Here is a 115343-nt window from a genome sequence, read left to right as displayed (position 1 = left end):
GCTGATGAATGATGGCCGCTTAGCAGAAAGCAAGGCCGAAGCAGAAGCCACGCTTGATTTGCCTTTAAGCTTTTTTACCCACCGCATGCAAGATAAAACCGCCGCCGCCCGCCATGTGCGCCTGAGCGGTGATAGCGAATTAGGCAGCCGCATCGGCCATGTGCTGAGTGGCCTGCGCTGGGATGCGGCAGAAGAGTTATCCAAGCTGATTGGCGATGTGGCGACGCAAAGACTGGTGAGTATCGCTGGAACAATCGGCGGCATTCCAGGCGCAATGGGCTCGAGATTAGTGGTGAATTTAGCCGAATACTGGCGCGACGAAGCCCCGCTATTGGCGCATAAGCGCGATGTGAATCAGTTTTGCAATGAAGTAGATGAATTACGTGATGCGCTGGCAAGGCTGGAAAAGCGGGCTGCGAAATTAATATAAGGCGGGTGCAAGCCGCCAAATTTGCACATGTAATGAATATTAAGCAGTAAACCCAAATCTTGAACCACGGAGAGCACCGAGGACACGGAGTTTCACGGAGAAAAATAGGTTTTTCATTAAGTCTTATATTTTTTAAACTCAGCTTCTCAGTTCTCAGTGTTTGTGTCTCGGTTCGTTGCATAGGGCTTTAGAGTCCCCTTGAAGCACGCCGAAGCGAGGAACAAGCGGGCGGGGTTTCTTTGATGCCTGTTTGAGCGAAGCGAGTTCCGCAGCCGCCGCTCGATTGTCCGCAGATGAGGGGCCTTCGTGCTGGTCGGGGCGGCTTTCTTTGCTTACTTTCTTGGCCGTTCAAGAAAGTGAGTCCCCGCGGGGATGCCGCACCTAAATAAATGTGCCGAAGGCACTAAAAAGGTCTTTTTGAGTTTGCTTAGCGCACATGGGGTTTCGCCCTACGATGCTAACCCTTTACCTGCATCACCTCTCTCTTAAGTTGAACTAATGCGTCTTTCTCGTTTAATTAAAATTGTCCGTGTGATTTTTGGCTATGGTCTGGATGAGTTTTTACTCGGCCATGAGCGTGTGCGTGGCTTGGGTAAGCTGATTCAATTCTTACTCTCTCGCCGTGATTTGAGTGCGCCTAGGGCCGAGCGTCTGCGCTTGGCGCTGCAAGAATTAGGGCCGATCTTTGTTAAGTTTGGTCAGGTTCTATCTACGCGCCGCGATTTGATGCCGCTGGATATTGCCGATGAGCTGGCGAAATTACAAGACGATGTGCCGCCCTTTGCCGCAGCGACAGCGGTAGCTGTGATTGAGGCGAGTTTGGGCCGCAAATTGGATGAGCTGTTTGCCGAGTTTGAGCATCAGCCCGTCGCCAGTGCATCGGTGGCGCAGGTGCATAAGGCGCGCTTACATAATGGGCGAGTGGTGGCGGTGAAAGTCTTACGGCCCGATATCTTGCCGGTGATTGAATCTGATCTGGCGCTGATGCGCATCATGGCGGTACTGCTAGAAAAACTCTCCGCCGACGGTAAGCGTTTGCGCCCTCGAGAAGTGGTGGCCGAGTTTGATCGCTATCTGCACGACGAGCTTGATCTGATGCGCGAGGCGGCAAACGCCAGCCAGTTGCGCCGTAATTTTTTAAACTCCAGCCAGCTCTTGGTGCCCGAAGTTTTTTACGATTTTTGTGCGCGTGAAGTGTTTGTGATGGAGTGGATGGATGGTATTCCGGTCGGGCGCATTGATGAGCTGCTGGCGGCGGGGATGGATTTAAAAAAGCTTTCCCGCTTTGGGGTGGAAATATTTTTTACCCAAGTATTCAGAGATGGGTTTTTCCATGCGGATATGCACCCCGGCAATATCTTGGTGGCGGCAGATAATCGTTATATTGCTTTAGATTTTGGGATTGTTGGCACGCTGTCTGATAGCGATAAACAATACTTGGCGATTAACTTTTTAGCGTTTTTTAATCGCGATTATCACCGTGTAGCCACCGCTCATATTGAATCGGGCTGGGTGCCTAAAGACACGCGGGTAGAGGAATTAGAAGCGGCGGTACGCACCGTTTGCGAGCCGATTTTTAATAAGCCGCTTTCGCAAATTTCCTTTGGCCAAGTTTTGCTGCGTCTATTTGAAACCTCGCGCCGCTTTAATGTGGAAATTCAGCCGCAGCTGGTTTTACTGCAAAAAACGCTCTTGAATATCGAAGGTTTAGGCCGTCAGCTCGATCCGGATTTAGACCTCTGGCAAACTGCCATGCCGTTTTTAGAGCGCTGGATGCACGAGCAAATCGGCTGGCGTGGCATGCTGCGCAATCTAAAAAAAGAAGCACCGCAATGGGCCGCTTTATTGCCGATGCTGCCGCGTAAATTAGGCGTCTTGCTCGATCAAAACCACACCGAGCTATTGATGGCAGGCTATAGCGGTCTGATGTGGGAGCAGAAAAAACGCAACTGGCTACTAGGCATCATCGCCACGCTCTTGGCGGGTGGATTGCTAACATGGTGGTTTAAGTAAGATCAGTTAAAACCGAATCTGCCCGATTTGCGCAGAACACGGGGTTTCACAAAGGGCCTTAGGCCTTGAGTGAGTACGGTAGGAGTGGTTTTAGCCACGGTCTTTAACAAGGCTTTTGCGGCTATGCCATTTTTCTACAGGCTGTCTGGCTTCCTAATAAGACAAACAGCGGATATATTCAGCTGTTTGTCCTGCGTTTTAAGTGTTTTCTCAGCCCACAGGCAAAAACTTAAAACTCCAGCGTTCCCCCGCCTACCCGATGCGTATTGCCACCCACGCGGATATTGCGCTGCGCATCAACGTCAACGTGAATCACGCTCAGCCGGCTGATTAAGCGATGTATGGTCAGGCCTTGTTCGATACGTAATGTAAACGGGGCGCTTTGCCCTGAAGCCATCAGCCAGCCTGCAATATTGGCAGCCCCGGTGCCTGCACCAAAGTCCTCGTACACATTAAAGGCATCACAGGAAAAAAACCTGAGGGTAATATGATCGCCATCATTACTCCATACCGCTACCTGCGGTAAGTTTTTACTTGATTCAGCCAGCTTGGCCAAGGACGCAGCTTGGGGCGAAGTTTGTAGTACTGCTTGCTGAGATCGCACCTGCACAATCAGTTGCTCTAGCCCGCAATCCACAAATAAAGGTGCGCCAACAATATCGCCAGCTGCAATCCCTAGGGTTATCGCAATTTCTGTATTGTTGTGCTGTGCCGGGCGGGTATGCGCGGTGGCGAGCTGGCTCCACCAACGATCATTCTGGCGTAATAGCCATGTTTCACCGTTATTTGTTTTAAATGCCTGGGCAGCCAGCCCCGATTCATTGGGGTGTGTGGCTTCGGCAGTGGCCAGCATGGCTTGTACGGAAAAAGGCAGCGCGTGCTGGGTGGAGTGCACATGAACTTGCGTGCCGGTTTGGGCAATAAAAGCAGTTTCTGCTACACCCATTTGGAATGCCAGTGTCTGACGTGTTTGCTCATCGGGCATCTCATCAGGGGTAAACACCACAATCGGGTTTCCACTTAAACGGCGTTCAGCAAAAGTATTAATCAGGTGAAAAGGATAAAGCGTCATAACAGTAGCCCAATAAGTGGATGCAGTAGCGGGTGTGAATGGAATATGTGATCAATTAGATTATTGATTACATGATTATGCCATTAATACTTTCTATTTTATTTCACTTGCTTACTAATTACTTTTTATATGTGTTTTTATTTTTGCTTTTTTTTGTAAATATTTATAGTTTAAATAGCGAGCTAGCGCCGCGGTTAGCGATTGCTTGCTTGAGTGTTTAGCTTTTTTGTAGCAATAAAAGCGCTAAAAACCACACTTTTCTTTTATACCCTGCTAGGGTGTTTTTGATATTCCCTTATAGATCAAACATCTACTTGAAATGTAGTCAGAGCATTTCAAGTACAGATATTTATATAAATATCTATCAGTGAAAACCGCAGCTTCTTGTTAAAATGAAAATGTTTGCCCGATTCAATCATGAACTGGATTGCTAATGCCCGTACTCGAAACGATTGTTGATAAAGATCTGCCCCTTAAACGGGATCTTGAATTACTCGCTGAACTACTCGCTGCGACCATTCGCGAGCAAGCAGGTATTGCCACTGCCGAGCAGATAGAGTCCATTCGTGAGCTCGCTCTGTCTTATGTGCAAGGAAGCAATCCGGATGCGGGTAAAACATTGGCCACGTCATTATCAGACCTAGATCCTGCCACGACTGTTGCCTTGGTCCGCGGTTTTGGTTACTTCTCGCATCTTTCTAATATTGCTGAAGATTTACATCATAATCGCCGCCGCCGTGCACACAAAATTGCAGGCTCTGCACCGCAGCGCGGTAGCATCGCAGCCGCAATTAACAGCCTGACAGCAAGAGGCGTTAAGGCCAATGAAATTATTAGCATGTTGGGTGAAAGCTTAATTGCACCTGTGCTGACCGCTCACCCAACAGAAGTAAAGCGTAAAACCATTCTGGATTCGCACCGCGCAGTGGCCGAGCTATTGGCCGAGCGTGATCGCTACGCCATGACCCCTGAAGAGCTGCTTGATAATAAAGCGGCTTTAGAGCGTGTGTTGCTGGCGCTATGGCAAACGCGTGAGATTCGCACTTTTAAACTCACTGTACAAGATGAGATTGAAAATGGCGCTGCGTATTTTCGCAATACCTTCTTGCACGAATTGCCGCGCCTTTATTTAGATTTAGAAGACAAACTGGCTGCGCTTTGTGAGCAAAATGTCAGTCTGCCTAATTTTATCCAAGTTGGCAGCTGGATTGGCGGTGATAGAGATGGTAATCCTTTTGTAACCGGTGATGTGTTGCGCTATGCGGTATCGCGTCAGTCTGGTATTGCGCTGGATTACTACTATCAGCAGTGCATGAAGCTGGAAAACGAGTTATCGATGTCCACAAGGATTGTGGAGGTTGATTCAGCACTGCAAGCGCTGGCCGATTCAGCCACAGACGAGAAAGACCGCAAATCGGAAGAGCCTTATCGTCTAGCGGTATCGGCAGTGCGGGCGCGTATTTTTGCGACAGCGGTTAAAATTGGTACTTTCCATCATCAGTTGCACGATGTGGCTAATGCGCCGGAATACCTTAATGCACAAGAGTTACTCAATGATTTAGAAGTGATTGCTAGCTCATTAAAAACACATCATGCAGCCATCGTGGCAGGCGGGCGTTTGCGCCGCTTACAGCGTGCTGTATCGGTATTTGCTTTTCACTTAGCGCCTGTCGATATGCGCCAGCATTCAGGCACGCATGAAAAGGTGATTTCAGAGCTATTTGCTCATGCCGGGCTTGAAGAATATGTGCGCTTGGATGAAGCATCGCGCCGCAAAGTATTGCTGCGTGAGCTATCCAGTGCTCGCCCTTTGATGTCGCAATATGTTGAATACAGTAGCGATGTGCAAAAAGAGCTGGATATTTACCGTGCCGCCAGCGAAATTCAGGCGCGCTACGGCGAGGCCGTGCTGCCTAACTACATTATTTCTAACTGTGATTCGGTTTCGGATATGTTGGAAGTTGCGGTATTGATGAAAGAAGTAGGCTTGGTGCAATTAGTGCCTAAGCTTTCTTCTAAAATTAATATCATTCCCTTATTCGAAACCATTCCTGATTTGCGCAGTGCTGGCCAGATTATGACCGAGCTGTTTGCAATTCCTCAGTGGCGCAGCCTTTTGGGCTGTCGTGGCGAAGTGCAGGAAGTGATGCTGGGTTATTCGGATTCGAATAAAGACGGCGGTTATCTCACTTCAAATTGGGAGTTATATAAAGCCGAGCTGACACTGGTTGACGTATTTAAGGCGGCTAATTTTAAAATGCGCCTATTCCATGGCCGTGGCGGTACGGTAGGCCGTGGTGGCGGGCCCGCGCATGATGCGATTCTGGCCCAGCCAGCGGGATCAGTGAATGGTCAGATTCGGATTACCGAGCAAGGCGAGGTGATTACCGCTAAGTACGCTGATCGTGAAGTAGGCCGTCGTAATCTGGAAATCCTGATTGCAGCAACGCTGGAGGCGAGTTTTCCAGAAAAAGCCCCGCCATCGAATGATGTGCAGGAACGCCGTCAGTTGATGGAAAAACTCAGTCTCTGTGCTTATCAGGCTTATCGTGATCTGGTTTATGCCACTCCTGATTTTATTACCTATTTCCGTGAAGCCACGCCGATTAATGAGATTCCTAATCTGAATATCGGCTCTCGCCCGGCAGCGCGAAAGAGCACCAATAGCATCGGTGATTTACGCGCCATTCCCTGGGTATTCTCTTGGAGCCAGTGCCGCTTAATGTTGCCGGGTTGGTATGGTTTTGGCACGGCGATTAGCGAGTATCTTAAAGAATCGGGCGATGAAGGTTTGGTGCTCTTGCAGCAGCTTTACCGTGACTGGCCATTCTTTAACTCAACGATCTCCAATATGGATATGGTGCTGGCTAAATCGGATATCGCCATTGCCGCCCGCTATTCAGAGCTGGTGCACGATCAAGAGCTGGCGCAACGTATTTTTGGCCGGATTAAAGCAGAGTGGCAGCGCACGATCGATGCCGTGCAAGCCATCTCTAAACATGGCGAGCTGCTGGGGGACAACCCCATGCTGGCACGCAGCTTAGAAAACCGCCTGCCTTACCTAGACCCGCTCAACCACTTGCAAGTTGAACTGCTTAAGCGCTTGCGTAGCGGCGAAGTGAGTGAAGAAGTGCAGCACGCGGTGCATCTGACCATTAACGGGATTGCGGCCGGTTTGCGTAATAGCGGTTAAGCGCGGTTAGATTGGATGAAGCAGAAGTAACAAACCCGGGGCTGACGTGTTGAACACGTGCTCCGGTTTTTTTTGCCTCTGTATTTAGCCTGTGCTACTTTGTCAGGCTAGAATCAGCTTAGATGAATCGTTTTCATCTTTTACTTTGCGGATTGATTTATTCAGGAAATGATTTGCCTTGAAGCCGACTATCTGCCGCTATTTAGTGCTTACCCTGCTGCTGGGCCTTGCTTTGCCCGCTGCTGCTGCAGGGAAATTGCCTACCCATTTTGGCGACAAAATGGAGGCGGCTTTGTCTTGCCGCAGTGAATGGTCTAATGAATGGTGGCGTAGCTATTTTCGTCAGTATCTAGGCGATCCTTTACGCGTATGGGGTGAGGCGGAGTGGTTTGAAGCACAAAATGCTTCATTAGGCGGAAATAAAGTCAGCGAGGTGTTTGTTAGCTTACCCAGTTCTGGCGCTTTGATGGTGGGCGTCTTGATTCCCGATCAAATAGAAACTGTGCGTAAGAATATCGAATCGAATATGGGCTTTGTTTTTGTCCCTTTAGCGGGGAGCTATCCTCGCTATCTATCTAAATTTGGCAGTGTGCTGGTTGGGCTTCCTAACGATCAAACCAAGTGGTATTGCGCACGCTGGAATCTGGGCAATCGTCCTTGATTCTTCTCTCGCTGATTGTCTGATTGGACATTTTGGCGCTTGTCCGCCTTTTGTATTTTCTTTTTAAATCAATATTTCATATCTGTTAATACCAATTATGGCGAAGGCACTTTTATGTGCTTCGCCGTTGCACCTTGGTGGGTTTTACTCTCGGTAAGATTACTTTTTATGAATAATTTTGTATGTTTTGTGAAAGCATTAATCGAATATAAGCAGTTTAAGGTATACCTTTTAGGCTAAACACCGAGCTTAATAGCGAAATATTTATGTATTTTTCATAGATAAACTACATAAATAAAACAGGCTTAATTACAAAATATATTTTTTATGTTGCATTGCATCAAAAAATTTTTGGCTTTGTTTAAACCTAAAATGGCATTCGCAGGTGAAAATGTTGCAATGCAATATTTGTATCTCGCTTATGTTATGTAGTTAAAAAAGCATGGTCTGCCATGAAGTTTAGGTGCAGTGTTTTTATTCATCATTGAGTGCTTGACAAGAAAAATAGAATGGTGAGTAATGAATCCCGTCACGATCGGTTACATAGAGAAGCGGCGCGACAATGCCCTGAATACCAGCAAAGCTTTCGTAGAATTGACAGCTTGTAGGATGGCGGTAATACCAGTTGAGATGCGTGAATAACGCCAATCAGTCTAAAGAGGATGGAGACTCCCTTTATGTCGAACTTCAGTCGTTTAGCAGCAATTCCTGCTGCATTTATTGCAATGCAAGCTTTTGCAGCACCTGCCTGGGATGCTGCAACGACCTATACCGGCGGCCAAGTAGTAAGCCATGCCGGTAAGGATTGGAAAGCCCAGTGGTGGACTAAGGGCAATGTACCTGGTGCAGAGCAGTGGGGCCCTTGGGCTTTACAAACCGGCACAACACCAACACCTGCGCCAACTCCCGTTCCTACGCCAGTGCCAACACCGGGTCCTAGCCCAGTTCCAACGCCTGCTCCAACACCCGTACCTACTCCAACACCATCTGCTTGCTATGTAACATGGACTGCCACAACTGCTTATTCGGGCGGCCAGTCTGTTACGCATAAAGGTCGGAATTACAAAGCGCAGTGGTGGACTCAGGGCGACGATCCAACGACCAATGTGGGCGCAGGTAAGCCTTGGCTAGATTTGGGCGCTTGCTCGACTGTTCCAACGCCAGTTCCAACACCGGTACCAACGCCAGTTCCAACACCGGTACCAACGCCAGTTCCAACACCAGTACCAACACCAGTACCAACTCCGGTGCCAACACCTACGCCAGTACCGACCCCAACTCCTGCACCAACGCCATCAGGCAATATGCAAGTGGGTTCTTACTTTGCACAGTGGGGCATTTACGGCCGTAACTATCTAGTGAAGCAAGTTCAGACCAGCGGCTCTGCAGCTAAGATGACTTTCCTGAATTACGCTTTTGGCAATATCTATGCCAAAAACGGTGGCTACGAATGTGGCATCGTGACTAAGGCAGAAAACGGTGGTCAAGATGGTGGTGACGGCTGGGCTGATTACCAAAAAGGCTTTGGCGGTGGCGATTCGGTTGACGGCGTGGGCGATGTTTGGGGCGAAGATGGTAAGGGTGGCCTAAAAGGCAACTTTAATCAGCTTAAAAAGCTGAAAGCGAAAAACCCGAACCTGAAAGTATTTATCTCCTTAGGCGGTTGGACTTGGTCTAAGTGGTTCTCTAACGCCGCAGCAACGGATGCACTACGTAAGCAACTGGTAGCAAGCTGCATCGACGTTTACATCAAGGGTAATCTGCCATATGACGGTGGCTCTAACTCCGGTGGTAAGGGCACCGCTGCAGGCGTATTCGACGGGATTGATATCGATTGGGAATACCCAGGCGTGCAAGGTATCGGCACCAACACGGTGTCTGATGCGGATAAGCAAAATAATACCCTGCTGCTTAAAGAGTTCCGCGCTCAGTTGGATGCTCTGGCTGCCACAACGGGCAAGAAGTATGGCCTGACTGTAGCGATTGGCGCTGGCGCTGAGAAAATAGCAATGACCGAGCCTGGCGAGTACAGCAAGTACCTCGATTGGATCAACTTGATGTCTTATGACTTCAACGGTGGCTGGGATGCTAAGGGCCCGACAGACTTCCAGTCGCACCTTTACAATGATCCTGCCAGCCCGCGTTATATCGATCCTAAAACAGGTAAGCCGGGTTTAGCTGCGCAATACAATATCGATAGCGCAGTGAAAAACTTGGTTGCTGCAGGCGCACCGGCTAGCAAAATTGTCTTAGGTATTCCTTTCTACGGCCGTGGCTGGACAGGCGTTCCTAATGTCAATAATGGCCTGTATCAATCGGCAACCGCAGGTGCAAAGGGAACTTACGAAGCTGGGATTGAAGACTACAAAGTCCTTAAAAATGCACCTGGCACCGTCTTTGTTCACCCTATCACCAAGCAATCTTGGAAGTACGATGGCAGCACATTCTGGTCTTACGATACCCCAGAAGTCATCCAAACCAAGCTTGATTATGTGAAAGCCAATGGTTTGGGCGGCGCATTTAGCTGGTCGCTTGATGGTGACGATAGCTCTGGTACTTTGATGGGTGCAATGAGCAAAATTCGCCAGTAAGATGGTAAAGAATCTAGTCAGTCTAATAGCAAGCTAGCTAGAGTTTTAACCCCCATGTTTAGGCATGGGGGTTTTTTTTGCTTGAGTAGAGGATAATCTCCCCTTTGCCGATTTGATCCTAAGCGCCGATGCTGCCTATCCAATTTAATGTTGATCTTAAAAACGCCAATACGCTGGGTTTACCTGCTACCGCCAGCCATTTCCTCTCGCTGACTCATCCCGCCCAATTGCTCGAACTCAGCCAATCTTCCGAGTTAAAAGCGCTGCCTTGGCGAGTTTTAGGCGGCGGCAGTAATTTGGTGCTGCCAGAACAAATCAATGCGCTGGTGATTGCTGTGGCACTCAAGGGGCGGCGTTTGCTGCGTGAAGACGATGAAGCTTGGTATGTGGCCGCAGCAGGCGGTGAAAACTGGCATGAATTTGTGCAGTGGACGTTGGCCCAGGGCTGGGCAGGTTTAGAAAACTTATCACTCATTCCTGGCACAGTTGGTGCTGCACCGGTGCAAAATATTGGCGCTTATGGGGTAGAAGTAAAAGACAGCCTATTTGAGCTGACGGCCTATAGCCTAGCAGATGGCCATGCCCGTGTATTTAGTGCAGCAGAATGCCAGTTTTCATACCGGGATAGCTGCTTTAAGCAGGCCGAAGCAGGCAAGTGGCTGATTGGCGAAGTGGTGTTTAAATTAGCAAAGTGTGCCAGCATCAAAACTAATTATGGCGATATCGAGCAGGAGCTGGCGGCGCTAGCCCAGCCTCGATCAGCTAGCGCCGTTGCCCAAGCGGTGATCAATGTGCGCCAGCGCAAATTGCCTGATCCGGCGGTGATTGGTAACGCGGGTAGTTTTTTTAAAAACCCTATCGTGGCAAGTGAGCTGCGTGAGCAGGTTTTAGCCGCACACCCAGAGCTGGTTTCCTATTCCGCAGGGCCAAACCATTACAAGCTGGCTGCAGGCTGGCTGATTGAACGAGCAGGTTGGAAAGGCCGCCAGCTTGGGCTGGTGGGCATGTACCAGAAACAAGCCTTGGTGCTGGTGAACCATGGTGGAGCAAGGCAAAACGACGTGGCCAATCTCACCGCTGCCGTACAAGCCGATGTGAAAGAAAAATTTGGTGTAGAGCTGGAGGCAGAGCCGGTTTGGTGGTGAGGACGATTGGCTTATTTATGCCACAAACTGTAGGGCTTCAGTATTTTGCTCGAAATAGCTTCCCGAATTAAGCCAAGGTGTAGGGCGTACTCGAAGCTTTGCCGGGCGAGCGTTTTTATCGCCCGGCGAAGCGCAGTACGCCGCGGGCACGAAAACCAGTTTTGGAATCCGCCCCTTCATGGCGCACTGCGCTTCGCTTCGAGTGCGCCCTACTTTTGCAATCCATAGAGTCGGGTGTAATGCGTCAGGATAAAACCTCAGATTGATTACGCCCTATAGATGACTTGTGATGCTTGTGGGGCTCGCTTTATCGTACCCAAGCAGATTTGCCCGGAGTAATCAGTATGTGGATAGACACCCATTGCCATTTAGATGCCCCTGAATTTGCTGCCGACCGGGATGAACTTGTGGCGGCAGCAAAGCGGGTGGGGATTGAGCAAATTGTGGTTCCGGCGGTGAGCGAGGCGACTTTTGCCGATGCGCTCACCATGCGCGAGCGCTATGGCTGTTTTCCGGCTTTTGGCCTGCATCCGATTTATACGGCGGTGCATCGGGATGAGCATCTGCTGACTTTGCAGCATTATTTAGAACAGCACCATCCTGTGGCAGTCGGTGAAATTGGTCTAGATTTTTATGTGCCTAATTTGGATGCGACAAGACAGGTCGAGCTATTAGAAGCCCAGCTCAGGCTGGCACGGGATTTTGATTTGCCGGTGCTGCTGCATTTGCGCCGCGCTCAGGATCCGCTGCTTAAGTATTTACGCAAATGGCGAGTCAAAGGCGGCATTGCCCATGCTTTTAATGGCAGCGTACAACAGGCCGAAGTCTTTATCTCGCTGGGGTTTAAGCTGGGTTTTGGCGGGGCAATGACTTATGCGGGCTCTCAGCGGATACGCAAATTAGCCAGTGATTTGCCGCTGGAGGCTTTAGTTATGGAAACCGATGCGCCGGATATCCCGCCAGCGTGGCTAGATCGCCAACGTAACCAACCCGCCGAACTCGTTAAAATGGCCGAAGTGCTGGCAGAGTTACGTGGGATCAGTTTAGAAGAATTAGCAGCAGCCACGAGCGCCAATGCAAGAGCGGTGCTGCCTGGATTGTTGTGATTGGCTGTATAAAAAACCCAAATCTTGAACCACGGAGTTTAGGAGGACACGGAGGATCACGGAGAAAAACTTAAGCGAGTAGGGTTTTCTCCGTGAAACTCCGTGTTCTCTGTGTCCTCAGTGTTTTAAGATTTGGGTTTTTTTAAGTGGTGCAGTTCAGTAGGGTGGGCAGGTTTTTATGCCCACGCAACGATATGCGACTAGCAGGGTGGGCACGATAAACCTTGTGCCCACCCTACTTTGTTTCTTGATTCGAAAAGCACTGAACCTACAGGTTTAAGTGCTTTTCTCATTTTTCTCTCTTTTTTTCTCTGCGTTCTTTGTGGCTACAGAATTTTTTAAAGCTGCTGAATTACAGGCCTAGCTAAAATAGTCCAACTCCAGTGCTGATTTCACCTCTGCCAAAGTGCCTGCGGCGATGGTGCGTGCATGGGCGGTGCCGGCTTTTAAGATTTGCATCACATGTGCCGGATCTTTGGCAAGCTCCAGACGGCGGTTACGGATGGGGGCGATCAATTCTTGCAAGCGTACTTCTAAGTGCTGCTTAATCACCGAGTCCGCCAAGCCACCTTTACGGTATTTGGCTTTTAAGTCATCTACAAAGCTGATATCTGCCTCAAATGCATCAAGGAAGGTAAATACCGCATTGCCTGCTACCTGCCCGGGGTCGTTAATTTTTAAGTGCTTGGAATCGGTGTACATGCTTTTTACAAACTGAGTAATTTCATCTGGGCTGGCTGATAAATGCAGCGCATTGCCCTGAGATTTACTCATTTTAGATTTTCCGTCTGGTCCTGGCAGGCGGCCTGTTTGGGGAATAATGGCGCGTGTTTCCAGCAAAATATCTTTGCCCGCCAGCGCATTAAAACGGCGAACAATTTCATTGGTTTGCTCAATCATCGGAGCCTGATCGGCCCCTACCGGAACGGCCGTGGCTTTAAAGGCGGTAATGTCAGCGGCCTGGCTTACCGGGTAGGTGAGAAATCCTGCGGGAATATCCCGCTGGAAGTTCTTTTGGCGGATTTCTTCTTTTACCGTCGGGTTGCGCTCTAAACGGGCTACGGTGACCAGATTCATAAAGTAGTAAGTCAGCTCGGATAATTCCGGCACTTGAGACTGAATAAAAATAGTATTTTTAGCGGGGTCTAAGCCTACCGCAAGGTAATCAAGCGCTACTTCCAGTACATTGCGATGCACTACATCGTGATCGGTATCGGTGAGCGCCTGAGCGTCGGCCAGCATTAAGAATTGCGTATGTTTATCTTGAAAGATGAGGCGGTTTTGCAGTGAGCCTACAAAGTGGCCTAAATGCAGTGGTCCAGTAGTGCGGTCGCCCGTCAGAATAATATGCGAAGTCATGTTCTCGATCCTTGTTTGGATTAAAGCCGCCGAGCCCATGGGTAGTGTAGATACAACAATGCCGCCTGGACCGGCGGCATTGTTCAATTGAATGAGTCTAAGCCGCCAGTAAGATATAGTGGCGGTAATACCAGTTATGGGCTGGGGATGTAACAAAAAGGGTAGGTTGCGCTGCTTTCATGGCTACCACTATTGCAGCTTTTATGCCGTCTGTCTACCGTGTTTGATTGCTTAATGATAACTATTATTATTTAAGTTTTGTTACGGCTACATACTGGGCAGGCCGGATCTTGCTTATAACGCATTTCCCGCCATTGCATATTGCGGGCGTCTAATAGTTGTAATCTGCCAAGCAAAGGGCTGCCCAGCCCAATGATGAGCTTAAGTGCTTCTGCCGCTTGTGCTGCACCAATCATTCCTACTAGCGGGGCAAACACACCAAAAGTTGCACATGGGCCATCGCTTGCTTCGCCTTCCTCACCAAAGAGGCAGTGATAGCAGGGGGCATTATTCACACGGGTATCAAAAGTGGTGAGTTGCCCGTCAAAGCGTACCGCTGCGCCAGAAACGAGCGGTACTTTATGCGCTACACAAGCGCGGTTTACCGCGTGGCGAGTCGCAAAATTATCACAGCAATCCAGCACAATATCGGCCGCGGCCACGAGTTGAACAAGCTCTTCGCCCATCGCCCTTGTTTTGACTGCGTTAACCTTGATGTGTGGATTAAGTGCATGGATGGTTTGTGCGGCCGATTGCGCTTTATTCTGACCAAGATTGGCGGTTGTGTGGATGATCTGGCGCTGCAAATTAGATAAATCAACCAGATCATCATCAACAATCGTTAGTGTGCCCACTCCAGCAGACGCCAGATAAAGCGCCGCTGGCGATCCTAAGCCGCCTGCGCCGATCACAAGCACATGGGCCTGGCTGATTTTCTCCTGTCCTTCAATACCGATTTCATCGAGCAGAATATGGCGGCTGTAGCGCAGCAGCGCTGCGTCATTAAGGGCTTCTTCAGAATTGGTTGGGAGATTGGGGCAGAAGCTCATGGCAGAAGATCGCAATTAAAGAGTGAGGGATTATACGAGAAGGGGGCGAAAGAGACGCTATGCTTCAATTTCACACTTGCTTTTACTCTGTGAAACTCCGTGTTCTTCGTGCCCTCCGTGTTTCAAGATCTGGGTTTTCAAATGAAACCGTACTTACAAATATCGCCGTAATTCTTCTGGCGTCTCATCATGATCACCATGCGGATGATTGCCCCATACTTTGACAAAGACATCGCGGCTTTTGATGTTGTGGACGGGGATTTCTAAATTACTGCGCTCGATATCTTCGCAATAATGGGCGAGGGCGCGTTTGATTTTGCTCAGGATGCTTTCATCTAAATGAAAGCCAGCCTGTTTTAAATACGCTTCAATCGATTTTAATGTGTGTTCAGTGAGTGCGTAGTACACGCTAATACGATGGGTGGAGTTTGAGTATTGGACGCTTATTTCAAGCGTATCTTTCAGGTAGCAGGCAGCTTGTTCGGCTTGATCAGTAGGGAGAGGGTAGAGGTAAATATCATGATGCTTAGAGAGTTTGTCAGCGCTGGGTTTCATGGCCATTCTCCAAACAGGGTATTTCAGTTTAGACCCGCTTACTGAGCATAAGTAAAAAAAACAGCTCCCTAGGGAGCTGTTGGGTGTGAGGCGATGCTGTTTTTACTTCGCAGGCACGGGTGCAGCTACGTTTTTACTCTGCAAAATCTGCTGAACTTTAAGAATATTCAGGCCTTGCTGCAATTGATAGTCATTTTTAGAAGCCAGCTCGCGCGGGTTTTCTTCTGCGGTATCACTTGCGTTTGATTTCGGTTTTTTGATTTCTACTTTAATCTCGGCCTTGGTTTCAGATGCGGCTTTTTTATTGCCGGCATCTTTATCAGTTGGATTGTCCAAACGATGGCCTAAGTCGGCTTCGCGAATACGGAAGGCACTTTGCTCCTTGCCGTTGAGTACTGCTTCTTCGACTTCAATATCCGGCGTAATCCCTTTCAATTGAATCGAGCGGCCCAGTGGCGTGAAGTAACGCGCGGTGGTGAGCTTGAGTGCGGTTTTGTTATCGATAGGCATAATGGTTTGCACAGAGGCCTTACCAAAGGTTTGCGTACCCACAACGATGGCGCGTTTATAGTCTTGCAATGCACCCGCTACAATTTCAGAGGCCGAAGCAGAGCCACCATTAACCAGCACAACCAACGGTACGTTTTTCACGTCTTTGGGTGTGTTTTTAAAGTAATCATCCTTACCATTTTGGCGCAGATAGTTTTCTTTGCTGGCGGTAAGCTTGATTTTGGAATCCGGTGTACGGCCTTCGGTGTAAACCACCAAGGCATCTTTGGGCAAGAATGAAGCAGATACACCCACCGCGCCGTTTAACAGACCACCAGGGTTGTTACGTAAATCCAGCACCAAGCCTTTAAGCGGCGCTTTATTTTCTTTGTAAAGCGTTTCAAGTGCCTGGGCGACGTTTTCGGTGGTGTGTTCCTGGAATTGAGCAATACGGATATAGCCATAGCCAGGCTCAGCCATTTTAGACTTCACGCTTTGCACTTTAATCACTGCGCGTTTCAGCGTAACAATAATCGGTTTGCCTTCGCCTTTACGCAGCATAGTGAGTGTGACGGATGTGCCAATCTTGCCGCGCATTTTTGTTACGGCATCGTTAAGCGACATGCCTTGCACCGGTGTTTCGTCGATTTTGGCAATAAAGTCGCCCGGTTTTACACCTGCCCGATAGGCTGGGGTATCTTCGATCGGTGAAACTACGCGCACCAAGCCGTCTTCCATGCTGACTTCTATGCCAAGGCCGCCAAATTCACCCTGAGTTTGAATTTGCATGTCTTTAAAAGCATCCGCATCCAGATAGGTAGAGTGCGGATCTAAGCCAGACACCATGCCTTTAATGGCTTCGGTAATGAGTTTTTTATCTTCAACAGGCTCTACATAGCTTTGTTTGATCAGGCCAAAAACAGTAGAAAATGCACGTAGCTCTTCAACGGGCAGCGGGTTGCCGCCAGCATCTTTATCAGCTACCGCATTAAAGGAAAGACTCAGGGCAATGCCCAGACCTGCACCTGCTAATAGCAAGGCAATCTTTTGGAGCTTTGGTTTTTTAGTGCTCGAGGACATCCGTGTTTTCCTGTTATTGGGCTTGCTGACATGGGGTTTTTAGTCATAACTATTACATCGGCATAAGCTAGCCAGCCCATGCCTGAGGGTCGATTGGGCGGCCATTTTGTCTGAGTTCAAAGTATAAGCCGGAATCTGCCATTCCACCGCTGTTCCCACTGGTGGCAATGCTGTCTCCAGCCTTAATCGTATCACCTACTTGCTTAAGAATGCTCTCATTGGCGGCGTAAATACTCATATAGCCACCGCCATGATCCACGATTAGCATATTGCCAAAGCCACGCAGCCATTCGGCAAATACCACGCGGCCACTTGCAACGGCTTTTACGCTTTGGCCGGATGCGGAGCGGATAAACACACCTTTCCATTGCCCGCCTTCACCCCGTGCCGTGCCATAACGGCCGGTAATTTCACCTTTAATTGGTAAGCGAAGTTTACCTTTCAACGATGCAAATGCTTGGCCAGATTGCCCTGAATCGGGCAGGGCGGTGGTGACTTCTGGCTCGGGCTCGGCTTTAGGCGCGGGTTTGCCTGCGGCTTTTGCTTTGGCCTGTGCTGCTGCATTGCGGGCTGCACGCTCTTTCGCTTTTTTCTCTGCCAGCAGTTTGGCCTGGGCTATTTTCCTAGTGCGCTCAAGTTCTTGTCGCTTGATGATGGCGTTGAGCTTATCGACCAGCCCTGTTAAGCGTTTTTCATCAGCAGCTAACTTTTGGATTTGATTGCGCTGGCTGCTGATTTCTTGTGAGAGATTGCTCACAATTTGTTGTTTTTCTTGCTGCTCGGAAACCAGCACTTCTTTTTGTTGTTTTTTTCTTTGGGCCAGATGCTGTAACGCTTCATTTTTTTGGCGAATATCTTCGCTCAAGCGGGCCAGCTCGGTGAGCTGTGCTTCTAATTTATTAGCCAGTTGTAGTTGTGAGCGGCTGATATAGCGGTAGTAGGTCAGCTCGCGGCTTACCTGATTTGGGTCTTGCTGATTGAGCAGCAAGCGCCAGGCTTCAATTTGCCCGGCTTTGTAGCGTGTTTTGAGAATTTTGCCCAGCCGCTGCTGGCTGGCTTGAATGCCACTGCGGGTATGGCTGATATCGCTTTCTAAGCGTTTGATTTCTGCTGCACTTAAGGCCTGCTCGGTCTGCATATTGCTGAGTACACGATTGGCGTCAGAAATTGCTGTTTCAGAGTCTTTTAAAGCATCGCTGGCTTCGCTGCGCTGCGATTCATTGGCCGCTAAATCTTTTTTAAGTTCTTGCAGCTGACCGCGTAAATCTTTTAGCTCGGCTTGCTTGGCTTCTGATTCTTGCTTAGGCGCAGCAGACACCGTCGGTATGGCCGGTGCAGCCAGTGCACCGGTCGTAAGCATTAAAAGAAAAAGCGGTCTGAACATGCTTAAAAATTTACCAAGGATTTGCCCTTACTTCGGGGAGGTTGAAGCCTGCCGTGGCTTGTGACAAGCCGCGGCGGGTGTGGCTCTTTGTAAATAACGCACTGTAATTAGGATAAATTTACTAAAGATTTACCCGTCATTTCTTCTGGCTGGCTAAGGCCCATCAAAGCCAGCATGGTTGGAGCAATATCGCGTAAAGCACCGCTGCCGCGCGCCATCATGGTTGCCGGGCGACCAATATACACAAAGGGAACTTGGTCCGTTGTGTGCTGGGTATGTGGCTGATGCGCTGTGTGATCGTACATCAGCTCACAATTACCGTGATCGGCTGTGATGAGGATTTCTCCACCGGCTGCAAGCATGGCGTCAACACATTGTGCAACACTCTGGTCCAAAGCTTCAACTGCTTTAACCGCCGCGTCAAAAATACCTGAGTGGCCCACCATATCACCATTGGCATAATTACAAATAATGGCCGCGTATTGCTTGGATTCAATGGCAGCTACAAGCTGACGAGTGACTTCGGGTGCGCTCATTTCTGGCTGCAAATCGTAAGTGGCAACCTTAGGTGAGGGCACTAAGATGCGGTCTTCGCCTGCAAATTCTTTTTCTTCTCCACCGGAGAAAAAATAAGTCACGTGTGGGTATTTTTCGGTTTCTGCGATGCGCAGTTGTTTTAAGCCCAGATTGGCAATGTATTCGCCAAAGCTGTTTTGCACCTTCGGTTTGTCATAAGCCACCAGCAATGTTGGGTAGGCTGAGCCGTAATTAGTCGCGGTGCTAAAGGATGCAAATTTAGGTTGGCGCGCTTTAAAGCCATCAAAGCTCGCATCGGTCAGGGCTGTCGTGATTTGGCGTGCACGATCAGCACGGAAATTCATAAAAATCACCACATCGCCGTCTTGCATCGATGATTTTTCGCCGATGGCGGTAGCGGCAACGAATTCATCGTTTTCATCGCGCTCGTAGGCGGCAGCCAGCGCATCGGCTGCGTTAACTGCGTGGAATAAGCCCTCGCCTTCAACCATGACCTTGTAGGCAGGCTCTACGCGCTCCCAGCGCTTGTCTCTATCCATTGCCCAGTAGCGGCCTGTTACGGAGGCGATGCGTGCTGCCGGGTGGGAATCACAGACCGCTTGTAATTTGGCCAAATAGATCGCCGCACTGCGGGGGGGGGTATCACGGCCATCTAGGAAGGCGTGCACATTGATTTGACTAACACCTGCATCGCTAGCAGCTGCGATGAGCGCGTTGACATGTGCTTCGTGGCAATGCACGCCGCCATCCGAGATCAAACCTAAAATATGAAGTGTTTTACCGCTGCTTTTAGCTTGCTCGATTGCCGCAGCAAATACGGCGTTCTGGCCGATAGAGCCATCGGCTACATCACAGTCGATACGGCTGATGTCTTGTTGCAGCACCCGGCCTGCGCCGATATTTAGGTGGCCAACTTCAGAGTTACCAAACTGGCCTTTAGGTAGTCCTACATATTCTTCTGAGGCATTGATCGTGGTCCACGGGTAGGTGGCGAATAAGCGATCAAGGTGTGGTTTTTTGGCGGCAGCAATGGCGTTATCCTTTGTCTCTTCGCGGTAACCGAAGCCATCTAAAATCAACAGAAGAACAGGTTTGACGTTTTGGCTCATGTTTTATTTACCCCTATGATGGATGCTGCTATAAATTTAATGCGTACTCAGCAGCAAATAAATTTTAAATATCACTAGTATTCTAACTCATTGCATAATAGCCTCTATGACGTTTGGCAATATTTCTACCATATTAACCAAGAAATAATTAGAATATCCCCTTAAACCTTTTTAATCTTAGATAGCGATTATGGCCAATTCCATTGAGCATATGGACGACCTCCACATTGATCAGGCATCGCGTGCAATGAAGGCGATGTCGCACCCGCTACGCTTGAAGATTCTGTGCGTTTTAGGAGATAAAGAAGTCAGCGTGCAAGATATCGTTGAGCAGGTGGGGACTACACAATCAAATATTTCTCAGCATTTAGCCCTGATGCGCGAGAAAGGAGTGCTGCGTACTCGCAAAGATGCCAATCGGGTGTACTACCGGGTGGGAGATTTGCGTACGCTTGAAGTGATTGTGATGTTAAGAAACGTGTTCTGCGGCTTTTAGTGACTTACATCGCGTACGGTGTACGCGATGTAAATGCTGTAATGGCTTTGTTATTTACGCGTTAATTCTTTTAAATAATTTTCAAGCTTTTCTTTTTTTAGCCTTCCCAGCTCAATTGCAATTCGTTCGCCTTTTGCATTGTAAATAGCCGTAAAGGGTAATCCTCCCAGTTGATTGCCTTCTTTACGCATTAATTCCATTGCATTGGCTTCGCCTATTAATATTGGATAATTAATCCCATATTGTTTAGAAAAAGCCGCCACATCTTTTTGCTCATCAATGGCAATCCCAATAAATTGCACTTTTCCTGCATATTGCTTTTGTAAGGCAATAAATTCCGGAATTTCTTCCCGGCATGGGCCGCACCATGTTGCCCAGAAATTAACAATCATCGGCTTGCCTTTCCATTGGGAAATGGCCTGTATTTTGTTTTTTAAATCAGGCAGTTGAGCTGAGAAAATAGCTGTTTCTGCCTGAACAAAACCACTCAGTAAACTAAATACAATCAGCCATTTTTTCATTTTTTTTCCTGTTTAAGTCGCTCTAGGGTGGCTTGGAATGCAGCCGGGCTTTGGTAGCCAATAACACGCTCGTTTAAAAACTGCCCATTGCTGCCGGTAAATAAAATAGCGGGTGGGCCAAATAGTTTGAAGCGTTTTAATAGGGCTTGATCTGCTGCGTTATTTTGCGTGACATCAGCTCGCAGCAATACCATATCTGCTAATGATTTTTGAATCTGTGGATCACTTAGGGTATCGCGTTCAAATTCTTTACAGGCAATGCACCAATCGGCATAGAAATCTAACATCACCATTTTGCCATTGGCTAGGCTGATGGCCTGATTTAATTCTTGTTCAGAGGTAATGGCGGTAAATTGCGGGCCTGTTTCTGAGCCGGATTTCTCCCATAAGGGCCGAGCCACCCAGACGGCCATAAGCAGTAATAAAATACCAAAAACAATTTTTACCCCTCTCATAACGCTGCCTGAGAGCCTAGGCAGGATGCTGCCGCCAAAAGCACCAATGGCCAGCAGGGGCAGGCCCAGCCCTAGTGCCAGCATATAGAGTGCGCTGCCACCCAGTAGTAAATCGCCTGTTTGGCCTAAATAAGCCAGTGCTGCAGCTAGGGGTGGGGCGATACAAGGGCCAACAATCAGGGCTGAGAGCGCTCCCATTGCAAATACCGAAGTGAATTGGCCACCGGGCAGGCGATTAGACCAATCATTCATTTTGCTTTGAATGCGGCCAGACAATTGCAGATCAAACAGCCCAAACATGGCGAGCGCCATCAGGACAAAAAACAGAGAAAACAGTGCAATTACAAAAGGTTGTTGTAAGGCTACAACAAGTAAAGTGCCGGTTGCGGCGGCGGCAATACCAATCAGGGTGTAGCTCAGCGCCAAGCCTTGCACATAGGTAAAGGTCAGCCCTAGTGCACGCATTTTGCCCTGCTGGCCGTTACCCAGCACGATGCCAGACACAATAGGAATCAGCGGATACATACAGGAAGTCAGTGCAAGTGCGAGGCCGCCTAAGAAAAAGACACCAAGGGTGGCAAGAAGCCCTCCGCTGAAATAAATATCGGCCCCGCTAGGGCCGATTTCAGCAGGAATGGAGCTTTTACCAAACAACTGATCCAGCGCGTCTTTGGGAGGCTCGCCTAGTTTTAAGAGCTGTGTTTGTGGCGGGTAGCACACGCCGACTTCGGCACAGCCTTGGAATTTGGCTGTAATGGCCGCATCTAATGGAAACGGGGTGCTGGATTTAATCCGCACTGCGATATCGTGTTTGTAAACTTGCACTTTGCCAAAGCTGGGGTCATTTTTCTCTATGCCTTTGGGCAGCTCAGGCTGTATGGGCAGATTGGCTTTAAAGCTGATGCGATCCCGATACAGATAATAGCCTGGTGCCACTTTAAAGCGTGCTTCTACAGTATGGTCATCAATCTGTACCATATAGGCTTGGAATGCTTTTTCGGGCGGCAGTAAATCGTCCGCAGCATGGGCCGTGCCAAGTAATGCAAGTAAAAAGAAAACGATACGAAGCATCATACTTGCACCTCTTTACTCACCCAGTTTAGATAGGCGGGGAGACCTGTGGCGGGGCTTAGGGCAATAATTTCGGCTACCTCGTAAGGGTGGTTTTCCTGAAGCCAAGCTTCTAAAGCAGGATAAGCGGCTTGGGTCGTTTTAATCAGCAGGGGAACTTCCTGCGCGATTTCGATTCTTTCATTCCATCGGTATGTAGATTGTACTGGCGCCAATTGGTTCACACAGGCAGCTAGTCGGGCTGTTACAAGGCCGGTGGCTAAACGATTTGCTACATCCTCGTCTGGGCAATTGCACAAGACGATCAAAATATTATCTGGAGTTGTCATGCCTTACCTGCTGTTATTACTTTTTGTGGCTTACCCGATTGCTGAAATTATCACGATTGTTTTGCTGGCAAAAGCCATTGGTACTTTTTGGGTGGTGCTCTGGTTGATTGCGGCTTTTTTCAGCGGTTTACTGATGTTGCGTCATCACAAATTAGCGGTGGGCGCGGCCTTATTTGGTGATTTACGCTCTGGTCGCTTATCAATTCATAGCCTGTTTGCTGTAGCTCGCTACTATATTGCTGCTGTTTTGCTGCTACTCCCCGGTATTTTGGGCGATGTAGTGGCACTGGTCTTATTGTTGCCTTGGGGCCGTTTAGCAAAGAATAAAGCCGACCCGGCAGGGCCGTTTTCAGCTCCGGGTGCGCAGGGTGATGTGATTGATGGTGAATATCGTCAGGTTAAGCCTGATATGGATCGTTTACAGGGCTAACTAAAATCAGCATTTCAAGATTTGGGTTTGCGTTGCATCACATTGCTCATTAAAAATCGCCGCGTGGGCTGCCCACGCGGCGATTTTTTTATTTCAGCATAATCATACTGACACCCTGCAAAATGATTTGCTCAAGGCTCGGCACCACTACGCTGAGCACCAGTTGAATCGCTAAAATCAGCACCAGCGGTGTGATATCTACCCCGCCAATCGGTGGAATAAAGCGATGCAGCGGGCGCAGAAAAGGCGCGGTCAGTGCAGTCAGAATTGGCATCAAGGGGTTATAAGGCGCAAGCCAAGACATCAGTGCTTGGCCAATGACGGTGGCAAACAGCAGATATAAAGACATCTTGCAGACTTCGAGTAGCGCAGCCAGTGCCAGTGAAAACAGCGAAAACGGCGCGGTAAAGTCAAAAGGCCAGGGCGATAGTGCCAATAGCACGGCGTGCATGAACAAGGCCACCAGCCACGCCAGCATCAGGCTGGCGCTATCCAGCCCGCGAAATGGCGGCAAAATACGCCTTACCGGAATCACTGCCCAATTGGTTAAGGACAAAACAAACTGCGTAAGCGGGTGTTTAAATGGAATTCGCGCTGCTTGTAAAAAGAAGCGCGCCAGCAGCAGCAAGATAAAAAATTCGGATAAATTGCGAATTAAAAAATTGAATGTGTTTGCAAGCATTGTAAATCCTTAGACTTCAAGACTGCGTGTGGATTCTTCTCCCAACTCGCGGGAGCGCGCGGCAGCTGCCGAAGCCGCCGCAATAATGGTGGTGCGCACTTGGCTGGTTTCGAGAGCATTAATAGCGCGCTCGGTTGTGCCGCCTTTGGAGGTCACTTTTTGTCTTAAGGTGGCAGCATCATCTTCGCTTTGCATGGCCAGTTTCACTGCGCCTGAAAAGGTTTGGTAAGCCAGTTTACGAGCGATTTCTGGCCCAAAACCCTGAGCACGGGCCGCAGCTTGTAAGGCTTCCATAAAATAGAATACATAGGCCGGGCCAGAGCCGGAAATCGCGGTAATGCCATCGATATCGCTTTCTTTTTCTACCCACACCATCTCGCCAATTGCGGCCAGCATGCGTTCGGTTAATTCCCGATCGGCATCGCTCACTTCCGCTGTGGCGTAAGCGCCTGACATTCCTTCTTGCACAAGTGCCGGGGTATTGGGCATAACACGCACAATACGCGGGTAAACATCCAACCATTGCGATAGCGTATCTGCTCTGACGCCTGCGGCAATAGAGATCACCAGAGCGCCATTGAGCTGCAGGCGCAAAGATTTGGCTACCGCTTGTAATTGCTGTGGTTTTACTGCAAATAAAATGGCATCACTTTTAGGAAGTGGCGTTTCGGGTGCGCTGCTGCTGACACCAAAATTGCTGCTCAGTTGTTCGCGCTTGGCAGCATCGGGTTCAACGACATGGATTTGAGCAGCCTCAAAACCTTGCTTGATCATGCCGCCTATCATCGCGATGGCCATATTGCCGCCGCCGATAAAAGTGATTTTCATATATTCCTTACAGGTAAGTGCGAGTGCCGAATAGGGCAGTGCCCACTCGTACGAGGGTGGAACCTTCGCTAATGGCGGTTTCTAAATCACTAGACATGCCCATTGATAATGTATCGACAGGTATTCCTTGGGTAATCAGCTGGTTTTGTAAGTCTCGCAGCACTTTAAATTGCTTTGCCAGCTGTGATAAGTCTGGCGTGGGCTCGGGTATGCACATTAAACCGCGTAATTGTATACGTGGTAATTGACAGATTTTTGTCGCTAGCGCTAAGCATTCATCGGGGGCAATACCTGATTTCGATGTTTCCCCCGATACATTAACCTGAATACAGACATTTAAATGAGGCAGATGTTCCGGGCGTTGTGCAGAAAGCCGTTCGGCGATCTTTAAACGATCAATTGAATGGACCCAGTCTGCCAACTCTGCCACAGATCGGGTTTTATTGCTCTGTAGCGGCCCGATAAAATGCCAAACTAACTCATTACAATCGATTAAAGCTGCGTGTTTATCTATTAACTCTTGAACATAATTTTCACCAAAGGCCCGCTGTCCTATTAAATAAAGCTCTCTTATTGCTTCACTTGGGAAGGTCTTACTCACTGCCAACAAGGCAACAGCGTTGATTTCGCGCTGATTGGCGGCAGCGGCTTTTGCAATGCGCTCTCTCACACCTTGCCATGCTGTAAATATCGTTGCCATAATGGGTTATCAACTCTAGTGTGGTGCTCTGCATATAGACTGGGCTTAAATGGAATTCCTATCCCATTTTTGCAAGTTGCTTGGTTTGAGCGATCGTTACGAAAGAATGTCGGGTCTTATAGAGAAGTTCGAGCAAGGGCTGTTTAAAACGAAAAAATACTCTGTAAGGGGTAATCGGCTTTCCTAAGGCGGTAGATCACTTTCAAGTCCGAGCGACTGCTTGGATATTATTACGCGAAAACCCACTATGCGGACAGGATTAAACAATGGAAATCTCTGAATTATTAGCTTTCACCGTCAAAAACAAAGCATCAGACTTACATCTTTCGTCTGGTTTGCCTCCGATGATTCGCGTTGACGGGGATATTCGCCGGATTAATACGCCTGCGCTATCGCATAAAGACGTGCACGATATGGTGTACGACATTATGAACGACGGCCAGCGTAAGATTTACGAAGATACTTTGGAATGCGACTTTTCTTTCGAAATACCGCGTTTAGCACGTTTTCGGGTGAATGCCTTTGTGCAAAACCGTGGAGCGAGTGCTGTTTTTCGGGTGATTCCTTCGGATATCAAAACGCTTGAAGAGCTGGGCTGCCCACGTATTTTCCAAGACATTGCCGAAACACCGCGTGGCTTGGTGTTGGTGACCGGGCCAACAGGCTCGGGTAAATCCACTACTTTGGCGGCAATGATCAACTATATCAATGCCAATGAATACGGCCATATCTTAACCGTGGAAGACCCGATTGAATTTGTCCACACCTCGCAAAAGTGCCTGATTAACCAGCGTGAAGTTGGTCCGCATACCATGAGCTTCTCTAATGCTTTGCGCTCAGCACTGCGTGAAGACCCTGATGTGATTCTGGTAGGGGAAATGCGCGATCTGGAAACCATCCGTCTGGCGCTGACTGCCGCTGAAACCGGTCACTTAGTGTTTGGTACTTTGCATACCTCATCAGCGGCTAAAACCATTGACCGTGTGGTGGATGTATTCCCTGCGGCAGAAAAAGAAATGGTGCGCTCAATGTTGTCTGAATCATTACGCGCCGTGATTTCACAAACGCTGCTGAAAAAGAAAGAAGGCGGGCGGGTGGCTGCGCATGAAGTGATGATCGGGATTCCGGCTATTCGTAACTTGATTCGTGAAAATAAAATTGCGCAAATGTATTCAGCGATTCAAACCGGCTCGCAATTTGGGATGCAAACGCTGGATCAGTGTTTACAGGGCTTATTACAGCGCAATATTATTTCCCTGCCTGAGGCCAGAATGAAAGCGGCTATTCCTGATAATTTCAGGGGCTAAGTGATTGGCGCAAAACACCCGAGGATTGCTTGCCTGCTGCTAGCAAGCATTTTTTTGTTTTGCTCCTGTTGCAGTTATAAGCTTTATGTACCGTTTTTTTGCATTTAGATTAGCGTCTAAAAGGTGATAAAGCGGTGCATCATTTTCGAAAGACTTGTCGTTTGTTTAAATGTTTTTGCTTGTTAAATAAGTAAGATATTCTTGATTAAGATAAAATGCCTTACTTGCCTTTTAATGAACATATTGCGTAAAGAAGAATAAAAATGGAAAAGGAACAAGCCGCAAAATTTATGCATGATCTTTTGCGGCATATGCGCGGTAAAGGGGCCTCAGATTTATTTATTACGGCTGATTTTCCGCCTGCAATGAAGATTGACGGGAAAGTGACGCCGGTTTCAAATCAAATTCTGACGGCACAGCATAGTAAGGAATTAGCGCGGGCGATTATGAATGATCGCCAGGCCGAAGATTTTGAAGGCACTAAAGAATGTAATTTTGCGATCAGCCCCGGCCAGCTCGGGCGTTTTCGCGTGAATGCGTTTATGCAGCAGGGCCAGGTAGGCATGGTGCTGCGTACCATTAATTCAGAAATCCCTTCGTTGGAAGATTTAGGCCTGCCGCCTGTATTACGCGATATTGCGATGGCAAAGCGGGGCTTGGTGATTTTTGTAGGTGGTACAGGCTCGGGTAAATCGACCTCGCTGGCGGCCATGATTGGCCACCGGAATGAGCATGGTTATGATCACATCATCACCATTGAAGACCCGATTGAATATGTTCACGCGCATAAAAATTGTATTGTGACCCAGCGTGAAGTGGGGGTGGACACCGATAGCTGGCAAGCTGCACTGAAAAACACCCTGCGCCAGGCACCAGATGTGATTTTGATTGGTGAAATTCGTGATCGCGAAACCATGGATTACGCGATTGCCTTCTCTGAAACAGGTCACCTTTGCATGGCGACTTTGCACGCCAACTCGGCCAATCAGGCGCTGGACCGGATTATCAACTTTTTCCCGGAAGAGCGCCGTCAGCAGCTCTTGATGGATTTATCTTTAAATCTTCGCTCGTTTGTTTCTCAGCGGCTGATTCCGCATCGCACTGGTAAAGGCCGGGTGGCGGCTGTGGAAGTGATGCTGAATAGCCCTTTGATCTCTGAATTGATTTTTAAAGGTGAAGTGCACGAAATCAAAGAAATCATGAAGAAATCGCGTGAGCTGGGAATGCAGACATTCGATCAGGCATTGTTTGATCATTATGAAGCAGGAAAAATCACTTACGAAGATGCTTTGCGCAATGCCGATTCAGTTAATGATTTACGATTGAGCATTAAGCTGCAAGGTTCAGAAGCGAAGCATACGGATATTCTTTCTGGTCTTGATCATCTTGATATCGTTTAAATGTGCTTATGCGACTGATTCGGTTTTTAATAGGTTTAAGCTTTGTTGTACAGCCATTGCAGGCTGCTGTATTGGGGGATATCCAAGTTCGGTCTGCACTGGGTGAGCGCTTTAATGCCCGAATTAATGTTATTGCTAATGAAAATGAAGAGTTAAATCAGCAGTGCTTTCGTCTTGTTTCTATTGTCGATGGTGGCTCTGCTCATTTAAATGCACGTTTATCTTTTGAATCGAATGAAGATGGTGGTCTGCTTAGCTTGCGTGGTGATGAGCCTTTGCAAGAGCCGCTGCTGCATTTCTCGATTCGTCTGCGTTGCCCTAGCGAAAAAAGCCCTGTTTTTCAGCGTGATTACAATGTGCTGCTTGATCCGCGTGAATACCGCGCCAAGCAGGGCGGAGGAGATTTTGCCTTAGCCGCGCCTGCTGCCCGTCGCAATCTGCCCGCTTTTTCTGGCGTTTGGCAAAGTCAGGAGGGAGACTCTGTAGAACGGATTGCACGGGCTTATTTTCCGCAGGATAGGGCTAGCCGCGCACGGATGGTGGATGAAATTTACCGGCTTAATGCCGATTTAGCGCAAAACACACATGCTCGCTTACCGCTTAATACCGAGGTGAGGCTACCTGATCGCAAAAGTTTACTGCCTGCTGCAGCCAATATGCAGAATAGGGTAGAGCCTGTGCAGGCACAAACGAGCGGTGGGCCAGATGCTTTGCAAATTGCCCCCGTGCCTCTGCCGAGAGTTGAGCAAGGCGGCTTTCATTTGCGCTTATCCGAGCCTGTTTTGGCTTTCCGGCAAAAAGCCCAATTAAGCCCGGAAGATAGTTTACGGGCGCGTGAGCGTTTGCAACTACTGGAAAGTGACGATCAAGCCGCGCAGCTTTTGCAATTTAAATATCAAATTAGCCAGCTAGAGAAGCAACTCACTGCCATGCAGGCAGAGCGTTCTTCTCAGGGGCTTTCTTTAGAGTCAGCGCCTGCTTTGGCCGGGCTTAATCGCTTACCGAGTGCATGGTGGTTATTACTTTTGCTGCTGTTGCCACTATTTTACTTGGTGCGCCGGCAAGGGCATATTGCGAAGGAAGTGCAATATGCTTTCCCTTTGGGGCAAAGCACCTTTGCGCCTAGCACCGCACCCTTGGGCGAGCGATTACGCGAAGCCGTGCCGGATCGGCAGCAGGTTATGGGCGTGGTGAATAATTTTTCTCAGGCGGCGTCCGATTGGAGCCGTGATGATGTGGATGTAGTGCAGCCTAAAAATGTTTCTGAAGAAGCGCAGATGCTGCTTGATCATGGATTAATCACTCAGGCGATTAATCTGTTAAAGAGCGAAATTGAGCAATACCCTAGCGGCTTGGCTTTATGGATGAAGCTGTTTGAAGTGTATGTTAGCCAGGGAATGCGTCAGGAATTTCAAAATCGGGCTGTTGGCTTTCGCTTACAATTTTCTAGTGATGGTCTATGGCAGCAAGTGCAGAATATGGGCAGAGATTTAGACCCGGATAATCCACTTTATTTATCTTTAGATGAAAACACAACGCCCTTGATGTTCCCCGATGATGCGATCAGCTTCTCGCCGCCAGATAGCAAAATGGAACATGTCGATTTTGCGACGGGTGAAATTCTGCAGGTTAAAGCAGATCCCTGGAATCTAGAGCCGGATCCGATTGAGCACGCTGTGCAAGCCGAGCGGAGCGAATTAGCGCAGGTAGAAAATAGTTTTCCGGAAATACCCGGTCTGGATCTGGCTCATTTTCTGAGCGACGATCCCGCTTTGCAGCAGGTGGTGCAGCATTTAGAGCAGCAAGATATTCATAGTGCCTGCCAAGCCTTAGAGCAATTGCTTTATCGCGGCAGCATGGAGCAGCGCCAAACGGCGATCAAGTGGCTGGATATTTTGATTCCATTGCAGATGTAATGGCCAAAAAAGAAGCCAGCGCGATGCTGGCTTCTTTATCGGGCATTCACAAATTAAACAGTTTTATGCGCCGCTAAAGTTTTAGCCAAATACTGCCCAGTATGGCTGGTCGTGCAGGCCGCTAGTTCTTCTGGTGTGCCGCTCATTAAGATACGACCACCACCCGCGCCGCCTTCCGGCCCCAGATCAATCACCCAGTCTGCCGTTTTCACTACATCCAGATTGTGCTCGATCACCACCACGGTATTGCCGTGCTCGCGCAGGCGATGCAATACCGCCAGCAGCTGGTCGATATCATGGAAATGCAAACCTGTGGTTGGCTCATCCAGGATATAAAGGGTGCGGCCGGTATCGCGTTTGGATAGCTCCAGCGCCAGCTTCACGCGTTGTGCTTCACCGCCAGACAGTGTGGTGGCGCTTTGGCCTAAGCGGATGTAATCCAGCCCCACATCAGTCAGCGTTTTAAGCTTACGCGCCACCGTCGGCACGGCCTCAAAAAATGCCAGCGCTTGCTCGACGGTCATCCCCAACACTTCGGTGATGTTTTTACCTTTGTACTGCACTTCCAGCGTTTCGCGGTTGTAGCGCTTGCCGTGGCAAACATCGCAAGGCACATAGACATCGGGCAGAAAGTGCATCTCTACCTTAAGAACACCGTCACCTTGGCAAGCTTCGCAGCGGCCACCTTTCACATTAAAGCTAAAACGCCCAGGCCCGTAACCGCGTTCGCGGCTGGTTGGCACGCCGGCAAACAGCTCACGAATCGGCGTAAACATGCCGGTATAGGTGGCAGGGTTAGAGCGCGGGGTGCGGCCAATTGGCGATTGATCGACGTTAATCACTTTATCAAAGTGATCCAGCCCGGTGATGCTTTCAAACGGAGCTGGCTCGCCTGATGCGCCGTTGAGTTCTTTCGCAGCGATGGTATACAGCGTGTCATTGATGAGGGTAGATTTACCCGAGCCTGATACGCCGGTAATGCAGACAAACAAGCCAACCGGCAGCCTCAGCTCAACGTGCTTCAGGTTATTACCCGTTGCGCCTTTCAGCGATAGCCATTTTTCTGGATCAGGCTGGCGGCGTACTTCTGGAATAGCGATTCGCCGCGCGCCAGATAAAAACTGCCCGGTGATTGAGCGTGGCTCATTCATGATGTCTTCGGGTGTACCCGCAGCCACCACTTCACCGCCATGCACACCCGCGCCCGGCCCCATATCCACCAGATAATCGGCCATGCGGATGGCGTCTTCATCGTGCTCAACCACGATCACGGTGTTGTCTAGGTCGCGCAGATGGCGCAGCGTGCCTAGCAGGCGATCATTATCGCGTTGATGCAGGCCAATCGATGGCTCATCTAACACATACATCACGCCGGTTAAGCCTGAGCCAATTTGGCTAGCAAGGCGAATTCGCTGTGCCTCACCACCCGATAGGGTATCGGCGCTGCGATCTAGGCTCAGGTAATCCAAGCCAACGTTAACCAAAAAGCCGAGGCGCTCGCGAATTTCTTTAACGATTTTTTCTGCGATCTGGGCTTTTGCGCCAGTCAGCGTTAAGCCCGCAAAATAGCCTGCAGTATCTTTCAATGCCATACGGCTGACTTCGTGCAGATTACATTCACCAACGCGCACATTACGTGCCTCAATGCGCAATCTTGCGCCGCCGCAATGCGGGCAGGGCTGGTTGTTTTGGTATTTGGCTAATTCTTCACGCACGGCCATCGAATCGGTTTCGACATAACGACGTTCTAAGTTGGGGATAATCCCTTCAAAGGCGTGCGAGCGAGAAACCTTATTGCCGCGCTCGTTCATATAGGTGAAAGCAATCTCTTCGGTACCCGAGCCATGCAACACGGCTTGCTGTACTTCTTCTGTCAGCCCAGTCCATGCCTCGCTGACATCAAAGCCATAGTGCTCAGCAATGCTGGTCAGCATTTGGAAGTAAAACTGATTACGCTTATCCCAGCCCTTAATCGCACCCGCCGCCAAGCTTAAATCAGGGTGAGCCACAACACGCTTAGGATCAAAGAAAGTGATCTGGCCTAAGCCTTCGCACTTAGGGCAAGCGCCCATGGGATTATTAAACGAGAACAGGCGAGGCTCCAGCTCTGGCAGGCTGTAGCTACAAATCGGACAGGCAAACTTGGCCGAGAACCAATGCTCTTTACCGCTATCCATTTCCAGCGCAATGGCGCGGCCTTCGGCGTGGCGCAGGGCGGTTTCAAAGGACTCGGCGAGGCGCTGCTTCACGTCTTCCCGCACTTTTAACCGATCAACCACTACTTCGATGGTGTGTTTTTTGTTTTTATCTAGCTTAGGCGTTTCATCCAGCTCGTAGATTTCGCCATCGACGCGAACGCGCACAAAGCCTTGCGCGCGCAGCTCGTCAAATAGATCGACGTTCTCGCCTTTTTTGCCGACCACGATCGGTGCCAGCACCATTAACTTGGTTTCTTCTGGCAGCGCTAAAACGTGATCAACCATCTGGCTAACGGTTTGTGATTGCAAAGGCTGCTTATGCTCGGGGCAAAATGGCGTGCCGACGCGGGCAAATAAAAGACGCAGATAATCGTGGATTTCCGTTACCGTGCCAACGGTGGAACGCGGATTATGGCTGGTGGCTTTTTGCTCGATAGAGATCGCTGGGCTGAGGCCCTCGATCAGATCGACATCGGGTTTTTCCATCAATTGTAAAAATTGCCGCGCATAAGCGGATAGCGATTCCACATAGCGACGCTGGCCCTCGGCATACAAGGTATCAAACGCCAGAGACGATTTGCCTGAGCCGGAAAGCCCCGTAATCACAACTAAACTGCCGCGTGGCAGGTCGAGATTAACGTTTTTTAAATTGTGCGTGCGAGCGCCGCGAATGCGAATTTGCGGGGCTTCGGATGATTCGATACGACGGTACGACATAAAGGCCGGTATCTGCAGTAAAGAGGAATCGGATAATATACCGGACTTTCCTGTCGAAAGTGTGTTGGAAGCATTTACTTGACCATTACATTTGTAACTCAATATGTTGGGCGGGCATGGTTTTTATGCCCACGCAGGTCGATACAGATGAACGCGTGCGCACAAAGCGTGTCCATCTTAAGATGTCATTCAACACACCAGACACCACTTCAAATTGCTGCCATGACTCCTATAGAACTGCGTGCCTCGCTCGGCTTGGCCGGGCTTTATGCCCTGCGTATGCTGGGAATGTTTCTCATTCTGCCTGTGTTCGCTGTTTACGCAGGCAAACTACCCGGCGGAGATAATCATACGATGGTCGGGCTGGCGTTTGGCGCTTACGGCCTGACGCAAGCCTTGTTGCAACTGCCTTTTGGCATGTGGTCGGATCGGGTGGGGCGCAAAAAAGTCATCTATATTGGCCTCGCCCTGTTTGCGGTGGGCAGCGTGATGTGCGCTATGGCCGATCATGTGGCGTGGCTGATTGTGGGGCGTGCCGTGCAGGGGGCAGGGGCGATTTCGGCGGCGATTACCGCACTGCTGGCTGATTTAACCCGCGAAGAAAACCGCACCAAGGCGATGGCGATGATCGGTGGCAGTATTGCCAGCACCTTTGCAATTTCTTTGGTGGCTGCGCCTACTTTGGCCGCATGGATTGGTTTACCCGGCATCTTTTTGCTGACTGCCGTACTGGCGATTGCCGCCATCATTGGCGTGCGGCAAATTATTCCGGACCCGATTATTTCGCGTTTTCACTCTGATGCCGAAATCAGTACCACGCGTTTGCCCGCCGTATTGCGCCACCCGCAGCTATTACGCATGAACTATGGTGTATTTGCCCTGCATGCGGCGCAAATGGCCATGTTTACCGTGATGCCGCTACTGTTGACCAAGCTAGGTGGAATTAGCTTGGAGCATCATTGGTGGGTGTATTTACCTGTGGTGCTGGTCAGCTTTGTACTGATGGTGCCGGCGGTGATTTATGGTGAAAAAAAACAACACTTAAAAGAAGTGTTTATTTTTGCGATCGGCCTAATGCTGCTCGCCCAGCTGGGCATGGCGCTGTATATGCCTAATCTGACCATGATTGTGGTGTGGTTGTCGGTGTACTTTATTGCTTTTAATATTTTGGAAGCGACGCAGCCCAGCCTGATTTCTAAAATTGCCCCAAGCGATGCCAAGGGCACGGCGATGGGGGTGTACAACACTTGCCAGTCACTGAGTATGTTCCTTGGCTCGGCGATTGCGGGCTGGCTGTATCAGCAGCACGGCAGCGTAACGGCGATTTTCTTGCTTTGCGCTGCACTGATGGTGATCTGGTTATTTTTTGCCGCAGGCATGCAGCCGCCGCTGCCGGTTAAAACACAAATGTTCCGCATCGGTGATAATTGGGCAGGCGATGGGCAGGCACTGTCTGTTAAACTTGTGGCTATTAACGGCGTAAAAGAAGCCGTTGTGTTAATTGACGAACGCGTGGCCTTGCTGAAAGTCCTGCAAACAGGCTGGGACGAAGCCGCGGCGCGGCAACTTATTGAAGAGACGGCTGGTTTGACTACCCCGTCTGCCCCGTAAAAGATTAAAAAAGAGATAAACAAATGGCTTCATTGAATAAAGTAATTTTGATCGGCAATTTGGGTAAAGACCCTGAAAATCGCTTTCTGCCATCGGGCGGCGCAGTGTGTAACTTCAGCATCGCCACCACCGAAAGCTGGAAAGACAAAGCCACCGGTCAAAAGCAGGAAAAAACCGAATGGCACAATATCACCATGTACAACCGCCTAGCCGAAATCGCCGCGCAGTACCTGAAGAAAGGCTCATCGGTTTACATCGAAGGCCGTCTGCAAACGCGTAAATGGCAAGACAAAACCACCGGCCAAGATCGCTACACCACCGAAATCATCGCCGACCAGATGCAAATGCTGGGCGGCCGTGCCGGCGGCAACAGCGCACCAGCAGACAGCGGCTTTGACGATGGCGGCTACAACCAGCAGCAAAGTGGTGGCTATCAGCAACAACAAGCCGCTCCAGCACCAGCCCGCCGCCCAGCACCTGCTCCAGCTGCCGCAGCACCGAAGAGCTTTGATGATTTTGAGGATGATATTCCGTTTTGAGGTTTACCTCAGGGTGATTTTGTAAAGCCACACCAAGAAAGCCTAGCGTTTGCTAGGCTTTCTTATTTCTCTCGTGAAGTTTGTTTGTAAATATTTTCTTGTCTTTTATTGGGAATGCAATACGTTGAAATAGTATAAATTTGCTGCGTGGAATGATTTTGCTCTGCGTCCGTTCTTTTTTGATTACTTGGGCACTAATTTGTAATTGCTAATTTCGAAATCTTTCATTGTCATACCCAACAAAATGGCGTAGGCATCAACATGCTGATAACGGGCTTGTTCAGCATAGTTAGTTAGCTCGTCATTGATTACCCCAGACAATATTTGTTCAGGTAATAGTTGGGTGTAGCCGTTTATTCTCGCAGCGGCGAGTGCCAGTTTGAAGGAGTTTTCCAATTCCTTTGGGAAACTTGCAGTTGGATAATATAGCTGATGAAGTTGTTCTAAGCTATTGGCTGACCATGCGTGCGGGACGATATCGAGTGAATTGTGTAAGCGAAGCAGGCGATTGCCTAGCTTCTGATGGGAATACTCAGCAAAAGCACAATTACCTGCCGTGGGGCCAGCGGAAGCTTGTATGGAAAGACTAATGCTGTCATTTAATTTGCTCGCCAAGTACAAGCCCAAGCTGGCTGATAACGCTCCGCCTAAACTATGGCCAACGACGGTTAAATCGATCCTTTTTTTGCTGGTGGCGATTATTTCTTGCAAATAAGTAAGTAAATCTGTGCCCGCGCCAGCCAGCCCCTTGCTCACATATAAATTTAATAGCACGGACATGCCAACATCCGTACCTTTGGAAATTCTTGCCTGGGCGGGCGCTAAAGGATCATATTTTGACCAAGGCACGGTTTTATTGACCCAAAGATCTTCAACGATCCAATCAAACAACGAGCAGGTATTCGTCGCCCTGACTACTACGCGATAATCGCTGTCATTATTTTTGCTTTTCACCACCATCATTAAATTGTCATCCACTAGGGAATGTTGATAGCGATACATGGCCGGGCCCCATACGATATCAAATTCCCCCTTAGTAGCTTGAGAGTTTTGTAAGGATGTTTCTATCTCATCATGTATTCTTTCAGGGGTGGGCTGATGGAGAATTTGACCCGCAGCGGCAATATACGATAAGGCTAAATTAAGTTGTTGATAGTTGAAATTCGTCATGTTGAACTCCTTGAATTAAGAATGAAAATCATTTTTCTTTAAGATTTTATGCAATGCCTTAGTGTCAATTGCATAAGAACTGGCATAAGCTGCGGCACCATTAGGAATGGTTTGTGGCGAAAAATTGTATGGGTTTGCTTCAGTGATTTGTGTATCTGCGCCTAGCGCATTGATAATGGTCAGGCTTCCCATTTGTTTCCGTCTTTAATGTACATGTGCAATGGTCTAAAAATTAGACAGCAGTCAAGTTGCCTCGCTGCCGTCTAATTCAAATTTACTTGTCTGAAAAATCGACTAGCAAACAGTCTTGTCACATGCGAGTATGCAAAGTGTTTTTGCCGTTCCTGATAATGCGCTGCATGCCGCTTGACAAAGGATGCAAGGGATACCAGATGCGGTGATACCTTGGTAAATGTTTGATACGCCAGCAGTACGCTCTACAGGTTTTGCTTGGATAGGCATTTTCATGATCATTTCCTTAAATTAAGCCTCTCCCGGGACGAAGGCTGATAATGCGCCCAGAAGGACGCAGATGAAGTCATATTCCCGCAATATAACTTTTTCATTTAAGAAGGCAGGAAGAACTGGCCTGCCCTTTAAATAAATTCATTATTTGTTGGTAGATTAGTTAACATCCCAATGGCGTATTTTGCCCACGGTGACAGGAATAACTTCGCTCACATCAATGGTAAAACGATAAACATGGCGAGCTTGTTCCAGACGTTTAGCCGGATTAAAAAAGGTGATTTTGACATCCCAGCAATCTGACCCCGGGCGACAAATAGGGCTACGTTCGACGTCGATGACATCTAATTTCATATCAGCCTGAATGGCATTGCTATAGACATCGGCCACTTGGAAGGCATTGGTGGCGGCATAATTCATGGCGCGGTCTTGTGGGGTAATGCCCAAATTACGTACTTCGTAATAGATGCGATCCAAGAAATTTCGGATGCCATCGGATTTTTTTTCATGTAGCAGCGCGTCTTTTTTATCCGTTGGCGCAGGCCCAATATTGGCGCTGATTAAGGCAGCGGTGGACCAACTGTACATGCCGCGTAAATCTGGGAATAAAACAGGTATTTCTTGCCCATTCATTAGTCGTGTTGAACCAGAAATTAATCCAGGGATTGAAACGCGATCGACGCTATTTGGGCTGAGTTGACTGGCCAGGAATTCTTGTAAACGATCATAGCTATGGTTTGCAAATGGGCCATATGGCTGAATTGCGTACACCACGGTTGCATCCATACAGAGGGTCCAAATCATATTTGAAGCAGCAGATGGATTGCTTTTTAAGTAAGTCAATAATTCATGAGGGTCATGGATGTTAATGCCTGATAACTGGGTAAAGGCATCGCGTTGAGATTCAGTCGCAAAATCGTAGCCAATTTGACCTAAGACATACGCATTGGCGGGAGGTGTTTTTCCTTTTTGACAGCCGCAATCCGATGCCACCACTTCACTAGCCTGTATTGCACTGGAAGCAGGTGAGTTAGATGCTGAGCTTGTTGTTGTGTATTCGGCAGATGAGGCACTGATATCAGTGGAATCGACAAATGCTGCTTGGGGAATAAGGATGCTGTCATTCATATTATTTCTCCTGTAGGTAGAGCAGTGAATTCCAAAAGGGGCGGTGAAGGCTGTTTTTTGGGATTTGGCGAGTTGCGGTTGATGGGAATTGTTTATGCTTGGTATGACTGGATGCAGAAAATCAATTGCTTCGGGTATGGGGAATCCTAATTCGACGATACCCACGTCGGATTTTGTTTGGTAAATAGTGTTTAGCCAGGTGTGTGCCTGTGTGATATTTAGCCGCCCAACTAATACCCGTTCACACTCTTTGGCATTTGTGTGGTGCGCATCACAAGGATCCGCGGTTTCAAGCAGGGCTGAACGGATACGTTGTGGGCTCGGCTCATGTCCTTGCTTGAGTTGCAGACTCAAAAGTAAGGCGGCAACACCACTGATGATCGGTGCTGCAAAACTGGTTCCACTAAGGCTGGTAATCATGCCGCCAGGTACTGCGCCCGGAATATCCACACCCAATGCGAGAATGCCATTTTTTTGATAGACATCGCCCCAGTTGCTAAAAGCAAGCGGCTCACCGTTGTTGTCCATTGCCCCGACAGCGAGTACCGACGCGATAGATGCCGGCACATGTAAACAGCGGCAACCGTCATTACCCGCCGCCGCAATGACTAAAATATCGCTATCGATGCACTGTTGGATCGCTTTTTCTAAGATGGGGCTGGCGATACCGCTGCTACTTAGCTCGCCGCCACTAATATTGATGATGTGTGCACCGAGTGAAATGGCCTGGTTAATTGCCCGAGCTAAATCAAGTTGGCTGCAAGTTCGATTGGCCGCGTGATCGGAAGAGTAAATGGGAATAATTATTCCGCGACAGTGGGGAGCAATGCCTTGCACATCACTGCCATGTTGTCCCCAAATAATGCTGGCTACCTGTGTCCCATGCTCTGAGGCTAAACCTTGTTTGGCGTGGCTGTAGCTTAGGGTATCTACTTGTTGTAGTTGTGCTCCGGTAAAGCAGGGATGATTCATGTCAACCGAACCATCTAGCACAGCAATGCAAATTTCAGAGCTACCAGTCGTTTCTGCCCATAAATTAACTAAGCCTGTTATTGATGAAATGTTGCCCATAACACCCTCATTGGAAATGTAGAGTTTTTCGACTTATTGCCATGACAAATCAAAATTGGATTAATGGAATCTCATTCTATGAAATCAGTTTTTGTGACTGTGATGGATAATTACAGAATGGAAACAGGTATCAGGAAATGGGGCCTGTTAATCCTGCCAAATAGCGCAAGCCTTTAATGCTGGGAAAAAAGCAGTAGATGCCGAGGCGAGTAGTGATGCAGCGTGAGAAACCGGTGAAGGTGACATTGTCCGGTTTTTGGTTAGTCTTGATTGGTAAGGTAAATGAGCTTTCGGCAGGGTCATTCACCCCTAAAAATACATCCTGCCCACTAATGTTATAGAGGGCATTTCCTGCACCTTTTACTTCTGCCGATTTAACAAATGAGGACTGATCGTTCCACTGGCTGGTGATAAATTCAAACTGATTTTCAATACTCGCATTGATAAAATAGCCGACCAAACCGCGAGGGCGAGTGTCCGGTTGCGCTGGGTCATATTCCGGTCCGTATGGCATGGCGCGCCTTACAATACGATGAGATTCGACATCGTCGCCGATTACCTTTTCATTACGTGGATTATTGCGTCTGATATGCGAACCGATCGGGCACTTTAAGCCCAGGGTATCGTCACTTGAGCTATCCGGAATAACGTAAGTGAAGTCATTCAATTCGCTGTTATGAAGTACCGTTCCTGCTTCATCCGGTGCCAGTACCAGCGGATTACCGTTACGCCAGCGCCCGCAAATTTTTGCCGCGATCTTTTCACGGTCTAACTTTGCCTTGTTTGATAGCTCGGTCAATAATGCCTCAAAACCTGCAACATCTTGTTCAAGAATACGGAACGCCGCAAAACTGCTGTTTAACGCTAATTCAGGCGGGGCAGTTTTGGTATAATAGCCTCCCAGCGCATTTTGATAGCCAAGCAAAAGTTCACCGGTAGCAACGACTGGTTGTTGATCGGGCATAGGGTATTTTCTCTGGGGAGCGCCTTCAATCGTTGGCTGAGCGATGCAGTCGCGGTAGCCAAAATGCACCTTGTTGTCCGGTAGTGCAGTGGCGTCGTGTACGTATAACTCATTCATGCAGCCGGCAAAGGCAGCACGCAATTGTGCTGACACCGATTCCAACACGGATAAAGAATCCGTCACCCACAAACTCAATACAATATGAATCGACGCCTGTTTATCCAAACCGATAATCCAGTGCTCCGGCGCGCTACTGCCGATATCGCCCACATTTTTTGCAACATCGCAATGTGCTGCACCACGCTTAAAAGATGGTCCGATAGCGGATCCAAAACTAGCCAATTGCGCTGGTTTTAGTCCAATGCTGGCTAAACCGGTATAGGTAAAACTCAGATTAAAAAAGTATGGTGGCTTGGGATATTGTTGCTCCGCTGTGCTTATTTTGGGTAAGCCATCACGACCGTCAACGAGCATGCCGATTAACTGAGCGGCTTCTTTTGCATTAGTGATACTTAAAATAAAGTGACGGGCGAAATTCACTCTGTAACCACGCAAGAGAGTTCCCTGAACGTCACTGAAGTCAATCTTAGACGCAACCATGTCATATCACCTTAATCTGTCGTTGATGAAAACGTCTGTAAAAATACAGACGTTTAGTCAATTAATATTCTGTCGATGAACAACTAAGGAGATGAGAATTTGGCCAGAATTTCTTGCACTGTCTGCGGGTAGGCTGCGTCTAAATTTTGATTGGGATCATGCTGTGAGGCATCGACTGTGCTGAGATAGGCTAAAAATTCTGGCACATTTTCTCGCACTGGTATGAGTGCATCGCCTCCAATCGCATATTTCAGCATGGAGTCAAAAGCATCGCCAAGGTTCTTTGCAAAAGCCTGTATATACGGTTTGAAATCACCATCGTATTCAGTAATCACGCCAAGAACGAGCGTATCTGATGTCAGGGTTTTTTTAAGGTCAGGCAAGAGGTTGGGTTGTGACCGGTCCAGTAATAAAAAACGAGCAAAATGGACTGTGCCGATTTCTTTCAGGGCACTATTCACTTGGTCCTGATTCGCTTTCAACGTGCCGATAATGCTTTCTGGGCTAGTGCCAGGTTTCAGTGGCATTAGCAGTGTGAGGGGATTGATCATGAGTATTCTCCGTGTAGGTCCATGGCAATAAATATGCTCAGTCGATGCTCGCTTTTAAAGAAATCAACCTAGATTGGTAGGTCTATTTGATCAAAAGCGGGACTGGCCAAAACACTATAATCATTGCGTCGAACAGTATCGAATACACGTGATTACACGTAATTACACGGCATTACAGATGGAGCTAATGTTGCAATCAATACATTGATGAGAGTTTATTTCGTTGTATTTTGAATAAAGATATTGCTATATTGAAATTTATTTCCATCAATCATGTTAAGGTATTAGTCAGCAAAAGGTAATCTTGCCTGTCAAAAAATCGGCACTTGCGTTAGGAAGAATTTTGATTTTTCATTCTTATTCAGAATTTTCATGATTAATTACCCGGATTCGCCAGATCGCCAGCCCAATGCTGCCCCGTATATCAATGACTATCAGTTGCTCCATATCTTAGGTGAGGGGGGGAGTGGTACGGTATTTAAGGCTGTACAAAAACGAACCGGACAAACTGTCGCGCTCAAGTTATTACATGCCGAAGAATGTGGTGACCACATTAAGTCAGAGCGTCTGGAAGCCCGCTTTGAACGGGAAACGCAATTGAGTGCGCAGTTGCATCATCCCCATATCGTTCGTTTGCTCGACAAAGGGCGCACCGATACGCAACAACACTACGCAGTGTTTGAATATGTACCAGGTGAAACGCTGAAAGAGTTACTGATCCGCAAGGGCTCTTTATCGCCACTGGAAGCAGGGGATTTGATGGGTCAGGTGCTGGATGCTCTGGTATGCGCCCATGCAGAGGGCATTGTTCACCGCGATTTGAAGCCGCAAAATATCATGATCACCGGGACGGGTACACGCTTGCACGTGAAAATACTGGATTTCGGTATCGCTGCGTTGATTTCGGAGCGACGCAAGATGGATTACCGCAACCTGACCATGACGGCAGAAATGATGTGCTCGCCATCCTATAGCGCACCGGAACATTTGCGTGGCGAGCCGCCTACGGTCAAGGTTGATCTGTATGCCTGGGGTCTGTTGTTTATTGAATGCCTGACCGGTCGCCCGGCAATTGAAGGCAGTACGCTGGCTGATATTTTTCATCAACAACTGAGTAACAGTGAAGTGCCGCTGCCACCAGCGCTCTTGGTACATCCATTAGCCAGTTTATTACGACGCGTGTTACGTAAAAATCCGCAGGAGCGTGCTGAAAATGCCGCCGCTTTGTATCACGATTTTCAGAAAATTAATCTGGCGAATATCGTGGGCGATTTAAGCTCACATCGGCATCGTTCTACCTTAAATGACGGCACTCAACTAGAGCCCAAGCCGGATATGGCCAGCACTCAGCCCTATGCCCCAGTGGGACTCGTTTATCAGCAGCAACTTAGCGTGTTTAGTTGCACATTGAATGTATTGGCGCTAGATGGGGCTGAAACTGATATAGAGACGCTGGAAGCGATTCAGCGCGATCAGTTAAGTAGTTGCACTGATATGGCGATCCGTTACGGCGGGTATTTAGCTGGCGCACTCGGCAATAATCTGCTGTTTTATTTCGGCTATCCGCATAGTGCCGAAGATGATGCGCGGCGTTGCGCCCGTACCGCGCTGGAACTCAGCAGCCAAGTAAGACGCCGCAATGGCTTGTTATCTGCGCAAGGGTTCCAGATCGACTTACGCATCGCTATCCATACTGGCATGGTGCATATTTTACCCGGGTATTTACCAACTGGTCTGACGCCGACTACCGCCATGCAGCTTGAGCGGCAGGCAGAGCCCGGCATGGTGCTAGCCAGTGCCACATCGCGTCAAATCCTGGCGCAGTATGTGGAGTTTGCCGATACCGGCAAGCGGATAGAAAAAAATGATGGCAAGCTCTTGCCCTATTTTTCGATGCTGGGCGAATATCAGGCCGAGGCGGTGTTTTTAATGCGCAGCGAGCATAGCATGGTCGGGCGTGAGACTGAACTTAGCCAGCTTAGGCAAATTTGGCTAGAAGCGCAGCACGGTCAGGGGCAAGCCTTGTTATTGCAAGGCGAAGCGGGTATCGGTAAATCGCGCCTGATATATGAGGTTTGCGCAGAAGCGCGCCAGCAGGGAGCCGTAGTGATGGAAGTGCGCTGCCTGCTTGAATATCAAAACAGTGCCTTGCATCCGATACTGTCTATGCTCAAAAAGCATTTGGCCTTACAGGATAATAACCCGCAAGAGGCGGTAACTCGTTTGCAGCAGGCTCTGGTGCGCGTTGGTGCCAAGGTCGAATGGGTCTTGCCGATTCTCTGTTCATGGCTGACTTTGCCGCTTCCGGATCAATTTCCGGCCTACCCGTTTTCAGCAGAGCGGCAAAAGAAGTTGTTGCTTGATGCGCTACAAGCTCTCATTTTGCAATTTGCCTGTCAGCAGCCAGTATTGCTGCTGGTGGAGGATATGCACTGGATAGATAGAACCAGTCAGGAGTTACTGAGCCAGATGCTGAGAGCACAGGAGCAGTCAGCCAAGCTGTCCGTATTGCTATTGATGTGTATGCGCCCCGGTTTTAGCAAGCCATGGCCCGAGGTGGCAGAAATCGTACTGGAACGGTTATCCGAATCTGCCACCGGGCAGTTAGTGCAAGCCCTGATCGGCGGGCATGTCATTGATCCGGCAGACCTGCGTCGCCTGTGCCAGCGCACTGATGGCATTCCTCTGTATGTTGAAGAACTTACCCGGATGTTGCTGGACAATCAATTTTTAGTAGAGCGGCAAGGTGTGTATCGCTTGGATGCACGCTTTGATACTAGCGAAGCCAGCGGTATTCCGGTGACTTTGCGCGATTTACTCAGTGCTCGTTTGGCCTGTTTGGGGGCTGCCAAACAGGTGGCTCAGGTAGCTGCGGCCATCGGTCGTGAATTTGATTACGCGCTTTTGCTTGAGGTGGCGTTAATTGATGAAGGAACCCTGCAAATAGATCTGGAGCAATTATTGTCCGCCGACCTGATTTACCGCCAGCGCCGGGTGCAGGGCGACAGTTATATTTTCCGACATGCCTTGATCCGCGACGCAGCTTACGATGCCATGCCAATAAAAATACGTGAACAGACCCATGCCCGTATTGCATGGCATATGGAGCATGCCGGTGCCGCCGAAATTGAGCGCAATCTGGCACCATTGGCACAGCATTTTGCTTATGCGCTTGAATATACTCATGCGGTTAGTTATGGAACCAGAGCAGCACAGATTTTTTTGCAACGCGCTTTAGCGGCGGATGCGATTCGGCAATGTGAATTGGTGCTAGCCTGGACAAGCAAACTGGCCGAGCCTGAGCCTGTCCCGCGTGCGGCACAACTGCGCATCAGCCGTGTGTTGACCACCGCGTTAATGTCTAATTTCGGCTGGGCGGATGAGCAGGTAAAGCAGCAAGCCGAATATGAATTGCGTTTAATCGATGGTAGCGGTGATGCGCAGCAGGTATTCCCTTCTTTATGGGGGATCACGTTTTACCATCACACGGCCGGACATCGCGCGATGGTTCGTTCCCTGATCGGGCGGTTATTTACCTTGGCAACGCAATCGAACGACAAAGGCTTGCTGGCGGTGTGCAATACGTTGCATGGCTTTGCTCTTTGGATCGACGGCCAGTACCTGCAAGCACGTGTGCCTTTGATGCAGGCATTGCAGGATTACGATGCGCTCGCTCATGCAGAGCACGTCGATCATTTTGGAATAGACACCCAGATCATGGCGATGGCGGTGTTATGTAACGTTAACTGGTTTGTGGAACTGGACGATACGGTGTCTTTTGAACTGGCGCACAAGATGGTGACGTATGCACGTGTGCGCAACCATATTCCCTCGCTTGGCATTGCATTGATGTTTCAGGCGCTGAACTATCAATATGCCAACGAGGTAGGGAAGACCCTAGAGGTGTCGAATGAATTGTTGGAGTTGTCGCGACAATACAGCTTGCCGACATTAGAAGGGTTCATTTCTATTTTATATGCCTGGTGTACATCTGATTTGGCCATGGCCGATCAGGTATTGCTTGTCTTGCGTGAACGCGGCTATATGCTGGGCCTGACGCACTATGCTTCTTTAGCTGCCGAGATACAAGCGCGAGAGGGCAATTATGCAGGCGCGTTTGAACGGATACAGGCATGTCTGGCACTTGCCGAGCAAACAGGTGAGGCGTACTACAACCCGGAACTATTGATACGGCGTGCGATATATCGCGCTAAAACTTCCTTTTTTGATGCACAACAAAGCCGTGATGATTTGCTGGCGGCAATTGAGCTAGCTCAGTATTCCGGTATGCAGCGATGCGTACAAAGCGCGAGCGCACAACTCCGTTTTTTTTCATAGTAATTTTTGTTTTACCCATGCCCGATGTATACGTTTTTTTGATTCGCTTACAGTTAAGGATTGAGAATGGAAAATCAAAGTGGCAGTAAAAATAGTACCAATAGCCCGGTGCCGGCCGACTATATCGGCGACGTACAGTATTCGCGCTTATATGCGCTGGCGTATCTGGATCAGCAATTGAGAGAATCCAAATTGCATGGGAATGCCTATAAGCAGTACATGAGCGAGCAAATACCGCTTATATGTAATTCAAGTGGCAAAAATATTCTGGATGGCCTGGCCCAAATGATGGGAGGACAGGATATCTGGACAAGTTTCCAAGACAGTATTCCTAATTCAGAGCAGTTCTTACGTGTGTACCTTGAACACACGCGCTATTTACTGCCTCACCAGCCGTTTAAAGATGCGATGGAAGAAAACCCATTTTGGGCGGCGACCAACAGCATTGCTTATATCTATCTCCTTAGCCGCTTTATTCAAAAGACCAAAGATGAGGCAGTGAACGGCCATTTTGTAGAGGCGTTGTTTCATACAGCCATTCAACCGGATGCGGAGGCGGTAAAGATAATCCTGCTGAATATGCTGTTTGTGAAGCCGGTTCAAATTGACCCGGTTCCCAGCGTTTTAGATGGTTACAGTTTCAGTACGCTGGAAGATATCGTAAGTAATCCTGTCTGCAAGGCGATCACGCTGCCTTCCAATGCAACTTGTTGCTAAAACTAAATTTGAGGGTGTGAAAATGAACGAAGAAGCTATTCCAGCCGCTCCTGCCTATCTAGATGCCCATAACTGGGCCAAGTTATGTACTTACCTCTGGATGCGCCCCATTTTTGCCGACCAGTTTGAGCGAGACCCCGTTAAGGCGATACTTGCTGCGCAGGGTGATGCGAAGAACCCAATTGAGCTCGACTATGTTTTTGATCTGAATGATCCTGCGCGACGTACCAAGCTCTTGAAGATTCCTGATAATCCCGGTTATGCAAGCAGTGATTTGTATGACGCCATTTTTGGCTTGCTGACGATCGTTCCCATGACAAGCTGGAACGTTCATGGCGTCACTGATAACACAGCCAACGCCACCAGTTCTTCCTAACCATGCAAGATTATTGCCGTTTGAAAAGTAACGTTAGCTACCAGGTAGTTGACGTTGCCAATGTGTATGTGATCAGCGAAACAGCATCGTTTCATTTGCGCGGCAGAGCTTTTCCAGAGATCTTGCCGCGTTTGCGGAACGGCATTTTTTTAGAGCCCCTATTGCTTGATCCCCCGGCCGGGATGAGCGTCGTTGAGCTGATGTATGCCATGGAGTGTTTGAGCCAGCAGCACTTGATCAATCACTTTCCCGCCAATGATATGGGTGAATCAGGTCATGCTGAAAGTGCGGATGCGGTATTTTGGGATAGCTTAGGTCATGACTCTGCTGTGATGATGACGCGCTTGCAGCAAACAAAAATAGCCGTTCTGGATTTAACCGGCAGCACCGCGCAGAGCGCCTTAACGGGCTTACTCGCTAAACATGCCATACAAGTACAGGCGCAGGTTGACGCCACTACCCGACTTCAGGTGGTGATCGTGGATGATTATCTCCATCCCGAACTGGCTGCGATTAATCAGTTGAATCACCAGCGAAAATTACCTTGGTTGCTTGCCAAACCGGCTGGCCAATTAATGTGGATCGGGCCGCTGCACTTGCCCGGAGCAACAGCGTGCTGGCAGTGCCTGCAACATCGCCTGCAATATCGACGCAAGCTCAGCGATTATTTACGCAGGCATCAAAGTGCCCATGTCAGCGTAGCAGCTCGTAGTGCGGCTTTTTCTTCTGCGACTGATTTGGCCTATGCCTGTATTAGCGCTGAAATTACTAAATTTGCTGCCTTGCAGGGGGTGCCCAATGATTTCGTTCAATTGCCCAGTATTGATCATGTTATCACTCTCCATGCCTTAACTTATCAACGTGAGCAACACGCAGTGATCCGGCGGCCGCAATGCCCCTGCTGCGGTAATCCCAGGCTGATTGCAGAGCAGCAGTTACGCCCGCTGATTCTGGATTTTGCTGTTCCGGTACAAAGCCGGGATGGCGGTCTGAGGCAAAAGAGCGCGCAACAAGTGAAAGATGCGTTACAGCGCCACATCAGTCCCATCACCGGAATCATCGGCGTAACGAATACGATCAAGCTGGCTGGCGACGTGCAGGGAGTCACTATCTCGGTGGCGGCAGAGCATAATTTCTCTTTAATCGATAACGACTCTTCGTTTTTACAAGAGCGAATTCGCAGTTGTTCCGGAGGCAAGGGAAGTACCTTGATTCAGGCGCAGGCGAGTGCCTTGTGTGAATCGATAGAGCGTTTCAGCGGCATGTACCAAGGCGATGAGAAACGGATCGCGGGCACCATGGCAGAATTGCCGAATGCCATACACCCGAATGATTGTTTACTGTTTAGTGAGGCGCAATACCAGCATCGAGCATTGATTAATGCCGCAGGTTCCCGTATCGCCTGGGTGCCGGAGCCGTTTGATCCAACGGCCAAAGTGGATTGGACGCCATTCTGGTCGCTTACTCATCAAGCATTTTATTATTTGCCGACCTGTTACTGTTTTTATGGTTATGCACGGCAAGCTAATTGCTCGTTTGCGAAAGCCGATTCTAATGGTTGCGCGGCTGGCAGCAGTCTGGCTGAAGCGGTTTTGCAGGGGTTTCTTGAATTGGTTGAACGTGATGCGGCAGCTCTTTGGTGGTATCAGCGCAGCCGCAAACGCGGAGTGGATTGGCGCAGTTTTAATGAACCTTATTTGAGTGAGGTCCAGCAGTATTATGCGAGTTGCGGCAGAACCTTTTGGGTGCTGGACATTACCAGCGATTTGGGCATTCCTTGTTTTGTGGCGCTGTGCGCCAAGCCGGGCGCGGCTGCTGAAGAAATTACCTTCGCTTTTGGTGCGCATTTTGATGCAAAGATTGCCCTGCTGCGTGCTGTTACCGAACTCAATCAGATCATGCCTAACCTAGCGCAAGAAAAAAACACAACCCTGCAATCACTGGGGGTAGAGGCGTTACGGTGGTGGCAGGAAGTGCGATTGGAGGATCAGCCGTATCTCAATCCGAATGAAGAGGCAATGCTGCAATACCACTCCTACCCCAATGTGCAACAACTGACGCTGGAGGCGGCATTGGCAGCTTGTTTGGATATTACGCAAAAAAAATCATTGAATCTGCTGGTGCTGGATCAAACCCGACCAGACACAGGGTTGAGTGTGGTTAAGGTGGTGGTGCCTTCATTACGCCACTTTTGGCCACGGTTTGCGCCCGGGCGGCTTTATTCAGAGGCAACTGCTACCGAGGCTGCGCTGAATCCCTATCCCATTTTTATCTAAACCGATGCTCTTTACCAACACCCTGCAATCAGCGCAGCACGCTGTGATTAATACGCTCTTACTCAAGCGCGATCTTTTTCATTTTCTCGACCAACTCGCCTTAAATGCCGACAGCATGGTCTTCGTTCCCATGCTCAAGGGCGGTTTCTGGTTGTTACAAGATCCAGAATTGGTGAGACAGGTGCTGATAGCCGATGAAAAAATGATAGGCAAGCCCGAATTCTTATTGCAATCCAATCGTGGTAATTATGGCGATGGTTTAACTAGCCTCAGCGCTGAACAATGGCAAGCTCGAAGAACGGCAAGCGTTCGGGCCTATACTCCGGACGTGCTGGCGCGAATGGTGGCCAACACCCACACGGCGACCTTAAAAATGATGGCGCAACTACCGCAAAATGAGCCATTGGCATTACCGGACGAATTGTTGAAACTGGTCACGCGCATCGGTGCGCAATGGATTTTATCGACATGCGTGGAAGACGGCGCGAACGGCGCAGCCATACCGTGGGCAGAAGCAGCAGGGATTTGGCATGAGCTTGATCTGCCGGACGAAGCCAGCGCGTTAATGCCATCCAGACGCTTACGTGCTGGTGCAACGCCCGTCATGCGTACTATCATCCGGGAAAAATGGGGGGCTGAACCTAATTGCGGCCCCAGCGATTTTATCGGCAGTTTTTATGCCAGTTGTCAGGAGCAAGGTTTGCAGCTAAACGAACAGGAAGTGTTTGACGAAATAGTGCAATTACTCTTTGCCGCACACCATACCGTCACCACCACCTTGGTTAATTGCATCGCATTCTTGCATCGCTACCCAGAGATTAAAGAGCGTGTCGTTCAATGTGCTCAAGCCAATAGAAAATTGGCCAATGACAGTGCTGACACGACTAAGCATCAAAAATACACTGAGTATTTTATTAAAGAGGCGATGCGTTTTTGTATGCCAACTACGCTGTTATTCAGGCAGGTACGCTTACCCCTGCGTTTGGCTGATCACAGTTTGAGGCAGGATGATTTGATCGTGATCAGCCCTTATTTATTGCATCGTGATGCACGCTGGTTTTCTGAGCCGTTGCGCTTTAATCCAGAACGGTTTAGAGACAGCAACTATGGTTATGCCTATCTCCCGTTTGGTGCCGGGAAGCGTCGCTGCGTAGCGCATCGCTTAGCCTTAATGCAAATAAAGGGCATTATCGAAACGCTGGTACTCGGCTGCGAGTTGATCCCACTGAGCACAACCCCAGATAATTTGTTTTCAGTCAGCTATCCGGGGCCGGACTATAACGTGATGATAAAACCCGCATCGTATTGAGCAATTAAGGGGGTGGGGCATTGGATTACGCCAATGGCGATGGCGCAATGTGCGGGTTGAAATGGGCTTCAAGCTGCATCCCACGCATGATCCGAAACGGGGCGGCGCTAAACCGCACTTCACCTCGCCGACGTTCGATCACTTCTGGACAATGCTTATTCTCATGACATTCCCGCATAACCTGGCTGCGCGCCCTGAATAATTGGGTATTCAAATGCGTAGGCTCCAGCCCCAGCATCTTGGATAAATCGTCCACCGCAATCCAGCCTTGCGACAAGGCATCCATACCGCGTTGAGCATCTTCATAACGACGTCTGGCTAGGGTTAATAAACTGTAGTGATGGGTACGCTCACCCAAGTTAATCTGCGCCCCAGAAAAATCGATCGATAGATAAACATGCTCTTCATTTTGGCTAACCAGGAAGTCGAAATGAATGGGATGAACATGCTGGATAGCAGGGTTGAGGCGTACATCCGCAGTGAGTTCTATCGCTGCAGAAAACGAATATCTCCACGCCTGATCCGAGATTCGAACGACATCGCCGTCTTTTAAAGCATGGCACCCCGTTTCATCGTCCCACACCCACTGGCCATTAGCAGACAGATAAACCGATGCTTGTGCATGGGTTTCATCAGGGAGGAAGTGAAAGTTTTGTAAGACAATGGCAGTCTGCGTTTTATCCAAGGGCAGCAACATAGGGCAGGGCGGTTCGAGATCCATCACCTGCCAGCTCACATTCCCACCTAACCCAAACTGCAATTTCTGGCCGATAGCCAACGCTGTTTTGACATTGCCTTGCAAACGTTTTCCATCAATGAAGGTACCGTTGCGGCTATGGTCGGTAATATCCCAACACACTCCATTCCATGCAATAACAGTGTGAATCTGTGATGCATCGCTATTGCCTAAAACCGTATCTACTTTTGACGGGTTGCGACCAAAAATATGCAGTGTGCGTAGATAGAGAAGTTCATTCTCATTTCGTAATTGAGCCATTTTTTCTCAATTAAACTTACGTGGATTTGGTGTGAATCCTATGTGACCAATGTGCATTTTTACATCAATTTACGATACCTTGAGGAAATTTTTTCGTCAAGGAATTCAAAACATAATCCATTAAAGTTTGGACGTCGGACATCACGTACCTGTGGACAGACGAAAATGGTACTTCCCAACAAAAAGCTTGCTGACTTTCCAAAAGATCCGCAACTAGGATTTCGGCAAAGTCACCTGAACGGGGGGCAGGGCCGAAATCATCCGTCTTGTCCGGAAAAACCATATCCGTCAGTAGGCTGCTAAATATGGACACCTTCAATTGAGATAAAATCGTCCCCGGAGGTAAGTCATGGCCAGTCGTTACACCACTGCATTTCGTGCAGAAACCGTTAAATTAGTGCTCGAACAACACTTGAACGTGTCGCAAGCCGCCAAGCAACTAGCGATGCCCAAACTGAGCTGTCGTGAATGAAATGCAGGTGGCTATGCTTTCGATATCGATGATCAGTATCTGTCGATATATGCCACCCACGATGCGGGTGGCATTCTAACTAGCTTAAAATAGACTATGCCTCGCCAGATTTTCCCGCAGCATTAGCCCGCGCCGCATGCAGTTTTTTGTAGCTGTCGATCAAGCGATGATGCTTATCAAAGCCTTCTAGTTTCATGCTGGTTTCTGTTAAGCCGAAGAAGCGCACGCTGCCGTTGGCTGAGCCTAATGCTGCGTCCATGCGTGGATTGCCAAACATGCGGCGGAAGTTGACTTCGTAGTCTGCCAGCTCTAGTTCATCGTTCAGCAGCACGTCCAGCACGGCATTGAGGGCCTGATAAAACAAGACGCGATCTAGGGTGTTGTCGTTGTATTGCAGGAAGGCGCCGACCAGGTCGTGCGCGTCTGCAAATTGCTGCAAGGCCAGATTAATCAGTAGCTTTAGTTCTAGAACGGTCAGTTGGCCCCACGCCGTGTTCTCGTCAAATTTGATGCCAATTAAATCCGATACCTTGGAGTAATCGCCCAGCTCGTTGTCTTCCAGGCGATCCAGCAGCGCGGCCAGGGCGGCGTTATCCAGCCTGTGCAGATTCAGGATGTCTTCGCGGAACAAGAGCGCTTTGTTGGTGTTATCCCAGATTAAATCTTCTACCAGATAAATTTCTGAATAGGCGGGCACCAGAATGCGGCAGGCTGTGGCGCCTAATTGATCGTAGACCGCCATATAGGACTCTTTGCCCAAGTCTTTCAGAATGCCGAAAAGGGCAGCGGCTTCTTCGGTATTGGCGTTGTCCCCGTGGCTGGAGAAATCCCATTCAACAAAGTTGTAATTCGATTTCGCACTGAAAAAGCGCCATGAAACAATGCCGCTCGAATCAATAAAGTGCTCTACAAAGTTATTTGGCTCAGTTAAAGCATGGCTTTCAAAGGTGGGCCGGGGTAGGTCGTTCAGGCCTTCAAAACTGCGGCCTTGCAGTAATTCGGTCAGGCTGCGCTCTAAGGCTACTTCTAAACTGGGGTGCGCGCCGAACGAGGCAAATACACCGCCGGTACGCGGGTTCATCAGGGTAACGCACATGACTGGATACACGCCGCCGAGTGATGCATCTTTGACCAGTACCGGAAAGCCTTGTTCTTCGAGGCCAGCAATCCCGGCCAGAATGCTTGGGTATTTCGCCAACACTTCCTGCGGCACATCCGGTAGGGTGATTTCGCCTTCTAAAATTTCACGTTTTACTGCGCGCTCAAAAATCTCTGAAAGGCATTGCACCTGCGCTTCGGCCAGCGTGTTGCCGGCGCTCATGCCGTTGCTGACGTAGAGGTTTTCGATCAGATTGGAAGGGAAATACACCGTTTCGCCATCTGACTGGCGCACAAAGGGCAGCGAGCAGATGCCGCGCTCTACATTGCCGGAGTTGGTGTCATACAGATGCGTGCCCAGTAATTCGCCATCTGGGTTGTAAATTTCACGGCAGTAGTCATCCAGAATCTCAAGCGGTAGGGCATTTTTAGGGCCCGGCTGAAACCAGCGCTCTTGTGGGTAATGCACAAAATCTGCGTTGGCGAGCTCTTCGCCCCAATACTGACCGGCATAGAAATGATTGCAGCTGAGCCGCTCGATATACTCACCCAGCGCCGAAGCCAGCGCGCTTTCTTTGCTTGCGCCTTTGCCATTGGTAAAACACATGGGCGAGTGCGCATCGCGGATATGCAGCGACCACACATTAGGCACAATATTGCGCCATGAAGCGATTTCAATCTTGATGCCCAGATCGGCAAGCAGTCCCGACATATTGGCGATGGTCTGCTCAAGCGGCAGATCCTTGCCCATGATATAGGTGGCGGCATCGCTGCTTGAGTTTAAGGTCAGCAAGGCTTGAGAGTCGGCCTCTAAACTCTCTACCTCTTCAATGACAAACTCGGGGCCAGTTTGCACGACTTTTTTTACGGTGCAACGATCAATAGAGCGCAAAATGCCCTGCCGGTCTTTGGCAGAAATATCTGCAGGCAGCTCTACCTGAATCTTAAAAATCTGCTGGTAGCGGTTTTCCGGATCAACAATATTGTTCTGCGATAGGCGGATATTTTCGGTTGGAATATTACGGGTTTCGCAGTACAACTTCACAAAATAAGCCGCGCATAAAGCCGATGAAGCTAAAAAGTAATCGAATGGGCCCGGTGCCGAGCCATCGCCCTTATAGCGGATAGGTTGATCGGCGATCACCGTAAAATCATCGAACTTGGCTTCAAGGCGAAGCTTATCGAGAAAGTTGACTTTAATTTCCATGGAAGAATTCCTTAAATAATGCTTATCGTAATTTAGGCCGCATTATCCGTTGTTTTTCAAGCATCGTCCTGTGCTTAAGCGCTAACCGGCTTTACATGCTCTTATATCGCTATTCGCTAAAGCTTATTGCTGGTAAATATTGCTGGAGGATTGAGCTCTGAGATATGGGCGCTGTTAAGTAAGGCCAAGGCGACGTGTTGTCCGTCGCCGTATATTTAATTAGCCCCGGTTACCCCAAAAATACCTGATCACACCCGTAGCAGAATGCCTATGTTGAACGCTACAACCGCACATACGTTAAGGCCGACTGAATTAATACCTGTTTGATTCGATTACTCAGGAGCAAGAGTTCGCTACGAACAGGCTCTGGGCTTGCAATAATGAAAAATCGAATATGGTATTGGGCGGCATCACGCTTAAACAGAAGTTAGCCTTGCTGCGTAGTGCTGCTTTTAACCCTGATTAATAATGGGGGAATTACCGAGTAGGGGGAAGGCCGGGAATATTAATTCGGCTGAGGAAGGTCTGGCTTAATCCGCTTTCGATATGGCCGCAATATTCGTAGACAAAGCCGGTTGGCAAGGCGGCGAGTGCGCTGCCTGCACCTGCATATTTTAAAAACTGGCGACGATCAATGCTCATTGTTTTTCTACTTAAGGGGCATAGATCGTCGCTTAGTTGTGTGTAAGTAAAACAACATCTAGATCAGTTTTATATGACGTAATAAATACACTGAAGCTAGGGTTTATCGCAGGATGTAAGCCGTGCTTGCTCAGCAAAAAACTTTCTTTTTTCAACCATAGCCTAAGTGATTTATGTTGTATTGTTATTTAAATTTTATGAATGTTTTTTGATCTATTTACTTAAATTTATATTGCTTGTTGTTTTTTAATTTTATTTGTATTTTTGCTGTTTTTGTAAGAAGGTATTTATTTTATTTCATGATTATGACTGCTTTTAAAATTAATTATAAATATCGCCGGGCAGGTAAACCTCGCGTATTTATTTAGCATGGCATGCGGGGTTTACTCCGGTGCTATCAATTTAAACAAAAGCAACAGCAAATGATGCTTTCGTAGCTTAGGTTAGTGGGTTTATTCGCCTATTTAAAGGGAGGATAAATCAGTGTAACCCAACATTTAAGCGCAAACAGAATGTTGGATTAGGCGATACATCGCTGAGTGAGGTAACCCCCGCACTCAGACTACTAACTCAACCTACGAATTCCCCTTGGGTTGATAGGATTGGGTTTTACCCACCCTACAAATTCAAAAACCGAGCGGCAGCTCTTAAGAGCTTCGTCTACACAGACACTATTGAGCGAAAGACATAATCAGGTTTTATTAAATTAACTTATTCAGGATAGTTAATAAACTAATGCAGCTTGCCTGTGTGTGCTTGGCTATTTTAATTTAATTAGGATTAATAGCCACTTTGCTTTACTATTTAAAATAATCCTCTCTATGTTTGTAAGCTAAATGTGAATATTCGAATGAAATTTTTCCTTATTCAGTTGCTTTGCGTATTGCTTACTTTGCCCCATGCGGTGGCAAATGAAGGGGTGACGCTGCAATTAAAGTGGGAGCACGCCTTTCAGTTTGCCGGATATTACGTGGCTAAAGAAAAGGGCTATTACGAGCAGGCAGGCTTAAATGTAGAAATTAAAGAAGCCCAGCCCGGCGTAGACCCGCTGCTCGAGGTGGTATCAGGAAGGGCAGATTTTGCGACTGGAACCAGCAGCTTGTTGCTGGCGCGCAAAGCGGGCAAACCTGTGGTGGTTTTGGGCGTTATCTTTCAGCATTCTCCCTATGTGCTGATTGCGCTTGAAAAAAAGCCTTTGCAAACTATTCATGATTTAAACGATAAACGCATCATGATCGAGCCGCTTTCAGAAGAGCTGCTGGCCTATTTAAAGCGGGAAGGTATCGCGCTGGATAGTCTGAAGTTGCTTGCTCATAACTTTAAAACGGATGCATTGATAGGGGGAGGCGTGGATGCAATCTCTGCATATCTGACTAATGAGCCATTTATTCTGGATCAGGCAGGCGTTAAATATCAGATCTACACCCCGCGCTCTGCGGGCATCGATTTTTACGGCGATAATTTATTCACCAGCGAGCAGCAAATTAAGCAACACCCAGAGCGAGTGAAAGCATTTAGGGCAGCCAGCCTGCGTGGCTGGGAATACGCGATGGCGAATCCCGATGAAGTTATTCAGCTTATTTTAAGAAAATATTCAAAGCATAAAAGCCAAGCTCAGCTTGAGTTTGAAGCGGCACAAATGATTGCGCTGATGCGTACAGATTTAATTGCCGTGGGGTATATGAACTTGGGTCGCTGGCGGCATATTGCCGATACCTATGCTGAGATTGGCATGCTGCCTAATCATTTTTCTTTAGACGGTTTTTTATACGAGGCCAGCCCCAGAGCGGATTTATCTTGGATCTATAGTTTGCTATGGATTGCTTTAAGCTTACTCGCGCTGGTGGGCTTGATTGCACTGTATATCCATCATCTTAATGGCCGATTGGCAAAAAGCCTGGCAGAAGGCTTGCTTACAGAGCAGCGCTTAAAGATTTTTTCAACTGCGATTGAACAAAGCCCAACCCCTGTTTTAATTACCGGCCCCAATTGGGTGATTCAGTATGTAAATCCTAAGTTCTCTGAGGAAACAGGCTATTTAGCGGCAGAAACGCTGGGGCGAACGCCTACTTTTTTACGCTCGGAAGTCACCGATGAATCGGCTTATAAGGAAATGTGCAGCCATTTATTGCAAGGCCAGCGCTGGGAAGGCGAGCTGCAAACCCGGCGTAAATCGGGTGAAATCTACTGGGAAGAAGTGCATGTGGGCCCTGTTAAAGATAGTGAGGGCAAAACCACGCATTATGTTGCCATGTTGCTCGATATTAACGAGCGTAAGAAAATCCACCAACGGCTGGCCCATTCTGCCCATTACGATATGTTGACGCAGCTTCCCAATCGTATTCTGCTGTTTGAACGGGTGAATCAAGCTTTGGCCAGAGCCAAGCGCAATCAAACCCGGCTGGCTCTCTTATTTTTTGATCTTGATAAATTCAAATTGGTTAATGATATACACGGCCATGCAATTGGTGATTTGCTACTGGAAGACGCCGCCAAACGAATGCTGGGCGGCCTGCGGGATTCAGATAGCGTGGGCCGGATCGGCGGCGATGAGTTTATGGTGCTACTGCCAGAAATCAGCAGCGAAAGTGACGCCAGCGCAGTGGCAGAGAAAATCCGTGAATCGCTGAATCAGCCGTTTTTGCTTGACGGTAAAATGCTCGTCATTTCATCGTGCATAGGGATTGCTTTGTTCCCAGAGCATGGCGCTGAAGTGGCTGAGCTGACAAAGAACGCGGATGAGGCCATGTATCAGGCCAAATCTTTGGGCGGGAATAGGGTGAGCTTTTTTGTACCAGCGAGTGGCCCTAATTAAAAAGTAATTTTAAAAGAGAGGCCTCATGTCCCCGCACACAGCAGAAATTCTTTGGCTTCGCGGTGAGCAGGATTTTTTAAGCAATGGCTATAGCAGAAAACATCTGCTGCGCTTTGATGGTGGCTTAGAAATCCCCGGCTCTTCATCGCCGCATGTTGTGCCCTTGCCAATGTCTGATGCCACAGCGCTAGATCCAGAAGAAGCCTTTATTGCCTCGCTTTCTAGTTGCCATATGCTGTGGTTTTTATCGATTGCCGCCAAATATCAATTTTGCATCGATCGCTACTTTGATGCGGCTGTGGGTGAAATGGCTAAAAATGCAGCAGGGAAAAAATGGGTGGCAGTGGTGACGCTCAGACCGGAAGTGAGTTTCTCTGGTGCTCGCCTGCCTACCCAAGCAGAGCTAGCCCAAATGCATGCTGAAGCGCATGAAGAATGCTTTATTGCAAACTCGGTTAAATCAGAAGTGCGTTGCGAGCCGGTGTGGGGAACTTGATGTGTGTTGTAGAGCGATTGTTGCCGCTTGATTGTGCCTCCGTATTTGCACTGACTAGGGCGAGACAAGGCTATCCACACAGATTGAATACGGAATTAGCATGCAATATGTATTAATCAGCGCCTGTTTATTGGGGCGGCCAGTGCGGTATAACGGCAGTGGCGCAGCCAGCGATCATCCGGTGTTGGCGGCTTGGAATAAAGAGGGCAGGTTAATTGTGGTTTGCCCGGAAGTGGCCGCAGGTCTGCCTATTCCTCGCCCTCCAGCAGAAATCGCTGCTGCGCGTAGTGGCTGGCAAGTTTTACAGGGCGAGGCGCAGGTGCTGGAATCGAACGGTCAAGACGTGAGCCAGGCCTTTGTGAGCGGAGCCAGGCAGGCTTTGGCGATGGTAAAAGCAAAAAATATCCAAATTGCCATTCTTAAAGAAGGCAGCCCATCTTGTGGCTCGTCTTATATTTACGATGGTAGTTTTACTGGTACGAAGCACCCTCAAGCCGGAGTGACTACAGCCCTGCTGCAAGATGCAGGGATTCGGGTGTTTAGTGAGGCGGAGCTGGACGAGGCTGCTGCGTATTTGAAATGCTTAGAGGTCGTTGAGTAGATTAGCCCGTCTAAATTGATGGCTCTATGGCTAAGGCTGCACAATTTTATTAATTTTAAATTCTTTTTCAATGTCTTTGCTTGGGCTTGAATTAATTTTTAGGCTCAACCATTTTATGAAAATTTTAATTATCAAGTAGGCTGGATTCAGTCATCGTATCCGGTCACAGGATGCAAATATTTTATGAGTAAGCAATTAATTTCTTCCTGATTATGCAGCTTGCTCAACAACATTATAAATATCGTAGGGCGGGTGAAACCCGCGTATTTACTCGGCATCGCTCGCGGGTTTCACCCGCCCTACAAATTCAAAAACTAAATCCCGCACTCAAGAAATTCATCTACGCAGAGTCCATTGAGCAAGAGGCATAGTCAGGAATTTCTTTTTAATTTAAGAGCATATCAATGATGTTGTTTGCCGTTCAATTTAGCGATAAAAATGAAAGCTTCACTCTACGCCAGCAATATCTGCAGGGCCGCTTGGGCTAAAGTTTTATAAATGATCAAACTATTGGATTAACCACCATGCAATCACCTAGTCCTGTCGATGTTATTCAACGCCAGCTCGATGCTTATAACGCCAAAGATGTTGATGGCTGGCTCGCGACCTATGCCGCAGATGCGCAGCAGTTTGCCCTGCATGGTGAGCTGCTCTGGCGGCGGGGCATGCGGCGATGAGATCAAAGATTCTTATCCGATTTTCCGAGCCAGATTTACGCGCCGAGCTTTTGCAGCGCACGGTAATGGGGCCGATTGTGGTGGATTATGAACGCATCACGCGTAATTTTCCTGAGGGGAAAGGCACGGTAGAAATGCTCTGTGTTTATGAAGTGGCCAATGGTTTAATTTAGAAGGCTTCGTTTGCGCTGGGTGAGCAGGTGGTGATTGCTCCAGCATTAGCTTGATAGCTTGCGCAGATTTATCCGCCCAATCGATCATTATGAATTTTCATCAGCAATTAACGCTTTGGCTAAAGGCCGATCCAGCGATCACTCGCCGCTATGTAATCCATTTCAACTACAAAGGTATTTTTGCGTAAACCCGCGTATTGCGCAGTGTGCCATCGGGATCAATTTTTTCATTTCTCAGTATGCCTTCAAGCTCAAACCCGGCTTTTTCGGCTACGCGCCAGCTGGGGGTGTTTAAATCATCTGCAAAAATCTCTAATCGTTTGGCATTTAAGTGCTCGAAAGCAAATTGGCTAAGGGCATTGATGGCTTCGGTAATTAGGCCGTAGCCTTGTAATGAAGTGCGGCACCAATAGCCGATTTCAAATTTGGGCACATTCCAATCCATTCTTACCAAGCCTGCTGCGCCAATGAGCTGGCCGGATTCTTTTAGAAATATGAGGAAAGGCAAATCGCTGCGGGCAATAAATTGGGCATGGCTGTCGCGGCAATAGCTTTCTGATGCGGCTACAGATGGCTCAAAGACAGCCCAGGGCAATGAAGCAGGAAAGCGGCGTAATGCGTGGATAGATTCATTAATCGCTGCAAAAACAAGCTCGCCGTCACCTGCTTGCGGGCAACGCATCATTAAGCGCTTTGATGAAAAATGATCAGGAAAATCAAGCAAAATTGGGTTGATGCTCATCGCATATCAGCCTTTATAAATGTATTTGTAATTGATATTTAAAAGAGCCGCTAGCTGCTTAAGGCCTGCAAAAACTCATCAGCATTAAAGCCTTCTTTCATCTGGTGGCCGCGCACAATCAAAAAAGGCGTGCCGATTGCACCATAAGCGTTAAATTCCTGCTGGCAACGCGGATCAATTGTCATATTGCATTCGGTAAAAGCAAAGCCATTTTGATTGAGCCACGATTTGGCTTCTACACAATAAAAGCATTCGGTAGTGGAATACATGATTACTTCGCCGGGGTTGACCGCAGAGGCTAACTGGCTCATTTTTGTGCTGCTATATTCGGTGTTAAACCGGTTGGTACCGTAATGTTTCCAGGCAAATTGTAGTGCGCCGGCAATCAGTAATAGCATAATCAGGCGAGCCATTATTTTTCCTTATTGATACTGCACAAGATGCTTTATTTTAAAGATTGAGGGCAAAAAAATGCTCCAAGTGCAAACTTGGAGCATTTTGTATATTACGGCTTTTTGCGCTGTGATTGCAAATAAGCTTATTGGCTTTGGGCCTGCTATTTAATTAATGATGATGGGGAGTTTGGAATGGCTATCCAGCTTTTTTTGCAAAGGGCTGTTGGCGGTTTCAAATTCATTAAGGATTTGTTGTTCCGCAGCGCTTGGCTCTCCTAGCCATTTAGGCGTGCCTGTTTTGGGCTGATACTGGGCGACTACCCGTTTTTGTTCTGGTGAGTAAAGAATACTGATGGAGTGGGGGCAATTATGGGGCTGGCACACGGATCCTAGTAAGTAGGTTTTTTGCGCCAAGATAATTGGAGTCATCGGTGTGGATGTGCCATTTCCTAGCCAACGCGGCGCGGGAATACCTGCTATTTTAAATGCTTTGTTTAGCTGTTGGCGCAGCTGTTTGTCGCCAGCATACACATCAAAGAAATAGGCGCATTTTGATGATTCCACGCAGGCCAAGGCATCTTTAGTGCTGATGTTTTTTGCCTGTGCACTGAGGGGAATGAAGAGCGCGGCGAGGAGGGTACTGCTGATTGAAATACGGCTAATCCATTGCATGCGGCTTTCCTTGTTGCGGGCACAGCGTCGATAACGCGGCGCCCGTTTTATCACTTAGGGGATAACGGTCACAAATAAATAGACTGCAAAAATCACTAGGAGCACTACACCTGGCAAGACCGTTGTTTTGCCTGTGGCTAAGGCCAGCATGGTGGTAAACAGCGAGAGCAGCAACAATACAGTGGATTTGATATCAATGCCCAAAGTGAGAGTGAGCCCACTCATTAAGGCGACCAGTGCTACTGCAGGAATAGTCAGGCCAATACTGGCTAATGCCGATCCCAAAGCCAGATTTAAACTGGTTTGCAAGCGATTGGCCCGGGCTGCGCGCAATGCGGCAAGGCCTTCGGGTAACAGCACAACACCTGCAATAATCACACCCACTACTGCCTTAGGCGCACCCATATTGGCCACACCTAGCTCGATACTGGGTGCCAGTGCTTTGGCTAATAACACCACAGCGACAAGGCAAACGAGCAGCAAAACAGAGCTGATTGATGTTTCCAGCAGTGAGGGCGGTGCAGCATGGGCTTCTTCATCGCCCTCGGCATGGCTAGGCAGAAAGTAATCACGATGCCTTACCGTTTGTACTAAAACAAAAGTGCCATAGAGCACGAGTGTGACGACCGAGATAAAAATCAGCTGGCTGGAAGTGTAAAAAGGGCCGGGAGCACTGGTGGTGTAGTTAGGCAAAATCAGCGTTAACACGGCAATGGCAGCCAGTGTGGTTAAGGCTGCACTCATGCCATTAAGGCTGAAGGTTTGTTCTTTATATTGAGCGGCACCTGCCAGTAAACACATGCCGACAATCCCATTTAAAATAATCATCACCGCGGCAAAGACGGTGTCCCGGGCAAGTGCGGTGGTTTCAGGGCCGCCTGCCATCATCAAAGAAACAATCAGCGCTACTTCAATAATGGTGATCGCTACCGCTAAAACTAAGGTGCCATAAGGCTCTCCTACGCGGTGTGCAACCACTTCTGCATGATGTACTGCAGCTAAAACACCGCCAAATAAAGCGATTGTTAATAGTGCAAGATAGATCACGCCCAAGCTTTGGCCGGGAGCAAGATAAAGTGCCCAAGCGATGATGGGGGCGGCAATAGTCCAGATAGGGAGTGTTACTTTCATCGCGACGCCAGAGAAAAAAGATTCAACATAATATGCTCCAGTGTGAGGTCAGTGATTTATAGCGAGTTCGACAATATTGCGCACAGATAGGCCGTATTGAGCACAGAGCATCTTAGCCCCGCATACGGGGAAAGCAAACCAAGATGAAGCAAAGCGCTTTGCTTCACTGGAAGGATCTGCAAATCAGACGCTATTGCTCATATCGAGAAGTGTATTGCAGGGGTAATGCCATATACATATATAGGGGGTTAGTGCGAACGACTGTGCGCTAATTAGAGCAACAGGGCAATAAAAAGTTCAACTGATACAGTATTTTTTAAAATGATAGCACTGAGCACGGTAAGTGCAGAGCTGGGCGCTGAGATTGGCGGATAAATAGATATTGCTATTTAGGTATTTAATTAGCAGGAGTGCCATATAAAAACCACCATGATCATGGCATGGTTCTTATATGGCGCAAGGCTTTATTAAATTAGGCGTGTTTACGACGACGTGCAATCCATAAACTCATTAACCCCATGCCGAGCAGAGCATAAGTTTCTGGCTCTGGTACTGGAGCGCTTACATTAATATTATCAAATTGGCTGTTAGAGCCTACCCAAGATACTTTGGTGAGATTGTTTTTATTAAAAACAATTGTTTGCAGACCTTTTAGCTGATCAAGAATAACGGTTTCAAATGTTGTACTTTGACCATTAAAAAAACTGAATTTAATAGTGGCTGAATCGCCATTATTAAAAACATCAGCAAGGTCGATGGATTTAAAATTAAAGAATGATTTATTAGCGCGTTCAATACTGGTTTTACTACCGCTGTAGTTTACAAAAACGGCAGCATGGCCTGTATCGGCCTGAAACTCATCATTTCTGCCCCAAACACCTAGACGATCACTTCCTTGGCTGTCATTTTTAATGACAAAGCCATTAGAGCTGATTGTACTAAAGGCTTGAGAAGTATCGTTGTGCGCTAAATGATTGAAATCGATAACGGTGGCATTTGCAAAAGAGCTTAAAGCAAAAATAGCGCAAGAGATCAACAATTTTGTTTGCAGCATGAACTTTTCCTGTAGATAGAAAATAACTGAATCCGATTATTTTCTGTCCTGTTCCTTGCTCTTGTCAAAACAATCGTTTATGTTTGTTGTAAGTTTGGTGTTTGTTTTTGATTGGAACGGCTGGAGCTGCTTGTGTTTACAGCGTTTATAATTCTGGATATAGCGTATGTTGATGATTTTATTTACAGGCTTTCTATAAGCTTTAGTTTGCGCTTTACGGCACAAGGGGCTGCTAGGTATTGGGATAGGCAACAGCCCAATGAGCTGTTGTCCTTTTGTATCAGTTTTGGGCCGCTGGCGCTGTGCGAGTAACCGCCACAATCTGATAAACCCCACCAAATAGGGTGCGTTTTTGCCAATTATATTGATCTGCGTGCTTAGCGTAATGGCTGATTTCATTTTGCCATAGTGCCTCGGCAAAGGGCTCTAATTTGGCATTTACCCATTTTAATATCCAGCGTATGGGCTGCCAGAGCGAGGGGCGGTGGTAATCAACAAAGAGTACTTTGCCGCCCTCAGGCATTTGGCTCAGCATATGATTGACAATTTCATGTTTTTTATCGTCTGGCACTTCATGCAGTAAAAAGAAGCTGCAAATCAGATCAAATGACTTATCGCATTGGTAATTGGCCGCATCTGCACGGACGACTTTAGACCAAGGGTAGATGGCTAATTTGGCTTGGCCATGTTCGATTTGCGCTGGAGTAATATCAGTGAGGTGAAAGCTGCCATCTGGCCCCACTTTTTGCGCCACTTTACGCACTAAATCACCATAGACATGCGCCACTTGCCAGACTTTCATTCCTGGCTGAATTTCATTTAAATAAGCACGCATCAGTCGCTGATCATTACCAAATAGCAGCACTTTTACCACCAGATTGTGGTCGAGCTGATTAACACGCCGTGGGTTGACGTAAGCCCAGTCATACACCTCGGTCATATAGTCAGGAACACCTTCGTAATAAGGGTTCTCAGGCAGTTTGGGATGATTTTTTGTCATGGCAGGGCTTCCTGAATAATGCTTTGAGCTTAAAGTATTCAGAAATGGGCATTTTGAGCTGGGCCAAGATTTGCGTACGACATATTCACAAATGGAATAAGCCACTAATGGCAGGTTTATTTTATACAGGCATAAAAAAACGGCGCATACCGCGCCGTTTTGGATTAAGCGATTAAAACCGCTTAGTGATGACGACCACCAGAGCGTTTGATCGGTGCAAATAGTGCTGCAACTGGGGTGTTTTCATTGCTGGTCGGTTGTTGATCGCCGCGTGGCTTGCCAGCTGGACGTGGCGCGCTGCTGCGAGCATCGCTACGCGGTGCGCGATCTGAAAAACTACGATCTTGCGGAGCACGGCCTTGAGGCGCACGTGAATCTGTGCGGCCTTCTGGACGAGGTGCAGCAGGAGTAGAGCGAGCTTCACCACGTGGGTTATTAAAACGGCCTTCGCCCGCTGGACGTGGGGCTGCGGCAGAGCGTGTTTCACCGCGTGGATTGTTGTTATAACGACCTTCCGTAGCAGGGCGAGCATCGGGGTTGAAGCGAGCTGCTGGGCGAGGTGCGCGTTCTTCATTGCTACGTGGAGCACGCTCTTCTTGACTACGTGCCGGGCGTGATGCATCACCTGCTGCCGGAGCACGGTCAGTACGATTATGCCCACGTGGCGGACGGCCGCTATTTGGATTGCGCGGATCATGCTTGCGCTGAGCACCATTGCGACCATTTAAGATAGGCTCGGCTTTGATGCTTGGATCAACCGCAAAACCTTCTACGCTTTCACGGGTGATATCGCGTTTGATCAGGCGTTCGATATCATTTAGCAGCTTGTGCTCATCTACACAAACCAATGAAATCGCTTCGCCTTCTGAGCCAGCACGGCCAGTACGGCCAATGCGGTGCACATAATCTTCGGCAACGTTAGGTAGCTCGAAGTTCACCACATGTGGCAATTCTTCGATATCAATCCCACGCGCAGCAATATCGGTAGCGCACAGCACTTGCAACGTGCCAGATTTAAATTCAGCTAGCGCGCGGGTACGAGCGGCTTGGCTCTTATTACCGTGGATCGCCAGCGAGTTAATGCCATCTTTACTCAACTGCTCGGCTAAGCGATTAGCGCCGTGCTTGGTGCGAGTAAACACCAGCACCTGGAACCAATTTTTTTCTTTGATCAGCTGGGTGAGCAGCTCACGTTTACGCTCACGATCAACAAAGTAAACCTTTTGCGTAATCATTTCGGCAGTCGCGTTACGGCGAGCCACTTCGATCAGCGCTGGGTTATCTAAGAGACCATCGGCCAGGGTTTTGATTTCGTCAGAAAAGGTAGCGGAGAACAGTAAGTTCTGGCGCTTAGCCGGCAGTAGAGCCAGCACTTTTTTGATGTCACGAATAAAGCCCATATCCAGCATGCGATCGGCTTCGTCCAAAATCAGCACTTCAATACCGCTTAAATCAACGGTTTTTTGTGAGATATGGTCGAGTAGGCGGCCAGGAGTGGCCACCAGAATATCGACATGGCCGCGCAGCTGTTTAATTTGCGGATTAATACTCACGCCGCCAAACATCATCATGGATTTTAGCGGTAAGTATTTACCATAATCGCGCACGCTTTCTTCAACCTGAGCGGCCAATTCACGCGTCGGGGTCAGAATCAGGGCACGAATTTTTTTGCTAGTAGCAGGTGTCGTACTCAGAATGTGCAGCAGTGGCAGGGTAAAGCCAGCGGTTTTACCGGTGCCGGTTTGTGCGCCAGCGAGTAAATCTCCGCCAGATAGCACGGCAGGAATAGCCTGCTGCTGAATAGGGGTTGGTGTGGTGTAGCCAAGTTCAGTAACGGCGCGGACGATATCGTCCGCAAGCCCTAGGGCGGAAAAACTCATTCAAACTCCAGAGGAGAGTATCGGCCTGTCGCCAAGAATGGCGCCAGTCAAAGGCAGATGGGGTAGGTGTTTAGCCCAGATATTTCATGAATTTACCTTTATGAAATACCTAGGCCAACCTTAGCCAAATAGGATATCAAGATAGATCACTCAGCCGCATTCTGCCGAGATAGGCTAGGAATGAGCTTTAACAGTTTGAGCATAATGTGCTTGATGGCGTATTTGGATGGTGTAGCGCGGAGACTGGGTAACGCACTCACCGGCGGCATTATACCTGTGTACTTGCTGTGCTGTGTGAAGCAATCATGAATTAGTGCGCAATACCGCCGTTAGTCGGCGGGGCTGGGGGGTATTGCGATGCCGAATAGGCATCAAGTAATTGATGACATGTTGGAGGGAAATCGCGTAGGGCGGGTGAAACCCGCCGTTTATTCGCTTTTGGGGCATCAATCTGGCGGGTTTCACCCGCCCTACGATACGTTTAGCTGGGGCAATGCCCCAGCCCTGATTACATTGGCTACTCGCCTAGAAAACGCATCTTAAAGCTGCGGCCTTTGATATTGCCCTGGCTCAGGCTATTAAAAGCTTTGCTGGCTACGCGTCTGTCGATGGCGACGTAAGTTAAAAATTCAAATACATTGATTTTGCCGACCTGCTCTTTAGTCAGGCCCGCGTCACCGGTCAGTGCGCCGAGTAAATCACCCGGGCGCAGCTTGTCTTTTTTGCCGCCCATAATGCACAGCGTGACCATCGGCGGGCGCAAAGGGCCGCTGGCTTCTGGCTCTAGTGTTTCCAAGTCAAACCAGCGTACTGGCCCGCCTTGATATTCTTCGATCAGCGTCACCCATTTCTTTTCATTGGGCGCGGCCAGGCTCAGTGCCAAGCCTTTATCGTGGCCACGACCAGTGCGGCCGATGCGGTGGATATGCACTTCGGTGTCTTTGGATACGTCGACGTTAATCACCGCCCCCAAGCTTTGAATATCCAAACCACGCGCGGCCACATCGGTGGCGACGAGGATCGAGCAGCTTTGATTAGAGAATTGTACGAGGATCTCGTCGCGCTCGCGTTGTTCTAATTCGCCGTAGAGCGCCAGGGCACTAAAACCTTGATCTCGCAGCTCGGCTGCAAGCTCGCGGCAGTGGATCTTAGTATTGCAGAAGGCCAGTGTTTGAACGGGCTTGTAGTGATTGAGTAGCTGCGCCACGGCGGCGTTGCGTTCTTCGTGCTCAACGGAATAAAAACGTTGTTCGATTTGGCTGTCAGCATGTTGCGCCTCTACTTTCACTTCGGCAGGCAACTTCAAAAACTTTGCGCTGTCTTTGCGAATATTGTCGGGATAGGTGGCAGAAAACAGCAGGGTTTGGCGGCGCGTTGGGCAAGCGCTCACAATGCCGGCGATCTCGTCGTAAAAGCCCATATCAACCATGCGGTCGGCTTCGTCTAACACCAGCGTTTGTACTGTGGATAAATCAATCGAAGCGCGGCCAAGGTGATCGCGCAAGCGGCCCGGTGTGCCCACAATAATGTGCGCCCCGTGTACCAGAGAGGCGATTTGCGGCCCCATCGGTGTACCACCGCAGAGCGTTAAAATTTTGATATTTTCAGTAAAGCGGGCCAAACGGCGCAGCTCTTTAGCCACTTGATCGGCTAGCTCGCGCGTTGGGCAAATCACCAAGCCTTGAATCGCAAAATAGCTAGGGTTGAGCTTATGCAGCATGCCAATCCCGAAAGCTGCGGTCTTGCCGCTGCCGGTTTTAGCCTGTGCAATTAAATCGCGGCGCGCCAGAATCAGCGGCAGGCTTTGCGCCTGAATTTCCGTCATCTCGACGTAACCCAAGCTATCCAAGTTTTGCAGCATGGCCGGCGAGAGAGGTAGATTGGCAAAAGATGTAGTGTTCACAATGACTTAACTCGCTGGCCAAAAGGGGCAGTAGTCTAACAGGGGAAGCGCTTTAGGGCCAGTCATCACGAGCAACGGTTTCAGCCCATGAACGCTACGGGGGGAATCTTTCAGGTTGATGACAGATGTTGCATGTTCTGAGGGCATTGTTTTTATTAGTGCCTTCGGCACGTTGATTTTGGAGCGGTTAGCCACCGCAGGGGCCTTCCTTTCTTGAACGGCCAAGAAACGAAGCCAAAGAAGGCCGCCCCACGAAACACGAAGGCCCCTGCGCTGCGGACAATCGAGTCGGCGGCGGGCGGGATTGGCTCGCTGCCTCGCTGCCTCGCTCCCTTGCCGAAACCCCGCCCCGCTTGTTCCTCGCTCCGGCGTGTTTCAAGGGGAAATTTAAGCCCCGTACTAGGCGTCGCGATATAAATCTATTTTGCTGAAGTTGATACGACTCAAAACCCTCAGTTTAAAATGCTTTTCTCCGTGAAACTCTGTGTTCTCTGTGGCCTCCGTGGTTCAAGATTTAGGTTTCCGTTGCGTAACATCAGCTAGTAACATAGCCGCCGTGGGCGATCCCCGCATTTTGAAGACACAAGGAATCGAATGAATCACAAAGCACGCCGTCCCACTTTGCAGGATGTGGCGGATAAAGTGGGGGCTTCCAAAATGACGGTGAGCCGTTATTTGCGCGAGCCGCAGCAGGTGGCAGAGGCCACGGCTAAAAAAATTGCGATTGCGATGGAAGAGCTGGGTTATATCCACAACCGCGTGCCGGATATGCTGGCGAATGCCAAAAGTCGTGCGATTGGTGTGTTGCTGCCTTCGATGTCGAATCAGGTTTTTTCAAGTGTAGTGCGCGGTATTGAATCGGTCAGCGGCCCTGCGGGTTTGCATGCGCTTTATGGTCACTATGGCTATAGCATGGAGCGGGAAGAGCAGCAGATCGCGCAATTGTTGTCTTTTCATGTGGATGGGTTAATTTTGTCTGAAACCCAGCATACCGATCGCACTTTGCGGATGCTGGAAACCGCAGCAATCCCCGTGCTGGAAGTGATGGAGCTGCCGGAGCATCCGATTGATCTGGCGGTAGGGCTGAATCACGCTGCGGCGGCCAAAGAAATGGTGGGCTTGATGATTGCTAAGGGGCGTCAGCGCATTGCCTATTTAGCCGCGCGTTTAGATCATCGTACTCGTCAGCGTGAAGCGGGTTATTTAGCTGCACTGGCCGAGGCAGAGCTGACGCCAGTCTTGATTCACACCGATCAGCCTTCTAGTTTTACTCTAGGTGGCCAGCTATTACGTAATGCCTTGCAAGCCGCGCCTGATCTGGACGGTGTGTTTTGCACCAATGATGATATCGCCGCTGGTGCATTGCTTGCCTGTCAGACAATGGGGCTTAGCGTGCCAGAGCAAATTAGCGTGGCAGGTTTTAATGCGCTAGATATCGGTCATGCCCTAGCGCCTCAACTCGCCAGCGTGATTACCCCACGTGAAGCCATTGGCCGCGTCGCCGCCGAGCGTTTAATCGGCAGAATGGAAGGGAAGGTATATCCGGATAGGGTATTGGATCTGTCTTATGAGATTTTCTTGGGGCAGAGTTTGTGATGGTTTTGTGGGCATTCGATGTTAAATATTGGATAGATGCATCGTAAGACGCACTTGAAGCGAAGATTGTAGGGCGGACTCGAAGCTCTGCGTGCGACAGTTTTTTGTCGCTCAGCGATAAGCGCAGTGCGCCAACACCTCTCCCGCAAAATCAAGCCGCACATTAAGCCCACACCGCAAGGCGCACTGCGCTTCACTTAACGATGCGGAGCATCGTCCGTTGCGCTTCGAGTGCGCCTTACCTTACTTCTCCTTTTACCTTTCCATTTGATCTGCAACAAATTTATTGCTTGGCAGTTTTTTTATTGCGAGAGATACTGTGGCTACAAAATGTTACCAGTAACATTAATAACGAAAAACCAGATGAAAACCAATCAGGAGTCGATTCAATGAGTCAGATCGATCAAGCAATACCACACCAAGTCTTTGTTGTAATGGGTGTTTCAGGAAGTGGTAAGTCTGCAGTGGGTAGCGCGGTATCTCGCGTGCTGGACTGTGGTTTTCTGGATGGCGATTTTTTGCATCCCCGCGCCAATATCGACAAGATGGCTTCGGGCCAGCCTTTAGATGATCACGATCGTGCGCCTTGGCTTGCAGCTTTAAGCACTGCAGCCTACGCCATGCAACGCACCCAAACCGTATCGGTGATTGTGTGTTCTTCCTTAAAAAAAGCCTACCGCGATATTTTGCGCGAGGGGAACCCTAATCTCTCCTTTATCTATCTGGGCGGCACATTCGAGCTGATCGAATCTCGCTTAAAAGCGCGTGTCGGTCACTTTCAAAAGCCAAAAATGCTGGTTTCGCAATTTGCCACACTCGAAGTGCCAGGCCGTGATGAGCCCGATGTTGCACATATCGATATCGATCAAAGCCTAGAGAATGTAGTTGCCGCTGCCGTGCAACACATCCGCGCAAAAACCGCTCAGGAGTAAGCAGCAATGGATACATTAACCCTACTGGTCACCGCGATTGGCTCGGTGCTGATGTTGTTGTTCTTGGTGATGAAGGCGCGTTTGCATGCTTTTGTTGCATTGATGCTGGTGTCGATTGCTGCGGGTATCGGCTCGGGCATGCCGCTGGATAAAATTGCCGACACCATGCAAAAAGGCATGGGCGGCACCTTGGGCTTTTTAGCCGTGGTGGTGGCGCTCGGTGCGATGTTTGGCAAGATCTTGCATGAAACCGGTGCGCTGGATCAGATTGCGGTGAAGTTACTGGATCTGTTTGGCCAAAGTCGCGCTAATTATGCGCTGGGGATTGCCGGGCTGATTTGTACCCTACCTTTGTTCTTTGATGTGGCTGTGGTGCTGTTGATTGGTGTGGTGTTTGCCGTGGCCCGCCGCACCGGTGGCAATGTGGTAAAGCTGGCGATTCCGCTGTTTGCTGGTGTCGCCGCGGCCGCGGCTTTCCTTTTGCCGGGCCCAACTGCCATGTTGTTGGCCTCGCAAATGAAAGCTGATTTTGGCTGGATGATTGTGTTGGGCTTGGCTGCTGCCATTCCTGGCATGCTGCTGGCTGGCCCTGTTTACGGTAATTTCATTAGCAAACATGTGCATTTACCGTTGCCTGATGATGTGAGCGAGCCGAGCTTGGGTAAGGGTCAAATGCCTTCGTTTGGTTTTAGCTTGGCGCTGGTGCTGTTTCCGCTGATCTTGGTGGGTTTAAAAACCATCGTGGCGCGTTTTGTTGATCCAAGTGGCACGGCTTATCAATGGTTGCAACTGATTGGTCACCCCTTTATTGCTATTTTAGCGGCCTGCTTGCTGGCGATTTACGGCCTCGCACTGCGCCGTGGCATGAGCAAAGACAAGGTAATGGAAGTATGTAGCGCCGCCTTGCAGCCCGCCGGGATTATCCTGCTGGTGACCGGTGCGGGTGGTGTGTTTAAGCAAGTGCTGGTGGATTCGGGTGTAGGCCCCGCCTTGGGTAATGCCTTGATCGGGGCTGGTTTGCCAATTGCTGTGGCGTGTTTTGTATTGGCCGCGATGGTGCGGGTGATTCAAGGCTCGGCCACCGTAGCATGCTTAACTACGGTAGGTTTGGTGCTGCCGGTGATTGAACTGGCTGGCTATTCGGGTGCGCAGTTGGCGGCATTATCGGTATGTATCGCTGGTGGTTCGATCGTGCTGAGCCATGTAAATGACTCTGGCTTTTGGCTATTCGGTAAGTTTACAGGGGCTAATGAACTGCAAACCCTGAAAACGTGGACGGTGATGGAAACCATCTTGGGTACTACGGGTGCTTTGGTTGGTATGGCTGCGTTTAGCATGATGTAAATCGCATCAAGCAAAAAGCCCTGTCTTGATTAAAGGCAGGGCTTTTTATTGCCTATCGCACTGGATAGGCCACACTTTTAAATGCTTTAAGCAACTTGCAGCACAATCTTGCCACGGGCGCGGCCGCTTTCGCTGCGCTCATGGGCAAGGGCGGCTTGGGCTAATGGGAACACGCTGTCGATGACCACTTTGATGTCGCCGGCATCCAACAATGCAGCAATCTCGCTTAATTGAGCTGCACTGGGTTGCACAAAGCAAAATTGCGCTCTCACTTGGTGTTTTTGTGCGGTAGCAATATCTGGCTCGTCGCAAATCGAGACCAGTCGGCCTCCCGCCTTCAGTGTTTGCCAGCTTTGGGCTAGGATTTCACCGCCCATGGTATCAAACACCACATCCAGATCGCGTAAATCTGCGAAGTTGGCTTGCGTGTAATCAATCACATGGTCGGCACCGTGTGTGGTGACCAATTCGGCGTTTTTACCGGAGGTGGTGGTATACACCTCGGCACCGCGCCACTTGGCGAGCTGAATCGCAAACAGGCCCACACCACCTGCACCGGCATGGATGAGTACTTTTTCGCCTGCTTGCAATTGGGCTATTTCAAATAGTGCTTGCCATGCAGTTAGCGCGGCTAAAGGTACGGCGGCGGCTTGTTGCCAGTCTAGGCTTTGTGGTTTTTTGGCAATTTCACTGGCTCTAACGGCAACAAACTCGGCATAAGCGCCATTGCGGCCAATATCTGGGCGGGAATATACGGCATCGCCGATTTGCCAGCCTGTAACTTGCTCGCCTAGGGCAACAATTTCACCCGCCACATCCCAGCCCAAAGTGAGCGGCATTTCATGAGGCATCATGGATTGCAAATAGCCTTCACGGATTTTCCAATCCACCGGATTAACCCCAGCTGCGTGGACACGAATCAGCACATCATCTGCGCTAATCTGCGGTGTGGGAACGTTTTCCAGCTGTAATACATCGCGTTGACCGTAGCTGTGTTGGCGAATGGCTTGCATACTTGTTGTCATTTTTCTTATTCCAGTGGGTAAGTGAATAGGGGCTAGTTTAGCGATGAATTGCTGGATTGATTAGTGCTGACAAAAGCATTACATTGTTGCCTCAGTGGAATCAATCAGCCCGCAACCCCAAAGGAAGCTCGGATGTCTCTTTCTCTAGATACTTTGCCAGGTTTGGCATTGTTTTCCTGCGTGGTACGCCACGGCAGTTTGACGGGGGCCGCTCAGGAGCTGGGCTTGCATCGCTCGTCAGTAAGTAAGCAACTGGCACGGTTTGAAGCTCAGCTTGGTGCAAAGTTATTGCAAAGAACAACACGCAAGCTGGCACTAACCGAATTGGGCGAGCGGGTATGGCAGGAGGCGCAAACCATTGCTGTGGCGCTGGAGAATATCGACGCGATTACCGATGATTATCGGCAGAATGTGCGTGGTCGGCTGAAAGTAAGCTGCTCGTCGTCTCTAGCTAGGGTGCATTTAATCCCCATACTGCCCTTATTTTCCCAGCGTTATCCGGAAGTCGATTTGCTCTTGCAACTGGAAGATCGCTTTGTGGATTTAACGACCGAGCAAGTCGATATCGCTATTCGGGTGGGCCATCTGCCAGATTCATCTTTAGTGGCGCGTAAGCTGGGTGAATTACAATTGCAGCTGGTTGCCAGCCCAAGCTACCTAGCACAGCACGGCTTACCGCAAACACCGAGCGATCTGGCGCAGCATGCTTGTCTCTTTTACCAAAATGGCCTGCGCGCCATGAATCTATGGACGTTTACCGGGCCACTAGGGGAGGAGCAAGCGCGGGTAAGCGGCCCTTTAGCGATGAATGATGCCTGCGCTTTGGTGGATGCGGCCATTAATGGCCAAGGCATATTATTGATTGATTGTGCTTTATTAGCCTCACCGCTTGCCAGCGGCCAATTGCTAGCGCTGCTGCCCGATTATCAGCTAGCAGCGGGCTTACCGGTGTATGCGGTCTACCCCGCTCGTGATTGGCTACCCGCTAAAGCCACTGCTTTTGTCGAGTTTATCATCAAGGAATTCGCCCCCAGATTGCTCGTCAGATAGGCGACCGAGGTGCAATCGGCAGCGATGATTTTGCCCTCTGCTTGCCACTGTCGAAGCTTTAGATATAGCGCTTGTTCGCTTTGCAAACGTTGCTCAAAGTGGGGCTAGGGCGTTACCCGCTCGATACCACGCGGTTTCGGCCTTGATCTTTTGCCAGATAAAGCGCTTTATCGGCGCGGGCTTCGACCATGGCAATGGTGTCGCCACTTTTGTAGCTGGCCACACCAAAACTGGCGGTTCTACAGCCTATCGAAGCAAAGTCGTATTGCTCGATCGCAAGGCGTAGTTTTTCGGCTACTTTAGCGGCGTCTTTGAGTTGTGTCTTGGGGCAGAGGATCAGAAACTCTTCGCCGCCCCAGCGTCCAAGCAGATCACTGTCTCTGATCGTTTCTTTCAGGATTAGGCTGATGCTTTTAAGCACTTCATCACCCATATGATGGCCGTAGCTATCGTTGACCTTTTTGAAATGATCAATGTCGAGCAAGATCAGAGAAAAAGTGGTGTTGTGGCGGCCTGCCGAGGTGAATTCTCGTTCTAAAACCTGATCAAGAAATAAGCGGTTATAGATACCTGTTAAGCGATCTGTGATAGCCAGTTGCTCTAGCTCGCGGTTTTTTTCTTGCAACTGTTGTGTACGCTCGTTAACTCTATTTTCTAGCTCTTCATTGATTCGCAGTAATTCTTGGTTTGTTTGCTGCAGCTTGTCGTCCAATTCATAAGCGCGGATGGCGGCCTGCACGGTGAGGACGACATCTTCGTTTTGCCAAGGTTTTTCAAGAAAGCGAAATAAATTGGCTTCATTAATGGTGCGTTTTACGCCATTTAGATCACTTTGTCCGGTGAGCATGATTTTCATGGTTTTGGGGAGCTGCTGATGCACCTGTACTAAAAGCTCATCGCCTTTCATGCCGGGCATAATGTAATCCGCAATGATAACGCTGAGTTCGCGGCCTTCTTGCGCTAGCTCGGCAATAATTTCCAGCGCTTCAGCGCCATTTTCAGCAAGCTCAACCGATTGATCATGCCTCAGGCGCTGCCCTAGGAGAGAGCGCAGGGCATTGAGTACGCTGCTATCGTCGTCGACACATAAAATGGTTGCCATGGCGGAGTCTCTACAGACAATTTAGTGCTCGGTGCCTTATCTATCATCTATGATAATTGCTTGTTTTTGCTGACAAATTTACCAATTAATTCTTACCTGTTCTTTGCTTTGTAGTTCAAAAAGAAGGGCTGTGCAGGTTTTTATGGGGGGCTAGTTTGGGCGTAAGTAGGGCAAATAGATTAAGAACGTTGTGCCCAAGCCAACTTCGCTCTGTACTTCAATACGGCCTTGGTGCTTGTGAATAATTCTTTTAACAATGTCTAGGCCAAGCCCGCTGCCCTCTCCTATGGGCTTGGTGGTAAAAAAAGCATCAAATATTTTTGGGCGGATATGTTCTGCAATACCGCAGCCACTATCTGAAATCGCCACTCTTGCTTCATTCGCTGTTCGGCTAATTTCTATCTTGAGTACGCCTTTGTATTGCATGGCTTGCAATGCGTTATGGATGAGATTGGTCCAGACCTGATTCAGCTCGTCAGGGAAGCAGACAATTGGGGCAATATCTTCGTAGTGGCGTATTAATTCGATATTTTGTTTAATTTGGTTTTGATAAATGGTGAGCACCGTTTCCAAGCCGTCTTTTAAATGGGCTTCGGTGCTGACGCCTTCGTGATCAAAGCGGGAAAAAGATTTCAGGGCAAAGATAATTTTACTGACTTGCTCTACCGCAAAATTAATATTGTCGGTATTGCTTACGATGCTTGAAATGCTGTAAGCCGTATCAAGGATTAAGCCATGATCTGGATGCTGGAGTAGCGGTAAGTATTCAGCCAAGCTGCTTTCCGCGTGTAATTGCACCAAAATCCCCGCTTTGTAGTGGGCATCTTCGATATTTTCGGCTTCAAGTTCTTGGTTTAATATGCGCACCTTACTTCTTTCTTCACGGCGGCTTAGCACGTGTTCAGGTTTGTAACTGATTAATTGGATAAAGCGTTGCTGGTCGATTTCAGTCAGCCTTTGAAAGAGCCTTGGTAAGTTTTCTAGGGCGTGGCTTAATGAATCAGCGATATTTTTGCCACTGGATTTTACTGCGCCAATCGGCGTATTGATTTCGTGTGCGACGCCTGCAATAAGCTGCCCAAGAGCCGCCATTTTTTCAGATTGAATCAGCTGGCTCTGTGCCTGGCGCAAGTTTTCGAGCGCATTGGCTGTTTGTTCCCTAGAGGCTTCTGCAGCGGCATAAGCGGTTGCATTGGCAAGTGCAATGGCGGCATAGACGGCGATAGAGCGCAGGATTTCTAATTCTCTTTCCTGAAATGCATTGGCGGTGTGGCTTTGAATGGAAACAACACCAATACGCTGGCTGTTTACAATTAAAGGGCGTAGCACTACAGAGCGCATGGGTGCGCTGGGCTTAATGCTTTCGGGGGAAGGTGCTTTTTCTATCAGGGCCTCGTCGGCGATAATCAGCTCTTGTTCTTCCCTAAATGCCCTAACTGAAAGCGAGCTAGGGTGATCGAGCATCAGGATGGCAGGATCGGCTACCAGGCCATCTTCGATGTAGTAAATCAGATTCAGCCTGTCGCCCTCAGATGCGAGTAGCGCTACGGTAAAGGCATCGAGGGGCAAGAGGGCGCGTAGATGCTGATAAAGCGTTAAACAAATCGCATGGGGGTTTAGGCTGGTTGTGAGCTCTCTACCAATATCGCCCAGCTGGCGTAATGTATCTGCCGAGCTGGCTAAGGCTTTATTGGCTTCAAATAACTCTGCGGTACGCTCCCAAACCCGATCGGCCAGATGATCGCGATGTTTGGCTAGCTCTTCTTCATACTGCTGCTTTTGTTGCAAGTAGCCGGATAAATTACTCTGTAAATTGTTGACGCCAGAAACCAGCATGCTTAACTCATCCTGACGGGATGAGTCCCGTGGCATAAGCAGCGCTTGGTTTAAGTTATCCGGATTCAGCTGGGCTAGGTGCCGAGCAATTCGCTGCACATGCACGGTGACCGATCGGTTAAAAATCAGCATGATAAAACCGGCTAGGAGTAGCGACTGAATGCCTTGCGTCCAAATAATTGCAGCAACCTCGCTACGTAAGCGCGCCCACAGTACTCGTTCATCCCCAGAAAGCACGAGCTTGCCAACCTGCTGACCTGCCGCTCCGGAAAAAGGATGGTAGCTCAGTATCAGCTGGCGGGAAGGGGCGATGCTTGATGCTTGCCAGCCGGGCTGGGTAAATACAAAGGTTTCTGCAGCCCGTTGTTCTGGCGTGATCGTAATCACAATTTGCCCTAAGGACGATACTTTGGATGCGCTGGCTAAATGGGTTCTGAGTGTTTCTCTATCCATTTCCCAAATCGCTTTACTGAGGGGGTGCTGATAAACCTGCTCAATAAGGCTAAGCTCTGCACGCATGGCGGCTAGGTTTATTTGCCATGCTGACCATGTTTTAATCGCCACGGCCGCTAGTGTAAACACCAGACAAAAAGCCAGCGTAGCGAGTACGATGCGGCTGCCTAGTGATAGACCAGATTGACCGATACGTGGCATTGCGCGCCTTTAAAAAAAAGAGGAATTAAAGCCATTTCTTTTTGATTAAATCAAATGTGCCATTTTTTTTAATCGTATCTAAGCCTTGCCGGAAGCGCTCGACCATTTCATCTGATGTTTTATGGCTAAAGGCCATAAAATATCCATCTCCAATTAGATCAAGCCGGTAGGCTTTGCTGAGTACCTTATTGGGATCATCGCCGAATTTCCGCACTAGATGATAGGCTGCCATTTCATTCATCACCCATAAATCAACTCGCCCGCGTTTGAGCTTTTCGTAATTAAGCAGATATTTCACGCTTGATTGCAGATTTGTGCCTTTAATAAAGCCTTGGGATTCCAAAAACTGCTCGCCGATATCTGTATTCACGCTGCCAATTTGGTATTTCTTTGCCTCTTCTAAGTGATTGATTTTGATATTGTGGTTGGCTAGGGAAAATAAATAATTGTTTGCAGGAGCGATAGGGCCTATCCATTTAAAAAGTTTTTCTCTTTGCGCAGTACGGCCAATTGAATAAATCAGTATGTTTTTATGATTGAGTGCCGTGTCGTAAGCCCTGGCCCAAGGCATAGATTGAAAATCGCCTTGAATTTTCATCTCTTTCAAAATGGCTTGAATGACCTCGGTGCTAAAGCCTGTTAAAACACCCTTTTCGGTGAAATTATAAGGGGCGAGTTCTTCAGTCACAATCTTGATGACTTCGGCAGCGGCCGTGTGTAGCGTCAGATTGAGCGCCATAAAAAGTAAACATTTCTTTAGCCACCGCAAGACTCTCTCCTTCTAGGGAATCGTATTGTTATTGGTTTTTTTCGATTGTTTTTTTGACTAGCCCCTCGGCTTTTAATTGCTCAAAAGCACTGCGTATTTTTTCTACAAGAGGGTCGGGGGTTGATTTACTCAAAGCGATATATAGGCCATTAGATATCCCATTGAGTGTGTAAATCCTTTCTAATTTTGTGCAATCAAAGGCCAACTGCTGGCAGAGTGCTTCAGCATCTTTATCAAGCAGGGGAATGATATCTACTTGTTTATTGATTAATTGTTTAAAATTGTCTTCGCGCTGTGCGGAAATAGTGAGCCGGGTAAATTTTTGTTGGTGTAGATAGTCTTGGCGTACATCATTACGGATAACGCCTATCGTATAGCGTTTAGCATCAGATAGATTGTTTACAATAATTTCTTTATGTACTTTGAGTTTATAAAAGTGATATTGGGTTTTGATCAATTCCCCTACCCATTTAAACTGCTTTTCTCTGCTGGGGGTACGAACAATGGGATAAATAAGAATATTTGCCCGGTTTAGTGCCATTTCATAGGATCTGGCCCAGGGGTAAAGATGAATACTGTAATCAGTTAAGCCCGCTCTTTGCAGGTTTAGCTTAAGTAGCTCAGTTGCAGGCCCAGCCACTTGGCCTTCTTTGAGATAGCTATAAAGCGTGGTTTCAGTAACCGCGTGAAGGGTCTCAGCATAGGTGGTGGAAAGCAAAATAGAGAGAGCCAGTAGGGCGATTGCTTTCATGATTTTTGTTCTATTCATAGTTTATAAAAATAATCTAGTCAGCATTGACTCTGTTACTTTTAAGAATAGACCAAGCTTGCTCTTTTTTTATAAAGAGGAGCAGGGCAGCTTGTGGCTGCCCTGCAAAATCCTTGCTTGAAGCTTTATAAGCCGCCGTTTTCCATCATGGTGCGTATCACTCGATTAAATGGCTCGATCCAATCAGGGTCAAATTGCTGATCAGAGGCGTTGACTTCGGCAATGGCCCGCAGCACGGATTTATTCTGGCCGCGATGGCTGTGTTTAAGCATCACGGCTTCAAAGGCATCGACCAGTGCCAGAATTTTTGCACCCGGCACAATATCGTTGCCACTGAGTTTATTGGGGTAGCCTGTGCCTTCGATATTTTCGTGGTGCTGCAAACACATGGTTGATGCATCCTGCCAGCCATCCATTCTGGCTAAAAGGCCAGCGGCCCAAGCGGGGTGATCGACAAGTTGCGCCCGCTCGGCATCGGTCATTCTTTCTACTTTTAGCCAGAGCGATTCAGGTAAAAACATCATGCCTACATCATGCATATACACGGCGGCTTCGAGCTGGGTGCTGGAAACCACGCCGCCTGCTGCCTTATTGGTGGCGAGGGCTAATTGTAGATTGCGTGCGGTGCGGCCACGAAACAGCGGCGAGCGCATTTCTAATTGAAGTGCCATATTGCGAAAAAAACGTAAATCTTGGCTGCGCTCTTCGTTAGAGCGTTCTGCTTCGGCACGGGTACGGTCTGGCAGAGCGACGGCGGCATGTTTAAAACCGGTGACGGCTTCGATCAGCCGGGCACAAGCAGGATCAAGCTCTTCCGCTTGCAAAGTAGACAGGCCATCAAGCCCGCGGGCCAGTGTGGGCAGATGCAAGCTGCCGGCCGATGCATTATTGCTGAGCGATTCAACGGCTTGCTCTAGTCTATCTAAAGTCAGCAACAATACTTCGGATAAGACTTCGGTAAGTTGCAGCTCGCCGGCGCGCATTCTGGAAAGAAGCGTTTCAATTCCGTGGACGAGGGGAATCACAAATTCAACGCGGCATAGCCCTGCATCGCCTTTAATATTATGAAAAGCGCGAAATAAATCAGAGATAAGCATCATTCTGCCCGGATCACGTTTTAGCTCGGCGATAATTTGCTCGATCCTTGGCGCATGATCTGCAAGGCTCTCCCGAAAATCTTGGAAAGTATTGATATCGTGAATTTTCGGGGTAAGTAAGCTGTCGTAGTTCATGAGGGCACCTTTAGGTGGATTTAGCTTAAGCATAAGTCGCGCTTGCCACAGAAGATATTCAATTTTTAGATTAAATGCGCGGAATGGCAGTTTTGCTATGTCTTCGTTGGGTAATATTCGCTGCTTATAATGTAATTTATGCAACGACGTCATTGTTTTAAAAAATTAGAATAATGACTGCTGAAACGTAATGTGTACATTGAATTGATTTCGATGTTGTTTCATCTCTCTCCTCTGTATGTATTTACGCCACCGACTCGGTGGCGTTTTTTTTGCCTGTAGCGGGTACAATGGCAGATTGCTCTTATGAAAAGTATTACGACCATGACTGAATCCATCCGCTTATCCAAACGCATGACCGAGCTGGGCATGTGCTCACGCCGCGAGGCCGACGAATTTATTGAACAGGGCTGGGTAAAAGTCGATGGCGTTGTGGTCAATACCCTCGGTAGCCGTGTTGTGCCTGAGCAAAAAATCACCCTAGAGCGCCAGGCCACGGTATTTCAAGCTGAGCGTGTCACTATTCTTATGCACAAGCCAGTGGGCTATGTATCTGGCCCTGCCGAGCCGGGGGACCGCCCAGCTTGGACCTTGATCAAAGCAGAAACGCGCTTTATTGGCGACCGAACCGGCATCAACTTCCTCAAAAAACACATGCACAACCTCGCCCCAGCGGGCCGCTTAGATGTAGATACATCAGGTTTACTGGTGCTAACGCAAGATGGCCGCATCGCTAAAAAGCTGATGTCGGATGTGGATGTAGAGCGCGAATATGCCGTTCAGGTCGAAGGAATGTTGAGCACAGAAGGTTTAAAGCAGCTTAATAATGGCCTGAGCCTTGATGATGAGCGCTTAAAGCCAACTAAAGTCAGTTGGCAGAGTGAAGACTCATTGCGTTTTGTATTGCGTGAAAACCGCCCGCGCCAAATTCGCCGCATGTGCGAATTAGTCGGCCTCAGAGTGATCGCAATCCGTCGACTGCGCATTGGCCGTATCTCCTTATCTGATCTACCTGTTGGTCAGTGGCGCTATTTGCGGATGGATGAGCGGTTTTAATTAGGGCTCTGCCTGAGATATAGAATCAAATCATACAATCCTTGCCCATCATCATTGGTGCGCAGGGATTTTGTATTTGTATCGATTGAGAAATGTGGCTGCTATAGCTGACATTCGATCATCTATCGAGTCAGCAAAAATCGTCATAAGTGATTGAGAAAGGGGCTTGCCAAGCAGGCTAAACAACATAGACAATTCGGGCTTATTACAACCCAATAAGAACTATATGCAAGCCTCCAATCTGAATCACTATAAAACCAATATTTTAGGCAAAATTATCTTTGGCAGTCGCTGGCTGCAATTGCCCATTTACCTTGGTTTGATCATCGTACAAGGGGTTTACGCATATAAGTTTCTGGCCGCGCTCTTCACGATGATGATGAGTCTAACCACGCTGACAGAAACCCAAATCATGCTTTCTGTGCTGGGTTTGATTGATGTGGTGATGATTGCCAATTTACTGCTGATGGTGACCGTGGGTGGCTATGAAACATTTGTATCGCGCTTGCGGATTAATACTCACCCTGATCAGCCGGAATGGCTGGATCATGTGAATGCCACGGTGCTTAAAGTTAAATTATCGATGGCGATTATTAGTATTTCCTCGATTCATCTGCTTCAGACCTTTATCAACGCCGACAAAATGAATGAAACAACCATGAAATGGCAGGTGATTATTCATTTGTCCTTCCTTGTTTCTGCTGCTGCTCTGGCTTATACCGACAAGCTTTTGCATTCTGTGGCACCGCAACACCACAAATAAGTTTGGTGGATGGATAGGTTTAGATTTAGCGTTTTATTTTTGAATTGAAAAAAGCCTCTTTTTTAAATAAGGAGGCTTCTTTAATTTAAAACCTATCTTTTCGCACCGTTTTTGCTTTGCCTCGGTGCGTAAGGCCTATGGCGTTTTGCACCCTATGAGGGGGTGTAGCTTGGTTTTATAGGGTGTGCAAGAGCTTTTCTTGCGCACCGCTCTTGCGCTACTGCTAAGCAGGCTTGTATTGGGCTGCTTATTTATATTTCTTCCCGCTGCTGATACATCGTCAGCAACAGCTCATTCGCCATCTCGGCAAATCCCTCATCGTTCAGCAAGCTTTGCCCTCGCCAGGCCATTTCATACCAGATTTCTGATTCTTCTCCGGCAAAGCCGCGCAGGCTGTTGCCGTGCCAGCTTTCTCTTGCGGCCTTTTCAGCGACATCTGCCGAGCCATCGTCGCTACTGAGCGCTTCGGCATATTTGGCGCTGCTGCGGGTGGCAAACGGCAGGCGATTAGATAGGCCTTGCCAGTAGTAATGCAGCCATTTTTCTAGCTCGAGGCCTGCGTTTTCCACTGGCCCAAAGCGCCAATGGCCTTTTTGACTGACGATGCGTGTTTCCTGTTGCACGCCATCGGGCGCGGCGTGGCAGAAGGCGAGGTGTTTTAGCCAGCAGGCGATCAGCTCGATGGGCGAGCTATGGTCTGTCCAAACCGCTACCTGCCCGTTGGGGCGCAGCTGGTGCAGTGCGCCATTAAGCTGCATATCGTCCGCAAATTTAAATAGGAAACTATGCGGTGCCAGCGTTGCATCGCTGAGCAGCGGCTCGGCGGCGTTATAGAGTTTACGCAGCGTGGCAGATTGCTTGGCGGCGCTCATATCGCCAAAACCACCGTGCGGCAGCAGGCCTGCAGCGCGGCCAGTGGCGATGGAATCACTGCTCCAGCCTTGCTCCAGGGATTGCCAGATCACTTGGTTTAGCTCGCTTTTGGCGGAAAAAGACAGGCTAAATGGCTCGTTACTTTCAAATTCCACCGCCTCATCGGCCAGCCGGATACCGATGCGGTTTCTGAGTAAATAGCGGGTGGGGTTGCGCCAAAAGGCCAGCAAATCGTTAAACGCGACGTTTTTGAACTCTGCATCAGGCAGCGGCAAGCTTTCTGCTAACACAGAGAGCGGCAGGCGCTGTGGCTGGCCAATGGCGGTGGCAGCGGCAAACCAGAGCGGTGAATAGGCAGGCAGTCGTTCTTCCTTAAAATAGCGAGGACTAAAGGGCTGCAGCGGGTGCTCGGTAATCAAATGCTTGAGCAGCCGCTCGCGCTCGATACGTCGCCATTTTAGTGCTTCGTTGCCAAGGGCGGGCTGAGGTGGGGCATCGTCCAGCACAAAGCTGCGGCCTGCCGCGTCGAGCAAATCAGATACCACCACCGATGGCGGGATCACGCCATTATCTTGGATACCACGGCCTACATAGCTCAGATACAGCACATCGCTGGCCGAAAGCAGGGTTTCAAGGAATAAATAGCGATCATCAGCACGGCGGGATCGATCGCCATATTGCGGATTGTGCGCCATCAAATCAAAGCCCGGCGGGCGTGATTCACGCGGGAAAGCGCCGTCATTAAAGCCCAGCAGGGCAATCACTCTAAAGGGCAGGCAGCGCATCGGCACCATGGCGCAAAACGTTACCGCGCCGGTTAAAAATCCACCACTTGGAATCTTGCCGGACAGCGCGCCATTGAGCCAGCTGCGCGGCACGGATAAATCCACCGGCGCATCGTACTGAGCGGCGCGGCTTTGTTCGGCAAATTCAATGACCTGCTCGCGCAGCTCTGCCAGGATCAGTGCTTCATCGTCATCCGGCGCAAATAGCGCCTCTATCATGTCTATCAATTTGCTGTGCCACAGCTCGGGCGTGTGTTCCCCCGATAGCGATGCAGCTTGCTCAAACAGCGTCTCGGCAAAAGCCGCGAGGCCCGCCGCCAGCTGGGCCTGATTCCCAGCCACGCCGCTGCCGGGCAATGTGCCAGCAAAGAGTGGTGCAGCAGCGCCCGCCACACCAGCGGGCAGGGCGATGCTCAGCAGTAATCTATCTAGCCCAAACCGCCAAGTGTGCTCAAAGGTATTGGGTAAACCCAGCTCGGCCTTATGCTCGCCATCTCTCCCCCAATGAATACCTAATTCGCTGATCCAGCGGTGGATGGTGGGCAAGTCGGATGCGGCAATTTCAAAGCGGCGGGCAATGGCGGGGATATCCAGCAGCGCCATCATCCAATCGCTGGCAAAGCGGCATTGCGGCAAGGTGAGCAGCTCTAGCAGGGCTTGCGCCAGCGGTGCGGCGTCTTTTAGGCTGCGGTCAGCAATGGCAAAGGGCACATTGGGTGCGGCGAGCTCGCTTGCGCCAGCGCTTAAATGGCGGCCAAACACCGCCTCAATATAGGGAATGTAATGTTCGATATCGGGCATCAACACCACAATCTCGGCGGGGGTGAGCGTGGTATCGCTCTCGAACAGCGCCAAGAGCTGATCGTGCAGCACTTCAATTTCGCGCATGGCCGAATGGCAGATATGCACTTGCAAGGATTGATCGTCTGCCGCCACTCGCTGGGCGGTTTCCGGGCTGCGGGCGACTAGCTCCAGCACATCGCTTTTCAGCGTTTGCAACATCGTGTCGTGGTTGCCAGGAAAAGGCGTGAAGTATTCAAGGATTTCTGGCTCGGCAATCAGCTGATTAAAAAACTCCCGCCCCTGTTTGCCCCACACCGCCAGCAGCGGATTACCGACTTCCAGATACAAGTCTTCAGGATCAAAACCATCAGAAAGCCGGGCGATTTCCGCCGCATCCCGAATCTCGCCCCAAGGCTCGCCGCAAGGGTTGAGCGCATGAATAAACACCTCGCAGCGCTTGGATAGCGCACGCAAAATCTCCATATACACCGGTGGCAGGCTGGATATGCCAAATAGCGAAACACGGCTAGGTAAATCTAGCGGGCGCGGGTCGAGTAGCCGCGCATGGGTGGCCGCCAGCAGCGCGCCACGATGGCCGCCATCGATACGGATATCCAGCTCGTCTTTGGATAGATAGCGCCACAGCGCCGCCTGCCAAGCCTCATCATCTCCTAGTCCCAAGCTCTGATTTTTTTCCCAAGCCAGCAGCCAATCGGCGCGGTAAACCAGATACTGATCGAACACATCGGCAATCCGCGTGGCTAATTCAAAACGCCTAAAATCGCCTCCTTCACGCAGATAATTAAGCAGCACCGGCGCATTGGGCTGCGAATCCAGCCAAGCCAGCACCCGCCAGCCCATAATCTCCCGCGAAAACGGCGATTTTTTCGGCAAATTGCCGCCCAGCGTGCGCTGCATTAAATCCCAGAAAAAAGAAGCCAGCAGCGGATAGCCCATCTGCGCCGTCATGCCTTGCTTTTCCGCCAAACGAAAATTCAACCACCGCCCCATCCCCTTAGACTGCACCACAATCTTTTCCTGCTCGAAGGGGGATACCAAAGGAGAAGTCTCTAACTGATGCGCCAGCGCCGCCAGCAGAACGTCGATACGGTTGGATTGGAATAGATGCAGCACGGGGGCCTTGGGGTCGTGTAAAGAAGTATTGGTATATAGGTACAGAAGTGTGTTTTTATTTGTTTTTTTCTAATTTGGATAATCTTTTTTGAACGGATGATAAATTACTTAAAATAGAAGGTACATTCCCAGTAATATTACTCATTTGCAAAAATAATTGCTGGCTTTTTGTATAAGCCTCTATCGCGGCAGCTATGTTCTTATTGTTTAACTCAATATCAGCAAGTTTCACAAATGAAATGGCCAAATTACCTAATATATTGGGTGTATCACCTAAACTTTGCCTAAGCTGGCTACGGAGCTGTAGACTTTCGTTAAGGACTAAGCGCGCTGCGTAAATGTTATTATTTAATAATTCAAGTGAACTTATACTTTCTAAAAAAGAAGCTAGAATGCTTAGATTGTTAGGGGTATCTCCCTGAGATGCTCTTATTTCTCTGCATAGTTTCAACCCCTCTTGATAAGAATTATTTGCTGAGTCTCGCTGCTGGAGGCTTATTTCAGTATTTCCTAGCTGTAAGAGGATTTTTGTTAGCACTCGTAATACTGCAGGTGTACTGCCTTGGATTGTTCTTTGCCAGCGACTTAATCCTAAAGCTTCTTGATATAATGCTAGGGCAGCTGCTTGATTATGGCTGTTGTGTTCAATATCACCTAGCTGGGCGAGTGCAATGGTTAAATTATTTAATGTAGATGGAGTATCTCCAATATCGTTTCTAAGCTGTCGGCACAGTAATAGGCTTTCATTTATTGCTTGCCGAGCGGAGACTAAATTACCGCTATCGCTTTCAAGCTCTCCTAATTGAGCTAGTAACGCTGATAGATCTTGTAATGTGTTTGGGTGATTATTAAATTCTGCTCTCAATTGGCGTTTAATGTTTATACTTTGATTAAACATGTTCCTAGCAAAGTCCAGATGTCCGCTTATATGTTCTATTTCTCCTAATCTTTCTAGTGAAGTTGACAAATCCCGCAATGCCATTGGAATGTCGCCTAGTTCTTTTTGCTGTTGGTAGCTTAATTGCAGGCTTTCATTTGCAGCCGCTCGTGCTGTATTGATGTCCCCTGCATCTAATTTTGAATCACTAAGATCAAGTAATGCATGAAGTAGATTTTGTACTTTCTGTGGTCGATTATTATGTTTAGCCAAATCCTGACGTGCTAACTCAACGGCTTGTTGGGCATGAATAAGCTGGCTATGTAATTCGCCCTTTTCTCTGGCTTCTTCGTAGCTTTTACTAGATTGCCACTGCTGCAATTCCATGGTGTTGCTATCTACTTCTGTTAAGGCAGGAAACTCAATAATAAACTGCCTAATGCTCCATAAATCAGGCGCCCAAGTGACTAGCTCAGGGGCAAATTGCATAGGCAATTGTAGGAATAATGGCCGCTTGACTGTATTTTCTAATTGACTGCGGCGTTTATTGAGTGCCGAGATGATCTCGCGCCGAGTTTCTTGCCATATTAAATCATAGGGGGCTATGGATAGCTCCAACCAGATTGGGGCATTGCTGGGCGTGGGTGATTCAAAGATACGGCTAAGCACTTGCTCAAGCGCAGTATTTGAATCTTCGGGTTTGATCCAGTCTATTGTGCCAGTTCGAGTGCGTACAAAGTCTTGCACTCGTTCTCTTAGCTTTGCTGAGGTGTGTGCATTGTCTGCAAAAATTAAATAAAACCCAAAGCCATTTTGCCATTCAAGTAATTGCTTTAGTTCGGCCCAAGTAGTTTCAAAATCTGATTGACGATTAGACATGGTCGCGCACAATTGGGGATACTTGATACCAGATCGAGCCATTTTGGTAATCAAGAATAAGTGAGTGATCAAATAATCTGATAATAGGCGGTAAATCTTGCTCAAGAATTGAAATATGTTGTGCCAGATTACCGCTTTTTTCGCGGCAAATTTTCAGCCATTTCCTATCATCAGCATTTAGCCATTGCAAGGGTTTGCTTTCTTCTGCCAAGGCTTGTTTAACCGCTGGGGCATCAATCTCAGTGAGAGGTAATACCACGCGATTTAATGCAGCTTTACTCGCTGTATGGCGCAGTAGTGAAAATAGGCGGCGCACATTCCCGCCAGACATCCAGATTAGGTTTTCTAATACAGGCTGGCTAATAAGCAATTGCCAATCAGTGAAACGGCGTTGAACAATATTCACCATACGGCAGATTCCATCTGCATTTCTATTGCAAATATTATCTTCCCTTGGTTTGTCCATTACTTTGAAGTTAGGTAAACAAAAGCTATTAGAAAATCCGCTATCTACATTGGGTAATACAGCATGTAAATAGGGTGGTGCGGTGTAAATAACTGAAATCTCACCCAGTTGCAGGCGTGAAGGATCGTTATAAAATATTTCGCGTAAAGAGTTAAATAGGTCTTGCTCAAACCCGCTAGGGGCAGATAGCCGTTCTAGTGAATCAACCACTAAGACAATTTTTGTAGCATTTGTTTTATTACGAATAGCCTTTGCAAGCTCGAGCGCAAATTGCTGAGCTTGCAGGAAAAACTCACCAGAATCACGCACAAATTTGACAAGGTGTTTTTTGAAATCTGGGTTGTCTTGTAAGGCAAATTCAACTTCGGCTTCAACACCTGCAATAGAAGTTTTTAATTTAGGTTTGAGTGTGACATCCGAGCCTAATAATTGCCTTGTTCTGTCCCAAATCGTTTCTTTTAAAATATCATGGCCGTGCTTTTTTCTGATTGCATCGGATAAACCTGCCAGTGCCGTTAAAACAAGCTCTGCTTGGCTGAGGTTAGGGTCGGTTAAATCAAGATAGCTACTGGCATCACAATAAAATGCAGCAATACCTGCGTTTTCTAATTCAGTAATTAGACGGTTAAGTTCTGTTGTTTTTCCAACACCTCGCAGGCCAGTAAAGAGATAGCTTCCTGCTTGCTCTTCCCATTCGATAGCTTGTTGAATATTCATGACAGGATCGTGAGCATCATCGTCGCTTCGATTGACGTAATAGCTACTTTCATCTGCACCACCTGAGGCGGACATAGGAAAGGCATTAAAGAATGCTTTGGCCAATTGATTTGTGTTCTGGGTGCTCATTTTATCTTGCCTCTATTTGAACCGTATTGATGGATCAAATCATATATTAATCAATAATCGTCATGCGAATGCTTGTCTACAACACACTACATCATGCCATACAAGCCCTATACGCAGCCAGATTGTGCTGGTTAATACTCGACTACTCCTCTTGGATTGGCTCTGTTTTTTATGGTGCTTGTAATTAATATATGCCGTTATTCTTTAGCTGTTTAGCATTATGAGGAATTATATTTACGAGAGATTAAATATTTTTATGCACGATTTTCCTTCTAAACTAAACCTCATGCCTAAACCCAAACTCCCCCCATTAACTGACGCCATCCGTGCCGATTTGTTTACCCATCTGGCAACGATGGAGAAAGCGGGCCTGCCGGTGGCGCAGGCGTTTTTATCACTGCGGCTGGCAAAATCCGCTCAGCCTCGGGTGGATGAGGCGCGCAAGTGGCTGGGGCGGGGCAAGGATGTGGCGGCTGCGGGGCGGATGTCGGGCTTGTTTAGCGATCTGGAAGCGGATTTGCTGCATGCGGCGATCAGCGCGGGCAGCCCGGCGCGTACTTACTTTCGCCTTGCAGAGCGCTATGCGTTGAAAGCCAGATTAAGCCGCCAGATGCGCTCCAAAATGATGCTGCCTATCGTGGTGTTTGTGCTGGCTTTGCTGGTGCAGCCGCTGCCCGATTTGGTGTTGGGCGCGCTTAGCCCAGCTGCTTATTTATGGCGCTGCCTGCGGCCGATGCTGTTTTTTATCTGCCTCTATGGCTTGTTTGAAGGGATTTCTGATTGGCTGGAAGTTTCGGGGCCGTCGCGGTTACGGCGGCAGATTGAAACGCTACTGATCAGAATGCCGCTCTTTGGAGCAATGAATGTACGGCGCAATGCGCGGGATTTTTTTGAAAGCCTGGCGCTGATGCTGGAAGCGGGCCTACCGATGTTTGATGCCCTGCCCAAGGCGAATCGGGCGATTCATAATCAGCTGATCCGCAGTGAATACAGCCGCATTCTGCCCAAAATGCAGCGCGGGGATAGTTTTGTTAAAGCGCTTGATCATCAGTCTTTTTTAGGGGAAGAACGGGTGATTGGCTTTGTGCAAACGGGGGAGGCCAGCGGCACTTTGCCTGAAATGCTGCTGCGGCATGTAAATATGGAAAGCGAAAACATCGCTGATTTTCAAAGCAAAGTCGCCGAGTGGTTCCCAAGAATCATGTATGGCCTGCTGATGCTATGGATGGCTTATGGCATGGTGGTGGGGAGTGGCGCACCGCAAATTCCTGCTGATTTGTAAGGCTAAAAAGCGTGCAGAGCAATATTGAAATATATTATTTTGTGGAATTTTGACAGTTTTATTGACTAAATTGTAAGTGATTAGGTATGATTCGCCGTCTTGATGGAGAGTTGGCCGAGTGGTCGAAGGCACTCCCCTGCTAAGGGAGCATACGGGCAAAACCTGTATCGAGGGTTCGAATCCCTTGCTCTCCGCCAAGTGCAGCTGCACTGGCTGAGTTTAGTCTTAGATAGTAAGTAAGCTGCATAAGAAAATAGCCCTTGTTGATCAAGGGTTTTTTTTCGTCTCAAGGGTAGTATCTAGCCGTCGTCCATTAGCTCATAGCTACGCAATGACTCAAAATCTGTTTTCCTCCGTGAAACTCAGCGTCCTCTGTGTCTCAAGATTTGGGCTTTACCCCGCAACCTCAGATCCACATCAATAAACAGCCAGATCTCCCCGCCTTTCCTCGCTATTAAATCTAAAATTAGTCATAGGGGGATTTTATGACTACATCCTTTGATTTTAATCGTGCGCCGTTTAATAGCCTGAATTCTGCCGAGCAGGATCGTATCGCCGCGGCCTTGGATGTGGCTTATTACGCGGCTGGATCGGTGATTCAGCAGCAGGGCGAGGGGGTGGATGCCTTGCTGGTGGTGATGAAGGGGCTAGTCAGGGAGGGCGGCGAGGCTAGCTTTTACGGTTGTTTTGATGTGCTTGATAGCAAATCACTGCTTAGTGGCAAGGCTTGCTGCACTTTGCATGCGCATGAAGATACGTTGCTTTGGCATATTCGCCGTGATGTGGCGATGAAAATAAGCGATGTTAATAGCCAGTTTGCGGCGTTTTTTTATGCTGATGTGGCGCGTAAATTGGCGGCGTTGAGCCACTCCGTGCAAGAGTTACAGCCAAGGGTAGCCGATGCGGTACTGCATTCACCTTGCTGGCTGGCAGAAAGCGCCACGGTGATGGACGCGGCACGGCTGATGAAGCGCGTGCATAGCCGCGCCGTATTGGTGAAGGAAGCTTCGGGCGTGGGGATTTTTACCCAGAGCGATTTACGCAATGTGGTGGTGGATGGGCTGGATGCCAATCATGAAGCGATTTATCGCCACCTTAAGCGCCCGCTGATTTGTGTAAAAGCCGAGGACGATCTGCACCACGCCATGTTGTTGATGATGCGGCACTCGGTGCAAAGGCTGGTGGTGCTGGAGGGCGACGAGGTTTGCGGCGTGCTGGAGCAGATCGAGCTGATGTCGGCTTTTTTTAATAACTCGCATAATCCACGCGGCATTACCGCACAAATTGGCCGTGCCAATCATCCCGATGCGCTGATGGCGGCGGTTAAAAGCACTCAGCAATTAATCCGCTCTCTGCACGGCAATGGCATGAAAATCACCCTGCTGGCCGAGCTGGTGGGGGAAATTCGCCAGCGTTTATTTAGCCGCTTGTTTACGCTGCTTGCCCCGCCAGAAATGTTGCCGCATGTGTGCCTGCTGGTTTTAGGCTCGGAAGGGCGTGGCGAGCAGATATTAAATACTGATCAGGATAATGCGCTGATTATTGAAGACGGCTATCAGCATCCGGATTTAGAGCGTGTTTGTCGTGAATTTAACGAGCAGCTGATTACCTTTGGCTATCCGCCTTGTCCCGGCCTAGTGATGGTGTCTAACCCACAGTGGCGGCAAAGCGTGGCAGGGTATAAGCGGCAGATAAATACTTGGACCAGCAGCGCCAGCAGTGAAAACGTCATGCATATGGCGATTTGGCTAGATGCGCGGCCAGTCTGCGGGCAGGTGGCTTTATTTGAGGGCCTGCGCCAATATTTGCAGCAGGATTTAGGCGACAATGCGGCGTTTTTATCGCGCTTTGCTTTTCCGGTGGAGCAATTCTCCCCGCCGATTAATTTGTTTTCTAGGCTGATTGCCACGGCTGGGCCAGATAAACACGCGCTCGATATTAAAAAAGGCGGCATTTTTCCCGTGGTACACGGCCTGCGCAGCCTTGCGCTGCAATATGGGATAGACGAGTGTAATAGTTATCAGCGTATTCAGCGCTTAAGTGATATCGGCCATTTAAGTGAGAGCTTTGGCCGTGATTTAGCCGAGTCGCTGGCATTTTTACAGGGCTTGCAGCTTAAAGCAGGGCTGCTCAATCAGGCGATGGATAAGCCAGTTGATCATCTGATCGACCCTGCTACTTTAACCACGCTAGAGCGTGAGCTATTAAAAGACACGCTGTCGGTGGTGAAGCAATTTCGCCAACTGGTTAGCCATCATTTCAAGCTGGGGATGTTATGAGTGGCTTCTATGGGCATTAAGCCAATGACATGTATTGCCCCTTTTGTAGGGCGGGTGAAACCCGCGAGCCATGCTGAAAAATACGCGGGTTTCACCCGCCCTACGATGATTTGATGTGCGTGGTGTGTGGCCGATTGATGATAAAAACCTAAATGATGCGTATAGGGCATGTGATGAGCGGCTTGATAGATTATTGGCAGCGCTGGCGCAGATCACGCAGCTTGGCTTTGGCGAACCCTCAGTTTGCCTATCTATGGGATGCGCCTCCCGCTGACGAATACATCAGCCTAGATTGCGAAATGAGCTGCCTCGATCCAAGGCAGGCAGAGATTTTAAGCATTGCCGCGATCAGGATGAAAGGCTCGCGGATTCTTCTTTCTGAGCATCTAAAACTATTAGTGAAACCCGCAGGTCAGATTGATCCGGCCAGTATTGCCGTGCATGGTTTGCGCCATCAGGATGTACAAGAGGGCATGGCGATTGAGGATGCTTTGGCCGCCTTGCTGCACTTTATCGGGCCGCGGCCTTTGATTGGCTATTATCTGGAATTCGACTTGGCAGTGCTGGGCCGCCTGCTTAAACCGACGCTGGGCGTGGCTTTGCCTAATGCCCGTATCGAAGTGTCCAGCTTATTTTATGACCATATGGTCACGGCACATCGTCCCGATGTAGATCTAAGCCTCAGCCATATTCTGCAAACATTAAACCTACCCGATTTGCCTCGCCATGATCCGCTGAACGATGCGCTGTTGGCTGCGATGGTGTTTTTAAAGTTGCGGGGGTAGGGATGTGTGCGCTGAGAAAATTGTTTTTTATTAGCGAACGGCAAAAAACATAGATACCACGCTCTCTGCATAGGGCTTAAAAATCCCCTTGAAACACGCCGTAGTGAGGAACAAGCGGGGCGGGGTTTCGGCAAGGGAGCGAGGAACGAGCCAATCCCGCCCGCCGCCGACTCGATTGTCCGCAGCGAAGGGGCCTTCGTGTTTCGTGGGGTCGCCTTCTTTGCTTACTTTCTTGGCGAAGCAAGAAAGTGAGTCCCCGCGTGGACTACGCACCAAAATCAACGTGCCGAAGGCACTAAAAAGATCTATTTAACTGTGTTTAGCAAGCTCTCGCTCATACTTCAACAATCTTCCCTTATAAGCACGGCCATCATGCAGGGGCTTGTTGATTAGTGTTTCGCTCAGGCTAAAGCCATTTGCAGCCATCTGCCGGTTAAAGGCACTTCGATTACCTCGGTTGGGATCGATAATCAGCACTTCGGCATGGGGGGCGGCATGGCGGTCGATAAAGGCAGAGAGCGCAGCGGGCTGGTTGCGCTCGTACAGCACATCGCTGCCGATGATAACGTCGAATTGGCCTAGCTCAGGATTGATGCGATCCCAATTGCCAGTGCTGTATTTCAGCGCGGGCAGGGTATTGAGTTGCAAGTTGGCTTTCAGAAAAGTTTCGGTCAATGGGTGGCAATCGCTGGCAGTGATATCGCCATTTCTGCGATGCACCACCATGCTTGCCAGCGCCAAGCCACAGCCAATTTCTAAAATTCGCCGCTCACCTAAAACATAAACTTGCATTAAATCAGCCAGCTTTTGTGCCGATGGCCAGATTTGTCCAAATAGCGGCCAGCAAGCAGGCGAAATCCCCGCGTTTTCTGCTTCGCCTAGAGGATCAAAATATTGTTGAATATCGAGCAGCGAGCGGATATTTAAATCCAGACCGCCAGCCACGGCGATATCTTGAGTTTTAACTTGGTAGCCAAGGGGCGTGCTATAGGGCATGAAAGCCTTGTGTAGGTGCGGCGTTAGATGCTTTTCGAACCGACGCAACGCTTCCTCAGAAGGGCTTTGCAAGAATGATTAGTATTTGGCGGAGCAGAGTACAAAGAGGTAAAAGGTGTTTGATGCTAACACTCGAGTGTATCGTTTGGGATGTTTTCCTGGCAAAAGGGTATTAGGGACATGATTAGCGGGCTTTATGCGGTGTATTTATTGATTTTGTAAGTAATTAAAATATAAACGTGCATGTTTTTAATTAATTTATTTTTATTGGGTTAGTTTTTTTGTGAAAATCTTGATGCAGAAATACTTATACAGATTGGCTTGATTGCTACTATTCTTACTGGGCAATCCTGCCTTTTTTAAGGGTCATGCTCATGAAACAGCTTGGTTTTCGCGCCAAAATAATGATGACTGTATTGGGCTCTTTATTTCTTATTTTAGGCTTGATGCTGTCAGTTTTAGCTTGGAATACGCGTAAAGAAATGAGCGCAGAGGCTTTTGGCAGCGCAGAAAATATGGCCAGGCACTATGCGCAATTTGTGCAAAATGAGCTGGAAAAATCCCTTAGCCCTCTGCAAACATTGGCAAGTAGCCTAGATAGCGCCAAGCAAAATGGGCTAGTGCAGCGCAGCCAGACTAATCATCTTTTGCAGCAAATTCTGAAAGATAACGCAGAGCTTTACGATCTGTGGCTGATTTATGAGCACGGCCAGTTTGATGGCAAGGATGCTGAATTTACCAAGGATAAAACGGGTTACCCATCAGGCGCGTATGCGCCTTGGATGCTGCGCAAGGGCGATAAAATTGAGCTGATTGAATATGTGCACGATGGCGATAAAGGGATGGATGAAGCGGCAGTTCGTAAATGGGAAGAAACATATTACGGCGGAGCGTATTACACCATGCCCAAAAGTACGGGTAAGCAATCGGTGATCGAGCCCTATGTAGATAGTGATACCAAGGTATTAATGATGTCGTTTGCTGTGCCTTTACAGTATCAGGGCAAATTTATTGGTGTGGCAGGAAGTGATATTCCAATGGATGGGCTGCAAAAAATGCTGAGTCAGGCCAAAGTTTTTGATAGTGGTTTTATTAGCTTAATTAGTGCGGGCGGTATTTATGGCAGCCATCCGGATTCGGCACGATTAGCCAAGCCAGTTGATGAAGCGGAAGTGCCTGCTGCGGTATTGGCTGATATTAAAACGGGTAAAGCTTTGCATATAGAGAGCGGCGGATTTACCCGGTTTTTTATGCCAATTAGTATGGGAAAAAGTGGCACAGTCTGGAGCTTGGTGATTAATGTGCCCCAAGCTGAGCTTTATGCGAGATCTAATCGCTTGCTACAACTTTCTTTCCTGATTGGCGGGCTGGGTTTATTACTGTTATCCATTATTTTATCGGCCACGCTTAGTTTATTAACTAAGCCCATTATGCAATTGAATGCAGCCATGACTCAATTATCGGCAGGCGATGCAGATTTAAGCCACAGACTGGAAGTAAGCAGCAGCGATGAAATTGGCCGCACTTCTTTAGCTTTTAATTTATTTGTTGCCTCGCTGGCCGAAATGATCGCTAAGGTAAAACTACAGGTAAAAGAGCTTAATTTACAAATAACCCAGTTGGCAGGGCATGCCAATACCGTGGCGCAAGGCTCTGCCCAGCAGGCTCGGGCCGCCGAGCAAACCGCGGGTGCCATTGAAAACGTATCGCATGGCATTAACTCGATCGCTGAGAATGCCCTTGCTGCGGAAAATATGAGCCATGTCGCAGAAAAAAATGCCAGGCAAGCCGAGCTGGGCGTGCGGGCTACATCGGGTGAAATCGCTAAAATTGAAGAAGTGATCAAAACCCAATCGGGCTTGATGAATGGTTTAAGGGCGCGCTCTACCGAGATTTCTAATGTGGTGAATGTGATTCGTGGCGTGGCCGAGCAAACTAATTTACTGGCTTTAAATGCCGCTATTGAAGCCGCTAGGGCTGGCGAGCAGGGGCGGGGTTTTGCCGTGGTAGCCGATGAAGTCAGAAAACTCGCGGAGAACACCAGCAGCGCTACTTTAGATATTGGCAAAATGATTGCGCTGATTCAGGATGAAACCCAGCAAGCGGCCCAAGGCATGGAGCTGGCATTGCAGCAAGTAGAAGAAGGCGTGCAGCTATCCAGAGCAGCAGCAGATCAAATTGCAGAAATCACCACCGGCACGCATCAAATGTCAGATAGCGTGCATTACATTGCCAAAACCACGGCACAACAATCGCAGGCCACCGAAGATATTTCGCAGCATGTAGATAAAATTAATACCATGGTGCACGACAACGATGCGGCTTTGCAGCAGGTGCGTGATGCTACTAAAAGCTTGGGTGAGCTTTCATTAGATTTACAAAAAGCCGTAGACCGGTTTAAAATTTAAACGGCGTGTTTCAGAGGGCTAGCTGCAAGGGCAAGCCCGGAATGGGGTGAAAGCGTCATCTTTTGTTTTTGACAGCTTGTTAAAATAATAGCGACAGCCATCATCAATCCTTCATTGATAGAAGCTATCATTAGGATGAACTTTGTTGATTGGACAGAGTCAGACAATTTGCCCATGATATGCTGGGTTTATTTTTAGTTGCACATAAAGGAGCATCCGCATGGCCGTACTCGTTGGTAAAAGCGCACCAGATTTCACCGCCGCCGCCGTTCTTGGAGATGGCAAGATCGTAGATAGCTACAACTTTAAGGCAGCCACCGCCGGTAAATACGCCGTGGTGTTCTTCTATCCTCTAGATTTCACTTTTGTTTGCCCATCCGAGCTGATCGCTTTTGATCACCGTCTGGAAGAATTCAAAGCCCGCAATGTAGAAGTAATCGGCGTGTCGATCGACAGCCAGTTTACTCACGCTGCATGGCGCAACACTCCGGTAGAAAAAGGCGGTATTGGCCAAGTTGGCTACACCTTAGTTGCCGATATTAAGCACTTAATTTGCCAAGCTTATGATGTTGAATTGGTAGAAGAAGGCGTTGCATTGCGCGGCTCTTTCCTGATCGACAAATCGGGTGTTGTTCAGCACCAAGTGGTTAACAACTTGCCACTAGGCCGCGATATCAGCGAAATGCTGCGTGTAGTAGACGCACTGCAATTCACTGAAGAGCACGGTGAAGTTTGCCCGGCAGGTTGGAGCAAAGGTAAAACAGGGATGAAGGCAGATGCTGCTGGTGTTGCTGATTACCTGGCTAAAAATGCTAAAGATCTGTAATCATTAAAAAGCGTTAGCTATTTAATTTAAAAAAATCCCCCGCTGGCTCGCGTCAGCGGGGGATTTTTTACGGCTTTTTATTTTTTAGAGGTAATCACTTCTAAGCGCTGAGCTACATCTCGCACTGAGCTGGCTTGCTGCTCAGATGCATTGGATATTTCGCTAATGAGATTACGCATCGCCCCCACATCTTGCACGATACGCACTAAGGCTTTTTCTGCACTCACGGCTTTTTCTTCTCCTGCGCTGACGTCTTTTTCTCCCGAATTCATCGTGCCCACTGCGCGCTCGATTTCAATTTGAATAGAAGAAATTAGCTCGCCAATTTCTGCCGTGGCTTTAGCAGTGCGCTCGGATAATTTACGCACTTCATCGGCGACAACCGCAAAACCCCGGCCCGTGTCGCCTGCGCGCGCTGCTTCAATGGCCGCGTTAAGCGCCAGTAAATTGGTTTGGTCGGCAATATCTTTAATCACCCCCACAATCACACCAATTTTATCGGATTGGGTATTGAGCTGGCCGATCACGCCTGCCGTGGTGCGAACCAATGTGGCTACATCGCGCATGCCGCGCACAGCGCCTTCAACCACTACTTGCCCTTCATTGGCGCTTTCAAAAGCGCTGTTGCCCCGGTTGCTGGCTTCGGCAGTGGTATGTGCAACTTCATCAATACTGGTGCTGACTTCTTCCATGGTAGAGGCAATGTACGAGACTTGTTCGTGCAGTGCGCTGGCTTTATTGGCTACATCGTGTTGTAAATCTTCGTGTTTTAGCTTGCTGGTAATGTCTTCCCAACAGGCTAGATAGCACTTTATTTTGCTGGGGTCTGCGGTATCCCAAATAGGGTAGGCCTTGGTGCGCAAGGTGATGCTGCCCATGGGAATATCAGCAACGTGAGTGGCATTTCTGGCGCCACTACCTAGTTGTTGTAAAATGCGGCGCACCCGTTCCGGGTCTTGATGAAAGCGATGAATAGAGCCGCCCTGTGCCTGTGTGGGATCTGCCCCGCGTAAAACTTGAGTCATCTCATTGCGATATTGCTCAAAAACGCTTTTAGCCGTTTGGTTTACATAAAACACATTGTTTTCATGGCTGGTGTCGCAGAGCAAAATCATATTATCCACATGATCCAGCACTGCTTTCATCGTATCGAGCTGAGCATCTGCAGTGTTTTTTGTTTCTGTTTTTTGAGTAAAGCCAAACATAAGGTGATCCCCTGGCAAGCAATAGCAGGTTGAGAGCAAAACATCTGTCATCTTTATAGAATGACTCTGCTTAAAATCAATTGCTAATGTTTAAAGAGATTTTTTGTAGCCAGGTTTATTGTGGTTTTTAAATAGAAATGGCCCTATTGCAGAATAAAATTTGCGATAAAGCCATTTTTTGACTAAACACTGACAATGCATTAAAGAATAATCAGTTTTTTGGGTAATGGCTCAATAAACTAAATGTTTGAATGTATTGAGCTGCTAATCATTTAATTTGCAGGATTAGGGCTTTGCTTATGAATCGCTTCAATTGCGGCGTCTAATTCTGGCGTGATGATTACATCTAGGCTGCCGATATTTTCTTTAAGTTGAGCCATGGTGGTGGCACCAATAATATTGCTGGCCACATACCAGCGGCTACTCACCCATGCCAGCGCCATTTGCGCAGGGGATAAGCCGTGTTCTCTGGCGAGTTTTACATAGGCTTCAATCGCACCTGGTACTGCTGGTTTTAAATAACGCGCGCCAAAATTGCTAAAGCGAGTCATTCGCCCCGCTGCTTGCGGGTTATCCAAATACTTGCCAGACAACAATCCAAAAGCCAGCGGGCTATACGCTAAGAGGCCCACATCCTGACGATGGCAGGTTTCAACCAAGCCATTTTCAAACTGACGGTTAATTAAATTAAATACATTTTGAATGGTAGCAATGCGTGGTAGAGATTCTGCTTGCGCCACGCGGCTGGCTTCCATCACGCCCCAGGGCGTTTCATTAGATAGCCCGATATGGCGCACTTTACCGGCCTGAACGAGCTCATTTAGCGCAGAAAGTTGCTCGGCAAAATCTGGGGTATGGGCAGGCTCTTGGCTAGGGTCGTAATAGCTTTGGCCAAACATCGGCACATGGCGGGCGGGCCAGTGCAATTGATAAAGATCGATATAGTCGGTTTGCAGGCGCTTTAAGCTGGCATCACATGCAGCATGAATTTGTTCTCGATTTAATTTTGGCCCACCACGTATCCAATCCATGCCGCGATTAGGGCCAGAAATCTTGCTCGCCAGAATAATCTTGTCGCGGCTTTGCTTCACCAACCAGCTACCCACATAGCTTTCGGTTAAGCCCTGAGTCTCGGCTTTGCCAGGCACGGGGTACATTTCGGCAGTATCAATAAAGTTGATACCTGCTGTAATCGCGTAATCAAGTTGCTCGTGCGCATCGGCTTCGCTGTTTTGCTCGCCAAAGGTCATGGTGCCAAGGCAGAGGGTGGAGATATTTAAATCGGTTTTGGGCAGAAGGTGATATTTCATGGGGCGTGTCTCTGTTCTAGATATTTGTTGCGCGGCGCACTGTGCTTGGGGTGTGACTAAAGGCCGTCACACGCAAAGCTTAGAGTAGTGCGCTCTACGGTCGGCATTCGTAGGGTGTACAACGACGCAGTCGTTGCTACGACAAAACGGTGCGCAAGAAAACCGACTTGCACACCCTACGCAAAACCATACTTTGCTTTGATCCTAAGTGGACAGGATTGGGGTGAAACCCGCCTACGATGACTCAAAGCGTGCAAATGAGTGCTTAATGTTAAATTATTTCACAGGGCTTACGCGGTAGCCTTGCTGACGCAGGCTTTGGATCAGGCCGGTTTTGCCGGGCAGATGCAGCGCACCAACGGCAATAAAGGCATTGCCTTCCTTTAATTTGTCAGCCAGGCGTTCGGCCATGCGTGGGTTACGGGCGTCCAGCAGTTGAGCGCGCCATTGGCGGAACCAAGCTTGATCGGGCATTTTAAAATCATCTTGCTCGGCGTATTCAGCCAGCGCATTGATATCTTGTTTCAGATAAAGATCGAGCACTTTCTGATAGCTTGTTTCCATTTCCGCCTGTTGATCGAGCACGGCATAGAGCAGCTCAATTTGCTTTGCTTCTGGAATCGTTTCAAAAAGACCCAATTGCTCATCCAGCGTTTCTAAGCCGGAATAGTCTTTTTGCCCTTCGATGGCCATTTTGGCAAACAACAGATCAAGCGGCATTTGCCCCGGCTGGCGTACCGGCGTCATCAGCAGCATGGCTGCTCCCCAAGGCTTAAGCTTGGCGGTGGCTACTTCCGGATAGCCACGGGCGGCTAGGGCGGGCAATAGTTTTTGGTAATGCTCTTTGTCGATGATTTGCTCTAACGATGGCTCAGCAGTCAGCATGCGCTTACCCATTTCCATCATCATGCCAAAATCGAGGCGAATTTCGGTGACCACTTTCTTAGAATCAGCAAAAGCGGCTTCGGTCTTAGGGCTGAGCTGAGTCACCCGCGGGTCGCCCACATGCGCCGTGCCATACAGCCAAGAAGGTGGCATGCCTTTTTTCTCAATTTTCCACAGCAAGCTATTGGCGTTTTCTACTTTATTGCTTGCTGAAACCGCCTTACTGACGGCGGCGCTGACGAGAGGGGCGAGCAGGGTTGAGGCGACGGTGACGGCAATAATCAGAGGGCGAAATCGAGCAAGCATCCAAGTCTCCGGCAATTTTTATGTTTGGATGAGCAGTATAAAGCCAAGCGCTGAGGAATTGGATTTCTTTGGGGGATGGCTGGGGGGAGCCCTTTAATTCTAGAAAGAAGGCGTTGCTATTTGATTGTCATTGTCATTTTAATAAAGCTTTTGTACATCAGCACTATTACTTTAAATATAACAAATACGTTAATATTTATCAATGATGTACACCATCGACTACTACTCTGAGGCGCTACAACAAGATGTCCTTGCTTTGCCAGCAGGAATTTTGGCTGATTATTTTCGTTTTTCAGATTTGCTTGAAGAGTTTGGCCCTGTCTTAAGAATGCATCACTCACGGGCAATGAGTGATGGTTTGTTTGAGCTTCGCCCCAAAGGCAGAGAGGGAATTGGTCGCGTTTTTTATTGTTTTTTAGTCGGTAAAAAAATTGTGGTGCTTCATAGTTTTGTGAAGAAAACCCAAGAAACGCCACGTCGTGAATTACAGCTGGCGATTTCTAGAATGCAGGAGGTAAGAAATGCTAACTCACGCTGAATTAAAACAACGGGCCCTTGCTAAGCCAGAGGTAAAGGACGCTTACGATACATTGGCTGATGAGTATGGATTGGCACGCGAGTTGCTTCATGCCCGCACAGTAGCGGGCTTAACTCAGGCCGAAGTTGCAGAGAAAATGCATACCAAAGCGCCAGCAATTGCCAGATTGGAAGGCGGTGGCAAACATTCTCCTTCGATTGAAACGCTAAGAAAATATGCCTTGGCTGTTGGCTGCAGATTAGAAGTGCGCTTAGTGCCAGATAGTTAAGCAGCTATTTAATCGGGAAGGCAAAGATGGAAGTTGGGGTTAGGTCTTGTGTTTTGCGTATTGCATGCAAAACACAAGACCTAACCCCTTTTCTTCGTTTTAGATCTGCCCTTGCATTTAGATAAAAAACAATATTTCAGTAGTTTGGTTTAGCTGATTTGCATCACTGTTTTTAGCGGTGAAAATCAGCGTAACCCAATATGCTCTTAGATCAATCAATCCCAATCAAAGTCTTTACCGCATCCACATATTGGTCAGCATGGGTGCGTGCTTTATTGGATTGGCGCAGAGCCATATTCCAGCGGGCAATCACTACTTTGTAATTGCTTTGATTACACTGCTGTATTTCTTCAATTATTGATCTAGCCATAATACCCAAGCAATGCTGGGCGCTTTCTATCATTAGATTTTTAGCTTGCTCTAGGAAAATCGGGTCAATGATCGGATTGATGATGATTTCAGTAGCCGGTGCTGTGGGCAGCTCTTTAATGGCGTTATTGCTGATTTCAACATTGGGCTCAACACTGAGCGCCGTATCTTTTAATTGAATAAACCCGAGTTCCACCAACTCATCAAGCTTGGCTGAAAGCTCAAACTCAGCCAATAGCGCGGCTAAATCGCTACTGGATTTTATGCCGTCAATTAAAATCAGTAAGCGGCGCTGCTTTGCCAGCAGGCCGCTGCTGCGCTCTGCAATTTCTTTTAGCCCCAGGGGCGTTTTGATATAAATGTGATCAAGCAGCGTAGTAGAAATACCCATGGATCACTCCCCTAAGTCGTATAGCGGGCAGGATAGCAGCGCGGTATTACAGTTTTTAGAATGCTTGTAAATATTTACATAAAAACAACAAAGACAGTTGGCTGCTTTAAAACAGAGAGGGGGAAGAGTGCAAGGATCGAGTATTGATTGAGTGGCGATTTAGCCATGTTTGGCCCCGCTGTTTAATCCACTCAGGCGCAGTTGGTTTTGCGTTTACAGCCGCTGTTGCAAGTGCAAAGTATGGGCTTATGGGGTTGTTATGCCTGCAAGGTACTGAGAGGCTAGGAGGGGGCCAGCGATTAGCTGGCCCTTTGTGGGTATGTGATTGAGGTTATCGCTTAAATCGCATTGCTCTTACAACTTAAACCGCCCCACAACCCCTTGTAAATTCGCCGCCAATTCAGATAAATCTGTCAGCGTTGATCGGGTGTTTTTGAGTGCGATATCGGTTTCGGTTACTTGGTGGTTGATCTTTTCAGCCACTTGGGCGATTTGCTCGGTGGCCATGGATTGCTCACGGGTGGCGCTGGATATTTCGATGATTTTTCCGGCTACCGATTGCATTTCAGCCTGCATACCGCCAATGCGCTCGGCAATCACTTGGGCTAGTGCTTGATTACCGCTCACCATTTCTTTAGTGGCTTGCATTTTGCTAACGGCGTGATCAGTTTTATTGCTGATTGAGCCAAGCATTTGCTCGATTTCTTCGGTGGCGCGGGCGGTGCGTTCGGCCAGCTTTCTGACTTCATCGGCCACTACCGCAAAGCCACGGCCTGTTTCGCCTGCTCTTGCGGCTTCAATCGCGGCGTTGAGCGCCAGCAAATTAGTCTGGCCCGCGATGTCTTTAATGGTGACGGTGATTAAGCTGATTTTCTGCGATTGCTCAGATAGCTCTTGCATGGTGTTGCTCAGCTCGCCAACCGTGCCCGCCATTTTATTGGTGTCGTCCCGCATGGTGTTCACTGCATCGGCACTGGCTTGAGCGCCCAAATCGGCTTCTTTAACGGTGCTTTCAACTTGCTGGGTGCTGTCGGCAATGTGCGCAATGCTGACGGTAACTTCTTCAATATTGGCGGCAGATGCGGCGGCCATATCGGCTTGCTTATGTGATTCTTGCGATAGCTTTTGCGCCATTTGTTCGATATCGGCTACGCCACCACTGAGTTTGCCAGCCTGATCGCGCACCAGATTAATCATTTTGTGCAAGTCGCCCATAAATTGATTAAATGCGATTGCAATATGCGATGTTTCATCACGGCTGCTGCTATCTAAGCGCACGGTTAAATCGGCGTGGCCGCCATTTAAGTTTTGCATGGCAATTCTTAAGCGATTAAGCGGGCGGGTGACCAGATTGGCTAGCCAGAGCGATGCAATGGTCGATAGCAAAATAGCCAGTGCGCCCAAGATGACAGATTTCATCAGAATACTATTTAAAGTGTCTTTTACGGATGACAAATTCGCATCAGCCGCAGCCACAATTGTTTCGCCTTTATTATTAGTAAAGGGCAAAAAGATGGTGCGAAAACTGCCAAATTTGCTGTCGTATTCGTCAAAAGTACGCTGCTTGGTGCTCATTGCAATTTGTAATTGCTTGCTGGTGGAATCCGATGCGGTGAGGTAAACCTCGGCATCGGGTTTGTTTTCTTCTTCTGGGGAGAGGGAAGAGAGCACGTAATAGGTTTTACCTTCGCGCTGGATATAGCCATAAATAAAGGGCAGGCCCAGCTCTTTGCTATAGCGGGTAAGGCGCTCTGATAGCTGACGCATTTGCGGCAGATCGGCTTGCTCGCGTGGTTTTAGCTCGGCATGAAAGCCTTCGCCTAATACATAGCGGTAGCCTGTGGCTGCGGCGGTAAGCTGGCTGTCAATGGCTTGCAGAGCATGGCTGCGTGCTTGCTGATAGCTAAAGTACGTAAATAGAGCAACGGTGAGCGTCGTTAATAAAATCATGACGGCCTGAATTTTGCCTTTGAGTGTGTAAAGCATCTGCAATACCTCTGTCAATCGGGTTTATTATGATTTTCTAATGTGGCGGATGTTATTACAAATGAATTAAACAGGTTAAAGAATCTGAGGGGGGATGGGACAGGCGGTCATTATTTTTATAAGGTGCAACCAAAAAGGTGCAACCCTAGGGATAGTCCCTACATTGCAAGGTGCAACTCGATTTATACTATGCCATCTTGATTAAACAGAACACAAAAATGGCCAGCACAACGCTAGGAATTAAAGTTGACGACGATTTGCGGGCGCGGATTAAAACTGCAGCCCAGCAATTAGATAGAACGCCGCATTGGCTGATTAAGCAATCAATTTTTGCCTATTTGCAGCAGGTAGAGCAGGGCGCTCGCCCGCTGGAGCTGGCCCAAGATGGCGAAGCGTTGCCGCTGCTGGACGATGCTGACGGCGTTGAAAGTAATCTTCCTTTTCTAGAGCTGGCCCAAAGCATTGCGGTGCAAAGTGTTTTGCGCTCTGCCATTACTTCGGCTTATCGCCGCCCAGAAGCCGAATGTCTGCCGGTGCTGATTGAGCAAGCCAAAATGCCGACGGCGCATATGGCCGAGCAAACACAGGCCTTGGCGCATAAATTGGTGGCTGCATTACGCGCCAAGCGTACCGGTGGCGGTGTTGAAGGCCTGATCCACGAGTTTTCTTTATCCAGTCAAGAAGGCGTGGCGCTGATGTGCCTGGCTGAAGCTTTGCTGCGTATTCCCGATCGCGCTACGCGTGATGTATTGATCAGAGATAAAGTCAGCAAGGGTGATTGGCATGCTCACCTTGGGCAATCGCCTTCCTTATTTGTGAATGCCGCCAGCTGGGGGCTGATGCTGACCGGTAAGCTGGTTGCCACCAATAGCGAAGCGGGGCTGTCTTCTGCCTTAACCCGCCTGATAGGCCGTGGTGGCGAGCCTTTGATTCGCAAGGGCGTCGATATGGCGATGCGCTTGATGGGCGAGCAGTTTGTAACCGGCGAAACCATTGCCGAAGCACTCGCCAATAGCCGCAAATTTGAAGCCCGTGGCTTTAGATATTCTTACGATATGTTGGGTGAAGCCGCGACGACAGCCGAAGACGCCAAGCGTTATTACGCAGCCTACGAGCAGGCGATTCATGCTATTGGTAAGGCATCGGCCGGGCGCGGTATTTACGAAGGCCCGGGGATTTCGATTAAGCTTTCCGCGCTGCACCCACGTTATTCGCGCGCGCAACAAGACCGCGTTACGGCAGAATTATTGCCTAGCGTGCTTGCGCTCGCCCGTTTGGCTCGTCGCTATGATATTGGTTTAAATATTGATGCCGAAGAAGCGGACCGCTTAGAAATATCGCTCGATTTGCTGGAAGCGATGTGTTTCGATACTGAGCTGGCCGGCTGGAACGGTATTGGCTTTGTGATTCAGGCCTACCAAAAACGTGCGCCGCATGTGATTGATTATGTGATCGATCTGGCCCGCCGTAGCGGCCACCGCCTGATGATTCGTCTGGTGAAAGGCGCGTATTGGGATAGCGAAATCAAGCGTGCGCAAGTGGATGGCTTAGAAGATTATCCGGTGTACACGCGTAAGGTTTATACCGATGTGGCTTACCTTGCCTGCGCTAAAAAATTGCTGGCGACGCCAGATGCGGTTTACCCACAGTTTGCAACACATAATGCGCAAACGCTTTCGGCGATTTACCACCTTGCCGGGCAAAATTATTACCCCGGCCAGTACGAGTTCCAGTGTCTGCACGGCATGGGTGAGCCTTTATACGAAGAAGTCACCGCACGTGAAAAGCTGGGTCGTCCTTGCCGCGTGTATGCGCCGGTGGGCAGCCATGAAACGCTGCTGGCTTATCTGGTGCGCCGCTTGCTGGAAAACGGCGCAAATAGCTCGTTTGTAAACCGCATTGCCGATGAAAATGTGGCTATTGAAGAATTGATTATCGATCCGATTGTGCAAGCCTTGGCGGTGATTCCTGCTTTTGCCCCGCACGATAAAATCCCGCTGCCACGACTCTTGTTTGGCGCAAATCGTCTGAATTCTAGCGGCCTGGATTTATCTAATGAGCATCGCTTGGGGTCCTTGTCTGCCGCACTTTTGGCGGGGGCAAATACCGAATGGCTGGCCGCGCCCTTATTGGGTGTGGTGGCCGAGCTGGATATGGCTCGTAAGCAGGCTGTTAAAAACCCGGCCGATCATCAGGATGTGGTGGGCTATGTAATTGAAGCCGATGTGGATGATGTGGCGACTGCCTTTATGCACGCCGCAAATATTGGCCCAATTTGGCAAGCTACATCGGTTGCCGAGCGCGCAGCCTGCCTGAATCGCGCAGCGCAATTGCTCGAATCCGGTATGCAGCCGCTCTTAGGCCTGATCGTGCGTGAAGCGGGTAAATCTCTGCCAAATGCGATTGCCGAAGTGCGTGAAGCGGTCGATTTCTTGCGCTATTACGCGGGGCAAATCGAGCAAGATTTTGCCAATGACACGCATCGCCCGCTTGGCCCCGTGGTCTGTATCAGTCCATGGAATTTCCCATTGGCAATCTTTATTGGCCAGGTTGCCGCAGCCTTGGCAGCAGGCAATCCTGTGCTGGCTAAGCCTGCCGAGCAAACCCCGCTGATCGCAGCCGAAGCCGTGCGTATCTTGCGTGCAGCCGGTGTGCCTGCTGGTGCGGTGCAACTCTTGCCGGGCCGTGGTGAAACCGTGGGTAGCGCCTTAATTTCTGACGCGCGTTGCAGTGGTGTGATGTTTACCGGCTCTACCCAAGTGGCACGTTTAATTGCCAGCAATCTGGCGAAACGCCTTGATAAAGATGGCCGCACCATTCCGCTGATTGCCGAAACCGGTGGCCAGAACTGCATGATTGTCGATTCATCGGCTCTGGCCGAGCAGGTGGTGGGCGATGTGCTGATGTCGGCGTTTGATTCGGCTGGCCAGCGCTGCTCTGCACTGCGCGTGCTCTGCCTGCAAAGCGAGGCGGCAGACCATATTCTGCATATGCTGAAAGGCGCGATGCAGGAGCTGCATATTGGTAACCCTGATTCGCTGGCTGTGGATGTAGGCCCCGTGATTGATCTTGAGGCGCAGCAAAATATTGCCAGCCATATCGCCGCATTTAAGGAGCGTGGTGCTGAGGTATTAGAGTTGCCACTGCCTGCGGTATGTCAGCAGGGCACCTTTATTGCGCCTACGCTGATCGAAATCAATCGCCTGTCTGAGCTAAAACAAGAAGTATTCGGCCCTGTATTGCACGTGATTCGCTATCGCCGCGAGGCTTTGGATCAGCTCATCGATGATATCAACGCCACGGGTTTTGGTCTGACTTTTGGTGTGCATACCCGTATCGATGAAACCATCGCTCACGTGGTTGAAAAAGTGCAGGCAGGTAATATCTATGTAAACCGCAATGTGATTGGTGCCGTGGTTGGCGTGCAACCTTTTGGTGGAGAAGGCTTATCGGGCACAGGCCCTAAGGCCGGTGGCCCGCTGTACTTGCCACGTCTCTTATCCCGCCGCCCCGCGCAAACCTTGCCGGGTGATCAGGCGGCCCTCGCTCCGCTGCTGGCCTATCACGATCATTTGCAATCCCTTAAAGAAGGCGATGCAGCAGCACGTTGTAGCCGCTATCTGGCGGGATCTGGCCTAGGTGCAAATATCGATTTGCCCGGCCCAACTGGCGAGCGCAACCGCTACCTGCTGCATCCGCGTGGCCCGGTGCTTTGTGTTGCTGCAACTGAGCTGGGTGCAAAAGCGCAATTTGCTGCCGCCTTAGCCAGTGGTAATCAGGCGGTATTTATTGCGCATCCGGCAGTAAAAGCCATGGTTGATGCCTTGCCAAAAGCCTTGTCTGTCCGTGCAATAGTAAAGGCATCTATTGCTGAGGCCGGTGTAATTGGGGCGGTCTTGTTTGAAGGCGATAGCGATGCACTGGGTGAGATCAACCGCCAAGTTGCAGAAATCGCTGGGCCCATCTTGCAAGTGCAAGGCTTATCCAGCGCTGCCCTTGTTGCCGGAGAAGACTTTGATCTGGCCCGCCTATTAGCCGAGCGCTCTATCAGCGTAAACACCGCAGCCGCAGGCGGTAATGCCAGTTTGATGAGCATTAGTTAAGGGTTGTTTGTAGTGCAAAAACGTAGGGTGGGCACAGTAATGCCGTTCACTTAAGCGATTTTGTTTGAGTTCCCCCCTTTGTAAAGGGGGGCTAGGGGGGATTTGCAGTTGATGTTGGGCTTAAAATAAGCAAGAAACTCAAGGCAAATCCCCCTCAATCCCCCTTTTTCTAAGGGGGAAGCAAAACCAATACCTTAAGTGAACGGTATTAGGGTGGGCACAGTGCCTTACCGTGCCCACGCGTTATCGGCAAGACTGCATCTGATGCGTGGGCACAAAAGCGTGCCTACCCTACATAATTGAATTTAGTAAGCTTCACATCATTTAAGTGCATAATAAACCCATCTGCTTGATCTGCTGGTGATCTATGACTTTCCTTCTTTCCCTGCTCGAAACCCGTATTCTGGGTGTTTTAATCGAAAAGCAAATTACGGTTCCTGATACTTATCCTCTTTCTTTAAATTCCCTTGTTTCAGGTTGCAATCAGAAATCCAGCCGTGATCCTGTCATGGCGATTAATGACACCGAGGCTGATGAAGCGCTGGTGCATTTAAAAGAGCTCAAGCTGGTTGAGTCCTCGCATTTAGGCGGGCGAATTGCGCGTTATTCACAGCGCTTTGCTGCGGTGTTTCAAGTGCCATCGCAATCGGTTGCTATCTTAACGGTACTGATGTTGCGCGGCCCGCAAACGGCGGGGGAGCTGCGTTTGGCTTCTGAGCGCCTACATAAGTTTTCTGATATTTCAGCAGTAGAGGCTTTTTTAGAAGAGCTGGCTTCCCGTAGCGCCGGAGCCTTGGTGGTAAAACTGCCTCGTCAAGCAGGGGCCAGAGAGAGCCGCTGGGCGCATTTATTATCGGGCGAGCCGGTGATCAATGAAGCTGCGCCACAGGCAAAAGAAGTGGCTGATTCCGGCTTGCAAGCGCGAGTGGATCAACTGGAAGCCGAGCTGATGGAATTAAAAGAAAAAATGGCAAGAATTTGCGCAGAATTAGGCGTGGAATAACTAGCTTTAACTTGCCGGGCGGCAAAGAATGCCGTATTGCAGCCTGCCGGACTTAAGACTGATCTACTACGGGAAGTCCGGATTTGGCCACATTTCACGCATTTTTTTGTTGAATAGCCAGTTATTCGCCTCAAAAATCCGTGTTGCTGTCTCAAACCGGTCTTTCCCTCGTTACGATCGCTTAAATCCGACAGGCTGCACGCAGCACCATTAAAGTCTTCTTATAGAGTGCCGATGATTGGGCTATGCGGCTTGCAAGCTTTCAAAGTTTTGGCACGATGCTTGCTCTGTCTTTTGATAACACTTGATGATCAGGATGTTTATCATGAGCACTTTTGTAATTCACCCTATCTGGCCGGTGAGCGAACCTGAAGCCATGGAATACGGTTTGTTTCGCATCACTCATCATGGCGAGCAAGAGCTATTACGCAGCGCCTGTTTAGAAAGCCTGACCGATGCGCATCATAAAATGCAGCATCTGGCACATCATCAGGATGGCTGTGGGGCAAAGCAGCTCAAATCGGGTTAACATTCCCGCCCAAAGTCTTTGCAGGGTAAGATGCGGCTTATTTTATTTTTCCGTGATCCGCTATGGCCCTGAAGGCAACTATTTTTAAATCTGATCTGCAAATCGCCGATATGGATCGTCATTATTACGCCACCCATTCTTTGGTGATTGCCCGGCACCCTTCTGAAAATGACGAACGCATGATGGTGCGCCTATTGGCATTTGCTCTGCATGCCAGCGAATCGCTCGCCTTTACCAAGGGCTTGAGTGATACCGAGGAGCCAGATATTTGGCAAAAAGATTTAACTGGCGCAATTGAATTATGGATTGAATTAGGCCAGCCCGATGAAAAGCGTATTCGCCAAGCCTGCGGTAAAGCGCAAAAAGTATCGGTATTCACCTATAGCGGTAATAGCGCCGATGTTTGGTGGAAAGGCATTGCCAGTAAATTAGAGCGTTTAGATAATCTGCAAGTGATTAATGTGCCGGTAGAAATGACACACACATTAGCCGCTTTAGCTAATCGCAATATGCAATTGCAATGCACGATTCAAGATGGCCAAGTTTGGCTGGCAGATAATAGCCAATCGATTGAAGCGCATTTTACCGTTTTAAAGCCATTTAAATAATGTAGGGTGGGCTACATTTAAGCCCATGCTCAATGCAATAGAGAGCCATAGATTCATGGATTTAAACCAACTCATACTCGACGTTCGCCAATTTGCCAAAGATCGCGATTGGGAGCGTTATCACACGCCTAAGAATCTATGCATGGCGATGTCGGTAGAAATGGCTGAGTTAGTTGAGCATTTCCAATGGGACACGCCAGAGGAATCTCAGCAATTAGATGCGGCAAAGCGCGTAGCCGTTGAGCAAGAAATGGCCGATGTGATGCTTTATATGATTAGGTTGGCTGATGTATTAAATGTTGATTTAGAAACGGCCATTCGGGCAAAAATGGTTTTAAATGCTGTTAAATATCCTCCCCTATAAAAAATATGAATCCATCTAACGACCAAATTATTCTGGATACCGAGCGCTGGCTAGAAAAAGCCGTGATTGGCCTAAACCTCTGCCCATTTGCTAAAGCAGTACATATTAAAAAACAAGTGCGCTATGTAGTGAGCGAGGCGCGCAATATTGATGTGCTGATTGAGACATTAATTATAGAATTAGAAACCCTAGCCGAAGCTGATCCAGCCAAGCTGGAAACCACGCTGCTGATCCATCCCTGTGTTTTGGGGGATTTTATGGCCTACAACGATTTTCTTGAGATTGCAGATGCCGTTTTAGAAGAGTTGAAGCTTGATGGCATTTTGCAAATCGCCAGCTTTCATCCTCAGTATCAGTTTGAAGGCAGCGATATGGACGATATTGATAATTATACCAATCGTAGCCCTTACCCCACTTTGCATTTATTACGTGAAGATAGCATTGCCAAGGCGGTAGAAGTGTTTCCTGAGGCTGACGTGATTGTGGATCGCAATATTGCCACCTTAAGGGCAATAGGGCTGGATGGCTGGAAAAAACTATGGCAGTGAGGCACTGCGTTGGAAGGGGCTAAACAAGCGCTTAGCAAAAGCGGCCAGATAAAGGCGTAGCATTTACACTCCAGATTAAATGAACTTTGGCGCTCTGAGCTTTCCTAACAAGGATTGATTGCCAAGGATTATTTATGCTGCTCCGTTTCGCCACCTTGATGATGGCTTTTGCTCTGACCGCCTGCCAGGAAAGTAGCACGCCACCCGCAAAGGCTGCCGCAAAGACGGAAGCCAGCACACCTGATTTATTCTTTAAGAAAAACCAGGCAGAGTGGAATACCTTGCAGCAGTTTATCGGGCAAAATCCGCAGGACATCAATTTATGGGAAAGGGCACCGCTTAAGCATGCGCTGCGCTTATTACTTGGCCCTCAGCTGGATATTTTTAAGCAAAATATGGCGAAAACCAGCCCTATTCTAGAAGACAGTGTGCTTTATGTCAGAGGCAGTGCCCTTGATGAGAGCGAAGGCCAAGCTTATTTATTGATTGATATTGAAAACAGAAAACTAGAAGTAGGGCTAATCAGTGCCGGCAAATTAGAAGTGGTATCAACGCCGGGCGAAAGCATTAAATTTCCTGAGGATTTGAAACCCATGCTAGATAAGCTGAGCATTAGGATGTAAAGCGTTTACTCTTAGCGGATGACAGGTATAATACGCCCGCCGCTGTGATTGGCGTCGTCCTCGTAGTACAACGGATAGTACAAGTGCCTCCTAAGCGCTAGATACAGGTTCGATTCCTGTCGGGGATACCAAGCACAGAGCTTTAAATGCACTTAGTTATCCTCAAATACCCCAGAAATGCTTAGGCTTCTGGGGTTTTTGCTTTGGGGGATGGTTTCCGGCGTCTGGCTTAAGAGATGACAAGCGCCGGAATGATGCAGAAGTCAGGCCAATTACACCTGAAACTTAGCCGTGTTGCCTAGCATCTGGCGGGCAACATCGGCGAGCATTTCTGCTGAAGTATTTATCTCTTCCATAGCAGAGCTGCTTTCTTCCGACATTTGAGCAATTCGCTCTATCCGCTGAGCCACATCGGCCCCTGCATGGCGTTGCTCGCCCAAGGATGTAGCGATATGCGAAACGGCAGTCAGAATCTGATTCACGCCGGTATTGATTTCAGACATGGATGTCATTGCGTTACTGGATGTACGCACTACGCTGTCTACCGTGTCATTACTGCTATGCATACTGCCCACGGCTAAGCTGGCATCCGCCCGGATTGCATTTACCATATTGCTGATTTCACGCGCTGAATTAGCCGTGCGTTCAGCGAGTTTGCGTACTTCATCGGCTACAACAGCAAAACCACGGCCTTGCTCACCGGCTCTGGCGGCTTCAATGGCCGCATTCAATGCTAATAAATTAGTTTGGTCAGCCACATCTTTAATCACATTGGTGATGGTATCGATTTGCTGGATACGTGCAGAAAGTGCATCAATCTGGCTGGCGCTGCTGGCAACGGCACTGCACACGGCATTAACCATTTCCATAGAGTCCGCAACGATTTTTGTGCTGCTGCGAACGTTATCGTTTGCCGATTTTGCGCTGTCCTGTACATCTGCAGCATTATGCGAAACTTGATCAATACTCACGCTCAGTTGTTCTACAGATGAAGCCGCGCCAGATGTGGCTTCTACCTGCTGAATTACGCTGGCAGATACTTCGCTTGATGCTTGCGCTAATTCTGCCGCTGCTAAGGCCACCTGATCGGCATTGCTAATAATTTGTTTAACCGTACTTACCATATTTTTCTGCATGATTTGCATATTACTAAGCATGCTTTCAATTTCATCCGTGCCATTTACTTTAATTTCGCTAATTAAATTGCCCTTAGACATTTGCTCTAAAGCGGTATTGGCTCGCCCCAGGCCAGAAGATAAAACCTTACTGAATCCTAGCCCTAGCAGCAAGAATATGATGGAAATACCAAGGGTGATGCCCATTAATACTTTGCTAATCTGTGCAACGATTGCATCACTATCGTCATAGGCTTTTTTGCCTAGAGCTTGATTGATATTTACAATCTCGGTGAGCAGATCATCGCAAATCTGAAATGCCTTGATTGCTTCTTGGGTAAAAACCTCCATCGCCAGCTTATTATCATTTGCATAGCTTGCTGCTTGCACCCGCTTTGATAGGGCCAGATAGCCTGGCCAATTCTCATCAAGCTTTTTAAGTGCATCCATTTCTGGCTGGGTAAGAGAGGTTTTACGGTATTTATCGAGCAGCTCTTTCATTTTTTGCTCGTTTTCTTCCATGTTTTTAGTAATGAGATCCATTTTTTTTTGTTCTGATTCAATCACGTAAGCATATAGGCTGCGATTATGGTAAATCGCTTGCATATTTGCGTTGGCAACATCTTGGATCGGCACTAGATTATTGTCGTACATGCTATTTAGCATTTGGTTGACCTGATCTGTTGCCGCCACGCCGCGCCAGCTGATGATGCTCATGCTGATAATGGCTAGCGCTAAGATGATGCCCAGTTTTACTGAGTATTTTAAATTGGATAGCATGATGCCTTCCTCATTACTGTGTTATGAAGAATATAAGTGCAAAAATAAATGGCCCTACCTATGTGTTCTATGTTTATTTGTTCTGAATTTCAACTTTTTTATCATGGTTTTTTATTTTCTGGTTTGAATGGTTAATGTATAAATTAAGTTGAATACGCTTGGATTTTTTCTTTCTCCTTTTTTTGTTTTCTTTATTGTTGATGACTGTTAACTTACATTGATTTGTGGTTATCTTTTTAGTGTCTTTGATTTATTATTCTACGGCTGGCTGAGTGTCATTTTTTTGTTACTTATCAAATCATTTTTTATGATTATGCCTCTTGTTTAAACTCCTTAAAAATGTCGTAGGAAGGGCAAAACCCACGTATTTATTTAGTATTGCGGTTTCACCCGCCTACAAGTTCAAAAACGGAGTGCAGCGCTCAAGAATCCATTATGCAGGCGACATTGCGTAAGAGGCATAATCAGGTTGTTTTTTAATGTTGTGTTTTTTAAAATTTAACAAAGAAAAACTTAGTTTAATTATTAACGTTTTTTCTTGTTTTGTTGATTAATGTTTTTGTTTTTTATTAGTAAATTTTTTTAATAGTTGCTGAATTTTTGGTCGTCAATATTACTATCAAATTCATTGTCATCATATTTGGCTATTGCAGGTATTTTTTTCTTTGTGCCAATATGGCATGGTGTTTTGATTTATGTTTACGTCCATTTTTAGCGCTATGCAGGGTAAATTGCTACTCCATGATACAAAAAGGAAAATCAGTCTATTTGCAGATCATTTTCATCGGAATCACAAAGAGGGATTAACTTCGATGAGAGAATGGTCGGTAATGGGGCGGAGCGGGAGGCAGATGCGCATTAAAAGTAGGGCCAACTCTTATTTGTAGACGTTTAGATTTGATTTGATAGCAGGCTTTGCTGAAAGGTTGTTGCAGAGGGGGTATTTTTATTAAGGGAGATCAGATTAAGTTCGAACTTTTATACTTCTGGAAAAGCAATATACTCATTCTTAATTTTTTTGGTTTTGTACGGGTGGCTTTATGTTTTACCTGCATAAAAAAACAGCCCCATGCTGAACTGACCCCAATTAGTTGGACAGTATAAAAACTAGGCGCTCAAGGGCTGGGTTCTGTATTGCACAGGACTCAGCCCTTTTAACTTCAACTTGATTC

The 115343-nt window shown here is 48.6% G+C and carries 91 protein-coding genes and 2 tRNA genes (1 of these 93 running past the window's edge); 47 read left to right on the top strand and 46 right to left on the bottom strand.

The genetic code is table 11. The annotated features are described in order from the left end of the window. Together ACFQNF_RS07630 and ubiB are read left to right on the top strand one after the other, a co-directional pair. Positions 1–430 carry the 3' portion of a ubiquinone biosynthesis accessory factor UbiJ gene (locus tag ACFQNF_RS07630; protein WP_380187410.1) on the top strand. 122 nt of this gene lie to the left of the window's left edge, so only the last 430 of its 552 coding nucleotides appear in the window; its start codon lies beyond the left edge, outside the window; it ends in the stop codon at positions 428–430. A gap of 498 nt (positions 431–928) precedes the next feature. Beyond that, entirely contained in the window at positions 929–2443 is a 1515-nt protein-coding gene (gene ubiB, locus ACFQNF_RS07625; RefSeq protein ID WP_380187409.1) for a ubiquinone biosynthesis regulatory protein kinase UbiB, read from the top strand. 229 nt (positions 2444–2672) lie between these two features. Here the strand turns inward: ubiB and ACFQNF_RS07620 are convergent, their stop codons facing one another. Continuing rightward, positions 2673–3515, bottom strand: a complete 843-nt coding sequence (locus tag ACFQNF_RS07620; protein ID WP_380187408.1) for a PhzF family phenazine biosynthesis protein — start codon at positions 3513–3515, stop codon at positions 2673–2675. A gap of 433 nt (positions 3516–3948) precedes the next feature. On the opposite strand from ACFQNF_RS07620, the gene ppc reads away from it, so the two are divergent. The 5 genes from ppc (at position 3949) to ACFQNF_RS07595 (ending at position 12211) form a co-directional block, all read left to right on the top strand. Further along, complete coding sequence (gene ppc / locus ACFQNF_RS07615; RefSeq protein WP_380187407.1) at positions 3949–6708, top strand: phosphoenolpyruvate carboxylase; 2760 nt, start codon at positions 3949–3951, stop codon at positions 6706–6708. Positions 6709–6886: 178 nt separating this feature from the next. Next, positions 6887–7369, top strand: coding sequence for a hypothetical protein (locus ACFQNF_RS07610; protein WP_380187406.1), 483 nt, complete (start codon positions 6887–6889; stop codon positions 7367–7369). Between the two features lie 677 nt (positions 7370–8046). Next, a complete protein-coding gene (locus ACFQNF_RS07605; protein ID WP_380187405.1) occupies positions 8047–9960 on the top strand; it encodes a glycosyl hydrolase family 18 protein in 1914 nt (637 codons plus the stop codon). 128 nt (positions 9961–10088) lie between these two features. Beyond that, positions 10089–11105, top strand: a complete 1017-nt coding sequence (murB, locus tag ACFQNF_RS07600) for a UDP-N-acetylmuramate dehydrogenase (RefSeq protein ID WP_380187403.1) — start codon at positions 10089–10091, stop codon at positions 11103–11105. Positions 11106–11449: 344 nt separating this feature from the next. Beyond that, positions 11450–12211: a TatD family hydrolase gene (locus tag ACFQNF_RS07595; RefSeq protein ID WP_380187401.1), complete on the top strand. Its 762-nt coding sequence runs from the start codon at positions 11450–11452 to the stop codon at positions 12209–12211. Positions 12212–12571: 360 nt separating this feature from the next. Here ACFQNF_RS07595 and trpS read toward each other — a convergent pair whose 3' ends face one another. The 6 genes from trpS to gpmI form a co-directional block, all read right to left on the bottom strand. Next, positions 12572–13570, bottom strand: coding sequence for a tryptophan--tRNA ligase (trpS, locus tag ACFQNF_RS07590; RefSeq protein WP_380187399.1), 999 nt, complete (start codon positions 13568–13570; stop codon positions 12572–12574). A 251-nt stretch (positions 13571–13821) separates the two neighbouring features. Continuing rightward, positions 13822–14619, bottom strand: a complete 798-nt coding sequence (locus ACFQNF_RS07585; RefSeq protein WP_380187397.1) for a HesA/MoeB/ThiF family protein — start codon at positions 14617–14619, stop codon at positions 13822–13824. A 153-nt stretch (positions 14620–14772) separates the two neighbouring features. Beyond that, positions 14773–15174, bottom strand: a complete 402-nt coding sequence (locus ACFQNF_RS07580; protein WP_380187395.1) for a hypothetical protein — start codon at positions 15172–15174, stop codon at positions 14773–14775. 102 nt (positions 15175–15276) lie between these two features. Beyond that, positions 15277–16743 (bottom strand): S41 family peptidase, encoded by a 1467-nt coding sequence (locus tag ACFQNF_RS07575; protein WP_380187393.1) that lies wholly within the window; start codon positions 16741–16743, stop codon positions 15277–15279. Between the two features lie 67 nt (positions 16744–16810). Then, entirely contained in the window at positions 16811–18103 is a 1293-nt protein-coding gene (locus tag ACFQNF_RS07570) for a murein hydrolase activator EnvC family protein (RefSeq protein ID WP_380187392.1), read from the bottom strand. A gap of 131 nt (positions 18104–18234) precedes the next feature. Beyond that, the gene (gene gpmI, locus ACFQNF_RS07565) at positions 18235–19773 is read right to left on the bottom strand and encodes a 2,3-bisphosphoglycerate-independent phosphoglycerate mutase (protein ID WP_380187390.1); all 1539 of its coding nucleotides are present in this window, start codon (positions 19771–19773) and stop codon (positions 18235–18237) included. A 190-nt stretch (positions 19774–19963) separates the two neighbouring features. On the opposite strand from gpmI, the gene ACFQNF_RS07560 reads away from it, so the two are divergent. Then, positions 19964–20269, top strand: a complete 306-nt coding sequence (locus ACFQNF_RS07560; protein WP_380187388.1) for an ArsR/SmtB family transcription factor — start codon at positions 19964–19966, stop codon at positions 20267–20269. A 50-nt stretch (positions 20270–20319) separates the two neighbouring features. Here ACFQNF_RS07560 and ACFQNF_RS07555 read toward each other — a convergent pair whose 3' ends face one another. Genes ACFQNF_RS07555 through cutA form a run of 3 tightly spaced genes read right to left on the bottom strand, consistent with a single transcriptional unit; the run spans position 20320 to position 22645 of the window. Beyond that, positions 20320–20790: a TlpA family protein disulfide reductase gene (locus tag ACFQNF_RS07555; protein WP_380187387.1), complete on the bottom strand. Its 471-nt coding sequence runs from the start codon at positions 20788–20790 to the stop codon at positions 20320–20322. Continuing rightward, positions 20787–22319 carry a protein-disulfide reductase DsbD gene (dsbD, locus tag ACFQNF_RS07550; RefSeq protein ID WP_380187385.1) on the bottom strand — a complete coding sequence of 511 codons (1533 nt, stop codon included), beginning with the start codon at positions 22317–22319 and terminating at the stop codon, positions 20787–20789. The genes ACFQNF_RS07555 and dsbD overlap by 4 nt, the downstream gene beginning before the upstream one ends. Continuing rightward, positions 22316–22645: a divalent-cation tolerance protein CutA gene (cutA, locus tag ACFQNF_RS07545; protein ID WP_380187383.1), complete on the bottom strand. Its 330-nt coding sequence runs from the start codon at positions 22643–22645 to the stop codon at positions 22316–22318. Before cutA ends, dsbD begins: the two co-directional genes overlap by 4 nt. Here cutA and ACFQNF_RS07540 point away from each other — a divergent pair. Next, positions 22644–23075 carry an FxsA family protein gene (locus ACFQNF_RS07540; protein ID WP_380187382.1) on the top strand — a complete coding sequence of 144 codons (432 nt, stop codon included), beginning with the start codon at positions 22644–22646 and terminating at the stop codon, positions 23073–23075. The two genes, cutA and ACFQNF_RS07540, sit on opposite strands and share 2 nt — an antisense overlap. A gap of 88 nt (positions 23076–23163) precedes the next feature. On the opposite strand, the gene ACFQNF_RS07535 is transcribed toward ACFQNF_RS07540, so the two are convergent. Genes ACFQNF_RS07535 through ACFQNF_RS07525 form a run of 3 tightly spaced genes read right to left on the bottom strand, consistent with a single transcriptional unit; the run spans position 23164 to position 25288 of the window. Then, positions 23164–23757, bottom strand: a complete 594-nt coding sequence (locus tag ACFQNF_RS07535) for a YggT family protein (protein ID WP_380187380.1) — start codon at positions 23755–23757, stop codon at positions 23164–23166. Positions 23758–23766: 9 nt separating this feature from the next. After that, positions 23767–24585 (bottom strand): pyrroline-5-carboxylate reductase, encoded by an 819-nt coding sequence (proC, locus tag ACFQNF_RS07530; protein WP_380187378.1) that lies wholly within the window; start codon positions 24583–24585, stop codon positions 23767–23769. A 7-nt stretch (positions 24586–24592) separates the two neighbouring features. Beyond that, entirely contained in the window at positions 24593–25288 is a 696-nt protein-coding gene (locus ACFQNF_RS07525; protein WP_380187506.1) for a YggS family pyridoxal phosphate-dependent enzyme, read from the bottom strand. A gap of 263 nt (positions 25289–25551) precedes the next feature. Here ACFQNF_RS07525 and ACFQNF_RS07520 point away from each other — a divergent pair, with 263 nt between their 5' ends. From ACFQNF_RS07520 to ACFQNF_RS07510, 3 genes are all read left to right on the top strand, one after another. After that, on the top strand, positions 25552–26592 hold the full coding sequence (locus ACFQNF_RS07520; protein WP_046352384.1) for a type IV pilus twitching motility protein PilT: 1041 nt from the start codon (positions 25552–25554) through the stop codon (positions 26590–26592). 263 nt (positions 26593–26855) lie between these two features. Further along, positions 26856–27992 (top strand): PilT/PilU family type 4a pilus ATPase, encoded by a 1137-nt coding sequence (locus tag ACFQNF_RS07515; RefSeq protein ID WP_380187376.1) that lies wholly within the window; start codon positions 26856–26858, stop codon positions 27990–27992. Positions 27993–28000: 8 nt separating this feature from the next. Further along, positions 28001–29908 (top strand): type IV pilus assembly protein FimV, encoded by a 1908-nt coding sequence (locus ACFQNF_RS07510; RefSeq protein WP_380187375.1) that lies wholly within the window; start codon positions 28001–28003, stop codon positions 29906–29908. Positions 29909–29961: 53 nt separating this feature from the next. Here the strand turns inward: ACFQNF_RS07510 and uvrA are convergent, their stop codons facing one another. Beyond that, positions 29962–32823, bottom strand: coding sequence for an excinuclease ABC subunit UvrA (gene uvrA / locus ACFQNF_RS07505; protein ID WP_380187373.1), 2862 nt, complete (start codon positions 32821–32823; stop codon positions 29962–29964). Positions 32824–33045: 222 nt separating this feature from the next. Here uvrA and ACFQNF_RS07500 point away from each other — a divergent pair, with 222 nt between their 5' ends. Continuing rightward, positions 33046–34434 (top strand): MFS transporter, encoded by a 1389-nt coding sequence (locus tag ACFQNF_RS07500; RefSeq protein WP_380187371.1) that lies wholly within the window; start codon positions 33046–33048, stop codon positions 34432–34434. 23 nt (positions 34435–34457) lie between these two features. Further along, complete coding sequence (gene ssb, locus ACFQNF_RS07495) at positions 34458–34973, top strand: single-stranded DNA-binding protein (RefSeq protein WP_380187369.1); 516 nt, start codon at positions 34458–34460, stop codon at positions 34971–34973. A 183-nt stretch (positions 34974–35156) separates the two neighbouring features. On the opposite strand, the gene ACFQNF_RS07490 is transcribed toward ssb, so the two are convergent. The 5 genes from ACFQNF_RS07490 to ACFQNF_RS07470 form a co-directional block, all read right to left on the bottom strand. Continuing rightward, positions 35157–36143 (bottom strand): lipase family protein, encoded by a 987-nt coding sequence (locus tag ACFQNF_RS07490; protein ID WP_380187367.1) that lies wholly within the window; start codon positions 36141–36143, stop codon positions 35157–35159. A gap of 15 nt (positions 36144–36158) precedes the next feature. Then, on the bottom strand, positions 36159–36335 hold the full coding sequence (locus tag ACFQNF_RS07485; RefSeq protein WP_380187366.1) for a hypothetical protein: 177 nt from the start codon (positions 36333–36335) through the stop codon (positions 36159–36161). 432 nt (positions 36336–36767) lie between these two features. After that, positions 36768–38807, bottom strand: a complete 2040-nt coding sequence (locus tag ACFQNF_RS07480) for a PatA/PatG family cyanobactin maturation protease (protein WP_380187365.1) — start codon at positions 38805–38807, stop codon at positions 36768–36770. A gap of 130 nt (positions 38808–38937) precedes the next feature. After that, the gene (locus ACFQNF_RS07475; protein WP_380187364.1) at positions 38938–40371 is read right to left on the bottom strand and encodes a Dyp-type peroxidase; all 1434 of its coding nucleotides are present in this window, start codon (positions 40369–40371) and stop codon (positions 38938–38940) included. Positions 40372–40454: 83 nt separating this feature from the next. Continuing rightward, the gene (locus tag ACFQNF_RS07470) at positions 40455–40922 is read right to left on the bottom strand and encodes a hypothetical protein (protein ID WP_380187363.1); all 468 of its coding nucleotides are present in this window, start codon (positions 40920–40922) and stop codon (positions 40455–40457) included. A gap of 372 nt (positions 40923–41294) precedes the next feature. Between ACFQNF_RS07470 and ACFQNF_RS07465 the strand changes: the two genes are divergently transcribed. The 5 genes from ACFQNF_RS07465 to ACFQNF_RS07445 all read left to right on the top strand — a co-directional run bounded on the left by ACFQNF_RS07465 (position 41295) and on the right by ACFQNF_RS07445 (position 49938). Next, positions 41295–45260, top strand: a complete 3966-nt coding sequence (locus ACFQNF_RS07465) for a TOMM system kinase/cyclase fusion protein (RefSeq protein WP_380187361.1) — start codon at positions 41295–41297, stop codon at positions 45258–45260. Positions 45261–45326: 66 nt separating this feature from the next. Then, complete coding sequence (locus ACFQNF_RS07460; RefSeq protein ID WP_380187359.1) at positions 45327–45977, top strand: hypothetical protein; 651 nt, start codon at positions 45327–45329, stop codon at positions 45975–45977. A gap of 22 nt (positions 45978–45999) precedes the next feature. Further along, positions 46000–46353, top strand: coding sequence for a hypothetical protein (locus tag ACFQNF_RS07455; RefSeq protein WP_380187357.1), 354 nt, complete (start codon positions 46000–46002; stop codon positions 46351–46353). Positions 46354–46514: 161 nt separating this feature from the next. Next, a complete protein-coding gene (locus ACFQNF_RS07450; RefSeq protein ID WP_380187355.1) occupies positions 46515–48629 on the top strand; it encodes a TOMM precursor leader peptide-binding protein in 2115 nt (704 codons plus the stop codon). A 4-nt stretch (positions 48630–48633) separates the two neighbouring features. Beyond that, positions 48634–49938 carry a cytochrome P450 gene (locus ACFQNF_RS07445; RefSeq protein ID WP_380187353.1) on the top strand — a complete coding sequence of 435 codons (1305 nt, stop codon included), beginning with the start codon at positions 48634–48636 and terminating at the stop codon, positions 49936–49938. A gap of 25 nt (positions 49939–49963) precedes the next feature. Here ACFQNF_RS07445 and ACFQNF_RS07440 read toward each other — a convergent pair whose 3' ends face one another. Continuing rightward, positions 49964–50935: an FHA domain-containing protein gene (locus ACFQNF_RS07440; RefSeq protein ID WP_380187351.1), complete on the bottom strand. Its 972-nt coding sequence runs from the start codon at positions 50933–50935 to the stop codon at positions 49964–49966. Between the two features lie 349 nt (positions 50936–51284). Here ACFQNF_RS07440 and ACFQNF_RS07435 point away from each other — a divergent pair, with 349 nt between their 5' ends. Further along, the gene (locus ACFQNF_RS07435) at positions 51285–51407 is read left to right on the top strand and encodes a hypothetical protein (protein ID WP_380187350.1); all 123 of its coding nucleotides are present in this window, start codon (positions 51285–51287) and stop codon (positions 51405–51407) included. A gap of 94 nt (positions 51408–51501) precedes the next feature. Here the strand turns inward: ACFQNF_RS07435 and ACFQNF_RS07430 are convergent, their stop codons facing one another. Both ACFQNF_RS07430 and ACFQNF_RS07425 read right to left on the bottom strand, forming a co-directional pair. Then, positions 51502–53712: an OsmC domain/YcaO domain-containing protein gene (locus tag ACFQNF_RS07430; RefSeq protein WP_380187348.1), complete on the bottom strand. Its 2211-nt coding sequence runs from the start codon at positions 53710–53712 to the stop codon at positions 51502–51504. 477 nt (positions 53713–54189) lie between these two features. Further along, positions 54190–54354: a twin-arginine translocation signal domain-containing protein gene (locus tag ACFQNF_RS07425; RefSeq protein ID WP_380187346.1), complete on the bottom strand. Its 165-nt coding sequence runs from the start codon at positions 54352–54354 to the stop codon at positions 54190–54192. A gap of 850 nt (positions 54355–55204) precedes the next feature. Here ACFQNF_RS07425 and ACFQNF_RS07420 point away from each other — a divergent pair. The 5 genes from ACFQNF_RS07420 (at position 55205) to ACFQNF_RS07400 (ending at position 59116) form a co-directional block, all read left to right on the top strand. Then, positions 55205–57169 (top strand): ABC transporter substrate-binding protein, encoded by a 1965-nt coding sequence (locus ACFQNF_RS07420; protein WP_380187344.1) that lies wholly within the window; start codon positions 55205–55207, stop codon positions 57167–57169. Between the two features lie 25 nt (positions 57170–57194). Then, positions 57195–57665 (top strand): OsmC family protein, encoded by a 471-nt coding sequence (locus ACFQNF_RS07415; RefSeq protein ID WP_380187342.1) that lies wholly within the window; start codon positions 57195–57197, stop codon positions 57663–57665. A 100-nt stretch (positions 57666–57765) separates the two neighbouring features. After that, the gene (locus ACFQNF_RS07410) at positions 57766–58266 is read left to right on the top strand and encodes a 2-thiouracil desulfurase family protein (RefSeq protein ID WP_380187341.1); all 501 of its coding nucleotides are present in this window, start codon (positions 57766–57768) and stop codon (positions 58264–58266) included. A 524-nt stretch (positions 58267–58790) separates the two neighbouring features. Beyond that, on the top strand, positions 58791–58943 hold the full coding sequence (locus tag ACFQNF_RS07405; protein WP_380187339.1) for a hypothetical protein: 153 nt from the start codon (positions 58791–58793) through the stop codon (positions 58941–58943). After that, positions 58940–59116, top strand: a complete 177-nt coding sequence (locus ACFQNF_RS07400; RefSeq protein ID WP_380187338.1) for a hypothetical protein — start codon at positions 58940–58942, stop codon at positions 59114–59116. The genes ACFQNF_RS07405 and ACFQNF_RS07400 overlap by 4 nt, the downstream gene beginning before the upstream one ends. 166 nt (positions 59117–59282) lie before the next feature. Here the strand turns inward: ACFQNF_RS07400 and ACFQNF_RS07395 are convergent, their stop codons facing one another. The 8 genes from ACFQNF_RS07395 to dbpA form a co-directional block, all read right to left on the bottom strand. After that, positions 59283–59858: a GNAT family N-acetyltransferase gene (locus ACFQNF_RS07395; protein ID WP_380187337.1), complete on the bottom strand. Its 576-nt coding sequence runs from the start codon at positions 59856–59858 to the stop codon at positions 59283–59285. Positions 59859–59908: 50 nt separating this feature from the next. Next, a complete protein-coding gene (locus tag ACFQNF_RS07390) occupies positions 59909–60271 on the bottom strand; it encodes a glutaredoxin family protein (protein WP_380187336.1) in 363 nt (120 codons plus the stop codon). Positions 60272–60418: 147 nt separating this feature from the next. Next, positions 60419–60925: an Ivy family c-type lysozyme inhibitor gene (locus tag ACFQNF_RS07385; protein WP_380187335.1), complete on the bottom strand. Its 507-nt coding sequence runs from the start codon at positions 60923–60925 to the stop codon at positions 60419–60421. A gap of 54 nt (positions 60926–60979) precedes the next feature. Next, positions 60980–62056, bottom strand: a complete 1077-nt coding sequence (locus tag ACFQNF_RS07380; protein WP_380187333.1) for a calcium:cation antiporter — start codon at positions 62054–62056, stop codon at positions 60980–60982. Between the two features lie 472 nt (positions 62057–62528). After that, positions 62529–63110, bottom strand: a complete 582-nt coding sequence (locus ACFQNF_RS07375; protein ID WP_380187331.1) for a PEP-CTERM sorting domain-containing protein — start codon at positions 63108–63110, stop codon at positions 62529–62531. 280 nt (positions 63111–63390) lie between these two features. After that, positions 63391–64110, bottom strand: a complete 720-nt coding sequence (gene rquA / locus ACFQNF_RS07370; protein ID WP_380187329.1) for a rhodoquinone biosynthesis methyltransferase RquA — start codon at positions 64108–64110, stop codon at positions 63391–63393. 182 nt (positions 64111–64292) lie between these two features. Beyond that, on the bottom strand, positions 64293–65990 hold the full coding sequence (locus tag ACFQNF_RS07365) for a DEAD/DEAH box helicase (protein WP_380187328.1): 1698 nt from the start codon (positions 65988–65990) through the stop codon (positions 64293–64295). 517 nt (positions 65991–66507) lie between these two features. After that, complete coding sequence (gene dbpA, locus ACFQNF_RS07360; protein WP_380187326.1) at positions 66508–67893, bottom strand: ATP-dependent RNA helicase DbpA; 1386 nt, start codon at positions 67891–67893, stop codon at positions 66508–66510. A gap of 594 nt (positions 67894–68487) precedes the next feature. Here dbpA and ACFQNF_RS07355 point away from each other — a divergent pair. The 3 genes from ACFQNF_RS07355 to gntU all read left to right on the top strand — a co-directional run bounded on the left by ACFQNF_RS07355 (position 68488) and on the right by gntU (position 71765). Beyond that, on the top strand, positions 68488–69489 hold the full coding sequence (locus ACFQNF_RS07355) for a substrate-binding domain-containing protein (RefSeq protein WP_380187324.1): 1002 nt from the start codon (positions 68488–68490) through the stop codon (positions 69487–69489). A 389-nt stretch (positions 69490–69878) separates the two neighbouring features. Continuing rightward, positions 69879–70421, top strand: coding sequence for a gluconokinase (gntK, locus tag ACFQNF_RS07350; RefSeq protein WP_380187322.1), 543 nt, complete (start codon positions 69879–69881; stop codon positions 70419–70421). Positions 70422–70427: 6 nt separating this feature from the next. Then, entirely contained in the window at positions 70428–71765 is a 1338-nt protein-coding gene (gene gntU, locus ACFQNF_RS07345) for a gluconate transporter (protein ID WP_380187320.1), read from the top strand. Positions 71766–71851: 86 nt separating this feature from the next. Here gntU and ACFQNF_RS07340 read toward each other — a convergent pair whose 3' ends face one another. Beyond that, positions 71852–72790: an NADP-dependent oxidoreductase gene (locus ACFQNF_RS07340; RefSeq protein ID WP_380187318.1), complete on the bottom strand. Its 939-nt coding sequence runs from the start codon at positions 72788–72790 to the stop codon at positions 71852–71854. A gap of 132 nt (positions 72791–72922) precedes the next feature. Between ACFQNF_RS07340 and ACFQNF_RS07335 the strand changes: the two genes are divergently transcribed. After that, positions 72923–73840, top strand: a complete 918-nt coding sequence (locus ACFQNF_RS07335; RefSeq protein ID WP_380187316.1) for a LysR family transcriptional regulator — start codon at positions 72923–72925, stop codon at positions 73838–73840. A 112-nt stretch (positions 73841–73952) separates the two neighbouring features. Here the strand turns inward: ACFQNF_RS07335 and ACFQNF_RS07330 are convergent, their stop codons facing one another. The 5 genes from ACFQNF_RS07330 to ACFQNF_RS07310 all read right to left on the bottom strand — a co-directional run bounded on the left by ACFQNF_RS07330 (position 73953) and on the right by ACFQNF_RS07310 (position 80202). Continuing rightward, complete coding sequence (locus ACFQNF_RS07330) at positions 73953–74942, bottom strand: GGDEF domain-containing response regulator (RefSeq protein WP_380187314.1); 990 nt, start codon at positions 74940–74942, stop codon at positions 73953–73955. Between the two features lie 150 nt (positions 74943–75092). After that, the gene (locus ACFQNF_RS07325; RefSeq protein ID WP_380187312.1) at positions 75093–77432 is read right to left on the bottom strand and encodes a sensor histidine kinase; all 2340 of its coding nucleotides are present in this window, start codon (positions 77430–77432) and stop codon (positions 75093–75095) included. Positions 77433–77457: 25 nt separating this feature from the next. Next, positions 77458–78201: a substrate-binding periplasmic protein gene (locus ACFQNF_RS07320; protein ID WP_380187310.1), complete on the bottom strand. Its 744-nt coding sequence runs from the start codon at positions 78199–78201 to the stop codon at positions 77458–77460. Positions 78202–78229: 28 nt separating this feature from the next. Further along, a complete protein-coding gene (locus ACFQNF_RS07315; protein ID WP_380187308.1) occupies positions 78230–78952 on the bottom strand; it encodes a substrate-binding periplasmic protein in 723 nt (240 codons plus the stop codon). A 143-nt stretch (positions 78953–79095) separates the two neighbouring features. Next, positions 79096–80202: an HD-GYP domain-containing protein gene (locus ACFQNF_RS07310; protein ID WP_380187306.1), complete on the bottom strand. Its 1107-nt coding sequence runs from the start codon at positions 80200–80202 to the stop codon at positions 79096–79098. A 306-nt stretch (positions 80203–80508) separates the two neighbouring features. Between ACFQNF_RS07310 and ACFQNF_RS07305 the strand changes: the two genes are divergently transcribed. After that, the gene (locus ACFQNF_RS07305; RefSeq protein WP_380187305.1) at positions 80509–81258 is read left to right on the top strand and encodes a pseudouridine synthase; all 750 of its coding nucleotides are present in this window, start codon (positions 80509–80511) and stop codon (positions 81256–81258) included. Positions 81259–81484: 226 nt separating this feature from the next. Next, a complete protein-coding gene (locus tag ACFQNF_RS07300) occupies positions 81485–82021 on the top strand; it encodes a TIGR00645 family protein (RefSeq protein WP_380187304.1) in 537 nt (178 codons plus the stop codon). A 251-nt stretch (positions 82022–82272) separates the two neighbouring features. Here the strand turns inward: ACFQNF_RS07300 and recC are convergent, their stop codons facing one another. Genes recC through ACFQNF_RS07285 form a run of 3 tightly spaced genes read right to left on the bottom strand, consistent with a single transcriptional unit; the run spans position 82273 to position 88664 of the window. Next, the gene (gene recC / locus ACFQNF_RS07295; RefSeq protein WP_380187303.1) at positions 82273–85596 is read right to left on the bottom strand and encodes an exodeoxyribonuclease V subunit gamma; all 3324 of its coding nucleotides are present in this window, start codon (positions 85594–85596) and stop codon (positions 82273–82275) included. Between the two features lie 55 nt (positions 85597–85651). Beyond that, the gene (locus tag ACFQNF_RS07290) at positions 85652–87352 is read right to left on the bottom strand and encodes a tetratricopeptide repeat protein (protein WP_380187301.1); all 1701 of its coding nucleotides are present in this window, start codon (positions 87350–87352) and stop codon (positions 85652–85654) included. Next, a complete protein-coding gene (locus ACFQNF_RS07285; protein WP_380187300.1) occupies positions 87345–88664 on the bottom strand; it encodes an AAA family ATPase in 1320 nt (439 codons plus the stop codon). The genes ACFQNF_RS07290 and ACFQNF_RS07285 overlap by 8 nt, the downstream gene beginning before the upstream one ends. A 286-nt stretch (positions 88665–88950) precedes the next feature. On the opposite strand from ACFQNF_RS07285, the gene ACFQNF_RS07280 reads away from it, so the two are divergent. The 4 genes from ACFQNF_RS07280 to ACFQNF_RS07265 all read left to right on the top strand — a co-directional run bounded on the left by ACFQNF_RS07280 (position 88951) and on the right by ACFQNF_RS07265 (position 93010). Next, entirely contained in the window at positions 88951–89946 is a 996-nt protein-coding gene (locus ACFQNF_RS07280; protein WP_380187298.1) for a type II secretion system F family protein, read from the top strand. A gap of 104 nt (positions 89947–90050) precedes the next feature. Next, positions 90051–90143, top strand: a tRNA-Ser gene (locus ACFQNF_RS07275). A gap of 288 nt (positions 90144–90431) precedes the next feature. Next, positions 90432–92225 carry a putative nucleotidyltransferase substrate binding domain-containing protein gene (locus tag ACFQNF_RS07270; RefSeq protein WP_380187297.1) on the top strand — a complete coding sequence of 598 codons (1794 nt, stop codon included), beginning with the start codon at positions 90432–90434 and terminating at the stop codon, positions 92223–92225. Between the two features lie 173 nt (positions 92226–92398). Continuing rightward, positions 92399–93010, top strand: coding sequence for a 3'-5' exonuclease (locus ACFQNF_RS07265; RefSeq protein ID WP_380187295.1), 612 nt, complete (start codon positions 92399–92401; stop codon positions 93008–93010). 309 nt (positions 93011–93319) lie between these two features. Here the strand turns inward: ACFQNF_RS07265 and ACFQNF_RS07260 are convergent, their stop codons facing one another. Beyond that, positions 93320–94006 (bottom strand): class I SAM-dependent methyltransferase, encoded by a 687-nt coding sequence (locus ACFQNF_RS07260; protein ID WP_380187293.1) that lies wholly within the window; start codon positions 94004–94006, stop codon positions 93320–93322. A gap of 374 nt (positions 94007–94380) precedes the next feature. Here ACFQNF_RS07260 and ACFQNF_RS07255 point away from each other — a divergent pair, with 374 nt between their 5' ends. Together ACFQNF_RS07255 and ACFQNF_RS07250 are read left to right on the top strand one after the other, a co-directional pair. After that, positions 94381–96414, top strand: coding sequence for a methyl-accepting chemotaxis protein (locus tag ACFQNF_RS07255; RefSeq protein ID WP_380187291.1), 2034 nt, complete (start codon positions 94381–94383; stop codon positions 96412–96414). A 220-nt stretch (positions 96415–96634) separates the two neighbouring features. Then, on the top strand, positions 96635–97240 hold the full coding sequence (locus ACFQNF_RS07250; protein ID WP_380187289.1) for a peroxiredoxin: 606 nt from the start codon (positions 96635–96637) through the stop codon (positions 97238–97240). Positions 97241–97317: 77 nt separating this feature from the next. Here the strand turns inward: ACFQNF_RS07250 and ACFQNF_RS07245 are convergent, their stop codons facing one another. From ACFQNF_RS07245 to ACFQNF_RS07235, 3 genes are all read right to left on the bottom strand, one after another. After that, complete coding sequence (locus ACFQNF_RS07245; RefSeq protein ID WP_380187287.1) at positions 97318–98445, bottom strand: methyl-accepting chemotaxis protein; 1128 nt, start codon at positions 98443–98445, stop codon at positions 97318–97320. 272 nt (positions 98446–98717) lie between these two features. Beyond that, entirely contained in the window at positions 98718–99755 is a 1038-nt protein-coding gene (locus tag ACFQNF_RS07240) for an NADP(H)-dependent aldo-keto reductase (protein WP_380187286.1), read from the bottom strand. 276 nt (positions 99756–100031) lie between these two features. After that, a complete protein-coding gene (locus ACFQNF_RS07235) occupies positions 100032–100946 on the bottom strand; it encodes a TraB/GumN family protein (protein ID WP_380187284.1) in 915 nt (304 codons plus the stop codon). A gap of 202 nt (positions 100947–101148) precedes the next feature. Here ACFQNF_RS07235 and ACFQNF_RS07230 point away from each other — a divergent pair, with 202 nt between their 5' ends. Beyond that, positions 101149–101484: a type II toxin-antitoxin system RelE/ParE family toxin gene (locus tag ACFQNF_RS07230; protein ID WP_380187283.1), complete on the top strand. Its 336-nt coding sequence runs from the start codon at positions 101149–101151 to the stop codon at positions 101482–101484. Beyond that, positions 101468–101752, top strand: a complete 285-nt coding sequence (locus ACFQNF_RS07225) for a helix-turn-helix domain-containing protein (RefSeq protein WP_380187282.1) — start codon at positions 101468–101470, stop codon at positions 101750–101752. Before ACFQNF_RS07230 ends, ACFQNF_RS07225 begins: the two co-directional genes overlap by 17 nt. 211 nt (positions 101753–101963) lie before the next feature. On the opposite strand, the gene ACFQNF_RS07220 is transcribed toward ACFQNF_RS07225, so the two are convergent. After that, the gene (locus ACFQNF_RS07220; RefSeq protein ID WP_380187281.1) at positions 101964–102512 is read right to left on the bottom strand and encodes a hypothetical protein; all 549 of its coding nucleotides are present in this window, start codon (positions 102510–102512) and stop codon (positions 101964–101966) included. Between the two features lie 354 nt (positions 102513–102866). Next, positions 102867–104498, bottom strand: coding sequence for a methyl-accepting chemotaxis protein (locus tag ACFQNF_RS07215; RefSeq protein WP_380187279.1), 1632 nt, complete (start codon positions 104496–104498; stop codon positions 102867–102869). 218 nt (positions 104499–104716) lie between these two features. On the opposite strand from ACFQNF_RS07215, the gene putA reads away from it, so the two are divergent. The 8 genes from putA (at position 104717) to ACFQNF_RS07175 (ending at position 112407) form a co-directional block, all read left to right on the top strand. Then, complete coding sequence (gene putA, locus ACFQNF_RS07210; protein ID WP_380187278.1) at positions 104717–108601, top strand: trifunctional transcriptional regulator/proline dehydrogenase/L-glutamate gamma-semialdehyde dehydrogenase; 3885 nt, start codon at positions 104717–104719, stop codon at positions 108599–108601. 367 nt (positions 108602–108968) lie between these two features. Continuing rightward, positions 108969–109604 carry a YceH family protein gene (locus ACFQNF_RS07205; protein ID WP_380187277.1) on the top strand — a complete coding sequence of 212 codons (636 nt, stop codon included), beginning with the start codon at positions 108969–108971 and terminating at the stop codon, positions 109602–109604. A gap of 325 nt (positions 109605–109929) precedes the next feature. Further along, positions 109930–110133 (top strand): hypothetical protein, encoded by a 204-nt coding sequence (locus tag ACFQNF_RS07200; RefSeq protein ID WP_380187275.1) that lies wholly within the window; start codon positions 109930–109932, stop codon positions 110131–110133. Between the two features lie 62 nt (positions 110134–110195). Then, positions 110196–110741, top strand: a complete 546-nt coding sequence (locus ACFQNF_RS07195; RefSeq protein WP_380187273.1) for a YaeQ family protein — start codon at positions 110196–110198, stop codon at positions 110739–110741. Between the two features lie 55 nt (positions 110742–110796). Continuing rightward, complete coding sequence (locus ACFQNF_RS07190) at positions 110797–111105, top strand: nucleotide pyrophosphohydrolase (protein WP_380187272.1); 309 nt, start codon at positions 110797–110799, stop codon at positions 111103–111105. A 5-nt stretch (positions 111106–111110) separates the two neighbouring features. Next, positions 111111–111653 (top strand): DUF1415 domain-containing protein, encoded by a 543-nt coding sequence (locus ACFQNF_RS07185; protein ID WP_380187271.1) that lies wholly within the window; start codon positions 111111–111113, stop codon positions 111651–111653. A gap of 134 nt (positions 111654–111787) precedes the next feature. Beyond that, on the top strand, positions 111788–112276 hold the full coding sequence (locus ACFQNF_RS07180; RefSeq protein WP_380187270.1) for a hypothetical protein: 489 nt from the start codon (positions 111788–111790) through the stop codon (positions 112274–112276). A 56-nt stretch (positions 112277–112332) separates the two neighbouring features. Further along, positions 112333–112407: transfer RNA gene (locus ACFQNF_RS07175), tRNA-Arg, on the top strand. A gap of 141 nt (positions 112408–112548) precedes the next feature. Here the strand turns inward: ACFQNF_RS07175 and ACFQNF_RS07170 are convergent. Then, on the bottom strand, positions 112549–114171 hold the full coding sequence (locus tag ACFQNF_RS07170; protein WP_380187269.1) for a methyl-accepting chemotaxis protein: 1623 nt from the start codon (positions 114169–114171) through the stop codon (positions 112549–112551). Positions 114172–115343: the final 1172 nt, after the last annotated feature.

Origin of the sequence: Iodobacter arcticus, assembly GCF_042664895.1 — a bacterium.
Taxonomy (GTDB): Bacteria; Pseudomonadota; Gammaproteobacteria; order Burkholderiales; family Chitinibacteraceae; genus Iodobacter; species Iodobacter arcticus.
This window is presented reverse-complemented; position numbering and strand designations above follow the sequence as displayed.

Bases quoted from the DNA above. Each gene is read 5' to 3' on its own strand.
- ubiB (WP_380187409.1), top strand. From the start codon at position 929: ATGCGTCTTTCTCGTTTAATTAAAATTGTCCGTGTGATTTTTGGCTAT.
- ACFQNF_RS07620 (WP_380187408.1), bottom strand. From the start codon at position 3,515: ATGACGCTTTATCCTTTTCACCTGATTAATACTTTTGCTGAACGCCGT.
- ppc (WP_380187407.1), top strand. From the start codon at position 3,949: ATGCCCGTACTCGAAACGATTGTTGATAAAGATCTGCCCCTTAAACGG.
- ACFQNF_RS07605 (WP_380187405.1), top strand. From the start codon at position 8,047: ATGTCGAACTTCAGTCGTTTAGCAGCAATTCCTGCTGCATTTATTGCA.
- murB (WP_380187403.1), top strand. From the start codon at position 10,089: ATGCTGCCTATCCAATTTAATGTTGATCTTAAAAACGCCAATACGCTG.
- ACFQNF_RS07595 (WP_380187401.1), top strand. From the start codon at position 11,450: ATGTGGATAGACACCCATTGCCATTTAGATGCCCCTGAATTTGCTGCC.
- trpS (WP_380187399.1), bottom strand. From the start codon at position 13,570: ATGACTTCGCATATTATTCTGACGGGCGACCGCACTACTGGACCACTG.
- ACFQNF_RS07585 (WP_380187397.1), bottom strand. From the start codon at position 14,619: ATGAGCTTCTGCCCCAATCTCCCAACCAATTCTGAAGAAGCCCTTAAT.
- ACFQNF_RS07580 (WP_380187395.1), bottom strand. From the start codon at position 15,174: ATGAAACCCAGCGCTGACAAACTCTCTAAGCATCATGATATTTACCTC.
- ACFQNF_RS07575 (WP_380187393.1), bottom strand. From the start codon at position 16,743: ATGTCCTCGAGCACTAAAAAACCAAAGCTCCAAAAGATTGCCTTGCTA.
- ACFQNF_RS07570 (WP_380187392.1), bottom strand. From the start codon at position 18,103: ATGCTTACGACCGGTGCACTGGCTGCACCGGCCATACCGACGGTGTCT.
- gpmI (WP_380187390.1), bottom strand. From the start codon at position 19,773: ATGAGCCAAAACGTCAAACCTGTTCTTCTGTTGATTTTAGATGGCTTC.
- ACFQNF_RS07560 (WP_380187388.1), top strand. From the start codon at position 19,964: ATGGCCAATTCCATTGAGCATATGGACGACCTCCACATTGATCAGGCA.
- ACFQNF_RS07555 (WP_380187387.1), bottom strand. From the start codon at position 20,790: ATGAAAAAATGGCTGATTGTATTTAGTTTACTGAGTGGTTTTGTTCAG.
- dsbD (WP_380187385.1), bottom strand. From the start codon at position 22,319: ATGATGCTTCGTATCGTTTTCTTTTTACTTGCATTACTTGGCACGGCC.
- ACFQNF_RS07540 (WP_380187382.1), top strand. From the start codon at position 22,644: ATGCCTTACCTGCTGTTATTACTTTTTGTGGCTTACCCGATTGCTGAA.
- cutA (WP_380187383.1), bottom strand. From the start codon at position 22,645: ATGACAACTCCAGATAATATTTTGATCGTCTTGTGCAATTGCCCAGAC.
- ACFQNF_RS07535 (WP_380187380.1), bottom strand. From the start codon at position 23,757: ATGCTTGCAAACACATTCAATTTTTTAATTCGCAATTTATCCGAATTT.
- proC (WP_380187378.1), bottom strand. From the start codon at position 24,585: ATGAAAATCACTTTTATCGGCGGCGGCAATATGGCCATCGCGATGATA.
- ACFQNF_RS07520 (WP_046352384.1), top strand. From the start codon at position 25,552: ATGGAAATCTCTGAATTATTAGCTTTCACCGTCAAAAACAAAGCATCA.
- ACFQNF_RS07515 (WP_380187376.1), top strand. From the start codon at position 26,856: ATGGAAAAGGAACAAGCCGCAAAATTTATGCATGATCTTTTGCGGCAT.
- ACFQNF_RS07510 (WP_380187375.1), top strand. From the start codon at position 28,001: ATGCGACTGATTCGGTTTTTAATAGGTTTAAGCTTTGTTGTACAGCCA.
- uvrA (WP_380187373.1), bottom strand. From the start codon at position 32,823: ATGTCGTACCGTCGTATCGAATCATCCGAAGCCCCGCAAATTCGCATT.
- ACFQNF_RS07500 (WP_380187371.1), top strand. From the start codon at position 33,046: ATGACTCCTATAGAACTGCGTGCCTCGCTCGGCTTGGCCGGGCTTTAT.
- ssb (WP_380187369.1), top strand. From the start codon at position 34,458: ATGGCTTCATTGAATAAAGTAATTTTGATCGGCAATTTGGGTAAAGAC.
- ACFQNF_RS07490 (WP_380187367.1), bottom strand. From the start codon at position 36,143: ATGACGAATTTCAACTATCAACAACTTAATTTAGCCTTATCGTATATT.
- ACFQNF_RS07485 (WP_380187366.1), bottom strand. From the start codon at position 36,335: ATGGGAAGCCTGACCATTATCAATGCGCTAGGCGCAGATACACAAATC.
- ACFQNF_RS07480 (WP_380187365.1), bottom strand. From the start codon at position 38,807: ATGGGCAACATTTCATCAATAACAGGCTTAGTTAATTTATGGGCAGAA.
- ACFQNF_RS07475 (WP_380187364.1), bottom strand. From the start codon at position 40,371: ATGGTTGCGTCTAAGATTGACTTCAGTGACGTTCAGGGAACTCTCTTG.
- ACFQNF_RS07470 (WP_380187363.1), bottom strand. From the start codon at position 40,922: ATGATCAATCCCCTCACACTGCTAATGCCACTGAAACCTGGCACTAGC.
- ACFQNF_RS07465 (WP_380187361.1), top strand. From the start codon at position 41,295: ATGATTAATTACCCGGATTCGCCAGATCGCCAGCCCAATGCTGCCCCG.
- ACFQNF_RS07460 (WP_380187359.1), top strand. From the start codon at position 45,327: ATGGAAAATCAAAGTGGCAGTAAAAATAGTACCAATAGCCCGGTGCCG.
- ACFQNF_RS07455 (WP_380187357.1), top strand. From the start codon at position 46,000: ATGAACGAAGAAGCTATTCCAGCCGCTCCTGCCTATCTAGATGCCCAT.
- ACFQNF_RS07445 (WP_380187353.1), top strand. From the start codon at position 48,634: ATGCTCTTTACCAACACCCTGCAATCAGCGCAGCACGCTGTGATTAAT.
- ACFQNF_RS07440 (WP_380187351.1), bottom strand. From the start codon at position 50,935: ATGGCTCAATTACGAAATGAGAATGAACTTCTCTATCTACGCACACTG.
- ACFQNF_RS07435 (WP_380187350.1), top strand. From the start codon at position 51,285: ATGGCCAGTCGTTACACCACTGCATTTCGTGCAGAAACCGTTAAATTA.
- ACFQNF_RS07430 (WP_380187348.1), bottom strand. From the start codon at position 53,712: ATGGAAATTAAAGTCAACTTTCTCGATAAGCTTCGCCTTGAAGCCAAG.
- ACFQNF_RS07425 (WP_380187346.1), bottom strand. From the start codon at position 54,354: ATGAGCATTGATCGTCGCCAGTTTTTAAAATATGCAGGTGCAGGCAGC.
- ACFQNF_RS07420 (WP_380187344.1), top strand. From the start codon at position 55,205: ATGAAATTTTTCCTTATTCAGTTGCTTTGCGTATTGCTTACTTTGCCC.
- ACFQNF_RS07415 (WP_380187342.1), top strand. From the start codon at position 57,195: ATGTCCCCGCACACAGCAGAAATTCTTTGGCTTCGCGGTGAGCAGGAT.
- ACFQNF_RS07410 (WP_380187341.1), top strand. From the start codon at position 57,766: ATGCAATATGTATTAATCAGCGCCTGTTTATTGGGGCGGCCAGTGCGG.
- ACFQNF_RS07405 (WP_380187339.1), top strand. From the start codon at position 58,791: ATGCAATCACCTAGTCCTGTCGATGTTATTCAACGCCAGCTCGATGCT.
- ACFQNF_RS07400 (WP_380187338.1), top strand. From the start codon at position 58,940: ATGAGATCAAAGATTCTTATCCGATTTTCCGAGCCAGATTTACGCGCC.
- ACFQNF_RS07395 (WP_380187337.1), bottom strand. From the start codon at position 59,858: ATGAGCATCAACCCAATTTTGCTTGATTTTCCTGATCATTTTTCATCA.
- ACFQNF_RS07390 (WP_380187336.1), bottom strand. From the start codon at position 60,271: ATGGCTCGCCTGATTATGCTATTACTGATTGCCGGCGCACTACAATTT.
- ACFQNF_RS07385 (WP_380187335.1), bottom strand. From the start codon at position 60,925: ATGCAATGGATTAGCCGTATTTCAATCAGCAGTACCCTCCTCGCCGCG.
- ACFQNF_RS07380 (WP_380187333.1), bottom strand. From the start codon at position 62,056: ATGAAAGTAACACTCCCTATCTGGACTATTGCCGCCCCCATCATCGCT.
- ACFQNF_RS07375 (WP_380187331.1), bottom strand. From the start codon at position 63,110: ATGCTGCAAACAAAATTGTTGATCTCTTGCGCTATTTTTGCTTTAAGC.
- rquA (WP_380187329.1), bottom strand. From the start codon at position 64,110: ATGACAAAAAATCATCCCAAACTGCCTGAGAACCCTTATTACGAAGGT.
- ACFQNF_RS07365 (WP_380187328.1), bottom strand. From the start codon at position 65,990: ATGAGTTTTTCCGCCCTAGGGCTTGCGGACGATATCGTCCGCGCCGTT.
- ACFQNF_RS07355 (WP_380187324.1), top strand. From the start codon at position 68,488: ATGAATCACAAAGCACGCCGTCCCACTTTGCAGGATGTGGCGGATAAA.
- gntK (WP_380187322.1), top strand. From the start codon at position 69,879: ATGAGTCAGATCGATCAAGCAATACCACACCAAGTCTTTGTTGTAATG.
- gntU (WP_380187320.1), top strand. From the start codon at position 70,428: ATGGATACATTAACCCTACTGGTCACCGCGATTGGCTCGGTGCTGATG.
- ACFQNF_RS07340 (WP_380187318.1), bottom strand. From the start codon at position 72,790: ATGACAACAAGTATGCAAGCCATTCGCCAACACAGCTACGGTCAACGC.
- ACFQNF_RS07335 (WP_380187316.1), top strand. From the start codon at position 72,923: ATGTCTCTTTCTCTAGATACTTTGCCAGGTTTGGCATTGTTTTCCTGC.
- ACFQNF_RS07330 (WP_380187314.1), bottom strand. From the start codon at position 74,942: ATGGCAACCATTTTATGTGTCGACGACGATAGCAGCGTACTCAATGCC.
- ACFQNF_RS07325 (WP_380187312.1), bottom strand. From the start codon at position 77,432: ATGCCACGTATCGGTCAATCTGGTCTATCACTAGGCAGCCGCATCGTA.
- ACFQNF_RS07315 (WP_380187308.1), bottom strand. From the start codon at position 78,952: ATGAAAGCAATCGCCCTACTGGCTCTCTCTATTTTGCTTTCCACCACC.
- ACFQNF_RS07310 (WP_380187306.1), bottom strand. From the start codon at position 80,202: ATGAACTACGACAGCTTACTTACCCCGAAAATTCACGATATCAATACT.
- ACFQNF_RS07305 (WP_380187305.1), top strand. From the start codon at position 80,509: ATGAAAAGTATTACGACCATGACTGAATCCATCCGCTTATCCAAACGC.
- ACFQNF_RS07300 (WP_380187304.1), top strand. From the start codon at position 81,485: ATGCAAGCCTCCAATCTGAATCACTATAAAACCAATATTTTAGGCAAA.
- ACFQNF_RS07290 (WP_380187301.1), bottom strand. From the start codon at position 87,352: ATGTCTAATCGTCAATCAGATTTTGAAACTACTTGGGCCGAACTAAAG.
- ACFQNF_RS07285 (WP_380187300.1), bottom strand. From the start codon at position 88,664: ATGAGCACCCAGAACACAAATCAATTGGCCAAAGCATTCTTTAATGCC.
- ACFQNF_RS07280 (WP_380187298.1), top strand. From the start codon at position 88,951: ATGCCTAAACCCAAACTCCCCCCATTAACTGACGCCATCCGTGCCGAT.
- ACFQNF_RS07270 (WP_380187297.1), top strand. From the start codon at position 90,432: ATGACTACATCCTTTGATTTTAATCGTGCGCCGTTTAATAGCCTGAAT.
- ACFQNF_RS07265 (WP_380187295.1), top strand. From the start codon at position 92,399: ATGAGCGGCTTGATAGATTATTGGCAGCGCTGGCGCAGATCACGCAGC.
- ACFQNF_RS07260 (WP_380187293.1), bottom strand. From the start codon at position 94,006: ATGCCCTATAGCACGCCCCTTGGCTACCAAGTTAAAACTCAAGATATC.
- ACFQNF_RS07255 (WP_380187291.1), top strand. From the start codon at position 94,381: ATGAAACAGCTTGGTTTTCGCGCCAAAATAATGATGACTGTATTGGGC.
- ACFQNF_RS07250 (WP_380187289.1), top strand. From the start codon at position 96,635: ATGGCCGTACTCGTTGGTAAAAGCGCACCAGATTTCACCGCCGCCGCC.
- ACFQNF_RS07245 (WP_380187287.1), bottom strand. From the start codon at position 98,445: ATGTTTGGCTTTACTCAAAAAACAGAAACAAAAAACACTGCAGATGCT.
- ACFQNF_RS07240 (WP_380187286.1), bottom strand. From the start codon at position 99,755: ATGAAATATCACCTTCTGCCCAAAACCGATTTAAATATCTCCACCCTC.
- ACFQNF_RS07235 (WP_380187284.1), bottom strand. From the start codon at position 100,946: ATGCTTGCTCGATTTCGCCCTCTGATTATTGCCGTCACCGTCGCCTCA.
- ACFQNF_RS07230 (WP_380187283.1), top strand. From the start codon at position 101,149: ATGATGTACACCATCGACTACTACTCTGAGGCGCTACAACAAGATGTC.
- ACFQNF_RS07225 (WP_380187282.1), top strand. From the start codon at position 101,468: ATGCTAACTCACGCTGAATTAAAACAACGGGCCCTTGCTAAGCCAGAG.
- ACFQNF_RS07220 (WP_380187281.1), bottom strand. From the start codon at position 102,512: ATGGGTATTTCTACTACGCTGCTTGATCACATTTATATCAAAACGCCC.
- ACFQNF_RS07215 (WP_380187279.1), bottom strand. From the start codon at position 104,498: ATGCTTTACACACTCAAAGGCAAAATTCAGGCCGTCATGATTTTATTA.
- putA (WP_380187278.1), top strand. From the start codon at position 104,717: ATGGCCAGCACAACGCTAGGAATTAAAGTTGACGACGATTTGCGGGCG.
- ACFQNF_RS07205 (WP_380187277.1), top strand. From the start codon at position 108,969: ATGACTTTCCTTCTTTCCCTGCTCGAAACCCGTATTCTGGGTGTTTTA.
- ACFQNF_RS07200 (WP_380187275.1), top strand. From the start codon at position 109,930: ATGAGCACTTTTGTAATTCACCCTATCTGGCCGGTGAGCGAACCTGAA.
- ACFQNF_RS07195 (WP_380187273.1), top strand. From the start codon at position 110,196: ATGGCCCTGAAGGCAACTATTTTTAAATCTGATCTGCAAATCGCCGAT.
- ACFQNF_RS07190 (WP_380187272.1), top strand. From the start codon at position 110,797: ATGGATTTAAACCAACTCATACTCGACGTTCGCCAATTTGCCAAAGAT.
- ACFQNF_RS07185 (WP_380187271.1), top strand. From the start codon at position 111,111: ATGAATCCATCTAACGACCAAATTATTCTGGATACCGAGCGCTGGCTA.
- ACFQNF_RS07180 (WP_380187270.1), top strand. From the start codon at position 111,788: ATGCTGCTCCGTTTCGCCACCTTGATGATGGCTTTTGCTCTGACCGCC.
- ACFQNF_RS07170 (WP_380187269.1), bottom strand. From the start codon at position 114,171: ATGCTATCCAATTTAAAATACTCAGTAAAACTGGGCATCATCTTAGCG.